Genomic DNA, 115343 nt, shown 5'->3' with positions numbered 1-115343 from the left:
AATACCAAGGCAATAACAGCTAATTTTACATAAACTAAGATATTACTTGCGTTTCTAGACTCTTTCATTCCTCTGTAAACTAGCCAAGTAATTAAAATAATAATACCCAAAGCAGGAAGGTCGGCAACAAAATGAAAACCACCTATTGTTGGTGCATTTGTCCATGCGTTATGTGCCATTTGCAAATGACTTGGCAAATTTTCAAAAGTTTTACCACTTTCCATCAATGCAAGTGCATCCTTAAAACCATTCTGGGCCGATAAATAATCCATCTGAATCCATTGCGGTAAATAGACACCCATATTATTGAGTAAGCCCGTAAAATAATCGCTCCAAGAAATGGCCAATGTAATATTACCAACAGCATACTCCATAATTAAAGACCAACCAATAATCCAAGCAATTACTTCGCCAAAAGCAACATAACTATAGGTGTAAGCACTACCCGAAACAGGAACCATTGAGGCAAATTCTGCATATGCTAAAGCCGCAAAGCCACAAGCTAAAGCAGTAAACATAAAAAGAAAAATTACTGCAGGTCCGCCATCAAAACTAGCTTTGCCAATGGTACTAAAAATACCTGCACCTACAATAGCTGCAATACCAAAGAAAATCAAATCTTTTTGAGTTAAAAATTTTCCTAAACTTTCTTGTTTTCCTTCGTTTGCTTCTAATTCAGCTAAAATATGGTGTACTTGTTTCTTTCGAAATAAATTCATGTATGTTAAGGTATTATAAAGTTTAAAGATACATTTTTTTAATTCTATAAATCTAACTAAATTTACAGAAAGAGATTATCTATCTAAAAGAATCGTTACAATAAATAAAATTTATTATTAGATAAAAATAAACAATAAATAATCTATTTAAAAGTAAAAAAAGCAAGGTATCTTTGTACTACAAAAATTAAGAAAAATTCATTATTAATTACATAAAAAATAAAAATTATGGCTTTAGTAGGTAAAAAATTCCCAAACATTACAGTAGATGCAATTTCTGAAATGGGAGACGATTTAAGAATCAACGTTTTAGAAGAAGCAACAAAAAATAATAAGAAGGTATTATTATTTTGGTATCCAAAAGATTTTACATTTGTTTGTCCTACAGAATTACATGCTTTTCAAGCTGCTTTACCAGAATTTGAAAAAAGAAATACAATTGTAATTGGTGCATCTTGCGATACAAACGAAGTTCATTTTGCTTGGTTAAATACTGCAAAAGACAACGGAGGAATTGAAGGTGTTACGTATCCACTTATTGCAGATACTACTCGTAATTTATCTAGTGTTTTAGGAATTTTAGATGTAACTTCTGAAGTGTATAACGATGAGTTAGATTCAGTACAAATTGAAGGTTCTAACGTTACTTACCGTGCTACTTATTTAATTGATGAAACAGGAAAAATTTTCCATGAATCTGTTAACGATATGCCTTTAGGACGTAATGTAAACGAGTTTATCCGTTTAATTGATGCTTACGTTCACGTACAAACACACGGTGAAGTTTGTCCTGCAAACTGGGAAGAAGGTAAAGAAGCAATGAATGCAGACCGTAACTCTACAGCTGAATATTTAGCTAAACATTTAAACTAAGAACAAGTATTTTATAGAAATGAATCCAAATTCTTACGAATACTTGTAGGAATTTGGATTTTTTTTAACCTTAAAATTTTATAATTATGTTATTAGAATTAGAACAAGATAATTTACTAGAAGTAGTTAGTGGTAATAAAAAAGTAGCAGTGCAATATTCTGCTTCATGGTGTGGAAATTGCCGTATTATGAAACCAAAATTCAAAAAATTAGCTACTGAAAAAGACGATATTACGTTTGTTATTGTTGATGCTGAGAAATTTCCTGAATCTAGAAAATTAGCAAATGTTTCTAACTTGCCAACTTTTGCCGTTTTTGTTGATGGTAAATTAGTAAACGAAACGCAAACAAATAAAGCAGAGGTTTTAACCGATTTAGTAAACGAAATAGCTTAATACTATGAAATTACCTATAATAAAACACTTAACACAATTTATTGAAGAAAACGACCAGGATTATGTGAACGAAACCATTGAGGTTTTAGAAGCATTATGCGAAGTACCTTCTTTAAAAGATGAAGAGTTAGATGTAATTGCTGAATTAATTTCAAACATGTATGGTGCTGTAGAAGTTGATAAAATGATCAAATCTGGTACACCTAAAAAAGAAGCGTTAAATGCTTTTATGCAACGTGTAATGGGATCTATTGATAAATAACGAAAAAGTAGAACATAATGTTCTGCTTTTTTTATCACAAAAAATAAGTCTTTTCTATTTCTTTATCATTTTCTTGTTCATTATTCTACCATCTTTAGTTTCAATATTTACATAGTAAACCCCAATTGCGAAATTTGATGGTATCTCATAGATTGTATTTGTTTCCGCAACTATTTTAACAATTCTACCTGTGCTATCAAATATTTTAATATTTTTTATTATTCCTTCAAAATCCTCTATGTATAAACGATCATCAAACGGATTGGGATAAACTTTTATAAATTGTTCTAAGGGATTTTCTACAGATAAAGGAGTATCTAACAGCAACCGCGCTAAGGTAAAATTATGATTAGAATTCAGAACAGAATTACCTCCCATAATTAGCTTATCATTTCCTTGTAACTTTATATGTTCAAGCCAATCATCGCCTGGTGATACATCAATATCTACCAAACCTTTACCATTATTAAAAGTAGTGTCTAAATCACCATCGATATCAAAACGGATAATACGATATTTACGAGTTCCTAACGCTACACCTGTACCGCTGCCAATAATAATTTTTCCGTCCGTTTGCACAGTCATTACCCTTGGTCTGAAAGAGTATGAGAGAATTTTCATACCATTTGTACCGAAAGTATTATCTAATGAACCATCTGAATTTATTTTGAGTAAAAAAGATGTTAACTCAAAGCCCCCTACTATAATTTGTCCGTTTGGTAATTGGCCTGCCGAATGTAAATACTCCGTAATGTTTGTTATTGGGTTGTAATTAAAAAAATCAATGACTACTTTTCCGTTGGTTCCAAATGCTGTATCAAAATTTCCTTGTGTATCAACTTTACAGTACGCACTTTTAGAATAGTTAACAGTATCACTATATTCATATCCTGCACAAAAAATAGTGCCATCGGTTAAAAGAATTGCTTCTTGCATTAAAAATTTAAAGTTGGTAGAAGTTAAAGAACGGATTCCATTGGTTCCAAACTGACTATCTTCAACACCGTTGCTGTCTAATTTAACTAATATAGCAAGAGACTCACCATTTAAATAGCTATTCCCTGCTAAAACAATTGAGTTGTCTGAAAGGATTGTTATGAATGCAAAAATATTTGAAGATGTTGAGGTATATATTCCATTGTTTGCGAAAGTTGCATCTAACGAACCATCACTGTTATAACGAACAACAAAACCTCCTGTACCACCTCCTGTAAAATTTACAGAGCCTGCTACAATGATTTTTCCATCAGATTGAATAACTATATATTCCGGATGTTCAGAATGACCAATTGCCGTAGTTACTTTTCCATTTGTGCCGAAAGTGTTGTCAAGTATTCCGTTTTTATCTGTTTTTGTTAATGTTAATTGACGTTGGTTACTTCCTGCTCCTCCTTGAAGGTAATAACCTGCACTTACAATATTGTCGTTATTGTCAAAAGCAAAACAATGAAGTTCAGCGGTGTTTGAGTGTGGGTGAACTGATATCCCTGCATTTCCAAACGTTGGATCTAATGCTGCGTTTTGACTGTTGGCTGAAAATACAACATTTAATAAAATTAATAGTAATTTTTCTTTCATTTTATGTTATAATTTAAGGTTATTGGTATGTAAATATAATTTATTATAAACTATACCATGTAGATTTTTTATTTTTCTACTTTTTTGAATAATATTTGAGTAGGCTTAAATCGTGTCTTTTTATTTCTACAATGACAAATAATTCAGTAATTTTGCTTGAAAATTGCCTTGAATGAAATCTGAAAAAACATCCTTTATTGCGGGTAGATTAAAAAGTTTAACCTATGCTTTTAAAGGGTTTTACACTTTAGTTACTACAGAGCACAGTATTATATCGCAACTTATTATAGGTGGCGTTATGTGTATTTTAGGATTTTATTTTAAAATTAGTACAATAGAATGGTTGTTTCAAATTTTAGCAATAGGTTTGGTTTTAACTGCAGAAAGTTTAAATACCGCCATTGAAGCTATTTGTGATTATATTCAACCCAATTTTGATAAAAAAATAGGTGTAATTAAAGATATTGCTGCAGGTGCAGTAACTTTTGCAGCTATAACAGCAACTATTATTGGAGCCATTATTTACTTACCAAAAATATTTTAAAAATGACCGCGAAAAAGAAAGCCAACACTCAAACTAAGCAAGTAAATAATTCAAAAAATACGCCTCCCAAAAATAAACAAACTGCAACCAATGGTGCCAGAATTAGTTTTATCTTAGGTACACTTTTTCTTATGTTTGCCATAATATTGTTGTGCAGTTTTATTTCTTATTTTACTTCAGGTGCTTATGACCAAAGTATTGTAAAAGAGCTTAATGACCGTTCATTAGAACCAGAAAATTGGGTTGGTAAATTAGGTGCTTGGTTATCGCATAAATTTATATTTGAAGGCTTTGGGGTTGCATCGTTTATTTTTGTTAAAATAGCTGTACAAATTGCTTTATGGTTTGGCTTAAAATTCAGTGCAAGTAAATTAAGAAGAATGATTTTTTGGGATCTTTTCGCCATCATAGTAATAGCTATTGCACTAGGTCATTTTGGAAGTACTTTGCCTTATTTAGGTGGAGTGGTTGGTTTTGAAATTAACGATTATATTCAAGATTATTTTGGTGAAATTGGCGCTTTATTAACCGTTGTTTTCTTAATTATCTTTTACTTAATTTTTAGAATAAAAATGACGCCAAGTTCATTTACAAATGTGTTAACAAATACACATGCAAAAATTAAGGATAATTTAGAAAAGGCAGAAGAAATCATTCAAACAGCACCATCTTCGGTTACCGATGTTGCTACATCAAACACTAAAGCAGAACCTAAACAACCTGTTGTTGCACCTCCTGTTTTTGTTAGTGAAGATGTTTTTGAACCTAAAGAAGATGCTAATAATCAGTTTGATTTTGATTTAAAGAGAAATTTAGATTCCATTAAAAAACCAGAACCAACATCTTTTGAAATAACAGAAAATGTACCTTCTGATCATCATGAAGAGTTTATCATAGAAACAATTGAAGAAGAAACGTTAGAAGATAATGTGGCTGCTAAAATTGTAGAAGATTTTGGTATGTATGATCCTACTTTGGAACTGTCAAAATATCAGTTTCCTACAAGTGATTTGTTGTTTGAGCATGCTTCTGGAGGCATCACCATTAACCAAGCAGAGTTAGAAGAAAACAAAAATCGTATTGTTGAAACGCTTAATAATTACAAAATAGGTATTGCTCAAATTAAAGCAACTGTTGGGCCAACGGTTACTTTGTATGAAATTGTGCCAGATGCGGGTATTCGTATTTCTAAAATCAAAAGTTTAGAAGACGATATCGCTTTATCATTGGCAGCCTTAGGTATTCGTATTATTGCGCCGATTCCTGGTAAAGGAACAATTGGTATTGAAGTTCCAAATACAACAGCTTCTACGGTATCAATGAAATCGCTTATTTTATCGCCTAAGTTTCAAAATGCCGAAATGGAATTGCCTATTGCTTTAGGAAAAACCATTTCTAATGAAACATTTGTGTTTGATTTAGCCAAAATGCCTCATTTACTTATGGCGGGTGCAACAGGGCAAGGAAAATCGGTTGGTTTAAATGCTGTATTGGCATCATTGCTTTACAAAAAACATCCGGCTGAGGTAAAATTTGTTTTGGTTGATCCTAAAAAGGTAGAATTAACGCTTTTTAATAAAATAGAGCGTCATTTCTTAGCAAAATTACCTGATACCGAAGATGCAATTATTACTGATAACACAAAGGTAATCAATACTTTAAATTCGTTGTGTATTGAAATGGATAACCGTTATTCTTTGTTAAAAGATGCTATGGTTCGAAATATTAAAGAGTACAACGAAAAATTTAAATTGCGTAAGCTAAATCCTGAAAACGGACATCGATTTTTACCTTATATTGTTTTAGTGGTTGATGAGTTTGCCGATTTAATCATGACAGCGGGTAAAGAAGTAGAAACGCCTATTGCGCGTTTGGCTCAGTTGGCTCGTGCCATTGGTATTCATTTAATTATCGCAACTCAACGTCCGTCGGTAAACGTTATTACAGGTATTATCAAAGCCAATTTCCCTGCGCGTATTGCTTTTAGAGTATCATCAAAAATCGATTCAAGAACTATTTTAGATGGTCCTGGTGCTGATCAATTAATTGGTAGAGGAGATTTATTATTTACACAAGGAAACGAATTGGTACGTGTACAATGTGGTTTTGTTGATACACCTGAAGTTGAAAAAATAACCGAATTTATTGGTGCTCAAAAAGCTTATTCAGAAGCTTATTTATTGCCAGAATATGTAGGTGAGGAAAGTGGCACAAGTCTTGATATTGATATATCTGAACGCGATGCGATGTTTAGAGAAGCTGCTGAAATTATAGTAACAGCGCAACAAGGATCGGCTTCTTTATTACAACGTAAATTAAAATTAGGATACAACCGCGCGGGCAGATTAATAGATCAGTTAGAAGCCGCAGGTATTGTTGGTCCGTTTGAAGGTAGTAAAGCAAGATCTGTAAATATTCCTGATTTGATTTCGCTTGATGAATTTTTAGAAAACGAAAAAAATAGAATGTAATGAAAAAAATAATAGCTTTAGTAACTCTTTTATTTGTAGCTGTAAACGTACAAGCACAAACAGCTGATAAATCAAAAAAATTATTAGACGAGGTTTCTGCTAAAATCAAAACCTACAAAAATATAAGTATTGATTTTACCTATCAAAATGGTTCCAAAGAAAGCAAAGGAAAAGCAACTTTACAAGGAGAAAAGTATGTTGTTGATTTTATGGGCGTAACCCAATTGTTTGATGGTTCTAAAATGTATATCATTAACCCTGCCGATGAAGAGGTAACTGTAGCAAGCGCTTCTAGTGCCAATTCACAAGCTGTAAGCATTGCTAATTTGCTTACTTTTTATAAATCGGGTTATAAATATGTTTGGGGTAAAAGTCAAACTATTGGTGGCAAAAACATCCAAATAATTAAATTGGTACCAAACAAAAATCAAGGTGTAAAAGAAATTTTATTGGGTATTGATACAAAAAGCAAACAAATTTACAATAGAACCGATGTTTTTTCAAACGGAAGTAAATCGGTTATAACTGTAAAATCTTTCACAACAAATCAAACATTGTCAAAAAATCATTTTACCTTTACAAAATCTAAATATCCAAATTATTACATCAACAATTTAGATTAAGAGGTACACGTGAAAATACTCGATCGCTATATATTAACAAGTTTTGTAAAAACATTTTTATCCGTATTTACAATTCTTTTTTTCATATTTGTATTGCAAGGAATTTGGGTCTTTATTGGTGAATTAGCCGGTAAAGACCTTGATTTTATTACAATTCTTAAATTTTTGTTTTTTTATTCTCCAAAGATGATTCCAATGGTATTACCGCTTTCGGTTTTATTGGCATCCATCATGACTTTTGGAGATTTTTCTGAAAATTACGAATTTGCTGCAATGAAATCGGCAGGTATTTCATTACAAAGAGCCATGCGTTCTTTAATTATTTTCATCTTTTTACTTACAGGTCTTTCGTTTTGGTTTACAAATAATGTGGCACCAAAATCAGAATATAAGTTTGTGAATATGCGTAAAAACATTATTCACACAAAACCTGCAATGGCAATTACAGCTGGGCAGTTTAATGATTTGGGCGCAATAAATATACGTGTTGATGAAAAATATGGCGAAAAAGATGAAAAACTTCGCAATATTACCATGCACATGATTAATCAGCAAAACAGCGAAAACAAAACGGTGATTAAGGCTGAAACAGGAAAAATTGAAACAAATGAAAACAGTAGTATTTTAAAATTGCATTTGTACAATGGAAATTATTATGAAGATACCGCTAAAAACTACCGTCAACGTAATAGAAAACCTTTTGTAAAAGCCAATTTTAAGCATTATATTTTAAGTATTGATTTGTCTGAATTTGATAAATCGGATGAGGAATTGCAAGAAATTTCTAATACCGCAAATATGATGGATATTTCGCAGCTTAATTATACAATTGATTCATTAAGCACAAACTACAATAGCGAAGTAACATCTCAAAACGAAGCTTCAAAGCAAAATAACAACTTGTTGTTAAACAATGATCTAAAAGATAAAAATATTGTTTATAAAACAGTTACACTAGATTCTTTATTATCTATTAAAAAACGTAGTACTAAAATTAGTATTTATTCAAACGCATCTGCAGTTGCAGAAAGTATAAAGTTTAATACGCAAAACAATAAAAATACATTATCTGAAAAAAGCAAGCACATTAACCGTCATTGGATAGCGCTTTACGAAAAATTAGTAATTGCTTTTTCATGTATTTTAATGTTTTTTATTGGAGCGCCATTAGGAGCAATTATTAGAAAAGGAGGTTTGGGTTTACCTATGGTTTTTGCCGTGTTAATTTTTATTATTTATCATTTCATCAATACTTTTGGAAAGAAATTAGCGCAAGAAGATGGTATTACACCCTTTTTAGGATCGTGGTTATCAACCTTAATTTTAGCTCCATTTGCTATTACTTTTACGTACAAAGCTACACGTGACAGAGGTATTAATAGCATTGATAACATGTTGTATCCTATTACAAATTATTTAAAAACAAAATTTAAAAAGAAAAACAATACAGAAAATGTCTGATATAAAATTAAATACAATAGAAGAAGCAATAGAAGATATTCGTCAAGGAAAAGTGGTGGTTGTAGTTGATGATGAAGATCGTGAAAATGAAGGAGATTTTATTGCAGCAGCAGAAAAAGTAACTCCAGAAATGATCAATTTTATGGCAACACATGGGCGTGGTTTAATTTGTGCACCGTTAACTCAAAAACGATGCAAAGAATTAAATTTACATCCAATGGTAACCAACAATACGGTGTTGCATGAAACTGCTTTTACCGTTTCGGTTGATTTAATTGGTCACGGTTGTACTACGGGCATCTCTGCTCAAGATCGATCTAAAACAATTGAGTTTTTAGTAAAAGAAGATACAAAACCAGAAGATTTAGGTCGTCCAGGTCATATTTTTCCTTTAATTGCAAAAGAAGGAGGCGTTTTAAGAAGAACAGGTCATACAGAAGCTGCTGTTGATTTGGCTCGTTTAGCAGGATTTAAACCAGCTGGTATTCTTGTTGAAATTTTAAATGAAGATGGTTCAATGGCTCGTTTACCAGAATTGGTAGAAGTAGCAAAAAAATTCGATCTAAAATTAATTTCAATAGAAGATTTAGTAGCTTATCGAATGAAACATGATAGTTTGATTCAGAAAAAAGAAGATTTTGAAATTCAAACTAGATTTGGTTCTTATCGTTTACGTGCTTTTTTACAAGTTACCAACAAGCAAATTCATTTAGCCTTAACAAAAGGAACTTGGAATGCTGGCGACGCTGTTTTAACAAGAATCAATTCGTCTCACGTTAATAACGATATTTTGCAAATTATTACAAACAATTCTGCTGATGAAAAGTTAGATTTGATGTTTGAAGCAATTAATAAAGAAGGCAAAGGAGCTATTATTTTTATTAATCAAGAAAATTCGACTTCAGATTTACTTGATCGTTTAGAAGTTTTAAAGAATTTACAAGCCGAAAACTTAAATGAAACTGTTTCTGCACCAAAAGTACAATTAGACACCAAAGATTTTGGTATTGGCGCACAAATTTTGCACGAATTAAATATTTCTAAAATTAAATTAATGACCAATTCTCAACAAAGTAAACGAGTTGGAATGGTAGGTTACGGATTGGAAATTACAGATTACGTTCATTTTTAATTAGATAGATGATTTTTAGATAGAGCTGTTGTTTTTATTAAAAGCTTTTTTCCTATTATATTTGCAGATTGTAAACAAAACATATGAAATTCGATTTACTTCACACTGATATACATTCAAAAGCACGTGCTGGTGTTATTACAACAGATCATGGTACTATTGAAACCCCAATTTTTATGCCTGTTGGTACGGTAGCTTCTGTAAAAGGAGTGCATCAACGCGAATTGAAAGACGATATTAATCCTGATATTATTTTAGGAAATACATACCATTTATACCTTCGTCCTAAAACCGAAATTTTAGAAAAAGCAGGTGGTTTGCATAAATTTATGAACTGGGATCGTAATATTTTAACCGATTCTGGTGGTTTTCAAGTGTATTCATTATCTGGTAGAAGAAAAATTAAAGAAGAAGGTGTGAAATTCAAATCACACATTGATGGATCGTACCACTTTTTCTCACCAGAAAATGTAATGGAAATTCAACGAACCATTGGTGCTGATATTATCATGGCATTTGATGAGTGTACGCCTTATCCTTGTGATTATCGTTATGCAAAACGTTCTATGCATATGACACATCGTTGGTTAGATCGTTGTATTGATCATCTTGAAAAAGTTCCGACAAAATACGGTTACGATCAAGCCTTTTTTCCTATTGTACAAGGATCTACCTTTAAGGATTTACGTGCACAATCGGCGGAATACATTGCAAATGCAGGGGCTGTTGGTAATGCAATTGGCGGATTATCGGTTGGTGAACCAGCTGAGGAAATGTACGAAATGTGTGAAATTGTAACCAACATCCTTCCAAAAGACAAACCTCGATATTTAATGGGAGTTGGTACGCCTATTAATATACTTGAAAATATTGCGTTGGGTATTGATATGTTTGATTGCGTGATGCCTACTAGAAATGCACGTAACGGTATGTTGTTTACATCAGAAGGTTTTATCAACATCAAGAATAAAAAGTGGGAAGATGATTTTTCTCCAATTGATCCAATGGGAATTACTTGGGTTGATACGGACTATTCTAAAGCTTACTTACGTCATTTATTTGTTGCAAATGAATATTTAGGAAAACAAATTGCAACCATTCATAACTTAGGGTTTTACATGTGGTTGGTACGCGAGGCTAGAAAACAAATTTTAGCAGGTACGTTCTACACTTGGAAAGAAAAAATGGTAAAACAAATGGCTACACGTTTATAATTACTGCTGTATGAAAATCATCGATTGGTACATATTAAAACGCTACTTAGGAACATTCTTTGTAATGATCTTACTATTTGTGCCTATTGGTATTGTGATTGATATTGCTGAAAAAATCAATAAAATTTTAGAAAACGATATTCCTTTAAGCGATGTTTTAAAGTACTACGGCAATTTCACCATATACTTTGCCAATATGTTGTTTCCTATATTTTTGTTTATATCAATTATATGGTTTACATCAAAATTAGCAAGTAATACCGAAATTGTTGCCATTTTAAGTTCAGGTATTTCGTACATGCGTTTTTTGCGTCCGTATATCGTTGGAGCAACATTCATATCTATTTTTGCTTTAATAATGGGAGTTTTCATTGTACCAAAAGCAAGTTTAGGTTATAACGATTTTAGGTACAAATATTTAAAACGAAAAGAAGTTCGCGAAACTCAAAACGTTTTCAAACAAATCAATAAAAACGAATTTATCTACGTAAGCAATTTTAGTTACGATACTAAAACAGGCTATAAATTTACGTTAGAAAAGTTTGATAAATTAAAGTTGGTTTCTAAAGTAAGTGCAGAACGAATTGTTTTTAACGATAGTACTAAAGATTATACTCTGTACGATTATCAAAAAAGAACAGTAGGTTTAAACGATGATAAAATAGAGAAAGAATACGAAAAAAAATTAAAACTACCCTTTGATGTTGATGATTTAACGCCCGCAATCTATGCAGCAGAAACCATGACCTTGAAAGAATTAAACACTTTTATTGAGAAAGAAAAAATGCGAGGTTCTGCAAACATCAGTGCTTATTTGGTAGTTAAATATAAAAAGTACAGTGTACCTGTTTCTGCCTTTATTTTAACCATAATTGCTGTTGCGGTTTCTTCTATGAAAAGGCGTGGCGGTATGGGTGTAAATTTAGCTTTAGGAATTGCACTTGCTTTTACCTACATTTTCTTTGATAAAATCTTTGGTACTTTAGCCGAAGCCTCAAGTATTAATCCTTTATTTGCTGTATGGTTTCCAAATGTTGTTTTTGGTATACTTGCAGTGTATCTTTTAAATAATGCCAAGCGTTAATTTTAAAACTCAATTACATCTTCATTTAATTGTTTTTATTTGGGGGTTTACTGCTATTTTAGGTCAGTTGATATCATTAAATGCATTACCACTTGTTTTTACACGTATTGCAATTTCAATTGTGGTTATTCTAGGCTATTTATTTCTTACAAAAAAAAGCTTAGTATTAAAACCTAAAGATATTTTTCGATTCTTTATTTTTGGTTTTGTGATTGCTATTCATTGGCTCACCTTTTTCTATGCCATAAAAATATCCAATATTTCTATTACACTAGCTTGTATTTCAACAGGTGCCTTTTTTACTTCTATTTTAGAACCTATCTTTTTTAAAAGAAAAATGATTTGGTACGAAGTGTTTTTAGGATGTTTGGTTGTAGTAGGTTTACTGCTTATTTTTCAGTTTGAAACCCAATACAAAATGGGGATTTTAGTAGCATTACTTTCAGCTTTTTTATCAGCATCTTTTTCAATTATCAATGGAAAATTAGCTAATTCATATGATAGCGTAGTAATAAGTTTTTATGAATTGGTAGGAGGTTTGTTTATACTGGCTTGTTTTTTATTTTATCAAGGTGGTTTTACAGCAGCTAACTTTCACTTTCAAGGATATGATTATTTGTGGATAGGTATTTTAGGAACCATTTGTACGGCTTATCCATTTATAGCAACTATTGATATCATGAAATACTTATCGCCTTATACCGTAATGCTTACCATTAATTTAGAGCCTATTTATGGTATCATTTTGGCCGTTATCTTATTTAAAGATCAAGAAAAAATGACAACCGCCTTTTATTTTGGCGCCTTGATCATTTTGTTAACGGTGGCTTTAAATGCCTATTTTAAAAATCGAAAAAAAGCAAACATCTAATAATAAAAGCACTATATTTGTAGCTTCAAAACAAGCAAAAACAACGAGGTTTATGGAGTATTTAGATTTCGAATTACCTATAAAAGAATTAAATGAGCAGTTAGATAAATGTCAAATAATTGGTGAAGAATCAAATGTTGATGTTACGGCTACTTGTAAAAATATCGAGAAAAAGTTAGAAGAAACTAAAAAAGAAATATACGGTAATTTAAATGCATGGCAACGTGTTCAATTATCACGTCATCCAAATCGTCCGTATACATTAGATTACATTAAAGCAATTTGTGGTGATACCTTTTTAGAGCTTTTTGGTGACAGAGGTGTTAAAGATGATAAAGCCATGATTGGTGGTTTAGGTAAAATTGGTGATCAATCTTTCATGTTCATCGGGCAACAAAAAGGAACTAATACCAAAACACGTCAATACCGTAATTTTGGTATGGCAAACCCAGAAGGATATAGAAAAGCGTTACGTTTAATGCGTATGGCAGAAAAATTCAATATTCCTATTGTAACTTTTGTTGATACACCAGGTGCATACCCAGGTTTAGAAGCCGAAGAACGTGGACAGGGAGAAGCTATTGCGCGCAATATTTTTGAAATGTTCCGTATTAAAGTGCCCATTATTGTTATTATTGTTGGTGAAGGTGCATCGGGTGGTGCATTAGGAATTGGAGTTGGCGACAAAGTTTTTATGTTAGAAAACACTTGGTATTCCGTTATTTCTCCAGAATCATGTTCATCTATTTTGTTCCGCAGTTGGGAATATAAAGAAATTGCAGCTGATGCTTTAAAATTAACATCAGTTGATATGAAAAAAAATAAATTGATTGATGATGTAATTCCTGAACCATTAGGAGGTGCTCATTATGACCGTGAAGCAACTTTTAACACAGTTAAAGAAACCATTGTTAAAACATATGCTGATTTAGCTAAAAAGAATATAGATAAATTAATTCATGAACGTATTGAAAAATATGCAAACATGGGTGAGTTTTCTGAATAACAAGCTTTTAAATACTAATAAAAAACCGAACAATTGTTCGGTTTTTTTAGCTTATATCTTCATAATTTAGTAACTTATCAACAACTATAATTTAACCCTTAAAAGGAATAGTTAATAAATTTCATTAGCCAAATCTGATTAAAAAAAGTACATTCGCATAATGGAACAAAAAAAGGTATTTAAACCCAATTATAAAGACAAACAAAATATTATTTCCCTTGAAAAAGGGAAATTACCTCCGCAAGCAGTTGATTTAGAAGAAGCTGTTTTAGGAGCTATGATGATTGATAAAAAAGGGGTTGATGAAGCAATTGACATCTTAAAGCCTGATGCTTTTTATAAAGATGCCCATAGATATATTTACGAAGCAATTGAAATGCTTTTTAAAGCAAGTCAACCTATTGATATTTTAACCGTTTCTACTCAATTACGTAAAAATGGTAAGTTAGATATTGCTGGCGGTGATTTTTATTTAATCAACTTAACGCAAAAAATTGCTTCTTCTGCTCACATTGAATTTCACTCTAGAATTATTCTTCAAAAGTTTATTCAACGCAGTTTGATTAAAATTTCAGCCGAAATTATTGAAGATGCCTACGATGAATCGTCTGATATTTTTGAATTACTAGATCAAGCAGAATCTAAATTATACGATGTTACCCAAGGAAATATCAAAAAAAGTACCGAAACTGCCCAATCATTAGTAGCTCAGGCAAAAAAGCGTATTGAGGATATTGGTAAGCGCGAAGGTTTATCAGGTTTACCAACTGGTTTTCATAAACTAGATGGTTTAACTTCTGGTTGGCAACCATCCGATCTTATTATTATTGCGGCACGTCCTGGTATGGGTAAAACGGCCTTTGTATTATCTATGGCACGTAATATTGCTATTGATGCCAATAAAGGAGTTGCTTTTTTCTCGTTAGAGATGTCGAGTGTACAGTTAATTACCCGTTTAATATCATCGGAAACAGGTTTATCTTCCGAAAAATTAAGAACTGGTAAATTAGAACAACACGAGTGGGAGCAATTAAACGTAAAAGTAAAAGATTTAGAAAAGGCACCTTTGTTTATTGATGATACACCATCTTTATCCATTTTCGATTTACGTGCAAAGGCACGCCGATTAAAATCGCAATACGATATTCAATTAATCATTATCGATTACTTACAGTTGATGACAGCTGGTGGTAATGGTAAAGGAGGAGGAAATCGCGAGCAAGAAATTTCGACTATTTCTCGTAACCTTAAAGGTTTGGCAAAAGAGTTGGATATTCCTGTAATTGCACTTTCTCAGCTTTCACGTGCTGTTGAAACGCGTGGAACTTCTAAACGCCCTTTATTATCCGATCTTCGTGAATCGGGAGCAATTGAGCAAGATGCCGATATTGTATCGTTTATTTACCGACCTGAATATTATAAAATTGATGTTTGGGATGATGAAGAGCAAAGTCCTACAGAAGGTCAGGCAGAATTTATCGTTGCAAAGCACCGTAACGGTGGTTTGGATAACATTCGCTTAAAATTCTTAGGTAAGTTTGGTAAATTTGACAATTTAGATGATTTTGCTACACCTTTTGATGAATTTCCTTCTGCAATGAATGATAAAATCACAAATGATTTACCTTCAGGAGAACAAATTTTTGGAAGCAGTTTCAGCAGTAATTTTAGCAACGATAATGATGTACCGTTTTAAATAAAAAATCCCGAAGTTTAAACTTCGGGATTTTTTTAATCGCGTTTGTACATTTTGTTATACAAATCAAGATATTTCTCTTTAATTTGTTTTCGTTTCAGCTTTAAAGTTGGTGTTAATTCACCACCTTCAATACTCCAAATATCAGGAGTTAATTCAAAAAGTTTAATTTGTTCCCAATGACCAAATTGAGGATTTACACTTTCAATTTCTTTTTTAATAGCCGAAATAATTTCTTTGTTTTCAACTAAATCTTTGTTAGATGATCCAAAATTGATGCCTTTTTCTTTAGCCCAGTTTTTTACATAAGCAAAATCAGGTTGAATAAAAGCGGCTGGCATTTTTTCTCCTTCGCCCACAACCATTATTTGCTCAATAAAACGAGAACTTTTCATAGCGTTTTCAATTACCTGTGGCGCAACATATTTACCACCCGATGTTTTAAACATTTCTTTTTTTCTATCGGTAATTCGTAAAAAGCCATCTTTGTCTAATTCGCCAATATCTTCGGTATGAAAATAACCATCTTTAATTACAGCAGCCGTTTTTTCTTCATCTTTATAATAACCAATCATCACACATGGACTTTTGGTTAAAATTTCGCCATCGGCAGCAATTTTAACTTCAACATTGCTTAAAGGTTTGCCAATAGTCCCAATTTTGTAATTGTTACTAAGAATAGAGTTTACAGAGATAACCGGCGAAGTTTCTGTTAAACCATATCCTTCCATAACCAACATACCTGAGGCAGAAAATATTTTTGCTAGTCTAGGCTGTAATGGGGCAGATCCAGAAACAATTAAATCTAAATGACCACCTAAACCATCTTTCAATTTATTTAAAACTAATTTTTTTGCTGTTTTTAATTGAAATTGATAAAAAGCACCTTGTTCACCAACAATTGTATATTTTTCGGCGACTGAAATTGCCCAAAAGAAGATTTTCTTCTGAAAAAAAGATAGTTTACTACCTTTTTCTATGATTCTATCGTATACTTTTTCTAATAACCTTGGTACAACACACATTACATTTGGCTGAACCTCGTTTACGTTTTCGCCAATTTTATCAATTGATTCGGCAAAATAAATCGATATTCCTCCGTATTGATATAAATACAACAACATACGTTCATACACGTGGCAGCAAGGCAAAAAACTCAATGCTTTGTCTTTTCCGTATTTTAAAGGCACTCTGTCTTGGCAACCTAAAAAGTTTTGAATGATGTTGTTATGAGAAAGCATCACACCTTTGGGCTTTCCTGTTGTGCCCGAAGTGTAAATAATAGAAGCCATATCAGATGATTGAACCTTATTGCGTAAAGCATCAACTTCAGCATCATTTGATAATTTTTTTCCTGCTTCAATTATTTCGCTAAGCGATGTTACATTTTCAATCTTTTCAAAAGAGAAAACTTCTTTTAAAAACTCAAGTTTACTTACTACTTTTTGCGTTTTATCATACAGTTCTTTGTCCGATAAAAAGCACATTTTTGCTTCGCAATGATTGTAAATATACACCAGTTCATCATCAGAAACAGTAGGATAGATAGGAACTGTATGCGCGCCAATTTGTAAAACTGCTTGATCCATTAAGTTCCATTCTGTTCTGTTAGCAGTTGTAATAAGAGCAATTTTATCACCAGGAACGATGCCTATACTTATTAAATATTTAGAAATTTGATTAGCGGTTTCAATAAAATCTTTTGCAGATATACTTTGCCATTTTCCATTGTATTTGGTAGAAAATAAACTATTTAGATTGTATTTTTCGTGTGCATAGTAAGCAACATCAAAAAGGCGTTCAACTTTAATCATACTTAAAAAATTATCAATTAAAAGCAGATTAGACTGTCTGTTAATTGTAATAGTAAAGATATAAAACCAAGCGAACAAAATATTTTTTTTATGGTTTAATTACTAAAAATAATTGCAAATTTGTATTGATTTAAAAGTTAATGATGGTGAAAAAACATAATTTTAGTGCAGGGCCTAGTATTTTACCTCAAGAAGTAATTGAAGAAGCATCAAAAGCAGTTCTTAATTTTAATGATTCAGGACTTTCATTAATTGAAATTTCTCATAGAAGTGATGCTTTTGTAACTGTAATTAATGAAGCACGAAGTTTAGCATTAGAACTTTTGAATTTGCAAAATAAAGGATATACTGCTTTGTTTTTACAAGGAGGGGCAAGTATGGAATTTGTACGTGTGGCTTGTAATTTAATGGGCGTTAACGGAAAAGCAGGCTATGTTAATACTGGTGTTTGGGCTCATAATGCGCAAAATGAAGCCTCTTTTTTTGGCGAAATTGTTGAAGTAGCCTCGTCAAAGAATGAGAATTATACTTCTATTCCTAAAAATATCGAAGTGCCTAAAGATCTTGATTATTTGCATGTTACAAGTAATAATACTATTTACGGAACACAATTTAAAGAGTTTCCTAAAGTAACCATTCCTTTGGTTTGTGATATGAGTTCTGATATCTTTTCAAGAGTTATCGATTATTCTCAATTCGCTATTATTTATGCAGGTGCGCAAAAAAACATTGGAGCTGCTGGCGTAAATCTTGTAATTGTTAAAAATGATGTTTTAGGAAAAGTAAATAGGGCAATTCCTAATATTATGAATTATCAAAAGCATATTGATAAAGAAAGTATGTACAATACGCCATCGGTTTTTGCCGTTTATACTTGCTATTTAACTTTAAAGTGGCTTAAAAATTTAGGTGGAGTTAAGGCTATTGAGCAAAAAAATAATGCCAAGGCAAATTTGTTATATTCTGAAATTGATAGAAATAGTTTGTTTACGAGAACCGCCAAAATAGAAGATAGATCTTTAATGAATGTTACTTTTACTTTAAATAGTGCAGATTTACAAGAACAATTTGATGCTTTTTGGAAAAGTGCTGATATAAATGGTTTAAACGGACATAGATTAGTAGGCGGTTACAGAGCGTCTATTTACAATGCAATGCCTTATGAAAGTGTACTGCATTTGGTACAAACACTTCAAAAGTTTGAAGAGGTTTATGGATAAAAGTTTTTTAATACGGGTAAGAACAAATTAATCATCTAACTTTCTCAAATATTAAGCATCTCTAATTTTAGAGATGCTTTTCTTTTATATCTTTGTTAAATGGAGTTTTTTATTGATGTTATTATCCCATTAACACTTACTAGCACTTTTACTTACAGTGTAACAAAAGCCGAATACGAGTTTGTGAAAATTGGTACACGTGTGGTGGTACCTTTTGGTAAACGGTTAACGTATACAGGCGTTATTGTTAAAAAACATCAAGAAAAACCTTTACTGTATGATGCTAAAGAAATTGTAACTATTGTTGATGATGAACCTCTTATAACATCAAAACAAATCGATTTTTGGCAATGGATAGCTTCTTATTATATGTGTACGCTGGGAGAAGTTTTTAAAGCGGCACTTCCTTCGGCTTTTTTATTAGAAAGCGAAACCATTATTACATTAAATACTAAAACAATTGTTGCTGATGATTTGTTAAACGATGAAGAGTTTATTTTGTATGAAGTTTTACAAAAACAGCCCATTTTAAAGTTGGATGAGGTTCAGAAAATTTTAAACAAAAAAAAGGTTTTTCATATTGTTGATGCATTATTGCAGAAGAATATATTGTATTTAAATGAGCATTTATCAGAAAGTTACAAACCCAAGTTAATAAAATACGTTAAACTAAATGAACGCTTTGCTCAAGAGGCTGATTTAATATATTTATTAGACAAAGAATTAAAAACAGATAAACAAAGAGCGCTTGTTTTAAAGTATTTTCAGTTATCTAAGCCAAATGAACCTTTATTGTTAAAAGAGTTAGTAAAAGAAGCTCAGGTTTCAAAAGCTGTTTTTAGTGGATTAGAAAAAAAAGAGATTTTTAATACCTACGATTTAGCACAAGATCGTGTACAATTTAATGAAGCTTTTATTGATGAAGTCGTTTTGTCTGATGAACAAGAAACAGCTTTTCAATCAATTTTAGAACAGTTTAAAAAATTCGATGTTACTCTTTTAAATGGAGTAACGGGTTCTGGTAAAACAGAAATTTATCTTCAACTAATAAAAAAAGCAATTCAGAATAACGAACAAGTTTTATTCTTGGTGCCAGAAATAGCATTAACAACGCAGTTGGTACAACGCTTAACAAGTTATTTTGGAAATCATGTGGCTGTTTACAATTCTAAATATTCAGAAAATGAAAGGGTAGAAGTGTACCATCATGTTTTAAATAATCATGAAAATGCAAAAATTGTTATCGGTTCTCGCTCATCAATCTTTTTACCTTTTCAAAATTTAGGATTAATTATTATAGATGAAGAACACGAAGCAACATATAAACAAGCCAATCCAGCGCCTCGTTATCATGCGCGCGATGCTGCAGTAGTTTTAGCGCAACAATTCAAATCAAAAGTTTTACTAGGTTCAGCTACGCCAAGTTTAGAAAGTTATTACAATAGTTATCAAAATAAATACGGCTTTGTGCAATTAACCAAGCGTTACGGCAATGCTCAACTTCCTGATATTGTTTTGGTTGATATTAAAGAGGCAAAAAAGCGTAAAGAAATGAATGGTTTTTTTAGCATTAAAATGATAGATGCTATTAATGACGCTCTTTATAATGGAGAACAAGTTTTATTATTTCAAAACAGACGAGGGTTTGCGCCAGTTTTAGAATGTTTAACCTGTGGGCACATTCCCCATTGTACATCATGCGATGTAAGTTTAACATACTATAAAAATAAAAACCTATTAAAATGTCATTATTGTGGCTATACTATAGCTTTGCCAAGTGCTTGCCATGTATGCCATAGTCATGAATTATCTACAAAAGGTTTAGGAACAGAACAAATTGAAGATACATTAAAGGTTTTGTATCCCAATAAGCACATTGCCCGAATGGATCAAGACACAACGCGAGGAAAATTTGCTTTTGAAAAACTTATCGATGCTTTTAAAAACAATGAAATTGATATTATGGTAGGCACACAAATGCTTGCTAAAGGACTCGATTTTGAGAATGTTTCTTTAGTTGGAATAATGAATGCAGATACTATGCTTGGTTTTCCCGATTTTAGATCATACGAGCGTGCGTTTCAATTAATGGTTCAGGTATCAGGTAGGGCAGGAAGAAAAGAAAAGCAAGGAAAAGTGCTTATTCAAACGCATAATCCGTACCACAATACCATACAGCAAGTTACCAGAAATGATTATCAAGCAATGTTTAAAGAACAAATGTACGAACGTTTAAATTTTAAATATCCGCCCTTTTATCGACTAATTCGCTTGCAATTAAAACACGTGAATTACGAAAAAGTTAAAAATGCTTCAGAATGGCTTGCGCAACATATTCGTATTCATGTGAAAGGAGTAATTGTTTTAGGACCTCAAGAACCTGCAATCAATAGAATTCGAAATCAGTACATTCAAATAATTCTTATAAAACTACCAGTAAATAAAGCAAGTACACCGCTTAAACAAGCTATTCAAAAAAGTATTAATAGTTTAGACAGTATTGGTGTTTATAAAGCAGTAAAAACAACCATTAATGTTGATTTTTATTAGAATGTTAGTGCGAAGTGGTATTTGAAGCCTGATGTTTAATTTCTTTTCAATTATTCATAATAAAAAACTTCAAAACCATTTGTTTAAAACAATAAACTGTTATATATTTGCACCCAATTTTATAACAAAATAAATTTATTGATTATGAATCATTATGAAACTGTTTTCATTTTGAATCCCGTTTTATCTGAAACTCAGGTAAAGGAAACAGTAGAGAAATTTCAAGAATTTCTTGCTTCTAAAGGGGCTAAAATGGTATCAAAAGAAGATTGGGGCTTAAAAAAATTAGCTTACGAAATTCAAAACAAAAAAAGTGGTTTTTACCATTTGTTCGAGTACACTGTAGCTGGTGACGCTATTATTGGTTTAGAAACTGAATTCCGTCGCGATGAGCGCGTTATGCGTTTCTTAACTGTAGCTTTAGACAAACATGCTATTTCTTGGGCTGAGAGAAGAAGAGAGAAATTAAAAACTAAAAAAGCGTAATTATCATGTCAAACATTGAGCAATCTGCAAAAGGTAAAAAAGACGGAGATATTAGATATTTAACGCCTTTAAACATTGAAACTAATAAAACTAAAAAGTACTGTCGTTTCAAAAAATCTGGAATCAAATACATCGATTATAAAGATGCTGATTTCTTATTAAAATTCGTTAACGAGCAAGGTAAAATTTTACCTCGTCGTTTAACTGGTACTTCTTTAAAATACCAAAGAAAAGTATCTGTTGCTGTAAAACGTGCACGTCACTTAGCTTTAATGCCATACGTAGCAGATTTATTAAAATAATTCAATTAAACTATAGTTGGTGGTTTCTGTTTTGCAGAACCTAACTTCTAATTAAAAAAGGACAACAACATGGAAATTATCTTAAAACAAGACGTTAACAAATTAGGATTTAAAGACGATGTAGTAACTGTTAAACCAGGATACGGTCGTAATTTTTTAATTCCTCAAGGAATGGCTGTATTAGCTACTCCTTCTGCAAAAAAAGTTTTAGCTGAGAACTTAAAACAAAGAGCTCACAAAGAAGCTAAATTAATTGCAGATGCTAACGCAATTGCTGAAGCTTTAAAAGCTTTAGAAATTAAAATTGCTGTTAAAGCAGGTGGTGAAAAATTATTCGGATCGGTTACAAATTCTGATATCGCTGCAGCTTTAGAGTCTAACGGACAAGCAATTGATCGTAAATTCATCACTTCAGGTACTATTAAACGTACTGGTAAATATACAGCTAATGTACGTTTACACCGTGATGTAATTGTAGAATTACCTTATGAAGTAGTTGCTGCTGAGTAATTAGTGGTAAATATCATATAAAAAACCTTCTCAATTTGAGGAGGTTTTTTTATTTTTAAAGAAACTTTTTTTATGGATATTCTTAGTTTAAACAAGCAATTACAAAACAATACAACTACCATTTCAGTTGCTACGTATACATCTCCTTTGGGTGAAATGTTTTTGGGTGCAGTTGATAAAGGAATTTGTTTGGTTGAGTTTCATGACAGAATTCGATTAGAAGAAACATTGCTTGCTTTAGCTAAAAATTTAAATGCACAATTTGTTGAAGATGAACATAAACATCATTTTAATTTAAAGAACGAATTAGATCTTTATTTTCAACAGAAGCTTCAGCAATTTACCATACCGTTGGTATTAACAGGAACTGAGTTTCAACAAAGAGTGTTTCAATCGTTAATAGATATTCCTTTCGGAAACACATCAACCTACAAAAAACAGGCAACTCTTTTGGGCGATGTAAAAGCTATTAGAGCAGTAGCTACAGCAAATGGTTTAAATAAAATAGCCATTGTGGTTCCTTGCCATCGCATTATTGGGTCTGATGGATCAATGGTTGGTTATGCAGGTGGTATTCATAGAAAAAAAGCTTTGTTGCAATTAGAGGGTGCTTTACCGCAAAATCAATTGGCTTTATTTTAAATTATGAGTGAGCTTGATGTAAAAAAATTCAATCGTATATTAAGTATTTATGTACAATTGCAATCTCGAAACTTCATAACGGCGCAACAATTTGCCGATCGTTATGAGGTAAGTGTACGTACTATTTATCGTGATATAAAAGCTTTAGAAAATGCGGGAATTCCTATTTATAATGAACAAGGTAAAGGCTATGCTTTAGTTGAAGGATATCGAATTCCACCCACCATTTTTACCAAAGAAGAAGCTTTAAGTTTTGTAGTTGCTGAAAAATTAGTTGATAAATATGCTGATAAAAAGCTGAGCTTTAACTTTTCATCTGCGTTACATAAAATGAAAGCTATTTTACGTACCAGCGAAAAAGAGAATGTGGCTTTAATAGAAGATAAATTGTTGATTTTTGATACAACATCAGAAAATTCAAACGAAGTTTTATCGATTTTGTTAGAAAGTATCGTGGCTAAACTACAAATTGAAGTAGAATATCAAAAGCCATCATCTTATATTGGCGAATTAAGAACGTTAGAGCCTATTGGTATTTTTTACGAAAACGATTATTGGTATTTTATGGCTTATTGTCATTTACGTAACGATTACCGTCAGTTTAGAATAGACAGAGTTCAAAATATAAATAAAATGGCGATTGGTTTTACTTTGCTTCATCAACCTTTGGAATATTTTTTAGAAAAGAAGAAAGAAAAAGTAGAAGAAAAAATTACTGTTAAAATTTTAGCTCCAAGAAAATCAGCACATTATTTCAATTGGGATAGAATGAGTTATGGTTTTGTACGTGAAGAAGTCATAGGCGATTTTGTTGAACTTACTTTTGAAACAAGCACAAAATTAGATTATTTTGCCCGATGGTTTTTAATGTACAGTGTTGAAGCACAAATTACAACGCCTTTAGAATTAAAGCTTATGGTTAAAGATTTACTACAAAAAGCAATTGATAAAGTATAAAAAAAGAGAGCATTTGCTCTCTTTTTTTAACGTTCCCAGAAAAAAGGTGGTTCAATATTTAAACTTCTTAAATAAACGTAACCTTGGGCGCGGTGATGTATTTCGTTGTCAATAAAATACAAAATGTTTTCAATGATAGGGAATTTGTATTCTCCAAATAAATTGAAATCTTCTTTAAAGCGTGCTTCCGAAATTTGCATAAACAGTTCGTTTATTTGCGGCGTAGCCTCATCCCAAGCTTGTAATAAAGTTGCTTTAGTTGTGTAAGGTAATGTGTGATTATAACCTTCGGTAGAATCATTTACAATGCCTTGTAAACCAGGAACAGCAATAGAAAGTAATTCTTTTACCATATCTGCAAACGAACGCATTCCGCCAATACTGTAATTAAAAAGTTCGTTTTCTGGAAATTTTTCAATAACCTTACGCGTTAAATTTCTGTGACCTTGCCAAGCTTTTAAAAGTTCTTCGTTTGTTAAAATGTTTGCTTTCATACTCAATAATTTTAAATGATTTATTTTTCTACATTCAAAATTAGTATGGAGAATTGACAACTGTTTGTCACACTATAATTTATTTTTCAACTTTATAATTATATTTCGAAGCAACTTCTAAAATAGACGATGTTATGGCAGCAGCTAAATCATCACCTTCGTCTTTGTTGCTGTTTTCTTCAATGTAAACGGCACGTTTTTTTGCAACAATTTCAATTTCTTTTTGAATATCAGTACGTTGTTTATCCGTTTCTGTCAACTTTGCTTTTAATTGCTCTTTCGATAAGTTTTTAAACTCGCTTGGTAATTCGTCTTGTTTTACTTTATCAGCAAAAGTAGCATCCTTTTTATAAGCATCAACCATATCCCAACTTTCGTTTTTATATGCTGCTTTCGATTTTGTAACGGCGCGTTCTGCATAAATAGCTTTGTTCATACTACCCGCGTTAGAATCTTGCACCAATTGGTTGGCTTTTTTTGATGTACCTAAACTACCGTAACCGTAATAAGTATCATTTAATTTTTTGTTTAATCGGTCAATATCAGCGTCATAAGGTGTTTCAATGTATCTAATGGTTCTATTTTGATCAATATTAAAATATTTTCCTTCGCCTTTTTTAGCACCCGCTTGCCATAGTTCACTAATACCTGTTTGGCGATCACCACAATAAATAGTATTGATGAAAATTTGTTTAGAAACAGCAGATGAAATAGCTTCGATGTAATTGGTTGATCCTTGATTAAAACCTTCATTTCCTGCAATATAAATCAATTTCATGGAACTTTTTTTAGCATCCCACTCTAATTGCGTTAACGATTTTTTAATGACCGCACCACAATATTCTTGACCTCCATTTGTGCGTAAAGCAAACAATTTTTCTGAAAGTAAGTCTAAATCGGTTGTAAATTTTGATACTTGTCTAATATAATCGTCTTTTTCGCTTAAACCGTCATTTCCATATTCATATAACGATATCTCTAAAACTGGTGTTTTTCCTTCGTGTTTTAAGGTTGATAAAGTATTCACAATATTCCATAATCGAGCTTTTGCCTGATCAATTAAACCATCCATACTACTTGAGGTATCTAACAACAAAGCAACCTGAATTTTAGTGTTTTCGTTGTTTTCTGTAGTTGTTACAATGTTTTTTGGTTCGTTATTAGCTTCCTTGTTATTAGCGTAAATTATGCTTACTAAAGTTATACTAGCCAATAAAATAATACGCGCCGATGCTTTTACTAAATTCGTTTTCATAATATTTGTATTTAAGATTCAGTACGAATGTATTCTGAAAAATTAGCTTTTTTAATCAAACTTGGTCAACTGCCTTTTTCACTTGGTAAAATAAATTGTGGTTTAAAATATATTGGTTTTCTTTGTGTTATAAATTATCGTTAATGCGTACTATTTTTAGTTTTTGGTTTATAATGGTTTGTTGTACTATTAGTTATAGTCAACAAGATCCTAAAAGTAAATCGGGTAGTACTTCAAAAATAAGCAGTCTTAAAAAGGCAGAAAAAGCTATTAAAGAAGATAACCCAACAGAAGTTGCCTTACAGTATGTAAATTTGGGTAACCAACACGCTGTATCTAAACAATATGCGGTATCAAATACGTATTATCAACGTGCATTAACTATTTATAAAGAGTTAAAAGACGATGGAAAACAAGCCGATGTTTTACGACGTATAGCGATGAATAATGAGGCTTTAAATAAGTTTTCAACGGCGTCATCTTACTATTCTCAGGCTCAAGAAAAATCGACTAATGTTAGTGATAAACAATTGAATTCAAATGATTTAAATCGAGTTCAAAACAATACCAATTTAAGCAGACAAACCGAGTTGTTAGATGATAATATCAGAATTTTAGAGCAAAACAACAACACAAAAGAAGTAGCCAAAAGCTATGAACAACGTGCAAAAGTAGCGCTTGCTAAAAAGGATACCTTGGCAGCTATTTCCGATTTAAAAAATGCAGTTAAAAAAACCGAAAATGAAACTTTAAAGGTAGATGCAACTGCAAAATTGGCTACACTTTATGCAGCTTCTGATAGTTTACAAAAAGCAATTCATATTATTGAAGAAAGTAGTAAAAAGGCATATGAATCAAAAGATTGGGATGGATATTTTAGTCTGCAACAAAAATTAGTCGATTTTTACTTTAAAGAGAACGAAGAACAAAAAGCTATAGAAACTTTAGAGAAATCTTTAAATAAAGCGTATGAATTAGCTAATACAAAGTGGGTGGCAACCTTAAACAATTCATTGTATAATTACTATGTAAAAGTTGGAGATAATGCAAAAGCCAACCAATATGCCCATGAATTTATGCAACGTGTTTGGAATTTGGTAAATAATGACAGTTTATTAATGCAAAATAAGTTGTTTGATGAAATTTCGCAACGCGTAACTTTGTTAGAAAAGGAAAAAGAAACGCAAACACTTTTGTATCAAAACTCAAAAAAATTCAATATTATTTTAGTGGTTTTGTTAATAGGATTATCAGCTGCCGTTTTCGCTATTTTTCTCACATTAAAGCGTTTAAAAAAGAAAAACTTACAAGTGCAATTACAATCGTTACGCAGAGAAATGAACCCACATTTTGTGTTTAATTCGTTGAACAGTGTTAATCAGTTTATTGCATTAAACGATGAAATTGCAGCTAATAATTACCTTACAAAATATGCTACGCTTATGCGAAATGTAATGAATGCTTCAAACAAAGATTTTGTTACTTTGCAAGATGAAAAAGAAACGTTAAAACATTACATATCATTAGAACACTTGCGCTTTGAACATCAGTTTGATTACCAATTAAATATTGATTCAAATTTAGATAACACTCAAACAATTGTTCCTAATATGTTGTTGCAGCCTTTTATAGAAAATGCTATTTGGCACGGCTTGCGCTATAAAAAAGAGAAAGGTTTGTTGGTTGTTTCCATTGCGCTTAATGAAAATAGAATAGAAGCTGTAATTAAGGACAATGGCATAGGAGTAGAGGCAAGCAAGGCTATTAAAACCAAGCATCAACAAACGTATGAATCACGTGGTATTAAAAATACAATGGAGCGTATAGAAACCTTGAATAAATTGTATGGTTGTGCAATAGTTTATACTACAGAATCCTTAACTAAGGATGCAAATTCGGGTACAAAAGTGATTATTTCTTGGAAAAATATTGATTATGATGTGGCAGCAAAAAATTAAAACCATTATTATTGAAGATGAAATGGCTGCGCAAAAGGCATTGCAAACGTATCTTCAAAAATATTGCCCGCAAGTTGAAGTTGTGGGTACCGCCTTTAATGGTACCGATGGTATTGATTTAATAAAAAACACCCAACCGCAATTGGTTTTTTTAGATGTTGAAATGCCTTTTGCTAACGCTTTTGATGTGTTAGATGTCTGTAAAGAGCTTCATTTTCAGACCATTTTTGTAACTGCTTTTACACAATACGCTATTCAGGCATTAAATATTAGCGCTGCGTATTATTTATTAAAGCCCTTAAATATTGAAGAATTAATTGTTGCTGTAAATAAAGTTACAGAAAACATACAAAAAGAAACGTATTTTAATCACAACCAAATGGTTATGCATAATTTACATCATTCAACTGAACAACAACAACTTGTTCTACCTACTTTAGAAGGTTTTGATGTAGTGGTGGTAAAAGATGTAATGCGCCTAAAAGGCAACGGCAATTTTACCAATGTATATACAACCAACGGTAAAGAATTTATGGTTTGTAGGTTTTTAAAACATTTTGAAGAATTGTTGCCAGCGCAATTTATACGCGTTCATAAGTCGCATATTGTAAACAAACAATTTATAAAGTCATACCATAAAGGTTCTGGAGGTTTTGTTACGCTGATCAATGAAACAGAAATCGAAGTTTCGGCAAGTTATAAAGATTCGCTGTTAAAACATTTTAAATAATTCTTGTTAATGCATAGATAGCCTTATCTTTGCAAAAAATTTCTTCAATGAAATATCTTTTATTTATCATTATATATTCCATTTTGTGGTGCATTTCTGTATTGCCCTTTTCGGTGTTGTATTTTTTATCAAACATCGTTTATTTCTTGGTTTATAAAGTGATAAAATACCGAGTAAAAACGGTTCGATACAATTTGGCATTAACTTTTCCGCATTTAAGCGATATCGAACGAAAAAATATTGAAAAAGATTTTTACCAACATTTGTGCGATTTGTTTTTGGAAATGATTAAAACCATAACTATTTCGAAAGAAGAATTAGATAAGCGTTTTGTTTTTAAAAATGTTGAGTTAATAAAAGCTTACGAGCAGAAAGAAAAAAGCATTATTTTAATGTTGCCTCATTACGGAAATTGGGAATGGGTAATAAGTTTAGGAAAACATTTAGATTTTAAAGGTTTTGGTGTTTACAAAGCTTTAAAAAACAAGTATTTCGATAAATTGTTCCGTGATATACGTTCTCGTTTTAATGCCGAATTGGTAAATACACATCAAACAGCAGGTGTAATTCGTGAAAATCAATCCAAAAAACTATACGGAGTCTATTTATTTTTAAGCGACCAAACGCCTTTGCTTAGAGAAAATTTACATTGGGAGCCTTTTATGGGGGTTGAAGTACCTATACACATGGGTGCCGAAGTTTTAGCTCGAAAATTAAATATGAATATACTGTATTTAAAGGTTGATAAAGTAAAACGTGGGCATTATGAAGCTACGTTTTCTGAAATTACAGATGATATTAAAAATGAGCCTAAATACAAACCAACCCGCGTATTTTTAGATAAAGTAGAAGCACAAATTAAAGAAGCCCCAGCTTATTATTTCTGGACACACAAACGTTGGAAACATAAAGACGAGAAAGATCATTTTAAAACAAAATAAAAAATCGGTTGTAAAACCGATTTTTTATTTTTTAGCAAATTTCATTATCAATTCATTGTTTGCAAAAAGTTGTAATTCATTATCCACTACTTTATAAGAGGTAACAACATTCAAAGCTTTCAGAAAATCAGCCTCCATGTTTTCGTGTACGCACATCATTCTGGTTGCTGCAACGTTTTGGAATTTCATGGTTTCCGAAGTAAGAACTACAGCTCCCTTAATTCCATTGCAACTTGCATTTCCTGAAAACTGAAAATCATCACCATCAAACAATAAATAAGGTGTTTTTAAGTATTTGTTTTCTAAAATATCAACGCCTTTAAATTGATTAAGCTCCCATTTACCTAATAATTTTTTAGAAATAATAAATTCTCCGCAACCACTTAAATTGTCATTTAAGTTTTTTCCATTTATTTTTACTACAACTTTATAATCAAAACTATTCTCAGACATTCCATCAGAACAATTACCGGGACTTAAAACAATCGAAATTTCATTGTTTTTATTCACTCCTTTTATAGTTTGTGTAGCGTTACTTTTGTCAATTGCATTAGAAATAGTAAATACTTCATTAACTCCTTCTGTATTTTTGTAAACAATAAAGTCGTCATTTAACAGAATATCCCAAAAAGGTTCTGCACCCAAAGCTCTAAAATAAGGATCAAAATTTTTATCATCGTATTTCTTTTGTACACTTTCTGTATTTTCTGTTACAGTTTGCTTTGTTTTACAAGATGTAACCCCCAACAATAAAAGGGTAAAACTTGCCCATAAAAATGCTTTCATAACTATAATTTTTATATAAAATTACAAAAAAGCTCTTGTTTTTTCTGTAAATTACGATTGAAATTAATACCATACAGAATGAAAAAGTATTTTGAAGAAGTTTCAAACATTATAAAATCAGGGAATTTTGAAGATTTAAAAAACATAAAAATTGAAAAACCAACTTATTTTAATTGGGTAACCGAAGTTTTTGAAGGTATTCATCTTAAAAAAAATCCTAATAAAACAGCGCTTTTATGGACAGACGGAAACACTACGCAAGAATTTTCTTTTTTAGATTTAAGCAAGAAAACCAATCAATTAGTCAATTTTTTACGAAATAAAAATGTAGCACAACATGATATCATTTTAACACAGTTAATGCTACAACCTATCAATTGGTTTGGCACTTTGGCTACTATTAAAGGTGGTTTTCAAATGATTCCTACAGCCACAATAATGGGACCTCAAGATTTGGCTTTTCGTTTTAATAAAACCTTGCCTAAAGTAATTATTTCGGATGCAGATAACGCTCATAAAACCGAAGAAGCTGAGAAAATTTGTGATACCATTATTCCTGTAAAAATTATTTGCGAAGGTACACGTGAAGGATGGTTTTCGTTAGAAGATATTTTTAAAGAAAGTGATGTTGCCCTTGCTGCCGAAACTAAAAGTAACGATACCTTGTTTATGTTTTTTACATCGGGTACCACAGGAATGCCTAAAATTGTGTGCCATACCCACTTTTCACATCCCGTAGGTCATTTAACTACAACTACTTGGATTGGTTTACAAGAAAATGATATTCACTATAATATATCGCAACCAGGTTGGGCAAAGTTTGCTTGGAGTAGCTTTTTTAGTCCGTGGAATGTTGGCGCAACTATTTTTGCGTACCATACAACCAATCGTTTTGTTGCATCAACCACATTAAAATTACTTGAAAAGCATAAAATTACCACTTTATGTGCGCCACCTACAGTTTTGAGATTGTTAATTCAGGAAGATTTAAAACAATATCAATTTTCGTTAAAACAATGTGTAGCGGCTGGTGAACCGTTGAATCCTGAAATTATTGAAGAATGGAAAAAAGGAACCGGAATTACCATTCGCGATGGATTTGGGCAAACCGAAAGTACTTGTTTGGTAGCGAATTTGCCTCATCAAACCATAAAATTTGGATCAATGGGTTTACCTACTTTTTTATATGATGTTGTAATTGCTAACGATGAAGGCGACATTTTAAAGGCTGATGAAGAAGGCAATATCTGTATAAAAATGGAAAAAGATGATGCCAACGGAATTTTTAAAGGCTATTTGTTCGATAAAGTAAAAGAAGCGCAAGTTTTTAGAAACGGATTGTATTTTACTGGAGATAAGGCTTATAAAGATGCCGATGGTTATATTTGGTTTATTGGTAGAGATGATGATGTGATAAAAGCATCGGATTATAGAATTGGACCTTTTGAAGTAGAAAGCGTTTTATTAGAACACGATGCTGTTTTAGAATCGGCAGTTGTAGGATCGCCGCATCCCATAAAAGGATTTGAAGTGAAAGCTTTTGTTATTTTAGCCGAAAATATAACACCTTCAGAACAATTGGCAATTGATTTATTTAAGTACAGTAGAGAACATTTGGCGCCTTACAAAATACCAAGAATCATAGAATTTGTTACAGAATTGCCTAAAACCATAAGTGGTAAAATTCGTAGGGTAGAACTAAGAGCAAAAGAAGCCGAGAATAAGGCAAAAAAAGTGAAAGGTTTGCACGAATTCTTTTACAGTAAATAAAAAAGACCTTGAAAAAGGTCTTTTTTATAAATTATGTTAACATACCGCCATCTACATTAATAACTTGGCCAGTTATGTACGTTGCTAAATCTGAAGCTAAAAATACACACGCATTTGCAATATCTTCTGGAGTACCACCACGTTTTAACGGAATTGCATCAGCCCATCCTTTTACAACATCTTCGCCTAATTTAGCAGTCATTTCAGTTTCAATAAAACCAGGAGCCACCACATTACAACGAATGTTTCTTGAACCTAATTCTAAGGCAACCGATTTTGAAAAACCAATAATTCCTGCTTTAGAAGCGGCATAGTTTGCCTGACCTGCATTTCCTTTTACACCCACAACAGAACTCATATTAATAATAACACCGTTTCTGTTTTTTAGCATTGTTTTTTGTACCGCTTTTGTCATATTAAAAACCGATTTTAAATTTACGTCCATAACGTTATCAAAATCAGCTTCAGACATACGCATTAAAAGATTATCCTTTGTAATACCTGCGTTGTTTATAAGTATATCAACTGTTCCAAATTTTTCAAGAACCTGATCTACTAAGGTTTGCGCTTCATTAAAATCAGCTGCATTTGATTTGTATGATTTTGATTGAACACCCAATGCATTTAGTTCGTTTTCTAAAGCAATAGCTGCTTCTTCTGAAGAACTATAAGTAAAAGCAACATTGGCACCTTGTTTTGCATAAGTTAAGGCAATTCCTCTTCCAATTCCACGGGTTGCACCTGTAATGATAGCTGTTTTTCCTTCTAATAATTTCATGAAATATTTTTTAGTAGATTTAAGGCAAATATAATTATTTAAACTGTTTTTGCTAGTTGTTTATCGTTCTTATTCATAAAAAAGACCAAATAAAAGATACTAATTAGTAATAAAACAATTAAATAGTAGCTTTTTGAAACTAATTGCGTAAAACTTATTTTTTGATTGATTAACGTTAACAAAATTAAAACTTGGGCTCCGTACGGAATTAATCCTTGTGTAATGCAACTAAAAATATCTAAAAAAGAAGCTATTCTGACTTTTTCAAGATGAAATCGTTCTGAAATTTGTTTCGCAATAGGTCCGCAAATTAATAAAGCAATTGTATTATTGGCAACAGCCATATTAATAAAAACAATCATAATTAAAATAGAGGCTATGGCAACAGATTTATTTTGATTTTTTGATATTAATTCAATGATTGCTTCAAAACCTTTGTTCTTTTCAATTAAATATGCCAAACCACCAATTAAAAGAGATAATAATGCAATTTCAAAAGTAGACTGCATTCCTTCAAACATTAATTTTGAAAGCGCTAAGAATTCAATTCCTTGAAATACAGCTATAAAAAGCGCTAATAAACAACTTAAAGTTAGTACAATTAATACGTGTAGATTACATAATGCCAAGATAATAATGGCAACATAAGGTAAAATAACCCAAAAATTATGGGTAACATTGTTGTGTATGTTTGCGCTAAAATCGGGTTGATTTAAATAAATAAGAACGCATGTTATTAATGAGGCTGTTAAAGCTATAAGTCCGTTAGCCTTGAATTTATCTAACATACGAACGCCCATAGTTTGTGTAGCTGCAATGGTAGTATCAGAAATAATGGATAAATTATCACCAAACATTGCACCGCCTAATAAACATCCCGAAAACAAGGCTAAAGCTTCGGTATTTCCGTTTGCTAAACCAGGAAGCAAGGGAGCAAGTGTAACAATGGTACCGACCGAAGTTCCTAAAGCAAAGGATATTAAACACGAAACAATAAAAATAGCTATGAATAGGATAGAAGGAGTTACGTGATTTAAAATTAAAGCGACAAGATAATCAACACTCCCAATTTCTTTTGTGATGTAACTAAAAACGCCCGACAAAAAAAAGATAAAACACATAGTTAGTATTTTATCATTGCTGGCTCCTTTTAAAACATAATCAATATTTTTATTGATGGAATCTTTAAAATAAACAACTGCGAAAATAATAGCTCCAAAAGCAATTATTACGGGTGAAACTGCATAAAAATCGTTGTAATAAACGCCAAAACCTAAGTATATCCCGAAAAATAGAAATAAAGGAAGGAATTTCTTTAAAATTTTCATTTAATTTTTTGATGCAAAGATAGGTGTTTTGGTTTGTTTTTAGATTTTTTTTCGTTTAGTGTTTTTTGAAAAGATGTTTTTTAGAATTAAAATCTAATAAATGACAATTTTAAACTTTGTTTTTCTTTTAATGCTATCATTTCTATAGATTATTAATTCATTAGAATCAGAATTTTTAGTTATTATATCACCGACTTTTATTTGAGAAGGACTATAAAAAGTATGATGTATTGATAATTCTTGCCCTTCTTTATTATAATAGTAACATCTAAACGATTTACTTTCAACAACTTTACTAACTTCAAAATTAATTTTTCTTTTGAATTGCCTTTCTTTAGAATAATTGCTATAGATAGAACTAACCAAAAAGGTAGTACCTAAAAAAAGTAATAAGAATATGATTCGCCTTTTTAAAATCATAACTCCATAGGATCCTTAAACTGAAATTTTTTCATATTTCGCCAAGAAAGACCCATTCCAGCTTGAATTTTATGAGGTTGGTTATTTATGCTTGTACCTGCAAAACCATCAATTTGTAGGTTTGGGTTTATTTTAAAAGTTAATCCTCCTTTTATTGAAGCTTCTTTCTCAAAAGGAATCGTAATATTATCGTACTTACGATCAATAATACCCTGATGTTCGCCAAAAATACTCCATCTGTCGCTTAAGCCTAAAGAAGCTGTTACAATATAGCTAATGTTTCTAAACTCATTTTCGGTAACATTTTCTCCAATAAAGTTATAGGTAATACTAAAGCGCTTACTTAAATGTTGTTGCGCTATAATCATAGCTTTTAAACTTGTTTCTGGTAAATTAGGATAGTAAATGTTGTGTTTAGTGTTAAATTGTGCACCTGCATATAAGGCAACGGCCGGTATTAAGCGTTTCCATTTAAAACGCTGATTGGCTTTCCAACTGTATACGTTTCGTTTTTCAACGTAATATTTATAATGATCGTAAATCATGTATTTTACACCAAAATTTAATTGTTTAAAACCTGATTCTGATGTGGTAATATCGTTTAATTCTTGATTGTAACTTGTAAAATGTAAATCGGCAATGAATTCCATTTGCTCGGTTATTTCACCATAACGCGCCTGAACATTAAAGTTATTATGCGTATTGATTTTATCAGCATTAAACTCATCATTCTGATACATATAACCACCTTCTAATTGAAAAATACCTTTACTAACGCTGTACGCACCCATAGAAGAACTTGGGCGGTTGGTATTAATTTCTTGAGTGTATTGCGCTTGCGAAAAATAAGAAATACAAAAGCTAAAGGCTAAAATGAAATACTTTTTCATATAATTTTTTGTGCTATAATTAAATGATTGTGACCGTATAAATTTTTAAATGATTGTATAGTAAAGTATGTTTTTAGTAAATGTATCAATTTTTGATTTCTTATATTATGTAAATCGTCTAAAATAAAAGTGTTAAAAATAACACTTCCGTTTTTATGCAAACTGTTATTAATGTTTTGTATAAACGATTGTTGAAAGACAAAATCAGGAATGGTAGCATCAAAAAACAAATCAACAATAATTAAATGATATGTGTTTGTACTGTATTTAAGGAATAATTCAGCATCTTGATTTACGATATTAACATTACTGAACGATAAAATATCAAATTCGTTTACGGCAATTTCAATTACAACAGGATCAATTTCTAATGCTGTAATGGTAGCTTTTGATTTAAAATCATTTCTTAATTGTTTTACCGCATCGCCGCCACCTAAGCCTAAAATCAAAATTTCGTTTGATGCTTCTTTAAAAGGCGTTGTTACTTTTTGCATTCCTTTCTTAAGAACTTCTCCTAGATTTCCGTATGAATAATTAGTATTAGTGGTATCTAATATTTTTTTGCCGTTTAGCCAATTTATTTCTAATGTACCGTTGTAAGCCGATTCATATTTTTTTTGATTGATAACTCTTAAATAGCTCAAATATTTTTTTACAAAATTCATTCGTCTGTAAATCTTTTAAAACTGCCATCGGTATAAAAAATAACAATGGCTTCAATTTTTTTGTTTAATGGTGTAGGGGAAGATATAATGTTTTTATCAATTTCGGTATTTTCTAATAAATTATTTTCAATAGGAACAAAAGTGTCTTTTTGAGGTTCATTTTTTACTTCTTCAAAAATTATTTTTTCTTCAAATACATCATTTCTTTTTTCGATAAATGGTTCTTCAATTACAGCTTTTTCATTTGCTAAAAAAGGACCTTTTCCATAAATCAACCATTCTAAATTTAAGGATGGAAAGTGGGTATGGAGCTTTGTTATAAACTCCAAACTAGGATTATTTCTTTCGGAAATTAAATGAGAAATAGTAGCTTTTGGTACTAAAATTTTGTCAGCTAATTCAGTTGTACCTAAATTAAAATGACTCATTATTTGTTGTAATTGAACTGAAAATTTCATAGAAAACGTAATTAAAGCAGTAAATATACTACATTTTACATTTGTAAACAAGTAATGATTTACATTTGTAAATAAAATAAATATATTAAACTTTAAATAGAAGTAAGTTAACATAATGTATTGATTAATAAATAAACACATGTATAATAATTTAATAAAATTAGATATCTATTTACTGTTTACAAATGTGAATTTACATTTGTAAACAGTAGTTTTGCCCATTTATAATGTTGCAATAATAAAGTGATTACTTTTTAAGCAAATTATTTTTTATGGTTGTACATTTGAAAAAAAATAATGCATAATGTTATCAAAATTAAATAACAATAGAGTTTCAAATATTTCAAAACGTTACATAACTAATAATCATTTAAAACCTTTTTTGGATGCGTTAAATCCTAAAGTATTTTCGATTACAGAAGTTGGAAAAAGCGTACAAGAAAAACCTATTTATAAGTTAGATTTTGGCACCGGATTGTTTAAAGTTTTGTTATGGTCACAAATGCATGGCAATGAAGCAACCACAACAAAAGCTGTTTTAGATTTTTTGAATGAAGTAAACAAAGGTGCTTTTCCTGAATTGTTAAACTATTTTTCGTTTACTTTTATTCCTATACTTAACCCAGATGGAGCTGAAGCGTATACTAGAGTAAATGCAAATGCAGTTGATTTAAACCGAGATTCTGAGCAATTAACACAACCAGAGTCAATAATTTTAAGAGCGGTTTTTGAAGATGTAAAGCCTCATTTGGCGTTAAACATGCACGATCAACGTACTATTTTTTCAGCAGGAGCTATTAATGAACCAGCAACTATTTCCTTTTTAGCGCCATCGTTCAACGAAAGTAGAGCTGTTAATGAAACGCGTTTAGTTGCTATGCAGCTTATAGCCTCGTTAAACAAGTATTTACAACTCATTATTCCTAATAAAGTAGGCAGATTTGATGATTCGTTCAATATAAACTGCATTGGCGATATGTTTACTTACTTAAATGTGCCAACTATTTTGTTTGAAGCAGGACATTATCCTAACGATTACGAAAGAGAAATTTCACGCGATGTAGTGTATATAAGTTTGGTGAAATTGTTTGAGAATATAATTAGTAAAAGCTATGAAGAATTTTCAGAAAGCGACTATCAAAAAATTCCCGAAAACGAGAAAAATTTTGTTGATGTAATTATTGAGAATTTTACAACAAGCGATGAAAATTTAAAAAAATATTCAAAATTGCCGCTTCAAATGAAGGAGATTTTAAATAATTCTCAAATTTCTTTTCAAGCCGTTTTAGATTTTAATTCGGCGCCAAATTTTAAATTTGGGCATATGGTATTAAACATCAATGGATTAGAGGTTAACTCTGAATCTGACTACCAAAAAATCATTAATAATTTTCTTTAATTATTAAATTATTAGCCGTAAGATGTTAATGCTTTGCTAAAAACTGAAAAAAAATTAATGATTACAGTATTATTTTCAATAATTCGTTGTATTTTTGCTTACGATTTAAATTAAAAAATTCATAAAAATTGTTATATGAGTAAGTTTCGATTAGATGAGATTGATCATCAGATACTGGATATGCTGATCGATAATACGCGAGTTCCATTTACAGACATTGCTAAGAAATTATTAATATCAGCAGGTACGGTTCATGTTCGTGTTAAAAAAATGGAAGATGCTGGAATCATTCAAGGTTCTTCTTTAACGTTAGATTACGAAAAATTAGGCTACTCTTTTATTGCTTATATTGGTATTTTCTTACATAATACATCTCAAACTAAATTTGTTTTAGAGCGTATTAATGAAATTCCGTTTGTAACTGTTGCGCACGTTACTACAGGTAAATTTAATGTTTTCTGTAAAGTTCGCGCTAGAGATACACGTCATGCAAAAGAAGTTATTTTCATGATTGATGATATTGAAGGAGTTTACAGAACTGAATCAATGATTTCTTTAGAAGAAAGCATTAACGATAAAAAACGTTTAATGCATACTATTTTTAAAGATTTATAATAAAATATATTTATTGTACTTTTGAACTGCTCACGAAAAATGAGCAGTTTTTTTATGGATTCAATTACGCAAATAGTTTTAGGAATTGCTGTTGCACATGTGTGTTTAGATACAAAAGTAGGGTGGAAGAAAACCGTTGCACTTGGTGCAATTGTTGCTACTTTACCAGATTTAGATATTTATGTAGCTAAGTTTTTTCAAGATCCTTTAACAGAAATTGAAATTCATAGAGGATTATCTCATTCTATACTCTTTTTTGTTTTTTTAAGTGCTTTTATAAGCTATTTAATTAAGCGTTTTTTTAAAGAAATTCACTTTTTTAAGCTATATATTACCGTTTTTTTGATATTGTTAACGCATTCTTTACTAGATGTTTTTACAACTTGGGGCACACAGCTATTTTGGCCTTATAATGAGAAGTTTGCTTTAAAATCGGTTTTTGTTGTTGATGTTTTTTATACCATTCCATTGCTTATTTTTGTTGTTTTAGGATTAAAAAAGCATAGTAAAAAAAATACTTATATAGGTCTTATTGTCAGTTCTTTATATTTAATTTGGGGGTTAATTGCGCAAAACAATATTAAGAATAAAGCAATGCTTGATTTTAAAAACCAATACAATGAAAATGTTTTGAAAACAACGGTAAAACCTACTTTTTCAAATAGTGTTTTATGGAATGTTATTATTGAAACATCTGATGGGTTTTATCTTTCTGATCGTTCTTTGTTTGAAGAACAAAAAATGAAATTTCAATATTTCCCTCGAAACGAAGCGTTCATTCAAAACTTAGCTGATGAAAATATCAATCGATTAAAAGCAATTACAGAAAATCAATATACAATTACAAAAAATGAAAAAGGCTTGGTTTTTAATGATTTACGATTTGGTTTGTTAAAAAACGATGCTAATGATATTCAATTTGCTTTTTCGTACCAATTAATTCCGACTAAAAATGGATTTAAAGTTGAAGAAATACCCAAAAGCAAACGAGATGGTGTTCAATTGCTAAAAAATATTTGGACACGAATTTTTAATCAATAATCAAATACTATTTCAAAATAGTTAAATAAAATCATACCTTAAAAATTGCAAACATAACAACTTGTAACTTTGACTTAAATTAAAAAAGAATGAAAATACTTATATCACCAGCTAAATCTTTAGATTTTACTACAAAAACACCCATTTTAGAGCATACAAAACCTGTTTTTGCAACAAAAAGCAAGTTGGTTCATAAAGAATTAAAAAAACTAAAACCAAAAGAGTTGGGCTCTTTAATGCATATTTCTGAAGCTTTGTCTGATTTAAACTGGACAAGAAATCAAAGTCGTAAATACAAATTAACAGATTTAAATGAAAATGTGCGTCAGGCTATTTATGCTTTTAACGGCGATGTTTATTTAGGTTTAGATGCTTACACTTTAACAAGTGAAAAAATAGATTATTTGCAAAATCATTTGGGTATTTTGTCTGGATTATATGGTATTTTAAGACCTTTGGATGCTATTGAGGCTTATAGGTTAGAAATGGGAACCAAATTACCTATTGAAGAATCAAAAGATTTATACGGTTTTTGGCAAGAAATGATTACAAACTATCTAAATAAACAACTTAAAAAGAACGATGTGCTAATTAACTTAGCAAGTACTGAGTATTTTTCGGTTGTAAATAAAAAAGAAATAAAAGCAAAAATAATTACACCTGAGTTTAAAGATTATAAAAACGGTGAACTAAAAATGATTAGTTTTTTTGCTAAAAAAGCACGTGGGTTAATGGTGCGTTACATGGCAGACAATGCAATTGAAAATGCCGAAGATTTAAAAATGTTCAATGTAGAAGGTTATCAGTTTGACGCTTCTTTATCTACAGAAACAAAATGGATTTTTACTAGGTAAAACTTTAAAAAGTCATGTTTAAACTAATTGAGGTTTACGCAGCAAATGATTTACAATTTTAATAGCGGTTCAGTTTTGAATCGCTTTTTTAATAATATAAACTTAAAAAATTTTGATATGTAAATTACTTTCAGGAATTTTGACAATCTATTAAAATAAAAATCATGACAAACACCTATTATATTAGTAATAGTACTTTAAATTTAGAAGAATTTCAACAGATATTAGAAAATAAAACTAAGGTTGCTTTATCAGAAGAAGCCATTGCAAATATTAATAAATGTCGCGAGTATTTAGATAACAAAATGCAAAGCGAAACCAATCCTATTTATGGTATCAATACCGGTTTTGGATCTTTATGTAATGTAAAAATTTCGAACGAAGATTTAACAACTTTACAAGAAAACTTAATGAAATCGCATGCTTGTGGTACTGGTGAAGAAGTGCCGCATGAAATTGTAAAAATCATGCTTTTGTTGAAAATCAAATCGTTAAGTTACGGAAATTCAGGTGTACAGCTTCAAACCGTTGAGCGCTTGGTAGATTTTTACAATAACAATATTTTGCCAGTTGTTTACAATCAAGGTTCTTTAGGAGCTTCTGGCGATTTGTCTCCATTGGCGCATTTGTGTTTGCCTTTAATAGGTGAGGGCGAAGTAATAATGAACGGCAAGCGCATTACTGCAAAAGAAATGCTTTCTGAGATGAATTGGGAAATGATTACCTTAAAATCTAAAGAAGGCTTGGCTTTGTTAAACGGTACACAGTTTATGAGTTCTTACGGAATTTACATTCTGTTAAAAACTAGAAAATTAAGTTATTTGGCTGATGTTATTAGTGCTGTTTCTTTAGAAGGGTTTGATGGACGTATTGAGCCGTTTAATAAATTAATTCACTTGGCACGTCCACATAAAGGACAAATCACTACCGCAGAATTTATGTCGAATATTTTACAAGGTAGTGCTTTAATCAATCAAGCTAAAGAGCATGTACAAGATCCGTATTCATTTAGATGTATTCCGCAGGTGCATGGCGCTTCTAAAGATACAATTGAATATGTAGAAAAAGTTTTTAAAACAGAAATTAATTCGGTTACCGATAATCCAAATATTTTTGTTGATGAAGATATCATTGTTTCGGGTGGTAATTTTCATGGGCAAACACTTGCATTAGCATTTGATTTCTTAGGTATTGCTTTGGCAGAGTTAGGAAGTATTTCAGAACGTAGAACGTATCAATTAATATCAGGATTACGAGGTTTACCTCCATTTTTGGTAAATAATCCAGGTTTAAATTCTGGGTTTATGATACCGCAGTATACCGCGGCAAGTATTGTAAGTCAAAACAAACAATTGGCAACGCCTGCTAGTGTTGATAGTATTGTGTCAAGTAACGGACAAGAAGATCATGTGAGTATGGGGGCAAATGCAGCAACTAAAACATTACGAATTATTGATAATTTAGAACGCATTTTGGCAATTGAATTGTTTAACGCTTCACAAGCATTAGAATTCCGTAGACCATTAAAATCAAGCGACTTTATTGAGCGTTTTGTAACAGCTTATCGCGCAGAAGTTCCTGTGGTTGCAGAAGATCGTATTTTGCATTACGATATCAAAAAAAGCATACAGTTTTTATCAAATTATCAAATAGAAGCTTAATTACATAAAAATGCACTTTCAATTAGTTGAAAGTGCATTTTTCTTTTTGTAAAATACGTATCTTTGCGCGTTATTTAACTTGAAGTTTTGACAACAGAAAACAAACTAAAAATTCTTAACGACCCTATTTATGGTTTTATAACCATACCTTCTACTTTTTTGTACGATTTAATTGAGCATCCTTATTTTCAAAGGTTGCGAAGAATCAAGCAAATGGGGTTATCTTCTTTAGTATATCCAGGAGCAGAGCATACGCGTTTTCATCACGCTTTAGGTTGCATGCACATGATGCAAAAAGCCATACAAGTATTACGCTCAAAAGAGGTTGCTATTTCAAAAGAAGAAGAAGAAGCGGTTTACATTGCTATTTTATTGCACGATATTGGTCACGGACCTTTTTCTCATGCTATGGAACATAGTATTGTAGAGGATATTCAGCACGAAGAAATTTCTTTATTGTTTATGAATGCTTTAAATGAGGAATTTCAAGGCAAGTTGTCATTAGCAATCCAAATTTTTACAGGAGATTACCATCGCAAGTTTTTAATTCAATTGATTTCTTCTCAAATGGATATGGATCGAATGGATTATTTAAAACGCGATAGTTTTTACAGTGGTGTTGCAGAAGGAAACATCAATTCAGAACGATTGATACAAATGATAAATGTACACAATGATTTATTGGTTGTAGAAGAAAAAGGTATTTATTCTGTTGAAAAGTTCTTAGTTGCACGCCGTTTAATGTATTGGCAATGCTATTTACATAAAACAAGTGTTGGTGCAGAATTGTTGTTGTCTAAAATATTAAAAAGAGCAAAGCAATTAACTTTAGAAGGTGTTCATTTACCAGCAAGCGATTCTTTAAAATATTTTCTTAAAAATTCCGTTTCTAAAGAAACATTTAATGCAGATGCATTGCTTCATTTTTCGTTGTTAGATGATGCCGATATTATTACCGCATTAAAGAATTGGCAGTTTCATAATGATGAAGTGTTATCGTATTTAAGTAGTGCTATTGTTAACAGAAAATTGTTTCATGTAAAGTTAGTTTCTAAAGCTGATTTTAACTCAGAATTAAACACTTACAAAACATTATGTAAAGATTCACTTCATGTAGGTGAAAGTAGTTTAGATTACTTTGTTTTTGGTGATAAACTAAAAAATCAGGCTTATGATTTAAAAGCAGAGCCTATTAGAATCTTTACAAAAAGTAAAGAAATTATTGATGTACTAGATGCGTCAGACCAGTACAATTTAAAGGCTTTATCAGAGCCTGTTTATAAATACTTTATATGCTATCCAAAAAGCCTTTATAAAGTTGATAAAATTTAATATTTTTGTAGTTAATGAAAATAACAGCAGAGCAAATAGCAAAAGTTTTAGAAGGAACCGTTGTAGGTAATCCTTCTATCGAAGTATTTAAGCTTGCTAAAATAGAAGATGGTGATACAGGAGCGGTTACTTTTTTAGCCAATCCAAAGTATAATCATTTTATATATACCACAAAGGCATCTATTGTAATTGTTAATAAAACGTTTGAGCCTTTGCACGATGTTGCCGCTACAATGATTCAAGTAGAAGATTCTTACAAAGCGTTTACCACTTTGTTAGAATACGCAAATCAAATTAAGTTGATGAAATCGGGTATAGAGCAACCTTCTGTCATTTCAGAAGGTGTAATTTATGGCGATGATTTATACTTAGGTAGCTTTTCATATATTGGAAAAAACACAAAAATTGGAAAAAACGTTAAGATATATCCTAACTCTTTTATTGGCGATAATGTAGTTATTGGTGATAATTCAGTGCTTTTTGCAGGAGTTCGTGTGTATTCAGAAACCGTTTTAGGAAAAAATTGTGTTATTCATTCAGGTTCTATCATTGGATCTGATGGTTTTGGTTTTGCACCTAATACAGACGGAACATACACTAAAATCCCTCAAATTGGCAATGTAATAATTGAAGACGATGTAGAAATTGGCTCGTGTACAACCATTGACCGTGCTACATTAGGCTCAACTATCATTAAAAAAGGCGTTAAGTTAGACAATCAAATACAAATTGCGCACAACGTAGAAATAGGTGAGAACACAGTAATAGCATCTCAAACGGGTATTGCAGGTTCTGCCAAAGTAGGTAAAAACTGTGTAATTGGTGGGCAAGTAGGTATTGTAGGGCACATTGTTATTGGTGATAATGTACGCATACAAGCGCAAACAGGTGTAGGTAAAAGTATTAAAGATGGTGAGGTTATTCAAGGTTCACCTTCAATGCCTTACAACGATTTTTCTAAATCGTATGTTTATTTCAGAAAATTACCTAATATTGTTCAGGAATTAGAAAATTTAAAAAAATTAAGTAAAGATAATATATAAGTTAAAAAAGTTATGGTTAAACAAAAAACCATCGTACAAGATGTAACTATTAAAGGAGTAGGTTTGCACACAGGGCAACAAGTTGTAATGACTTTTAAACCTGCACCTATTAATAATGGTTTTACTTTTGTTCGAGTTGATTTACCGGGCAATCCTGTTATCGAAGCTGATGCAACTTATGTTGTATCAACAGAACGTGGTACAAATTTAGAACACAAAGGGGTACAATTACATACTACAGAACATGTTTTAGCTGCTTTTGTAGGATGTGATTTAGATAATGTTATTATTGAGTTAAATGCCTCAGAACCACCTATTATGGATGGATCATCTAAATATTTTGTTGAGGCTGTTGAAAATGCTGGTATTGTAGAGCAAGATGCAGAGCGTAACGAGTATATTGTGAAGGAAGTTATTTCATACATTGATGAAAGAACAGGAAGCGAAATAATTGTAATGCCTGCAGATGAATACCAAGTAACTACAATGGTTGATTTTGGTACTAAAGTGTTAGGTACACAAAATGCTACTTTAAAAAACATGGGCGATTTTAAATCTGAAATTTCAGAAGCTAGAACATTTAGTTTTTTGCATGAAATTGAAACTTTATTAGCACATGGTTTAATTAAAGGCGGCGATTTAAACAACGCTATTGTTTATGTTGATAAAGAAATTTCAGACGAAACGTTAAAGAATTTACAAGTAGCCTTTGGAAAAGATAATATTTCGGTAAAACCAAATGGTATTTTAGACAACCTTACATTGCATTATCCAAATGAGGCTGCACGTCATAAATTATTAGATGTTGTTGGCGATTTGGCTTTAATTGGTACCCGTATTCGTGGTAAAGTAATTGCAAATAAACCAGGCCATTTTGTAAATACGCAATTTGCAAAGAAAATGTCGAAAATTATCAAAGCAGAGCGTAGAAATCAAATTCCAACGTTTGATTTGCATAAAGAGCCTTTAATGGATATCACTAAAATTATGGCTATGTTACCGCATAGATTTCCAATGCTTTTAGTTGATAAAATTATGGAGTTAAGTAGTTCGCACGTTGTAGGTATGAAAAATGTTACCATGAACGAAGAGTTTTTTCAAGGACATTTTCCGAGTGCACCTGTAATGCCAGGCGTATTAATTGTTGAAGCTATGGCGCAAACAGGTGGTATTTTAGCATTAAGTACTGTACCAGATCCTGAAAATTATCTGACTTATTTCATGAAGATCGATAATGTTCGATTTAAACAACAAGTATTACCTGGTGACACTTTAATTTTTAAATTAGATCTTATCAGTCCAATTCGTAGAGGAATTTGTCACATGCAAGCAGTAGCGTATGCAAATGGTAAAATTGCTACCGAAGCCGAATTAATGGCGCAAATAGTAAAAGCAAAATAGTAATTAATAGCATATAAAAATGAATCAACCTTTAGCATACGTTCATCCAGGAGCAAAAATAGCTAAGAATGTGGTGATTGAACCTTTTTCAACCATTCATAACAACGTGGAAATTGGCGAAGGAACTTGGATAGGATCTAACGTTACCATTATGGAAGGCGCAAGAATAGGTAAAAATTGTACTATTTTTCCAGGAGCTGTAATTTCTGCAGTTCCGCAAGATTTAAAGTTTGGTGGCGAAGAATCTATTGCAAAAATTGGCGATAATACTACAATTCGTGAGTGTGTTACTATTAATCGTGGTACAGCTGCATCAGGACAAACCGTAGTAGGAAACAACTGTCTAATTATGGCTTATGCACACGTTGCACATGATTGTGTTGTGGGTAATAATGTAGTTATTGCAAACAGCGTTGCACTAGCGGGGCACGTAACGGTTGGTAATTTTGCTGTTATTGGAGGTTTGGCTGCAGTGCATCAATTTATTACTATTGGTGATCATTCCATGATTTCGGGTGGATCTTTAGTTCGTAAAGATGTACCTCCGTTTACAAAAGCAGCTAAAGAACCATTATCATATATTGGTATTAATTCTGTAGGATTGAGAAGAAGAGGTTTTTCATCAGACAAAATTCGTGAAATTCAAGATATTTACAGAACCTTATACCAAAAGAATTACAATAATTCGCAGGCATTAGATATCATTGAGGCTGAGATGGAAGCAACTCCAGAGCGCGATGAAATTATTCATTTTGTTCGCAATTCTTCTAGAGGTATCATGAAAGGATACACAGGAGTTTATTAATAAATAAAAACAATAACTATATAAAAAATTATGGCAAGTACATCAGATATTAGAAACGGTTTATGTATTAAATTTAATAACGATATTTATAAAATTGTTGAGTTTTTACACGTAAAACCTGGAAAAGGACCAGCTTTTGTAAGAACAAAAATGAAAAGTTTAACTTCGGGTAAAACGTTAGATAATACTTTTTCTGCAGGTCACAAAATTGATGTTGTTAGAGTTGAAACGCATACTTTTCAGTATTTATACAATGAAGGTAGCGATTATCATTTCATGAACAATGAAACATTTGAACAAATTACATTAGAAAAAAACATCTTAGATGCACCAGAATTGTTAAAAGAAGGTACCAATGTAATGGTTCAAATCAATACAGAAACCGAAGCTCCTTTATCTGTAGATATGCCTGCTTCTATTGTATTAGAAGTTACATACAGTGAGCCAGGTGTTAAAGGTAACACAGCAACAAATGCTACTAAACCTGCAACAGTTGAAACAGGTGCTCAAATCAACGTGCCTTTGTTTATTAACGAAGGTGATAAAATTAAAATCGATACCGCTACAGGAAGTTACATAGAGCGTATTAAAGAATAATTGTATAAATGAGGTTTCCTAAAACATATACAGTAGAACAAATTGCAGAGATTATTGGATGTACCTTTGTTGGCGCACCCAATTTCCCTGTTTTAGGAATGAACGAAATTCACGTAGTACAACAAGGTGAAATCGTTTTTGTAGATCATCCTAAGTATTATGATAAAGCGTTAAATTCTAATGCAACCATTATTTTAATTAATAAAGATGTTGCATGTCCAGAAGGTAAGGCTTTATTGATATCTGATGATCCTTTTAGAGATTTCAATAAATTGTCCGTATATTTCCGTCCGTTTCAAGCAGCTCATCAAAATATTGCAGAAACAGCTCAAATAGGCGAGGGTACCATTATTCAGCCAAATGCTTTTGTAGGAAATCATGTAAAAATCGGAAAAAATTGTATTATTCATGCAAATGTGGTTATTAACGATCATATTACTATTGGCGATAATGTAATTATTCACGCAGGAACAGTTTTAGGAGCCGATGCTTTTTATTTTAAAAAGCGTGCAGAATATTTTGATCCTTTGGTTTCTTGCGGTTCTGTAGTTATTGAAAACGATGTTACGCTTGGCGCTTTATGTACTATTGATAGAGGTGTTACTGGCGATACAACCATTAAAAAAGGAACCAAAATAGACAATCAAGTGCACATAGGTCATGATACCGTTATTGGCGAAATGTGTTTAATTGCAGCACAATGCGGTATAGCAGGTTGTGTGGTAATTGAAGATCATGTAACTTTATGGGGGCAAGCAGGTACAACAAGTGGCATTACTATTGGTAAAGGAGCTGTTATTTCTGCTAAAGCGGGTGTTTCTAAAAGTTTAAAAGGTGATGCTGTATATTTTGGTGTGCCAGCTGAAGATGCTCGTGAATATTACAAACATGTAGCAAAAATTAAAAATTTAGTAAAATAAATCATAATGGAAAGTGCATTAGAAATAGTAAAAAAATTTTATGAATCGGCAGGAATATTGAACAAAGCCTATTGTCAGGAAATTTTTCATGAGAATGTTCAATTAGAATGGTACAGTTCTAAAGGATATTTATTCCTAGAACATGCCGATTTGTTAGCACTTTCTAAAGATTTAAAACTTTCGTACTTTGATTTACGTGCCCAAGTACACGATATCATGTGCGATGATGATAAAGTAATGATTCGATATACGTATTATGTACGTACCTTTGAAAATTCTGAAGAAGAAATGGTGTTGGCTACCTTTTTTGCTGTTTGGGAAATCAAAGACGGTAAGTTTTTTAAAGGTATTCAAATGAGTCAATTATCAAATTAATGAAAATTTAAAACAAAAAATTTTAATATTATTTTCTAACCCTTATTTTTGTAGAATAATTCAAAAAAAGAAATTATAAATTATGAGTGTATTAGTAAACAAAGATTCTAAGATAATAGTTCAAGGATTTACAGGTAGCGAAGGAACTTTCCACGCTTCACAAATGATTGAATACGGAACAAACGTAGTAGGTGGTGTAACTCCAGGAAAAGGTGGAACTATGCATTTAGATCGTCCTGTATTTAACACAGTTAAAGATGCTGTAGAAAAAGCAGGTGCAGATACATCTATTATTTTTGTACCACCAGCATTTGCTGCTGATGCAATTATGGAAGCTGCAGAAGCAGGTATCAAAGTAATTATTTGTATTACAGAAGGTATTCCTGTTGCTGATATGGTTACAGCTTACAACTATGTAAAAAACAGAGATTCTCGTTTAGTTGGTCCTAACTGTCCAGGTGTAATTACTCCAGGTGAGGCTAAAGTTGGTATTATGCCAGGTTTTGTTTTCAAAAAAGGTAAAGTTGGTATTGTTTCTAAATCGGGTACTTTAACTTACGAAGCTGCAGACCAAGTTGTAAAACAAGGTATGGGTATTACTACTGCTATTGGTATTGGTGGAGATCCAATTATTGGAACTACAACTAAAGAAGCAGTTGAATTATTAATGAACGATCCAGAAACAGAAGCAATCATCATGATTGGTGAAATTGGAGGTCAGTTAGAAGCTGATGCTGCACGTTGGGTTAAAGAAAATGGTAATAAAAAACCAGTTATTGGATTTATTGCAGGTGAAACAGCTCCAAAAGGACGTACAATGGGTCACGCAGGTGCAATTGTTGGTGGTGCAGATGATACTGCAGAAGCTAAAAAGCGCATCATGAGAGAATGTGGAATCCACGTTGTTGATTCTCCAGCTGAAATTGGTAAAAAAGTAAAAGAAGTTTTAGGATAATTTCTTTTCAATATATAAAGAAAGCGATGATTTTAAATCATCGCTTTTTTTGTTCTATTTTGACATAAATAAAAAGTCGGTTTTTTAACCGACTTTTCTGTGAATTTATTTTACTTGTTATCTACCAAAGTTAAAAACAAAGGTATTATTGTTACCGTAGGCTCTTCTTTCCCACATGTCGTATTGACTTCTGTCTAAAATATCACGTAAATCTCTACGTAATCTGCTTTCATAATCTCTAGGTCCGTATCCATTAGAAACTAAGAAGTTTAATGAAACTTGTAATCTAGATCTTTGGTGACGTGATAAGCGTAAGAAATCGTATCTTGATAATTCACGACCTACACGGTAGCTATAATCACGATCGTAATAATCGTTTCTTACTACACGTCTGTTTCTGCTATAATCATCATCGTCTCTTGAATATCTTTCATATCTATCGTTATGATGATGTTTGTTATAGTGTTTTTCCTTTTTGTGTCCATTTCCGTGACCTTTTCCTCTATGATGTCCTGGCTGTGCGCTTGCAATTGTTGTAACTGCTAAAAGTGCTAAGGTGAATATTGCTTTCATAACAAATTTTATTTTTAGATTGATGTAATTGTTTTGTTAGTTAGCAATTTTCAAACAGCGTGCCAAAAGTTGTTAAAAAAGAAAAGTACTTTATTTTTAACAATAAAGTACTTTGTAAATTAGGCTTGTTTTTTTACGTATTTTGTGAGGATGACAATTAGCTGACCGTCTATTTTTCCTTCAATTTGTTCGGTGTTATTATGAACCAATCTAATGTTTCTAACGGCTGTTCCTATTTTTGCGTTTAGGGTAGAACCTTTTACATCTAAATCTTTAATTAACGTAACCGTATCACCACCAATTAAAATGTTTCCATTACAATCTTTGTGTAAATCAATAGAACCATCGCCTTCATGATCTCCTGTTTGTTTTGCCCATTCTAAAGCTTCATCATCCAAATACATCATATCTAATAAATCGGCAGCCCAACTTTCATTTCTAAATCTGTTAAGCATTCTCCAACTTACAATTTGCACAGGTACGTTTTCATTCCACATAGATGTTGAAAGACATTGCCAATGATTTGCATTTAGCTCCTCTTTTTTTTCAATTTGATTGGTACATGTTTCACAAATTAAAATTTCGCGATTAGCTAAATTACTTGCTGTAGGTGGAACATCGTAAATAGATAAATTTTCTTTTGCTTCGCATAATTCGCACTGATTATTACTTCTTGCGATTAATTGGTCTAATGTTTTCATGGATTATATTTAAATTTTTGCAAATATATTAATTATGATCCTGATTATCTAAAAACATAATAAGATCGATTAACCTTGATGAGTAACCAATTTCGTTATCATACCAACCTACAATTTTAACCATTTGTCCAATTACAGCAGTTAATTGTGCATCAAACAAGCAAGAATGTGTGTTGCCAAGAACATCTACAGAAACTATAGGATCTTCTGTATATTCTAGAATTCCTTTTAACTCTTTTTCTGATGCTTGTTTAAAAGCTTCATTAATTTCTTCTATGGTAACATCTCTATCCACGTAACAGGTAATATCGGTTAAAGAACCATCGGGAACAGGTACGCGAATACCTCCACCACCTAGCTTGCCATCGTATTCAGGAAATATTTTTGTTAAGGCTTTTGCTGCGCCTGTAGTTGTAGGGATTATGGATTGTGCTGCGGCTCTTGCTCTACGTAAATCTTTATGAGGTTGATCATGCAAACTTTGATCTGTTGTGTAAGAGTGTACAGTTGTAATAAATGCTTTATCTAAACCACATAATTCTTTGATAACTTTAATCATGGGTGCAGCATTATTTGTAGTACAACTGGCATTAGAAACAATAAGTTCAGTACCATCTAAAATAGATTCGTTCACACCTAAAACAACCGTTTTAATTTCATTATCTTCTGGCGGAACCGATAAAATAACTCGTTTTGCGCCATTCGTAATATGATGTTGCAACAATGCTTTTGTTTTGTGTTTTCCAGTAGCTTCAATTACAAAATCTAAATGAAAAGGTTGCCAATTTAGTTGAGTGATGTCTTTTTCGTGAAGAAAAGCTATTTTTTGGTTGTTAACAATTAAATGCGATTCATCATGCGAAACAGTTGCGTTTAACTTTCCATGTACGCTATCGTATTTTAGTAAATGAGCCATAGTTGCTGTATCAGCTAAATCATTGATGGCAACAACTTCTATTTGAGGGTGGTTTAATAACAAACGGAATAGATTTCGACCAATACGACCAAATCCGTTTATAGCGATTTTTAATTTTTGTTCAGGTTTCAAAATTCCTGTTGTTTTAAGAGTTTAAAAAATCATTTGATTTTTTAGCAGTAATCAATTTAAATAAAAGTAAAACTCCTCCAATAACTTCAACAAATATACCTACTGTTAAACCGCTATTTCCATTTAAAGGGCCAATTTCTAAATGAATAATCTTTAAGACAGCTCCAATTAAAATTATAATAAAGCCTATTAATAAAATAATTAAAGTGTGCTTTGTTTTCATAGTATAAGTATTTTTGAATGATTAAAAGTTCTCGACATAACTCGAACTGAATTTTACTTTCTATAATTTAAATTTTTTACTTATAAAATATGTTTTTGTGCTTTGTAAGATGAGCGTACCAAAGCGCCACTTTCTACATGACGGAAGCCCATTTCTAAACCAATTTCTTCATATTTTTTGAATTGTTCAGGCGTAATAAACTCTTTTACAGGTAAGTGTTTTTTACTTGGTTGTAAGTACTGACCAATGGTTAAAACATCTAAATCAACAGCTCTTAAGTCTTTCATTGTTTGAATAACTTCTTCTTCTGTTTCTCCTAAACCAAGCATAATTCCTGATTTTGTTCTTTTAGCTCCGTTTGCTTTTAAGTAACGTAAAACTTCTAAACTACGATCATATTTTGCTTGAATACGAACTTCACGCGTTAATCTACGTACGGTTTCCATATTATGCGAAATTACTTCTGGAGCAACTTCTAAAATACGATCAATATTTCTTTCGATACCTTGAAAATCGGGAATTAATGTTTCCATTGTAGTGCCCGGACTCATTCTGCGAACCGCTTTAATGGTTTCTGCCCAAATAATTGAGCCACCATCTTTTAAATCATCACGATCTACCGATGTAAGAACCGCGTGTTTGATGTTCATTAATTTAATTGAACGAGCAACTTTTTCAGGTTCATCCCAATCAACTGTTTCGGGTCTGCCTGTTTTTACCCCGCAAAAACCACAAGAACGTGTACATATGTTACCTAAAATCATGAAAGTAGCAGTACCTTCTCCCCAACATTCACCCATGTTAGGACAACTTCCAGATGTACATATTGTATGAAGCTTGTATTTATCTACCAAACCTCTTAATTCGGTATATTTTTTTCCAGTTGGTAATTTTACACGTAACCATTTAGGCTTACCAGTAACGGGTTTTGTTGTATCTAAAACCGATTCCATAAATTAGTTCTCTAAACTGAATAGCAAAGATACGCAATTAATTTATTGCTTGTTTTCTACTTTATATATTTTCTTCTCCATGCAATTAAATAAATACAATAAATTATATTTGCACAAATTTCCTTTTTATGATCACAATTAATGATGTAGCAGTACAGTTTGGGGCAACAACCCTTTTTAGTGGAGTAACATTTGCTATCAATGAAAATGATAAAATAGCATTGATGGGTAAAAACGGTGCTGGTAAATCTACTCTTTTAAAAATAGTTGCAGGTATAAACAAACCTTCTTTAGGTACTGTTGCTGCTCCTAAAGATGCTGTAATTGCCTATTTGCCACAACATTTACTTACTCAAGATAATAGTACTGTGAGAGATGAAGCTGCTAAAGCATTTTCTGAAGTTTTTTCTATGAAGAAAGAAATTGATGAAATAAATGAGCAATTAACGGTTAGAACTGATTATGAAAGTGATGATTACATGAAATTAATTGAACGTGTTTCAGAATTAAGTGAGAAGTTTTATTCTATAGAAGAAGTTAATTATGAAGCCGAAGTTGAAAAGGTTTTAAAAGGAATGGGCTTTTCTCAGGAAGATTTAGACAGACCTACTTCAGAGTTTTCAGGAGGATGGCGTATGCGTATAGAATTGGCGAAAATTCTTTTGTTAAAACCCGATTTAATTTTATTAGATGAGCCTACCAACCACTTAGATATCGAATCTATTCAGTGGTTAGAAGATTTTTTAGTTAATTCAGCTAAGGCTGTAATGGTTATTTCTCACGATCGTGCTTTTGTTGATAATATCACTAATAGAACCATTGAAGTTACCATGGGGCGCATTTATGATTATAAAGCAAAATATTCCGATTATTTAGAATTACGTAAAGACAGAAGAATACATCAGCAAAAAGCGTACGAAGAACAACAAAAATTTATTGCAGAAAACAAAGCTTTTATAGAACGTTTTAGAGGTACTTTTTCTAAAACAGAGCAAGTGCAGTCGCGTGTTCGTATGTTAGAAAAATTAGTTTTGATTGAGGTTGATGAAGTCGATACATCTGCATTGCGCTTAAAATTTCCAGCAGCTGCTCGTTCAGGTCAATATCCAGTTGTGGTAGAAGACTTGTCTAAGTCGTATGCTGATCATGTTGTTTTTAAAGATGCCAATATGGTTATTGAGCGTGGACAAAAAGTGGCTTTGGTAGGGAAAAACGGTGAGGGTAAATCTACCATGATCAAAGCTATTATGAACGAAATTGATTTTAATGGTAAGTTGGAAATTGGTCATAATGCTAAAATTGGATATTTTGCTCAAAATCAAGCTTCTTTATTAGATGAAAATAGTACTATTTTTGAAACAATTGATCGTATTGCAGAAGGCGATATTCGTACACAAATAAAGAATATTCTAGGGGCTTTTATGTTTTCTGGAGAAGATATCGATAAAAAAGTTAAGGTTTTATCAGGAGGAGAGAAAACTCGTTTAGCATTAATAAAATTACTACTAGAACCTTATAATGTCTTAATTCTAGATGAGCCTACCAACCATTTAGATATGAAAACTAAAGATATTATTAAAGATGCCTTGAATGAATTTGAAGGAACAGTAATTTTAGTTTCGCATGATCGTGATTTCTTAGATGGTTTAGCAGAAAAGGTTTTTGAGTTTGGAAATAAAAGAGTAAAAGAACATTTTGAAGATATAAAAGGATTTTTAGCTCATAAAAAAATGGAATCTTTAAAAGAGATTGAAAAATAACAAAAGGCGTTTCTTTTTTAGAAATGCCTTTTTTGATGTTAATAAGACTAGAATCATTTATTGATCGATCTGTCAAACTAGGTTTTACTTGCCATATTAGAAAGGGTTAAAGCTTTTTGAAAGAAGCTTCTTTTATCTCAAATCCTTAATGTTTTTTTTTCGATAATGCACTTAGTCATATCTATTAGTAAGCAAAATCTGTATACATATATTTTCTTCTTCAAGTCTTTTTATTTTCTTTAAATCAATAGATTTTATCCCAGGAATTTTATAAACATTCATAAAATTTAGCTTCACTAATAGATGTAAAAAAGATACTTTACTTTAAGTTTCGCTGCTTTTTCCATTTGCGAATTCTTCCTCTTGCGTTTGTGTAGGGTGAAGAAGTGTTAAATTGTATCATTCTTCCAAGCGTCCATTTTTCATACCAATTGGTTTCATATAATTCTTCATTTGATTTGTTTTCTATAAGTTCTAAAATTTGCTGTACGGTTTTTTCCAATTTCTTCTTTAAAATTGTAAAATCATCGTTTTTGTAATCTTTATAAAATTTCTGAGCAAGTTTTCCAAGTTCATTCCATTTATAATTTGTTTCAGGAAAATCAACAAGTTCATTATTGTCTTTTTTCTTGCTCCATTTTAAAACCAATGCTCCCCAACCAATAAGATAAGCCAAAAGATTGTTAATGCTCATCAAAGTTCCTTTAGAATGTCCTTCTAATTCCTCAATAGTAGTAAGTTCTTCAGGAATGTTCATCAATTCATTTTGTAATTTTTCAAAATTTATAGTTATAGCTTTTTGCAATTCTTCTTTGGTTTGTGGTACAGCCATGATTTTTATTCTTTTTTTAAGTGTCTAAAGCAATTTTCTTAATAAGAATACTGCTATTTTACTTTCTGCCTATAATATTTTTGTTTCAAAATATTTAAGAACAAGTGCAATTAATAAAGCAATAAGTAAGAATAATATATTTTTGGGGTGTTTTGTAGAACTAAACAACAATGATGTAATTTTTATTAGCTTTTCTCTGTCATATAAAAATAGAATCAATACTAAAACCTGATAAAAGATAGCCGATTTTAAAGCTACAATTTCATAAATGTAATCTTGGATAATTATGTTTGAAAGGATGATGGTTAGTAATAGGCAACCAAAAATTCGACTCTTGTTAAATAAAATGAATATACCTCCTAATATTTCAAAAATGCCAATTATAATGGGATAGGTTAAAGAATACGAATAAAAAGTCCACATAACTTTATGTCCTTCAGAAATATTTAAATTGGCTGAGGTAGTGAAGCCTGCAAATTGAAATGGTTTTGCAATTCCGTAGATGATCATTGAGCCGGATACAATAAAGATGATAATCCATTTGATTGTATACTCAAATTTTTCTTTTAATGACATAATGTTGTTCTAAAATGATAGCTTACAAAAGTGATAATGAATTTTTAGGTTGTTTTTTATTGTTCTGCTTTTTTCCAAGTAATTGCTTTTAAATCAAATTTTTTAGTAAGTGGGTTGAATTTGTAATTCAGTGTATTTCCTTTTAAACAGTTTTGATGTTCGTTTTCTTTTAAATAATGAGGGTTGCTGATGGTTAAATTGGTGGTATGCGTAAAATCGTATTCAAATCCAATCAGGTTGTCTTCCAATAAATCTTCGCAATCTTCTTTATTATAAATCAACAAGTGTGAAAGAAACATGTCATCAAACAAATGTGTATAATCCATTTCAATTAATTTTCCGTCTTTATATTCAAATGCATGTATATCATTGCCATCTCCTACCATATCATCTGTTACAACAATATAATTAGTTGGTTTTATTTTATAGATAGCTAAGGTCCAATATCCGTCTACAACTTGTATCCCTATAGAATTAGCTCCAATTAAAGAAAATTTTAAAAAGGATGGAGATGCACTAAAAGTAAAATCATTTTCTTGTATAAATTTTACAAATTGAATTCGTTCGCTCTCGCTCCATTTCCAACTTCCCATTGTATGTTCTGGTAGTTTTGTCAAAATATCAAGAAGATTTTTATGTTCTGAATATTTGATTTTCAACGTATCCTTACTTTCAATAGGGGTATCAACTTGTAAACTATCTTTTTTATTGCTGTTTGTGATTAGTTTTGTTTCTGTTGTTTTCTTTTCGGATCCGTTTTGGCAGGATTGTAAAGAAAAGCATGTTACTAAAATAAGTAGAATAATATTCCTCATAAATTAAAAATCCTTAGTTACTAAATGCAAACAATGATGTAATGAATAAAAAAACAGCTATGACAGGTATCAACAATATTGTTATTATTTTGATTCCTATTTTTTTATCTGATATAGCAATAAGCGTAATTCCAGATAATACAAGAATTGCAAAAAGCCAATAAATTAAAAACACATAAAAACTAATGCTTCCTAAGGCAAGAAGTAGTATTCCTGATAAATAAAATAAATTTCCTTTTTTCATTTAAGCAAAATGTTTAGGAGCTTTGTAAAGTTACTTACATAATTAAAACGAATAGTACAAAGTAAATGTAATATTTAAAAATGTTTAATAGTTTCTAATTTGTTTAAGCATTACTTCTGATTGTTTTGTGCTAATAGTCATTACACTGTCTTTAATTATATATTTACCTTTTAAATAAACTTGATTTTGTTGATCATTAGTAACTTCATTATTGAAATATAAGAAAATACTATCTTTTGTAAAAGCATATGTTCCTTTTATATAAGCATTATTCTCATTTTTCTTAACAACTTGAAAGGTTTTAAGAGCTTCGAAATATAATTTATCATTATTTTTTTCATTTATCCACTTTCCATAAAACTGGTTTTTTTCCATGTATTTATTTTTTAAAGTGAGAACTACTGTAGGAATTCCTATCAGAATTAATGGAATGAGAATATATTTAATTTTACTTATTTTTTTAAACCAATTAGGAGTGCTTTCTTGATTGAAAACAAGCGGTTCTTGTACAAAATATTTAAAAAATGCTTTATAATCAGAAAGAAATACAAATAATGCCATTAATGTTAATGTTACTGCCATTCCTTTAGCATCTTCTATATCATATGCAAAATCCATTAGGAGGATATTAATCATAAACGTTAAATAGATTGTAATTCCTAGTCTTGTTGTTTTTCTGAAAAACAACAATAATCCACTTGTTATTTGAGTTATAGCAATGATGAATCCATACCAATAAGAATATCCATAATAATACCAAGTAAGCTGAAAACCTGTTAAAGAGCCTATTGGTTTGTCATAAATACTAGGTTGCGAAGTAAATTGTGTTTCAAATATTTTAGCAAAAGCATATAAAATAATAATTGTTGCAAGAAAATATCTACAGAAAGTAAAAAGTAATAAGTGAATTTTTTTCCAGTTCATTTGGGTAAAAATGTTGTTTTTAATTATATTTTTATTTTCTGGTAAATTTAAAAAGTTAATAAATTATAAAATTGTATAAATGGAAACCAATTAAATAAACAGCCAAATGTTTTTATTTTCTGTTTCTACATTTTTAAAAAATGTATTGGGCTTTATTTCGGTCAGTTCCTTGAAAATTCTCGTAAAATGTGCTTGATCATAATAATTATCATGAGATAGCTCTGTGAAGTTTTTACTATTTTTATACTGAGCGATTGATTCACGAAATCGATGAATCTTACGATACTCGGAAATCGATTTACCAACTTTTTTTTTGAAAATTCTGTTTAAATATTGTCTGCTTATACGATGATAATCTGCTATTTCTTGAATAGGGATATTATTTTCTATAGAAGCAATTATATCTTCTAACAAATGAAAGTCTCTCTTTTGAAGTTTTGAAAGTAAATAATCTTCAAGAACTATGATCTTTTCTTCCAAGCTTAAATGAAAAACTTCATTCATTTTATCTTCAAAATCAGGAAATAAATTAAAGTCGACATTTATATTTTTAGAAAATAGTTGAGATGTATTTGATGTAAAATGATTGATACCTAAAGGCTTAAAATAAATCGTTACTTCATCTACCAATTCTTTATAATTTATTTGAATTGGTTTTGTATATTTAGGTACAATACTAGTTAAGATATTATGAAAGCCCGAAGTTTGTATATAAATTTTATGGTCATCTATTTTTACATCTATGTTTTTATTACAAGTTAAAACTACAAAATTATTGGGGTAAGTCCAGTACACAGTGTTTTTTACATCTTTATTTTCAGAAATAAAATAGTACCCCTCTATGTATTTGGCTAAAATATTGTTTTTAGGTTTATAAAAATTAATATGAAACATTCTATTTAAAACTATTATGCGAAAGTACTTCTAACAAAAAAATGATGATACCTTTTACTCCGTGTACCTAATTGTGAGCTAAATTAATAAAAAGAAATAGGATAAGAATAAATCATTAAAACCAATAAAAAATAATAAAGAGAAGATTACAGCACTAACAGTTCTCAAGTCCAGCTAACCTCTGAAAGGATAAAATACAACTTACAACCTTAATTAAAAATCCGTAATTTTAGCAAATCAACTTTAACCTAATGCAAGAATACGCAATTGTAGATATTGAAACCACAGGTGGTAATGCGCAAAGTAGCGCAATTACCGAAATAGCCATTATTATTTACAATGGTTCAAAAGTTGTAAAGCGATGGGAAACACTTATCAATCCTCAAAAAGAGATCCCTTTTAATATTACTGTTTTAACAGGTATTACTAACAGTATGGTAAGTAGTGCGCCTGTTTTTGATGAGGTAGCGTATCAAATTTATGATTTATTAAACAACCGTATTTTTGTGGCTCATAATGTAAATTTCGATTATTCTTTTATTCATTTTCAACTGCAACAAGCTGGATTGAATTGGTTTGCTCGTAAATTATGTACGGTGAGGGCAGCCCGAAAAATACTTCCGGGTCAGCCTACTTACAGCTTGGGTAAATTGTGTAAAGCTTTAGGTATACCACATGAAAATCATCATAGAGCAGGAGGAGATGCGGATGCAACGTTAATTTTGTTAAAGAAGTTATTGCAAAATGATACCCATAAAGAAATAGATCAGTTACTAAAAAGAAGGGTGCCACAACAAAATTTACCTCCCAATTTAGCAATGGAAGAATTTGAACAATTGCCTGAGAAACCTGGGGTTTACTACTTTTATAACAAGGAGCATAAAGTGGTTTATATTGGGAAAGCAGTCAATATAAAAAAACGAGTAGCATCACACTTTAGCGGAAATAAAACAACAGAACAAAGACAATTATTCTTAAAAGACATCTATCATATTAGTTTTGAGGTTTGTGGGAACGAATTGCTTGCATTGTTGCTTGAGTGTTCTGAAATTCAAAAACTATGGCCAATTCATAATAAAGCACTAAAAAGATTTGAGCCTAAATTCGGACTTTATTCATATGAAGCGCGTAGTGGTTATCTTTACCTTACGGTGGGTAAATTGGCTAAACATCAAAGTTGCGACCAAGTGTTTCATTCCGTACAAGAAGGTAATGAAATGCTTCGAAATTTAGCAGAACAGTTTGCTATTGATTATCGATTTTGTAAATATGCAACATATCAACAAGAAACAGTATTGGGTACCAATCAAGTTGAGAATGATTTTCCAATAGTAGAGTTGCATAACAAAAGCATTCAAGAGGCACTTCATTTTGTGAGTCAGCAAAAAGCTTCTTTTTTTATTATTGAGAAGGGTAGAACAATTAATGAATACAGCTGTGTTTGGGTAGAAAACGGACAGTTTTTTGGTATGGGGTATTTATCTAAAGAAATACCTGTTACCAATGTCATGCAAATAAAAGAAACCCTAATACGTTATAAAAGCAACCAGTATTTAATGCAACTTATTATGGGATATGCCGCAAAAAATGCGCAAAAAGTTCATCAGGTTTCAGTTATAGAGCAAGAGGATTAATACTTTAGGTTATAGATATAAAATCAAAAAAAGCTATAACAATTTCTACAAAACAACCTTAGGTGTAGCCATTATCAATATTTTCTCAAAGAAGGGAGCTCATTAATTAAAAAAACAATTAAAATGATTAAAATAGCTGTTTTTAGTGATGTTCATGGAAATCTTCCTGCTTTAAAAACCGTTTTAAATGATATCAAAAGCCGAGGCATTCATCAAAAATTTTGTTTGGGCGATTTGATTGATTTTGCTCCTTGGCCGAATGAAGTAATCGATTTGATTCGATCACAAAATATAACTTGTTTACTAGGAAACCATGATGAACGAATCGCTTTTGATATTCCTTTAATACCTTTAGAAAAGCATTCTGCGAAAGAAACGCAAGCGCGATTTCTTGCCATCGATCATTCTCGTAAAACAATTACAGAAACAAATAAAGCTTTTTTGGCTGAACTTCCGTTTCATCTTAAACTTAACTATAAGGTAGGTACTAAACATTGGAAAATTCAATTGGTGCATGCTACCTTACAAAGTAATGATACGTATGTTTTTGAAAATGAAAAAGAAGAAGTCTTCTCTGAAATGATTCGCCAAGCTGATGCTGACCTTTTGGTAATGGGGCATACGCATGTTTCGTTTGTGAAGCAAAGCAACAACAATTGGGCGATAAATTGTGGTTCTGTAGGACGTTCTAAAGAAGAAAACCGATTGGCATCATATCTTATTTTAAATTTGTTTGAAGACAAAATTGTTCCTGAAATTGTGCAATTACCCTATCCTCTTGAAGAAGTTGCCAAGGCAATAGAAAATAGTGATATTCCTAATTTTTATGCTGATTTTTTGAGAAGCAAAAAATAGAACATTTATAGGCGCCAAATAAACATCAATGTAAATCTCTCTTACTTCAAATCCAACCAATCCTGATAAGATAAAACACCTAATGCTGGTTTTGCATCTCCTTCAAGCAAGGAAATAAATTCTAAATTGTTTCCGTCAGGATCTTTGAAATAAATGGCTAAAGCAGGCATCCATGCAAAAACCATGGGTTCAGTCGTTCCATTTTTCAAGAAATTATAAGGTTCCAGTTGATTTTGATTTAGAAAATCAACAGCATCATTTAAGATAAATTCTTTTGTACTGCTGAATGCAAAATGACGTGGAACAATCTCTTCATTCGTTTGCCAAAGCCCCAACATATACTCTTTGTTTTTGCCAATCCAAAGGAAAATAATGGGACGAGTTTCGTCGCGATGTGCAAATTTTAAACCTAAAACTTCGGTGTAAAATTTTAATGATTTTTCTAAATCTCTTACTTGTATATGTGTTTCGTAAAGTCCCGTTATCATTGCTTTTTGTTTTTAAATTCTAAGCAAATTTAAGAACGTCAATCGATTTTCTATTTTAAAAGCAATAGATATAAATAATTACTAATTGATAAAGTTGATAGTTTGCGTAAAATGAATTTGATTTTTTTAAGCTTTGTCTCACCAACTTCAATATCAGTTTTGATTACTAGATTCAGATTTTACAGATATTTAAACACAAGAAATTATCGATTGAAAGTTTTGCGTACATTTGATTTTTGCAAATAATGTCATGGAAAAGTAGACCAGTTTTATCAAGAAATGTCTAATGCGACAGGAGAGGATATCTAAAGTTTTTTACCACCAGATATTTCAAAAGATATTGGGCACTTTCTTGCAACTTTACATCATTAAATACAATAAAAATATGAATACAGAAAATAAGATTGCTTTGGTTACTGGTGGAAGTCGTGGTTTGGGCAAAAATATGGCTTTAAGTTTGGCTAAAAAAGGTATAGACGTGATTTTAACCTACAATAGCAATAAGGAAGAAGCGGATAAAGTGGTGGCTGAAATTCAAAATCTAGGGCAAAAAGCAGTTGCTTTTCAGTTGGATGCTGGAGATGTAAAATCTTTCGATGCTTTTTTTAAGGAAGTAATCAATCATTTAACCGAGAAAACAGGAAAACCGAATTTTGATTATTTGGTGAATAATGCAGGAACGGCTTTGTATGCGCCTTTTGCAGAAACTACGGAAGAGCAATTTGATAATGCGGTGAACATTCATTACAAAGGTGTGTTTTTCTTGACACAGAAAGCGTTACCTTTCTTAAGTGATGGTGGTCGTATTGTGAATATTTCGACAGGTTTGGCTCGTTTTTCTAATCCTGGCTCATCGGCTTATGCGGCTATGAAAGGCGCTGTAGAAGTTTTAACGCGCTATCTTGCAAAGGAACTCGGTTCTCGTGGCATTACAGCAAATACGGTAGCACCAGGAGCAATTGCAACTGATTTTGGAGGCGGAAGATTGCGTGACAACAAAGAAATCAACGATCATGTTGCCCAAGTTACGGCTTTAGGAAGAGTAGGGCTTCCAGATGATATTGGTGGCGTAGTTGCTTTCTTATGCAGTGATGATGCACGTTGGATTACAGGTCAACGCATTGAGGTTTCGGGCGGAATGAATTTGTAAATTTTCTTTCTATAGAATTATAAAACCACGGAGTATTTGAATTCTCTGTGGTTTTCTGTTTTAGATTTAATACAAACTTCATCAAAATATTTCTAATGATCTTTAAAGTCCTTTCTTTCTGCTTATGCTAATCGTTTTTGAAATGTAATTTCATACCTTCATGTGAAGCTTCGAAACCTAATTTTTCATAAAACCGAATGGCATCAGGACGTTTTTTGTCTGAAGTTAATTGTAAAACATGAGCACCTTTTTCTTTGGCGCGATCAATCGCCCAAAGGAAAAATTGTTCACCCAGTCCTTTGCCTCTAAAATCCTTATGAATGCGCACCGCTTCAATCTGCGCACGAATTCCGCCTTGATACGTTAAATACTGCAGAAAGCTCAGTTGCAAGGTGCCAATAACTTGTCCGTTTTCATCCTCAACTACAATCAATTCTTGATTCGAATCTTTATCGATCTTCTGAAAAGCATCTATGTAAACCCGAGGCAAAGGTTCTTGAAATCGTTCTCTTGCTGCACCCAATGCATCATCCGCTAACATTTCAACTATTGTTGGCACATCTTCTAATTTTGCTTTTCTAAATAACATAGGTTACTATTTTTTATTCCCTTTAAAAACAGTATAAATTTAGGATATTGAAAGATGAAAAAAGTGTTTTACTAACAAAACATTATTTAATTAGTGCTAAAAAGCACGTATTATCATTAAGCTAAACAATCTTCTTTTTTCAAATATTGTTGTTTGAAAACATGTTCCAAATGATGTTGATATTCTATTTTATACTTTTCAACTCGTTCTAAAGTTGCATTTTTTTCTAAATCATGAAAATGAAAACCTACGATTCTCGTCATTCCCGTAAATTCATTCATTTTATGAAATCCAAAAAGGATGGAATCGTCAATTGGATGTTGGTCAAAAAACTCACCTTTTAGTGTGAAAGCGGTGTCTGGCGCATTCCAACTTGTAGTAACCATATATTTTTTGCCATGCATTAGACCGCCTTTTCCGTAATTAATTGATGGATTTTTGCTAGAGCGACCGTCGTTAGCATAGATGCCGTTGTTGTGACCTGCTGTAAAAACGTCGTCAATGTACAGCTTCAAACGGTTCGGAACTTGAAACCACCAAACAGGAAAATGATAAATAATAACATCTGCCCATTTGTAATTTTCGACTTCTAAAAAAGCATCAAAATCGTCATTAATATTCGTCATACGGAATTCAATGTTATTTTGTTCTAAAAAATTAGCGGTCCAATTGCTTAATGTATTATTAAATTCTCCTCCTGAATGAGCGAATTTTTGTCCGCCGTTGATTATAAATACTTTCATTACTATATTGTTTTCAAATTTGTTCTGCAAAGTTCGGTGAGATTTATGTATTATAAAAATAATTTAATTTATACATTTGTATCATTATAATGATGATTTATGTTAAACCTTGAATGGCTCCGAACTTTTAAATCCGTTTACGAAACACAATCTTTTACCGTTGCAGCGCGCAATTTGTTTATTTCTCAGCCGGGCGTTAGTTTGCACATCAGCTCGTTGGAAGCATATGTTGGCTATGCGTTGTTTGATCGAGTTGGAAAGAAATTAGTACCAACAGAAAAGGCGCAAATACTCTATAATTTTACAGTAGAACCACTTTTAAAATTGGAAACCGCCGAACAAGCTTTTCATAAAACGACCAAAACAGAGCGTCCAACTTTAAGCATCGGAATGTGTTTTGAGACTTTTCAATTTACATTAGAAAAGTATATTCCAACTTTTGATTTTAATGTTATTATTCGTTTTGGATTGTATGAACAGATGTTTTCAGATTTAGATAAAGGCTTGCTAGATTTGATTATTACACCTCAGAAAACTAATTTAAGAACATTAGAATTTGATCCGTTTTCACAGGAGAAAATTGTTTTAATCAACGGGAAAAATACAGAAACCAAGGTTTTAAAAAAGCTTCTTTCTCAAAACAAAATTGAAGAAGCAGAAGATTGGCTAAAACAGCAAATTTGGTACAGCACAGCTGCGGATATGGAACATTTGCACCGATTTTGGCAAGCGAATTTCAACAGACATCCAGATTTTAAACCAAATTATATTGTTCCTAATATTTGCTCAATTATCAGATGTTTGAGCATTGGTGAAGGTTTCGCGATAGTTCCTGACTTTTTATGCAAAAATCATCTTGATGAAGATAAAATCGAAATCGCTTGGGATGGTATCAACAAAATTGAGAACACACTCTATTTTGGAACAAGAAAAAAGCCTCGCTATCTTGATGAAATTAATCAAATCAAAGACATTTTTCGCAAGGCTGATTTTTAGCGTATTTGTGATAAAAGACATTTCTAATAATCAATATCAAAGACTTTTTCCATTTGTTTTTCGTTGACCGAATTTGGTGTCGATTTTAGCAAAGTATTGCGCAACCAAACCGCCAAGGCATTTTCATAATGCGAAACTTTACCAATGATGGCGCTGGTGTTCACAATATAATGGGCTTTTTTCATGCGTAAGTTTTCGTATTGTATGAAAACTTCTTCCACGGTTTTTCCCTCACCAAAAAGTTTTCCGAGCACGTACGCATCTTCAATTGCCTGACAAGCACCTTGTCCCATATTCGGCGTTGTTGCATGCGCCGCATCACCAATCAAACAAACGCGATCTTTTTGCCATTTCGAAATCGGTTCCAAATCGATAATGTCGCTCACAAAGATATTTTCCTTTGGCGTTTCCGAAATCATTCTGGCAACATCTGCATTAAAATCGGTAAAAAGTTCTAAAAGATTGTTTGGATTTTTTACCAAGTTTTCGTTCACAACCGCGTACCAATAGACTTTTTGGTCGTTGATTCGCACAAAACCAAAACGACGGCCTTTTCCCCAAGCTTCATGCGCTTGATGATTGTATTTCGTTGCCCAATCCAAATCTGCAACGCCACGCCAACATTTTTGTCCAGAATCTCTAAGTGTTCCGATGTTTAAAATTTGATTTCGAACCGCCGATTTTATTCCGTCGGCACCAATGATAACATCAGCATTTGCAATAGTTCCGTCCTCGAAAGTGAGTTTATAGTTCTCATTTTTCTCGATTTTAGCCAAACGTTTGGAAAGGTGAATGTTTTTAAAACCGATTTCCGCAGCCAAAATCAGTTGCAAATCGCCACGATGGATGGCAACATTATGAACGCCATATTTGCTTTCAAATTTATTCAGTTGTACGTTAGATAAGGTCTTCAACTGTGGATCTGTAATTTTAATATTTGAAATTTTATGACCAGCATCTCCAATTTTGTGTCGAATACCCAATTTATCAAAAACCTGCATCGCATTATTTGCCATGATAATCCCTGCGCCGACAGGTTTTATTTCGGACGCACTTTCGTAAATCGTTACATCCAAGTTGTTTTTTTGTAAGGCTAAAGCTGTTGTCAAACCTCCAATTCCTCCTCCTATAATTGCTATTTTCATTGTGATTATGTTTAAATGATGAGGCAAAATTACAAGTCCAAAAAGCCAAAAACGTTCACTTAAGTTAATTTCGGAATCATTAAATTCTTTTCCGAATTCTGCTCAAAGATTGTGGTGTGATTCCCAAATAGGACGAAATATATTTCTGCGGAATTTTGTTCAAAATCTCAGGTGACTTTTTCAAAAGGTTAAGATAACGCTCTTCGGGCGTGTAGAAAAACAATTCGTCCAAACGTTGTTTTGCATCCAAAAACGCCAAATCCGACATATGTTTTGCCAAACCAAGCCAAAAAACATCTTTCTGAATCAGAGTTTCAACATCTTTTTTATCGAAATACATAACTTCGGTGTTTAATAAAGTCTGCATCAATGCGACCGACTTTTCGCCTGTGATGTAACTCGCATAATCGCCGATGACATCATTATTGACCTGCAAAAGATAACTGATGTCTTCGCCTTTTTCGTTGATATAATAGATCCGAACAGCGCCATTTAAAATGAATCCCAAACGGTCGAAAACGCCGTTTTTGGGTTCTATCATTTTGTTTTTATCATAGTTGACAACATAACAAATTTCCAAAAACTCGTCCACACGTTCCAACGAAAGTTGAAGCGTTTCTGCAAGTTTTTCTTTTAGTCCTGTTGTCATTACTATGTTTTTAATTTACATCTTTCTTCGTTTAAAATAGGAAAAGAGACTTATTTATTCTAGTTCCGCTGCTATTTTTCAGTGAGAGATTTACCTCATTTCTTACACTCACAAAAATAATATTTATTATTTTCAAAAATAGAATCATTATAATGATTGATACAAGTTAAGAACAATCTTTCAAGATTAGAAAGTTATAATAATGATACTCAAAAAAACTTTTATTAAATCAGTAAAAAGCACATTACACCTTCGTTTATCTTTGTGAAATTGTCTTTTTTTTCTTATTTTTGGTAAAATCTTAACAAGATGTCTTTTAAAACCATTTTAAAAATTGCATTTGTACCTATTTGGTTGTTCTTTTTACTTTTTGCAATTCAATATATTTTTGGATTAATTAGCGAACCTGATACGGGAAGTGTTATATTAGGCGTTTTCTTACTCAGCTTATTAATTTTGGTTACTTTAATTACTTTTAAAAAAATTTATTTTTCAAATGGACACTAAAACTACACAACAAAAAAAATCGATTCTTAAATTATTAATAGGTGGTAGTATTGCATTTTGTTTATTAATGGTTGTTATGTTTTGTACAGAACGTATAGATGCAGGACATGAAGGCTTATTGGTAAAGATGTACGGCTCAGACAAAGGGGTACAAGATGTAGCTTTGGTAACAGGCCGTGTATGGTATAATCCGCTAACAGAACAGGTTTTTGAAATTCCTACTTACGTTCAAACTGTAAACTACGAAGCTTTTACTGTAAATGCTAAAGACGGTTCTGTTTTTACAGTTGATCCTACCATTTCATTAAAAGTTGTTGATGGAGAATCGCCTAAAATATTCAAAAAGTATAGAAAGAAAATTGATGAGGTGTTGCGTAATACTTTAGTCAATCATATTAAAGATGTGTACAGAATAGAGTTTAATAAGTTTACAACAGACAATATCATTAGCGGACGCGAGGCTTTTGAAAACGGAGTACAAGAAAAAATGAATATTTTCTTAAAAAAGGAAGGTTTTGTTTTAGAGCAATTAACCAGTGGTATTAAATATCCTGAAGTAATAACACAGGCTATTAATGCCAAGAATGCTGCTATACAAGAGGCGCAACGAGTAGAAAACGAACTAAAAGTTGCCGAAGCAAATGCAAGAAAGTTAATTGTACAGGCCGAAGCTGAAGCTAAAGCAAACGAGTTAAGAAAGGTGTCATTGAATCAATTATTGATTCAACAACAGTTTATTGAGAAATGGGATGGTAAAACACCTATTTACGGTAATGCACCTTCTTTCTTTAAAACAGTAAATTAATTATTTTATAAGAAGCAGGAGAATTTGTAATGATTATTTTAAATTGAGTTTTAAGGCAAAGCGCAATTGTTTATTAAATATTGAAGATGAAGGAAGTAGATACAAATTACTTCCTTCATTTAGTTTACACGATCTCAAAACTACTTAAAAATTATACTAAAACTTGTCTTTATCAATTCGATACCAATTATGTAGAACACCATCATCATAAAATGTTTCTACAAGCTGTAATCCTATTTTTTGTAAAATAGTGTTAGAGCCTTTATTAGCGCAATCTGCCATTGCAAAAACAACATCGGCATTTAAGGTAGTAAAAGCATAGGTTAAACTAGCCTGCGCAGCCTCAGTAGCAATTCCTTTACCCCAGTATTTTTTTCGAAGGCGATAGCCTAGATCGTAGTAGTTCTTATGATTATTATTAAGTTCCGTTACCCATTTTAAACCAGCCCATCCAATAAAATCATTGGTGTTTTTGTCTATAATTGCCCATCTGCCAATACCATGGTCTACGTATTGTTGACGAATAAACGCTATGGCGGAAACTATTTGTTCTTTCGTTGTAACAGGATTGTTTCCTAGATACATGTGAACTTCAGGATCCGTATCCATATCAAAAAAGCCTTCTATATCAGTTGGAAGTATTTCTCTGAGAATAAGACGATCTGTGGTAATTAATACTGCCATTTGAGTTGATTTTACATAGTTGAATAGAATCGAATATAACAAAAGTTTTTTGATTGATAACGCTCACATTTTCTACATACATATTACTTAACAAAGCAAAGCACTTCTTCATAAGACAATTCTGTGTACAATTTATTAAAACACTAAAACCAAAAACTCAATAGGAAAGCCGCCACATACAAACCTAAACCGTAAACAAAATGTGCTTGCAAACTTCTTAATCGTGACAAATTAGGATTGGGAGTTTTAGAAGCTGCAATGCCAAAGCCAAAAGAGGGTTGCATTAAAAACCAAGGCGCAATCGTAGTTGCAAGACCAATTACGATACACGGCCAAAAGGTTGGATTTTTAACCCAATCTATTCCACAGATTAAGAGCAACAAAAACGCAAACGAAACTCCGATTAAGTAATGAGAAAGCCATCCAATTGCGCGTTCGCCTTTTATTTTCTCGGATTGAAGTATGTTTTTATGGGTAAAAATTCCATTTTTAAAATGTCCAACCCAACGACCAACAATAGCGAAATCCAAAGATGGAATATTAAAAAATCGTTTAATGAAAATAGCATACAAATCCATAAAAATTGTTGCGCCAACTCCGATAATGACTGAATATATCAGCATTTGAAACAAATTATCCATATCCAAAATGAATTAAGCCAAAGCGTTTAAAATTTCTAAAAGATCTTTTTCGGTCATTGTTCCTGCCTTTCGCCAAACTTCATTGTTGTTCTTCAAAACTACAAATGTTGGAATGGAACGAATCCCGTATTGTTCGGCAATTTCAGAGTCTGTATCGACATCAATTTGCTTAATATCTAACTAAAAATACTTTCGGTCGTGAATTCGATTGATGACAGGCATCATCATTTTACACGGCTGACACCATTCTGCATAAAACTGCATTAACACTAACTTTTCCTCTTTTTGAGAATTATTAATTTCTTGATTCATACTGTAATAATTTATGAGTACAAATCTATTTCAGTTCAACTAATTATTCCCAACACAAATCCTTGGAAAAGTTGTACAAATCAAAGATTTACTTCTTTAAAAATTTAAGAACGAAATCAAGTCTATCTTTAACACTCATTTTTGGCACTTCAATCGGCGAATAACCAAATTCAATATAGGTTTGCTTCATCATTTCATGCGTGTACAAAACCTCTTCCCAACTTTGTTTTCGTTCCGAATCTGTTGTGTAAATTTCTTTCCAAGGTGGTAAAATAAATACATTTTCATAAGGATTCTCCCGAACAATTTTCAAACTGTTTTCATCAATCTTCAAATGTTCCATTTTCATATAACAAATGCTATCTAGATGCCCTCTATCAAAGAAAACTGGACTTTTTATGTCGAGTTTTTTCTGTTCAGAATAATTTTCTAGCGCGGCTTCCAACATAAGATCGGCATATTTCTGTTTATTTTGCCAAGGCAAAGCGTCACCATTGATTTGCACTTGATTTTTTATGATACGTCGTGCATCTTCAGGTATAGTTTTAAATCCGTACTGATGTAGAGCTTCTAACAAGCTCGTTTTTCCTACACTGGGACCACCAGTAAGGACAAAAAATGTATTCATAGATAAGTGTTTACTAAAGGATCAATTGAACTTACTCAATGTTTGTGGTTTTTACGAAACTGCAAAGGAGTTAATCCTGTTTGTTTTTTGAAGAATCGATTAAAATAGGAATCATCTGTAAAATTCAGTTCGGAAGCAATCATCGAAACCGTATCATTGGTCTGCAACAAACGAGATTTCGCCTCTTGTAACAATTGTTTTTGGATAAAATGACTCGCTGACAAACCCGAAACTTCCTTCACCAAATCGTTAAGATGATTGGGATGTACATGCAACAAATCGGCGTAATCGCTTACTTGCCTCTTTTCGATAAAATGCTGATTTACCAACAACTGAAACTGCGATGCCAACTGGTCTTTTCGGGATAAAGAAAAGTTTTCTTGAGCAGCTTTTTTATTATAAATTCTTTCAGCTTCCAGCAAAATTACATTCAGAAACATTCGTGTTAGCAAATCGTCATTGAACGTTGATTTCTGACATTTCTCGCTATTTAATTTCCAAAAAAGATGCGTCATCATGCCGGTTTCACGTTCGGAAAGTTCAATGAAAGGTTCTTTATCCAAATCAAAAAACGGAAATTGATTCAACTTGATTTGATGTTTAATACAAAGCAAAAAATAATCGGCATCAAACATGCAATAAATGCCCTTTACATCGTCGCTCCAACGCTCTACGGCATGAATTTGGTTTTCGCCAACAAAATACATAGTTTGGGGTCCGAACTGATATTTTCGATGTCCAATGCTTTCTTCGATTTGTCCTTCTGTCAACAAAACAATGCTGTAAAACTTACGTCTCGTTTGCTTTCCTACAGTATCTTTTTGCTGCTTTTTAAGGTCTTCAAGTGTGGCGATTTCCAAAAATCCACTTCCATGTTCGTACGAAATCGCATTGCTTTCTACGCAAAAACTTTCAGGTGCATCGTGCAAATAAAAGTCCTCGAAATCCTGTTCGTTACGCAATTCTTTGATGTCGGACTTTTTCATTACTACTATTAATTGTTTTAAACCTAATACTTGTTAATTCATCACAATAGGTTGTTGATGCATGAGTGGTTCTCATAAATATTTGGTCATTTCAAATTGATTGATATCGTTTTTTAAACCTAAATCTTCAAAAAACAATTTCAAGTTTTCGCCAGCTTCATCCACATTATTGACCTGCATTTTCTCACCAGATAATTGGTTTTGAACTTCTTGAAAAAGTTGCTTTCCAATGCCTTTTCGGCGAAATTCTTTCGAAACGGCAATTTGATAAACCCGCTTGTTTGTGGGATTAAACAAAACATACCCCACTAAATGATCATTTACAAAAGCGCCCAAAGCAGTTGGTTTTGCCATCTTCATACTTTCATTACTGCTTTGCCAACTTGGTGAAATATCCCAAAAATTGCGCAATTCATCCCAGTTTATATCATTTAGAATTCGAATTTTAGCAATATTAGTGTTCAATTTTACATCTAAAATGCCACTAAAACACAAGAGCTTTCTATTGATTTTAAAGCCATTTTTCTCATAAGCTCTTATGGCCGAGCTGTTCCCTTCAATCACTTCCAAAATGAGTTGGTTTGTGTGATTTTTTAATAAAAAGTCTTGAATAAAATCATACATTTTATCTACCAAAGCTTTTCCCCGATGTGTTGGAATTACACCCGTTCCTGCATTGTAAACTTTTGTTTTGCGATTTTCATTACGTACACCGTGCATAATGAAAGCTACCATTTCATCTTCGAGAAAAACACCAATAGACCAATCTAATAAAATATTTTCCGATGTAATTTTTGATTGTAATTGCGCTTCAGTTAGTTGAAACGGAACTATGTAATCTGCAAATGCGGCATTAATTGTTTTTAATAAAATGGGAGTGTCGTTCTGATTTAATCTGCGAATAATCATTTTGAGTTGGTATTATTGTTAAATAGATAGTCTTGAGGGGTTTATTATTGTTACAATAAAAATTGTTTTTTATAAGGATTGATGTAATAAACAACTAACATGGCGACCAATAGTAAACTGCTACTACTTTGTGGTTTTTTAATTCAATTTGTATTTCATCATCCCATTCTGCATTAAATTTCAATCTTATAAAAGCTGGATTTTGCTCTTTTGTATAATTTTTATAGGCAATGGGGAACATCTTTTTTAAATTGTTAAGGGTTGTCTTGCTTGATATTTTCCATTTCCCAATATGAATAAAACTTTTGGGATTGTTTTTTAAATCGACTTTCTGAAATTCCGCAGTTTTGCTGTAAACCAAAAAAGTAAAACCTTGCCTTTGGTACGTATAAAATGGAGTCTTATTTGCGGCTTCCTCTGCATAGGTTCCACATTCAGGATAAGTCTCTATCCATTTTTCAGCTTTGCCCATTTTTGAAATAAGTTCATCTTTTGTTGTAAAGAACATGACTTTACCGTTTGCTTTTAGGTCATCGTCTTTTACAATTTGTATGTTCTGAGCTTTTGCGTATACAAAAAAGAAAGTGAGTACAAAGGTGATAAGGTTTTTCATTTTTTGGAAGTATTAAAGGTCCTAAACAAATTGAACGAACATATGATACGTGGCTAAATATTTTTGTTTTGATACCAATTTACAGCAATTTTTTCATACCTTTTCAAGAAATCATCTTTTGCTTCGTTGTATTCGTTACCATCTTTCCATTCGTTTTTAACGAGTTTTTCTTTTAAGATTTGGTATTCATTTTTTACTTGATCATTTGTTCGCAAATAATCTCGAAACGCAATATGACGAATCCATTCTTCCGAATCTTTAACAAACGCGTGAATATGAGCCAAACGTAAATTATGGTTTTGTAATACTGCAGGAATTTCTTCATCTAGTTTTATAATTGATGAAGTGTTCATTTCTTCTGTTGATTGTTTAAACATTACAAAAAACCTTCTTGTAGGCATCTCTTGATTGTACTTTTCATAATAGACAACATTTGGTAATTTTAGGAACTCTGGAATTTTATCCAAATATTCCTCAGTTTCAACTCCTAACTGAATATCAATTATAGGTTTTGCTGAAATTCCATTCACAGAAGTACTTCCAATATGATCAATTTGAATTGGAAAAGTTTTCAAAACATTTTCTATTTCAATTTTAATTTCTTCAAACTGCTGTTTCCATAAAGGATTATAGGTTTCAAAAGGTAAAATCATTCGTTTTAAAATTAGAAATATAAGGTTTAAATTATGCTTGATAGTTTTTTTAATGCCTAACTTATTTTCTATAGGCTGTTAATGTGATTCCTGTTTGACGTTTAAAATAGCGAGCTAAATAAGAGGTATCTTCAAAATTAAGAATCTCTGCTATTTCTTTGATCGATTTTTCAGTGGTGCGCAGTAAGGTTTTAATCTCTAGAACAACTTGTCTGTCAATTAAACCTTTGGGTGAATCGTTCAGAAAATCTTTCGTTATTTGAGACAGATAGTAAGGGGTAATATGCAGTTTTTCTGCATAAAATGCAACGTTTCTTTCTTTGTTACTGTACTTACCAATCAATTCCCAAAAATTCCAAGACAACATTTCTTTTCTACTATATTGTTTTTCCAGGTTTAGATTTTCAAAGGAAACGGTTGCAGCCATTTTTAGAAAAAAATTCTGTAAATGATTTCTATACATGATATGTTGATGCGGAGTACAGCTATTTTTTATATTCTTTAACGCATCTATCCATCCATAAAGTAAAGAAATTTCTAAACCTCGAGGTCTAGCAAATGGGTATTTATTAAGGTACAAAAAAAGCTGATTGGGTAAATCATAGGCAATTTCGGCAGCCAAAGTTTTGTCTACAAGACAATAAAATGCATTAAAATCATTAGATGCACGCTGTATTATGGTTACGTAATCTTCTGCCAAAACTAACACATCATTGGCTTTAAGCAAATAGTTTTTAAAGTTAACACTAACTACAGCGTTTCCTTTTGTACAAATGATAAGCGATGTATAGGTAAGCTGCAAAGGGAGTCCAATGCTACTACGAAAAGTACTTTCTCCAATAGTTAGTAGTTCTTTTTCTTTTACAAAATTAGACACATATCTTTTCATGTACTTTCTGTTTTTGTAGTAAAATTAATATATTTATGTGTTATTAGCTCTTTTTGTTTTAAAAAGTACCTAAATTGCTTAAATAATGACACTAAGTTGTTTTTCATAAGAAGGTAGTTTTGTCCTATACTTTTAATACCAAATAATGTTATGATTTTAGAAACTGAAAGATTGATTTTGCGTCCATTTAAAGAAACAGATGCAGCAGCAGTATATGAATATGCTAAAGACGATAGAGTGGGACCAATAGCTGGTTGGCCGCCTCATATAAGTGTTGAACAAAGCAAAGAAATCATCCAAACAATTTTTAATCAGGAGGGCGTTTTTGCCGTTACATTAAAAAATACCGACAAAGTTATAGGAATGATTAGTTTGATTGTTGGGGCAAAAAGTAATTTTCCTATTACAGAAGCAGAAGCCGAAATATCGTATTGGCTGGGCGTACCATTTTGGGGTAAAGGCATCATGCCAGAAGCTATTAAAGAAATAGTACGCTATGGATTTGAAAATCTAAGACTAGTAAATATATGGAGCGGCTATTACGATGGAAATGCTAAATCTAAAATAGCACAAGAGAAATGCGGTTTTCGTCACCATCATATTGAAGAAGCAAGTGAGAGTGTATATGTAGCGGGGGCTCAAGTTGAGCATATTAGTCGTATGACACGTGATGAGTGGACCATGGCTACTTATGGAAAGGTGTCGTTTTAAAAATCAGCATCTATTCAACAATTCACTCCTAAAGTACTTGAGATTAAGCTCGATATAAGAACACAACGATAGTTAAACTTCTGAAATTTGTTCCGTTAGAATGTCATTTCCTGTTTTATCATAATAAACGCACGTCATTTTTTCAAGATCCATGACCCATTTTTCAATGCCATTTACAGCACAATCACTACAAAATGTGAAATAATCTGTTTTTCCTTGTTGGTGTTCTCGTAGTTTAGTTTTGAAGGTATCAGTAGTTACCTCGTCAGCAATAAACAAAGGTTCATATTGAGGTTCAGAAGTTAACGTATTGTTGTTAGTACCTAAATAGGTAGTGCTGCTATCTTTTACCAATGTTTGAAATGATTGTACGCCCATTTGCTTTAATGCTTGAATGTACTTAGGAAAATCTGCACCCGATTTTACTTTTTCATGCTCTTTTTCTATTTGTTGTATGCTAAACATATGATGTATAAATTGATTGCGATTATTCTTTTATTTTCATTAGCGTTTTTAGAATTACACTAAAGTAAATATTTTCTAAGAATTTAATAACAAAAAGATTTCTGTTTCCTAAAAAAAATACAACACTTTTAATTTGTTGAAGTATTTAAAATCTTTAGTTTTTGTTCAATCATTTTTATTCGTTCAAACCAATATTTTTTAGCATCGTCATTGGTTATAGCTCCCTTTTTAGGTCGGTAATCTGAAGGGATTTTGCCAATATTACTCCAATATTTGTTTTGCTCTCTTTGTACTTCTTTATTATTTGTAGGCTCAATTCTATTGCGCCAAAAAGTAAGTTGTTCTTTATAACCAATTAGTATTTCTTCAAAATAAGCAATTAATTGTTCTTTATCACGTGGAATATAACCAGGACCATAACATCCGCAAGAATAGAAAGCAATGCCTACAGAGTATAAATCTTTAATATGTTTCCATTCTTTGAGATTATCTTTTTTAGGTGCTGCAAAATCCAAGCCCATATTGGCCATTAATGTGCCACATTGGGGGCATTTTGCTTCCGTTTCATCCATTTTACCTCTACTAATATCAGTCATAAGTCTACGCTTAAAAGTTTTGCAACAATGAAAGCATGCATAGTGAGGTTTATAAATAGTCATAGAATACCTACACATTTGTTTTTATAATTTAGTTAGTAGTTCCATCGTTTTCTTTTCTTTATCCGAAATACTTTGTAAGAGCGCAGAAGCTTGTTCAACATAATAAACATCTTTTGTTTCACTAATAGTTAAAAATAGATTTGAAACATTTGTCCACTCTTGAGCAATTTCTTTGAAATTTTCGGATGCTTTTTTTAGTAAGTCTAAAGGAATTATGGTATAACTTTCTTCTAAAAAATCTCTATATAGATTGCGAAACAAAGCACCTCCAGTTCCTCCTTTTTCCATTAGTTCAGCACAGGCTTTAAACTCTGTTTCAATATGAGAACTTGTATGAAACCATTTTGCTATTTCAGTACTTGTTTTTAGTATTCCTTGATAAGAGATGTTTTTAATAGAAGGGTTTAAATAATCTGTTGCATTGTTTTTAATAGCATTAATTATTCCTTTTTCTATGTTAATTTTTTTATCTGTGAATTGTAATGTGTAATATAAATTCTTGGAAGTCATAGGTCCTTTTGCTGCCCTTGCCAATGCTAAGCTAGATAAAGAAGTTGTTACTTGCCCTCCTTGTTGCTGCGTGTCTACTAAATAAGCATTTATGTCATCATACCCATAAATGGCGGCATAATGCCCTCCAAAATGAAAAGGTTTGGTAAAATATTCTAAATAATAACAATCTAATTTTAAACCAACAATTTGTTTGTTATCAATTAGTTGTTTTACATCTTTCCATGCTTTTTGTTGAGATGTTGTTTCTTTAACAATAAGTGATAAATTTAAAGAACGCGCTATGTTCTGTGTTAGCAAATCGGTTTTTATACGACCACCTATAAATGGAAACGGCATGGTTTTCATATTCCAATAAATAAAACCAAGTCCTTGACCTAATCCAAAAAGCATGGGTTCAGAAAGAGAAATGCCTAACTGATTTAATAAAGTTCCTGTAGCTGTTGTTTCACAGTGTTGTCCATTAAAAGGTATTATATTCTCTATAATCATGTTTTTTTTTCAAAAATAAGATAAGAGTATGACAAGAGTGTGTCATTTCCATTTTAAATTATTTTGTTCAAACTTTCAATTTCATAATCAAAATATTCATGCCCTTCATAAGCAATGAAGGTACTTCTATTGATCATCTGTTTTAAAAATCTCATATATTGCCTCTGTGCTATTATACTTGAAATTAATTTTTTGCGGAGTTTGTTCTATGTTAGCATCGTAATTCTTAAACATATTCAAACTAGTGTTTTCGTAATCGATAGTGTAATGCAGGTCCATAAAAACATCCGATGGTCTTATATTATTTATAGTAAATTCTAATACCTTATTATTGTTAAAATGCTTAAAACGTAATACTCCGTCATTGTAAGAAGTCATTTTTGGGTACAATTGATATAATTGATCGTACATTTTTTTTACATTTTCAACACCTTCAATCCGCAACCAATAGTCTTGAACAATTTGTTGTTTGTTTACTACAATAAAAAGCAGGCTACCTTTAACATCTAATAAATGAATTTTGTCAATATCATTGATCTGATATACTTTTCGTTTTTTATCTGAAATGGTTTCTTTGTCATCACCATAAGGAAGATGAGGGAATTTTTTGGTATTCGTAAAATCAGATAATTTTAAAGTATTATTTTTTATTGTAAATGATGTAAGCATATCCGTTTGCCCTTTGGCATTAATAAACAATAAAAAAGTCAATATTAAGTATATAAATCGATACATAAGTAGGTTGTTAAATAGCTTGTAATAAAGAAATTTGTACTACATTAATCGTAACAAAAAGAAACATCTTAATTAAATACTTGGTTTTTATTTCTCTGTTTTGTTTATCAATTCAAAACACAAGCCATCAATATTTTCGTTGGTGTTTGAAACATTCGATAAAATAATAACGGCTGTTTTTTCATCAACATTAACAGCCATTGAAGAGGAATAACCGCCCGTTCCTCCATTGTGCCAAATTAAATCTTTTCCTTTTTCTGACTTTAAAATATGCCAGCCTAAACCTATTTTCATATTTTCGTTAACATTAAAAGTTGATTTTCGTGTTAAGGCTAGTTCTTTGTTTTTAGCGTTAAAATGCTCAGTAGCAAATTTAGACAAATCTTCTGCTGTAGATAATATACCACCACCGCCAAAAAGAACATCAAAATCCCAATTTGAGGTAAGTTCTCCATTTTCATTTAATCCTTTTACAAGTTTATTGTTTAAATTTAGAGAGCTTACAAATGAATTTTTCATTTTGTAGGTATCAAAAACGTTCTTTTGTAGCAAATTGTTAAAACTAGTTTTTTGAGATAAACCAAGTGTATAACCCAATAAACCCGCGCCTAAATTAGAATAGTTGTATTTTTTTGCATCTAGTTTTAGTAGATTTTTTAAATATGCCTCCATTTCTTTTTTACCATAATCTTTATAAGGATTATTTTGGTCAGTTGGGGCTAAATTTTCAGGTAATCGTGGTAATCCTGAAGTATGATTAGACAATTCTTTAAAATTTAGTTTGATATCACTTTTAAAAGGAAAAGAATAATAAGAGTTAATTTCATCCGTCAGTTTTATCTGTCCTTTTTCAACCAATGAAGCTAAAACAGTTGATGTAAAAACTTTTGTAATAGAACCAATTTCAAATACTTTGGATTGATTTTCAATAGGTTTTATAGTATCGTTTTGCTTTATAATTCCGTAATAATTTGTTTTTCCATTTTGAACTACTGCTATTGAAAGTTGCGCTTGATTTGGAAGATCTTTGGTTTTTGAAAAAATGATTTCTGAAATTTCTTTCGGATAATTAGTCAATGCGTTTACAGCATTAGTTGTTTGTTTTTTTGGCTCTTCATAAGGTTTTATATAAAGTCCGTTTATAAGGTTTTGGTCATCAACAGAAATGTTTACAGCTAGAAGCATTTCCTCAAACTTTGTTTTATAAACGGCATAAGTTCCTTGTGTGAAGCTCACAAACTCTTTTGTTTCAATTTTACCAACCTGATTTTTTAGTCCTGCTAAAAATTCTTTTGTTTGTTCCAAAGGCAATGCCTGTTTCATTTCTGGCGAAAAGTTGTTGAAAATTGCATCGAACTTTTCATCGTTATAATTCAAATGAAAATTCTCAATTGCAATTTTGTAGTTTTCTGTCTGAGCAAATAATAAATTGGTCATCAAGGTTAAGATTAAAAGAAAGAATGATTTTTTCATAAATAGTTTGCGTAAACAAGGTTTTTAATAAAGCTAAAGATATAAAAAAGGATCATTTAACAACAATTGAAGCCTTAGTTACCAAATAATTTTTTCCAAAAACTGCTTTTGTTTGAGGTTTCTTGTTGCTGAGGTGTTTGAGTGTTTTGTATTTGACTCATTTGTTCTGCAGCGGCATCAATATACAAGTAAACACCTTCTTTATCGCAATTAAATAAATTAGAATAACTGATAGATTTGGGCATATCAAAAGGATTTGGCTCTACAACCTCAGTTGCTTCTAAAATACCCGAGCCTAATTTTTTGCTTGCTTCTAAAGCTGATAAAAAGACATCAATTCTTTTGTGAGAAAAAAAATGATCTAAATCTTGTTTTATATGGCTATTGTTGTAGTAATCATTTAGTAAAGCAATTGCTTGATCTGCCGGAATATAAACACCAGAACTGTAGTTTTCTGTTATAAGATTAGCTACTGAATTATCCATTGAAAAAGGCAGAATGCTTTGCCAATTTTTAGTGTATTTTTTAAAATGAGGCTTTTCTTCAATTAAAAAGGAAAAGGCAGATCCTCTTGTATAATAGTAGGTTCTAAAAAAGCCCTGAATAACTGCAATGTAATAGCCGTGGGTTTTGTCAAAAACAGCGTTTGGTTCTGTTTGCCTTCCCACAGCAAGTGTATCGGCATATTTTTGTTTGTAAAAGTCTTCCATTTGGTGTTGTAAAGCAAGCTGCTCTACTACATCATGATTTTGAAGAGCATCAAAATACCATTCGCAAATTTCCTCTTCTTTAATAGGGTGGTAACTTATATCAAATCCCATAATACAATTTTTAATTATTTTTAATACAATGATGCAATGCGGTAGTTCTGACGATAGATTTTTATTAGGTTTGTTGATGAAAAGCAACTGCAATACTACAACTGTTACAATTTTCAATGTAAAGCGTTCCTTCTGTATACTCCATTAATTGATCCCATGAGATAGCAGCTAGTAATTTCATTTTTTTCTGACAGTTAGGACAGTTTTCATACTGCCAATCTTGTACCCATTCCGGACTTCCTCCAATAGTTGAAACATCATCATTACCACACGCATAATAAATAGGCTTTGGTGTTAGCGATAATCGTAAATGATTGTTAGTGAGTTTTTGAATAGCCTCTTCTGAAAGATAATTTTCGGTAACAAAAGGATCTATCATTTCAAAAGTACTTGTTCCATTGACTTGATATTGAATGATTGTTTTCTCACACATGCTTGCGCAGTTAGGACAAATAGGTAATTGAATAGTACCAGAGAGTTCTAGAAAACGAAGTCTTTCATCTGTTCCGTCTAGGGTTAAAATATTAACTACAGCACAATTACAAACAGTACAATGCGCTCCTGTTACAGTACTTACTTTTACAGCATTATCCGTTCTTTCATCTTCTAAAAGGGCATAACATTCTTTGTATTGTAAAGCAACTCTTTCTCCATCATTATTAAAAGTCCAACCACCTAAACCGGCATAAAAGGATGGGTCTACATAAAGATTTTTTCGCCAAGGCAATGGATTTTTTTCTAATTCAAAGAAAACATCTTGTACTTTTTTACTTCCAATTATCGAAAGACAATTAAGTATAGCACTAGCTGAAGAGCAATTGGGTTGTTTAATTAAAGCAATAAGTTGGTCTTGAATTTCATCTGAAGCATTTCTATAAAGGGTAGGAGGGTGAAATATGTTTTTCCTAAATGCAGCTTTTGCAATTTCTTTGGTATTAATGTCTTGATAAGCTAATAATCCTATAAAATCTTTATATACTTTATCCCAATCTTCAATGGTTTCAATTTGGTCAATAATATTTGCTATAGTTGCAGCAACTTGTTCCTGAGTCATCAATTCATAATGCAACCTCAGTTTTCTACTATTGCAAGCATAGCACAATCCTTCAAAATATTTTTCTCTAGCACATTCTGGGCAAGGAATTGGTGTTCTCTTTGTCATTTTAGTAGATCTTTTTTCATCAAACTAAATTTAATAAAAAACAATTGAAATTAAGGTGTTTATTGTACTATTTGCTTTTTAGATGTTATAATATACAAAGTATTTTCAGGATCGTAACTTCCGCCATTGAATAGTATAAAATCAAAATCTTTATTGATGAAAAAAGAATATTCCCAATTCAATTTCTGAAAATCTTTCTTATACTTTTGGACGTCTTCACCTTTTATATGCCACCATTTTTTTTCTAAATCATAGTCATCAAAAAAGGTTTGTGACATTTTAAATTTTAAGGTGTCTGTTTTAAACGGAATTTGACAGTAGAAATCGGCATCAAATGTTTTTACATTGTGCGTTCCTACCGCCATTGATCCATTAGAAACGTCTGCTGATCCATATTCTGTGATTTTCATGTAGACAGGTAGCACTTCTGGCGAATTATTGTTGTATTCTTCCTTCCATATTCCCTTATGGTCTTTAATCATTGAAACTTTTTCAAAATTGGTATAAAAATAATACCATTTGTTGTCTAAAAAATAAACAATAGAACCAAAACGCTCAGGACGTTCGTAGTCATTGGTTTTGTAGTAATAAGGTGATTTTTCATTGATTTTATCAAGCAGTTCCTCCTGTTTTTCGTTGCTCCAAGACAAATCCTTGTTCACAGGTATGAAAGATTTTTTTATAGTATCATTGTCCAAAATCCAAGTGTTGTAATACCCAAATCTGGGATTCACAATATAGTCTCCCATTACAAATTCTTGGTCTACTTGGTTGATTTTTACTTTTTTGTAAGTTGATACAATTGTACCAGTTCTGTCTATTTTTTGATAACTAATATTGGCATTATCTCGGTCCGAGTATTCTTCTTTTGGATTTTTGGTTAAAGACAAAACAATCAACTCATTTTTTGAGCTCACAAATTTCTCTGTATAAAACTCACTTTTTATAAAAGGTTTTATGACATAATCGCCCACAGTGTAGGTTTTGTTTTTATTCAAATCAAGGTAATTTTGATACTTTTCCGGAATTTTCTTGTCAAGAAATAAATTTTTGAAGAAAAATTCTCCACTCAAACCTTCAGCCAGCAAGGCAAGAATGATTATAGCGCCTAAAATGTAAAAGATTTTGCGAGGTTTACTTTTATTTAGATTTTGATTCATTTGCTCTCTAAATTCGATTAGTCAAAACTTTTTGTTTCAGTAAGTTGTCCTTGCTCATCATAAAATTTGAATTTTCCAACTTTTTCACCCTTTTTAAAAGTGCCTTTTTCCGCAATCTTTCCATTTTCATGATAAAATCGCCATTTCCCATTTTTTTGTCCTTTGGAGTAATTGGAAACATTTTTAAGATTTCCGTTTTCAAAATACCATTTCCATTGACCGTTTTCTAATCCGTTTTTATAAGTTCCTTTGCAAGCCAATACGCCGTTTGGGAAATACCATAACCATTCGCCGTGCGCTTCGCCATCTTTAAAATTTTCACTTTGTTTTAAACCTCCATTTTCATAATAAAATGGCCATTTTCCATTTTTTTGTCCATTCAAATAATATCCAATAGCTTCTTGATTTCCGTTTTTGTAAAACCATTTATCCATTTGGATAACGCCATTTTCATATGTCGCTTTATTGTATAAAAAACCATCTTTGTAGAAAACCCATTCACCAATTTGTTTATCGTTATCAAAGCTTCCGTACTTTAACAAAGCGCCTTTTGTATCGTAATATTTCCAATCGCCATTGCATTTTCCGTCATTGAAACTGCCTGTTTTCCACAATTGGCCGTTGTCATAATAATACTCCCACAATCCTGTAGGATTTTTATTTTCGTTGAGTTGACCTACTTCATTTTTAGTTCCATTATCGTAAAAAGTATTAAAAGGCGTTTGCGCACTTACAAAAAGCTGCGCGAAAAACACTATTAAAAAACTAAGATTTATTCTCATTTGATGGACTTTTTGATTAATAAAATGACATTTTAAATAGTACTTGCTTGTTTTTCTCCTTAATTACTCCTTTTCTATTTGGTGCCACTTGAAATTTTCAGTATCTCTATCATATTCCATTTTGTAGCTTTTATTGTTTTTAGAGAAAATCAAATAATGGTTCATCCACTCAGAAAAAACTTTGATTACTTTGGTCTTTGATGAAAGAATTTGCGTACCATTATTATCAACCCAATATTCATTTTCATATTTGTTTTTTCTTATCCTAGTTAATGGAAAATCAGGACCTAAATATTCAATTTCGTTATATTCAAGAGGGAATTTCCAACTTCTATTTTCGAAATCAAATACACCAACTTTATCATTTTTACGAACTAAATACATTTGAGTCTTTTGGAAATATTCAATATTATCATAATCAACAGGTAGAATTTCATTTCCTTTTAAATCCAGAATACCACAAGAAACATTAACCAACTTTTTCTTGTTGATGATAACTTTGATGGGAATAGGAGCTTCTCTGATGTAATGCAAATCAATATCTGTAACCCATGTATTTTGATTAATAGCAGCCGATTTAATAGCCTTCATCATAACATATTGATCTTCATTGATAGAAAGTGAATAAGGATAAAAATTCTTTTTTAGCTTTTGTCCGTTTGGAAAAATAAAATAACAGTAGTTGTTTTTTGCAGCAATAAAAAAAGGATGTGGAAATTCGCCAGCCATTGATACAAAAGAATATTCGGCAGGTATAATCATTTTATCAGGGTCAGACAATCCAACTTTATTATCTTTTTCCCATTTTAGGTAGCGTCCTCCAGAAAATGTATACGGCCATTTATCGTATTCAAATGGAATGATAATGTTGTTTTCTTTGTCAATCGCACCAATTTTATCTTTGGTATTTTGAGCAAGAAAATAGTTAAGATAGGTGCCACTATTATAGGTACTGTAATGAACATGTTTGTAAAGAAATGGAATAATTAGTTTTCCATTAGTATCAATAAGACCTTGTCGTTTAAAAGGAGTAAAAAACTCTATTCTAAAGGTTTCTTTTTCAGTATAAACCAATGTTTGCCCTAATCCCCAAAGAACATGATAGGTTTTGCTTTTTTCATCATACTTTCCAGGAACCCACGCACCAGCAAAACCAAAATAGCCCCAAACAAAATAAATGAGGATAGAAATAGCCAAAGCAATGATCCATTTTTTGTATGTTGAACCTTTTTTCATCATACTAAATGTAATAAAAACAATTGAAATTAAGGAGTTTGTTGCGCTATTTTACTTTGTGTATTTAGTTGTTAGAGCGTAAAGGAGGAATATTTATATAAGTGTGTTGACTTTTTGATTTATATTTTTACAAATTAATGTGTTTTAAAAAGAGATAGATATTTGCAGTTTTTTTTATTAAATTTAAAAAAGGGTTGTACAAGTTAAATTTTTACAGTAATATTGCACTCGCTAACGATAAGTAAGCTGGTCCTATAGCTCAGTTGGTTAGAGCACCTGACTCATAATCAGGTGGTCCCTGGTTCGAGCCCAGGTGGGACCACTTTTAAGAAGCTTCACAGAAATGTGGAGCTTTTTTTATTGAGTTAAAGTATTGAAAGACAACGATGTAATACATAATTCATTGTTTTAGAAAGTTTAAAAGCAGTATATAAAACTTCCTAATTATTGTATTTAAGGTGTCCTATTCGGTGTCCCATTCAAAAAAAACCAGGTGTCCCATTGTTATTAGATAGTATATTGATGTGAATAATCTTTCGTAGCACTTGATTTTACTGAGGTGTCCCACTATTACGCATTGTTTAACTTAATACATTAAATTATGCAAAACGACAGTTTTAAAGTGCTTTTCTACTTACGTAAAGCAAAAACAAATTCAAGAGGTGTTGCACCTTTAACATGTAGAATTACATTAAACAAGAAGCGAAAGGAATTCAGTACGGGATATTTTGTACTTGACAAAGATTGGGATGCTTCTAAACAGCTTATTATCTCAAAATCTACCGAGCTAAAAAGCATCAATACCCAACTGAATCAAATAAGTCAACTTTTTTTACAAATTTTCAATACCCTCTTGTTAGAAAAAGAAGGCTTTGATGTTGATGATGTTTACAATCGATACAAAGGCGATACTGACAAGTATGTTACTTATCTATTAGAGTTTTATGTAAACTATCTAAAAAGAATGGAACAGTTAATAGGTATTGACATGAAGAAGCCTACTTGGAAGAAGCATGAGAATGCTTATTTAAACCTCAAAGGTTATATTCAAGCCAATTATAAAGGTAAAGACTTCAAGATACAAGATATTGATTTATCTTTTATTAAAGATTATGAATTTTACCTAAAAACAAATCGTAAATTTTCACAAGCTACAGTAAATAAGGTTCTACAACGATTAAAGAAAATGTTCACATTTGCAATTGAACAAAATGAAATCATACAAAATCCATTTAATGGGTATCGATTTAACTTACTAAAAAAGGAAGTTATTTATCTTACCACAGAAGAATTAAAAGCAGTTGAAAAAGCCAAACCTACTCAACCAAGATTGGTATTGGTAAAAGATTTGTTTGTATTCTGCTGTTATACAGGATTAGCATTTAATGAAATGGCTAACCTTAAACTTTCTAACATAGAGAAAGGTTTTGATGGTAAATTATGGATTTCTTTATTACGAGAAAAGACGAATAAAAGTGTTTCAATTCCAATATTACCAAAAGCTAAAGCAATTTTAGATCAATATTCAACAGATAGTGATTTAGTATTCCCAAAATTAAGCAATCAAAAATTCAATTCGTACTTAAAAGAAATTGCAGATATTGTAGGAATTGAAAAGAATCTAACGCATCATATAGCACGTAAAACCTTTGCAAGTACTGTATTGCTTTACAATGATGTACCTATTGAAATAGTTTCAGAGCTTTTAGGACATTCAAGTATTAAAGTAACTCAAGAAAGTTATGCTAGACTGTCTAATAAGAAAGTGAGTGAAACAATGATTAGGTTGAGTAAAATCTTGAAATGATAATCAAATGTTTAACAATTTTTAATAAGTTTGTAAGGTCTTGTAAAAGACATTTTATCGACTAACAAACAGATCGTGTTTGCTTAAAAGCTCCTTTTTTCAGAAATCCGCCAAATTTCAAATTAATCACAGGAGCAGTTATAGTAGATGCGCATCCATACTTTATGGGTGTGTATTCTCTGTGCTGTAAATTGTGGTTAAGGTTCTTGGCGGAGCCTCTGAATTGGATTTATAAGCAAGAGATGCACACCTTCTTTCGTTTATATAAATTCCGAAGCATCTTAAGGAATCTAATAATCACAATGAAAAAAACATTACTATTTATTTTAGGCTGTCTAATGGCAGTTGCTAGGTACTTTCAACACAAATTTTATACTCACAATAGAGATACGTTAAGTATTTATATTAATGAAGCTGTTCAAACTTTATTAATTGCTACAGCAAAAGTTAAAAGTGGTTCGCCTTATTCTAGTAATTTATTAAGTATTCATGCAATAGGGTATAAATATTAGGATATGATTTGGTTTACACTACTTGTTATAGCTGGTTATATAGTCTATAGATTTGTTTCAGCATTAAACAAAGATCAGAAAGAATTAGAAACTATGAGTTTGCCTGACAAATTCAGCTTTCTAGTTTCGGAATTAAATGAAAAAGCTTTTGATTCAGATGCAAAGATTTTTTTTAGAGAAAAGCGTTCGTTTTACATTTATTTAAAAGAGAGTTATCAATTAATAGACTTCTTTTATTCAACAGGTCATTTGACGATAACTTGGAGATTAAAATTTCCTTTAGATTCAGAAGTTATTTATGAAAAGCAAGTTGATGATGTTAGAGTTTTAGGAGAGCAAGCTCAAAAAGCGTTGGCTAATAGTATTATCAGAGAAGTTGAAACATATTTTAAGTCGAAATCCCCTAATGCAGTAAAATATTACTCTCAAATTAACTCTACAGGTTATTTATTTAGAGAATCCTATGAATCAATTATAGATTTGAAAGATTTAATAATAGGCAATTATCTAGATGATAATAATGTTCATTCAGTAAACGATGAAGATGAATATTTAGATACAAAAGAATATTTATTAGAATCAGCTACAGAAGGTTTAATCAATATTATTAACGCTACATTGAAGAAAGAACAAATGACTGTTAGTGATGTTGAAACACCATTCTATATTTTAGAAATGTTAAAAGGCGGGAATGATTCTTTTAAAAAGCACTTGTCAACGATTGATATGTTTTCTGAAAATCAAATTGAAGAAATCTCTAGTGAATACTATGCGATAGTTTATAATTATTATTTTAAAAAATAAATTTGTTTGCAAAAGGAGTTATCGAAAGATAGCTCCTTTTTTTGTTTAATATACCCTACTAAAATTTGCATAAAAAGTTGACTTCTTTACATAAAGTACAAACGTACTAATACATTAAGTACCCTCCCCTTTTATTTTGCTTTGGTGCATCCCCATACTCAGTAATTCATAAATATTACTTTTAGACGGTCTAAAAGAAGAATGATTTAAAAATATTAATAAAAATTAACATTTTTTTATATATTTACTCCAATAAAAAACATTTTATGAAACACATCTACACTGTAAATAAGGTAGTTACTGCTACTTTGTATACTACAAATAATAATTTAGAAAAATCATATTAATAACGTTGTAATGAAAAAGAAACTACTTTTTCTATTTTTTGGTTTGTCTGTTTTTAGTGGATACAGCCAAAAAGTAGCATGGGAACGTACCATTGGAGGGGAACATTCAGAATATCTATTTGATATGGTTCCTACTTTAGATTACGGGTTTTTATTAGCAGGAAGTTCTCTGTCTGATAAAACAGGATTAAAAAAGCAAAAAGGTCAAGGTAATTTGGATTATTTCTTGTGGAAAATGGATAAAAATGGTGAAGAAGAATGGCAATTGAGTTTTGGTGGTGAAGGTCAAGACATTTTAAAAAGCATTTATCCCACTGCTGATATGGGCTATATTTTAGGAGGTTATTCCAATTCTGGTAAAAACGATTCTAAATTCTCAGAAAATTATGGTAAGAATGATCTTTGGATCGTGAAAATCAATGCTCGAGGTGATCAAGAATGGCAACAAGCCATTGGAGGAGAGGGTGATGATCGTTTGGTTCAAATCAAGCAGGTAAAAGGAGGTGGTTATTTGGCAATTGCAACAACAAATTCTACTAAATCAGACCATAAGAAAGATGATAAGTATGGCGGTTTGGATTACTGGATTATCAAATTAGATAAATCGGGTAAAGTAGAATGGGAAAAAACGTATGGTGGTTTGTATAACGATGAGCCTAAAAGTATTTTGGAAACTCAAAAAGGATTCATTATTGGTGGAATATCCAATTCACCTGCATCAGGAACAAAACAAAAAGACAATTTTGGTGGTTATGATCAATGGATTTTAGCAATTGATGACAAAGGAAATTTACTAAACGAATATGTTTTTGGTGGAGAAAATGATGATGATTTAAATGAAATTTTACTTACTGAAAGCAAAGATGGATACATTATTACAGGCAGTACCTATACAGATAACAACAATAAAGGTAATTTAACTGCAAAATCTGAAAAAGCAAGTGACTTTTTAGTTGTTACTACTGATCTTACATTTCAACCTATTAATCAATATACCTACGACTTAAAAGGAAGTGAAATACTAACATCAACTACTTTTACACCATCTAAAACCTTATTACTTTCTGGTTATAAAATAGATGAAAAAAGTAATAAGAAAAGTTATGTCTCTATACAAGTAAACCAAAAAGGAGAGCAAGTTTGGGAAAAGGAACTTTCAACAAGTGGTGATGATTTGTTACGTAAAGCAGTAGTTACACGTGATGGCGGTTTTGTATTTGCTGGAAATTCTACAGGTAAAAATGCAGAATACAAAAAAACAACTCAAGGTCGTGATGATTATTGGGTAGTCAAGTTAAACAGCAAAGAAAAAGTAGATCAACCAGAAATTAAATTAGAAGCGTTTCCAAATCCTACCGAAGGTTTTACACAAATTGTAATCAATCATGAGTACAAAGAAGGTGTTGTAAACGTATTTGATTTAAATGGCAGGTTGTTACATACCGAAGCTTTGAAATACGATATGGTAGCGATTAATTTAGCAAATTATGCTACAGGAACTTATGTAATCAATATTAAAACCGATGTTTTCAATGGATCGGTAAAAGTTATTAAAAAATAGTTATGAAGAAATTTTTACTTTTTATTTTATCAGGAATATCTTTTTTAGGCTTTGGACAAGAAATAGATCCTTTTAAATTTACTTCAGTAGTAGATCTTTACGAATTTCCAACTATAGGGGCTACGGGTATTTTAGATGTAGAATTACCATTATATACAATTAAAAAGAAGGACTTTGAGTTGCCAATTTCATTAAGTTATGACCAAATGGGGAATTCTAATGTTTTTTACATTGGAAATCAATTTGGTGATGCATGGGTTTTAAATACAGTAGGTACCATTAGTAGGGAGATTAGCGATGAAAGATCTATTTTGGTTACAACTGCAAGAGGAGAAATAAGATGTGGAATATCAAAACTAAGAGATTTTTTAGGTAAAAGAGTGAAAATAGGACCTTACGTAGCAGATGAATTTTATTACAGTAATAATTTAAATGAAAAATATCGCTCACATCCAGATCATTTTACCTTTAATTTTATGGGACTAAGTGGTAAATTTACCATTTATAATGAAAATGGAATTTTAAAAGCACAATTGTTAGAGTCTAGTGATTTTGCTAAAGTTGAGATCATACAGCCAAATAGTTGGGAACTGATAAAAACCATTAATATTTATGATAAAAAAGGTTATAAATATAAATTTTCATCTCCTTCTCACGTTAATCAAAACTATTATCAAGAGTCAGTAAGACATACAGAAGATATGTATTTGCCATATGGATGTAAACTGACTATGAATCTAGGGGGACATACATTAGCTCCGTCTGAAGGCTTAGATGATGGTACAGGGGTATTGATTAAAGCAGGGACTCTTATCTCTAGAGAGATATTTTATGATGGAAAACCTTTTTGGAAAAATCTAGAACTTACAGAAGTTTATGACAAAGATAATAATTTGATTATAAGTTATGAATATGATCAGACAGGAGTTATAATAGCGGACTACGAGAACCGTTGGATAAATGGATTGGGGATGAGTCAAGCATATCAGAAACTATTTCTTAAAAAAATTAATGTTGTAGGTCAAGGCAACATTATTTTCAATAATACATATGGAATAAATGGTAGTAATGTAATAAATTCTTATACAAACAACATAGAAATTAAAGATCTTAAGAATAACTTGATAAAAAAAATAACTTTTGATTTTGAAATAAAAGAGATTTCTAATATTCCATTTATTAAGGATTATAAAGATGGGTCATATGGCTTAAATTTTCAAAAAAGACTATTGACAGGAGTAAAAGAGTATGATGCCACTTTACAAAACCATCTGCATACAACAATTGAATATAAAACCCCTTATCTTAATAATATAAATAACTCAAATGTAGTTATAGATCGTTATGGTTTTCTTACAAAAGTAGGTTATTGTCAAATGCACCTAAGTAGGAAAGATTACAGAGCTGATTCTTTTATTTTGCAGAAAATTAAATACCCTACTGGTGGATCTGTTGTTTATGAATTTGAGCCTAATACATTTTCTCGTAGTGCATCTGCTTTTAATACCAAAGATTCAAATTATGATAACCATATCTATGAAAGTTTACCACTTACACAATTGGGTGATGGTGTAACATTTAAAGCAAATGAAGGAGATAAAATATATATATTGAATAAATATTTGTATTCATCGTTAGTTTTATATAATACTTATTTAGGTGTATCTAATCCATTAAAAAACATAGATAAAAATGTTAGCATAACAGATGAAGATTGCAAACACTTAATTCCCAATATTGATTTACCTGCTTCTGATAATAATACTTATAAACTAAAATTTTTGTCAGGAAATACTTATGCTTCAGATATTAAAGTTTATAGATTTAATTACAATAATATATATTCTAATTTTAGATATGCTGAAGGAAATCGTATTTCTAAGATTGCTTTTTTTAAAGAGAATGTTTTAAAGAATATACTAGGTTCACCAAATGGAGAGGCTCAAGCAGAAAAAGTTGTACGATTTGACTATTCTGACCAAACAGAAAGCAATATGAGCTCAGGACGTGTAAGGCTTTCATATTTAAACGATTATGAATTAAAGCCTTTTTACATAATTTATGATGAAGTAACTTCTAATATTCGAGGAATAGGAAAACAATATACTAAATATGGTTTTACTGATAATACTCCTCCCAACGAATCAATACGAACTGATTTAAAGAAGTTAAAGAAATACACTTTTTCAAATCAATTAATTTCAGAAAGTAATTATGATTATACGTATAGTACACTTCCTTTCTATTCAACTGCTTTTACTCATATTCCAAAACCATTTATTTTAGCATCAACAACCAATAATAAAATCTATGAAAGTGGAAATTATATAGAAACAAGTTCAGAAACAAATTATGATACTGATAAACGACAAATTATTTCTCAAGTAGATATAGACAATTTAGGGAAAACCACAAGGGCTGAATTTGATTATCAAAGCATAAACAACGCTATATTAAATACTCAAACCCGTAATTATATTAATGGTAATTTAAAAGAACAAGTTTTAAAATCATACGACACTTCAGGAAATTTAACAAGTACACAATTTAAAACACCTGAAATGAGTACTTATGAACCAATAGGCATGTTAAATCCGCATTATTACAACGGATTGCTACTTGGTTACACACAATTAGATGGTACTTTTATAACACTTATTTACGGTTATAAGGATACACAGTTAGTAGCTAAACTAATAAATTCAAATCCTACTATATATTATTCATCAACCCATGCTGGCTTAAGGGATAATATTGCAAATTACAGTAATCAAAATAGTACCTTTTACAACGAAGTAAATTTGAAAACCACTTTAAATAGCTTACGTACCATATTTCCAAATGCAATGGTAACCACTTACACCTACAAACCAATGGTGGGTATATCAAGCACTACCGATGAAAATGGAAAGGAAACTACCTATCAATATGATACCTTTAACCGATTGGCTACTGTAAAAGATTATCTAGGAAATATTTTAAAACAGTACGAATATAACTTTACAAATTAACAACTTATGAAAAAAATAATTATTCTTAGCTTTTTGTTTGTTGTAATAGGAAGTTATGCACAAACAACTACAAAAAATTATGTAAAGGAAACTACAAGGCGTATAGCCTCTGTTGGACAAGGAATTCCTCTTGGTACAACAAATACTCATGTTGTAACCACAACGTATTACGATGGTTTGGGAAGACCAATACAAGTAGTGGATCAAAATAGTTCACCTAATGATGACAAGAATATTGTTACGCACATAGAATATGAGAAGAACATCGGTCAGAGCAAAGAGTATCTGCCTTTTACGTCTTCGGGAACCAAACAGGGACCTCCTATATTTATAGGAGGAGCACCTTCTACGGTACATAATTCTGATTTTGTTGATAATGGCAAAACACAAACAACAGCTTATTATGATGCAATTTATGGAACAACTCCTAATCCGTATAGTGAAACCAGAAAAGAAGCATCACCCAGACAACGTGTTTTAGAAGCAGGTTTTCCAAGTGATGTTTGGAATATCAACCAAAATGCAGGCGCAACACCAGAAGGTTTACGCAACACCATTCGTAATTCATATACATTAAATACTTCAAATGAAGTGAAAAGATTCAATGTAACTACTTCATATAGCGATGGAATCTATAAAAACAGTATTTCAGAGAATGGCTTTTACCCTATAAATACTTTAACAAAAACAGTTATTAAAAATGAAAACTGGAAAGATGGTGATGGAACTAATAATACAGTAGAAGAATTTAAAGATACTAAAGGAAATGTTGTATTAAAACGTACCTACAATAATAGTGATCCACATGACACCTACTATGTGTATAATGGCTTAGACTTGTTAGCATTTGTGATACCACCAATGGCAAATGGAAGTGTTTTAGGTGATCATTTAGACAAATGGTGTTACCAATATCATTATGATGCTAAAAAACGATTGGTAGAAAAGAAATTACCACAGAAAGATTGGGAATATATCGTCTATGATAAATCAGATCGTGTAGTGCTAACTGGTCCTATTTACAATCCTTTTGGTGATGGTTCTAAAGGGTGGTTACTTACAAAATATGATAATTTTGGAAGAAGCATTTATACAGGTTTTTATGAATATAATAGTTTTAATAGTGCTACACGAAATTCATTAGCACAAAATAATTTTGTTGTAGAAACTAAAACAGGATCAAATACTATTGATGGCATCACTGTAAATTATTCAAATACAAGTTTTCCAACAAATTTTAAGTTATTATCTGTTAATTATTATGATAATTACACCTATCCTAATGCCCCAACATCGTTTCCTACCATTGAAACACAAACTGTCAATACAGCATTAAAAGGGCAATTAACAGGTTCATGGACACGTGTTTTAACTATACCAACAAGTACTGTTGGAACTATTTCTTATAATTTATATGATGATAAATACCGTGTTATTAGAAGCTATAGCAGTAACCATTTAGGTGGATATACGCAGGTAGATAGTAAATTAGCCTTTACTGGTGTACCTACTAAAACCACAACTACACAAAAGCAAAATAGTAGTTCAAGTATTTTAACTATAACTGATAATTTTACCTATGATAGACGTGACCGCTTATTAACACAAACACAGCAAATAGGTGCAGGTACAGTAGAGAAAATTGTAACAAATACCTATGACGCTTTAGGAGTTTTAAAAACAAAAGATGTGGGAGGTATAGCTGGAAATCTTCAAAAGGTTAACTATAATTATAATATTCGTGGATGGTTGACTTCTATCAATGAAGTCGATCCTTTTATATTTGATTTTTCAGACAATAGTGTTTTTAAATACCATATTAATTATTCTACTACTTACTATGGTGATACATCAAAACCTCAATTTAATGGGAATATTTCAAGTGTTAGTTGGAAAACTTCTAACGATAATATTATAAGAGGTTATGGTTATAACTACGATAATTTAAATCGTTTAAATTATGCATCTCATTTAAAAGCTACGAATGTTGGTGGTATGTGGGGGAATTTTACAAGTTATAATCGCGACGGTCAATATGCTGAAGATGTTGCATACGATAGAAATGGAAATATTACAACTTTAAAGCGTTTTGGGCAAGAAGAATTAGGACAACCTATTCAAACCGATGAACTAACGTATAGTTATAATGGTAACCAATTACAATCGGTTATAGATGCTACTAATAATCCAGAAGGTTTTAAAGATGGAAATACGACAGGAAATGATTATTTTTATGATAGTTTTGGAAACATTACTCAAGATTTAAATAAAGGAATTTCATCGGTAACTTATAATCACTTAAATTTACCATACAAAGTAAGTTTTAGCAATGGTGGACAAATAAGTTATATCTATGATGCAGCTGGAACTCGTTTAAGTAAAAAAGTAGAGCCAAGTGGTGGTCTGGCAGTTACCACTGACTACTTAAGTGGATTCCAATATGAAAACGGAGAGTTCAAGACTTTTCCACATGCAGAAGGCTATGTGGAGCATAAGTATATAGATGTAGGTAACGGTTTTAGTATGATGAAATATGTTTACCACTACATTTACAAAGATCATTTAGGAAATAACCGCTTAGTTTATGCCGATTTAGATGGTGATGGAACAATAAATCCTGCAACAGAAATTGTAGAAGAGAATAATTATTATCCATTTGGGTTAAAGCACAAAGGATACAATGAATTACCAGGAAAAGGATATAAATATAAGTACGCAGGTAAAGAATTAAATGATGAATTAGGATTAGATTTATATGATTTTGGCGCACGTAATTACGATCCAGCTTTAGGACGTTGGTTGAATGTGGATCCGCTGGCGGAGCAGTATTGGAATATAACTCCATATGGATACGCTTTAAATAATCCTATTTATTTTATTGATCCCGATGGAATGCAAGTATTAGACCCAGATGAGATTGTAAAAAAACAAAAGGAAAAACTAAGTAGTGATATAGCGTCTGTTCGAGGAATGATGAAGGATCGTCAGATTGATGCGGAAATTGGAAATAAATTTATAACTTTTTTGCAGGGTGTTCAAAATGAAATAAAAGCATTAGAAGATTCTGAACAAGTTTATAATGTATTTTATGATAAAACCAATAAAGGAAATTCTGGGTATGTAAATTATAATTTTGGTACAAATGCAGTAGATATTGGTATGGGAACAACTGCTTCATATTCAGTTATAGGTCATGAGCTAATGCATGGATTTCAGTTTGAAACAGGTGAAATTTCGTTAAGAAGAGATGATCAGTCAACTCTATACGATATAGGAGATGAAACTGCAGGATATAATCGACAATATATATTAGAAGGAGGTATAAAACAATTTAATCCAGCTGCACCACCATATTACATGGACTCTGATATTATTGATTTTGGAAAAAAGCAAAATCCACAAATTTATCAAGGAATGCATCAATCATCCTTAAACTTATCTTCAAAAGATGGAAAAGATATGAGAAAAGCAACAATTGAAGCTGGTAAAAATGGAACTACAGTTCCTGAAGTATATATTGGGTGGGAAAAAGATTACAATAAGGGTGTTAAAAAAAGGAGATAATGAAATTAAGTATATATTTAATATTAGTTTATATTATATTTGGGTCAATGACCATTGATAACGGTTTATATGTTTACAGAGCAAGTCATTTTTATGAGAGTATTGAATTAAACAACAATGAGTTTACATATAAATCAAACTTTCACTTTTCAAGTTATGAAACTAAAGGGACTTACAAGATATCTAATGATAGTTTAATTCTTAATAGTTTTCAAAATAATGATATTTTTGATGTAGATGAAAAAAGGAACAGTAAAAAGAACAAATTGTTTTTTAAAGTTAGCAGGTATGATAAAACTTTTTTCTCTTATGACTTACATTTGATATTAGATGATAATAAAGAAATTGTCCTAAAAGATAAGTGGGATACTACAAAAATTAAGAAGTGTGATATCAAAGCGTTTTATATAACAAATAAGAATAGTTTTATATCTCCAACTTATAAAATTAAAGATGAGAGTAGTAATGTTTTTACTATTAAGTTTTCAGGTAGGAGAGTATTTATAAACGAAGTGTGGTTGATAAAAGGTAATAGTTTAATCCCTCGATCGCAAAATGGTATTATCCAAAGTTACTCATTAGAAAAGCAACTTGTAACTAACAACTAAAAACAAATCCCCCTACTTGGATAATACCATAGTTAGGGGGATCTTTTTTAAAACACCTTACTGTTGTTATACATTTAATAGTTTCGACTTTTATAAGGACGCAGTAAGTAAGTGTGTTTTACAAAGATAAAGTACACCAAAGTAACTTTTACAAACAACACCAACAACAAACTTTTTAAAACCAACATAAAACGTACAACCCTAACATACTATAAATGTGGGTGTTTGTACGTTTTTTTTATGAGACTCTCTTAAAAATTTGCAATAAAACTTGACTTTTTATGTAATGGTGAGAGCATGTTTATAGTAAAGGTAGCCCCCATCAATTATTAATTGGTGCTATACCCCGCCCTTCGGTCGTCACGTTTTCTTGTAGACAGTTTAATACCAGCCTTTTTAGTACAGAAATACTTCAACTACTTTACATTAAATTAAAAGTTCAATTCATCTTAACCCAATTGAAACAATCTCAACATGCGGAAGCAACTCTACCATGTTAACATTGGTTTAGCTAGGTAATTAGCAGGTTTAAGGATAATTATTTCAGGTGCTTCATTGCGGTAGCTGTTGTATATATAGTAGCTGTTACAGATGGAGCAACTGCTATAGTACAAAATTGCTGTTAGTGTTTCAAATTGTTGTAGCTACAGTAGGTTATAATAAGTAACTATATAAAAAATTCAATCAACGTTATACTATTTTCAGTATTGGTGGGTAATTTAGATTTCTGTACAGTGTAAAACCTACTAAAATCCTTTCTAAATTAACAATTACCACTATTAAATAAACTTCAAGTACAATAATAACCTTTTAAGAATTGTAGGTATAACAACCTGTAAAACCCTAAAAAATTCTTTCCGATTCTTAGCTTACGCCAAGAATCGGATTTATATATTCTTTAATTAACATTAAACAATCTAAAATCAAGAAATTATGCAGTTACAAAAAGCACAAAGACATCAAGTAAAATTAAGAATTGGACTATCGGGTCCGAGTGGATATGGTAAAACGTATTCAGCTTTACTATTAGCCTATGGTATCATAGAAGATTGGAGTAAAATAGCCATCATTGACACCGAAAACAACAGTGCGAGTTTATACTCTCACTTAGGAGATTTTAACGTATTAGCACTACAAGAACCATTTGCACCTGAACGTTACATCGAAGCTATTAAAGTCTGTGAAAACGCAGATATGGAGGTTATTATTGTTGATAGTATCAGCCACGAGTGGCAAGGTAAGGGCGGTTGTTTGGAAATCCATGAAATGTTGGGTGGTAGATTTAATGATTGGGCAAAAGTTACCCCAAGACACAATGCTTTCTTAGATGCTATTATACAATCTAAATGCCATGTGATTACTACTTCACGAAGAAAGGTTGATTATAGCATCGATCAAGATTCTAATGGTAAAACCAAAGTATCTAAAGTTGGTATGAAAGAAATTACTCGTGAGGGTTATGAGTATGAATTAACCGTAAACTTTGAATTTCTGAACGACAGAAACCTTGTAAATGCTTCAAAAGACCGTACAGGCTTATTTGCAGGAAAACCAGAGTTTGTTATTAATTCAAGTACAGGTAAAAAGCTATCCGATTGGTGCAAACAGGGTAAATCATTAGATCAAATCAAACTAGAGATTTATCAAGCTACCAACGAAGAAGACCTAAAACAACTGTACAACAAGTACATCGACCAACGTAAAGACATTTACGAGGACATTCTAAAGCGTAAATCAGAATTAGAATTTACACCAAATCAAATCATTTCAGACAACATTATTAACATCTAAAACAAAATTATTATGGAATTACTAACATTACCACAGAACCCGACTATTGAAATTATTGAAGATTCAAAAATCGAAAACTCGTCAAAAACAAGATTTATAGAGGCTAACACGTTACAGGTTAGCCTTTCGCATTTAAAAGAGGATTGTATCATTCCTGTATTTGCAAAAGATAATGAAACTACAATTAGTCATTACGAATTCATTACAACCGTAGAAGAAGCTTTGCAAGAAATATTGGGGCATAATGCACAGTTAAAGCTTGATATACGTGTTTCTCACATCATTAAAGGTAGAATACCGACTGCAATTGGTAAACCTGCAAAGGAGCTGTTAGAGCACGAGAAAACCATCTATTATGAGCGCATGGCGTTTGTTATTGAAATTCCCGAGATTTATGAAATTATCAATGGTAATCGTATTAACCTGTGTGTAGGTGGTGTTCGTGCCTATAATCAAGAAAATCTTTTCAGTAAGAAATCCATTGAGAAGTTTAAAGTCTTTGTAGGTTACCAAAATACAGTATGTACTAACTTATGTATTGCTACTGATGGTTTAAAAGCCGATTTACGTGTAGGTTCAACTATGGAATTGAAACAAAAAGTATATGAACTATTTCATTCTTATGATAGACAATCTCATGTAAATACCATGCGAAATATGTTGAATTACAGTATTAACGAACAAGAATTTGCTCATTTAGTAGGTAAAATGAAAATGTACAATTACCAATCAAAAGAAGCTAGAAAACAACTATTTCCTATTTCAATTACAGATACACAGATTAATTCTATTATTAAAGATTATCACACAGATATAGATTTTATGAAAGCTGATGATGGTACAATTAACTTCTGGAATTTATACAACTTGTTTACCGAAGCGAACAAAAGCACTTACATAGATGTAAACTTTGAACGGAACGCCAATGCATACGAGTTTGTACAATACCTAACCAATTTCAAACAAAATAATGCGAAGTGTTGGTATCTCTCATAAATAAATAGCTTTTACTTGAAAACGGTCCAATGAGTAATTATGATAAATTATTAAAACAAATAGAACTTACAAGGTCGGATGAGTTATATGTGATTGATTATAAAGGGTGTTTAAATAAGTTTAAATGCCCTTTTATTGTACAAGCAACCGAAACTGTTGGAAGTGTTGAAGAAGGCTGTAAATACGAGGTTTTAAGCGTTAAAATCTCTATTAGATTAGAAACTGTTTACCAAATAAACAACAGTTACTATCTGTACAAATCCTTTGAAATATTATAAGTAAACAACCTGTTATGCTGTATTTTGATGCAAAACTTTTGAGACGGTTACAGGTCAAACAAATAACCACTGAAAACGTTTAACAATTACAAGACTGAAGTTCTATAGGCTTCAGTCTTATTTTTGTGCGAATCTAGTCAACTTTTTTTACAAAAATTGAAAAGGGGGTATATTTAACTTTAAAAAGTGTTACATTTGCATATAATTTAAAAAATTAATAAATTAAATAAAATAATTAACAAAAAATTAGGAATTGTCATTTATTTTTATTATCTTTGCGAAAGATTTATCACTTCGATAATACTAAAGTATTGGCAGTTACGTTTGAAGTTTGAAGGGATGATGGTTTTATTAAAGGAAGAAGGGAAACTTTACCGCTACCATAAAATAGTTATATTTGCTTATAACTAATTTTTATGAAACCCTTTTTTATTGATTACTTTACAAACGAACAATCATTTATTGAACTGCAAATAGACTTTCTAAAAGAAGATTTTCGTTATCAAATGAATCCTGAATACTTTCCTAAATTTGAAAAAATTCTTATAAAAGAAGAATTTTCAATAGAAGATCAAGTACCATTACCTCATAAAGAAGACCCCAACGGTTTTTCATATGATTTACAAAAAAGATTTTTCTACAAAGATTTTCTACCCTCAATTATAAAAAAATTAAGTTCAAATTTTTTAGAAGATTTTTATAATTACATAAGAGAAGATTTATTAGAAAGTCAAAAGGAAAGGCATAAATTTTTAAATGAACAAAAGAAATTTATAGCCAATATATTTGACAATATTAATCAATTCGATTTCATTGAATTTAGTTTGTTTACTGAATTGAAATCGCAGCTATTACAAATTGAAATTGCAGTTAGCTCACCAACGCTATATAATGATAAATATTTAAAAAATGATAAGCTTGCACTTCACAGTTGGAACGAAACAGATTTAGTAACATTTTTCCATTTTTTAAGGACTCACAAAGTAATAGATTTTATATCTGATGGAGAATTAGGTCGTTTTCTAGAACGTAACTTTTGTGTTGAAAATGATGATGGAGAAGTTTTGTCGTTAGATAGTTTAAATAAAAGATTAAATGACCTAAAAAATACAAATAAGCTAAATGACAGATCTGAAAAGAGATTAAGTGATTTATTTAAAAAAATTTCAAAATATTAACCATTGAATTTCCTCTATAAAACAGAGGAAATTTTTTTTGCCGTCACCAGAGCAATCTACAATGTTCACCTTTGTCATGTGATTAAATAAGGCCTTATCACAATCACAAAAATTTATTAATGATATAATTTTTGAAATCATGACAAACAGTCAACAAAAATTGCTTTTTGAAGCAATATTTAAAATAGAAGGTGATAAAGTAGAAGTACAACAAATGGGATTAATTCATTTATTGGAAGAAATGGGTTATGGTATTTGTAGAGATGAGCAAAGTCCTTACAACAATCATCTAATTTATAAACGTAATAATGTTATTGAAGTGTTTAATGAGAAGAATCTTGCATACAAGTTAGTTTCGTTAATGAAAGCCCATGAATTAGATAGAAAGCTGATTGAGAAGTTTTTGAGAGGTAGTATGGGCTATTTATCATCAAACAAGTTACAATTCCTTAAAACAATTGAACTTGATATATTAAGAGATACTCGTGATACGACCTACATTCCATTTATGAACAAGTTGATAAAAATTACACGTAATGGATATGAGATAATTAAATATAAAGATATTGAAGGTTCAATTTTATCAGACACCAGAATTAAAAAAACATTTGTAAAACCTCAAACAAGTGATGGTTGTAACTTCAAAGAATTCTGTAAAATGGTTACAGGGAATAATGAAGATAGATTTAATTCTTTAAAATCAATTTTAGGTTATCTTTTACATACTAATAAAGAAGCACAAGAAAATAAAATTGTACTACTTTATGATGCTGAAACAGGTACAAAAACAACTGCAAATGGTGGTACGGGTAAAACTTTATTGATTAATGGAGCAATTAAACAATTACGTAATGTAACCATTATTGATGGCAAAAGATACAATAACGATAGACCTAATGTTTTTTTATATCAAAATGTAAATCTAGCTACTAACACCGTGCTTTTTGATGACGTCAACGATAAGTTCAAACTAGAGGATATTTTTTCAGTCTCAACGGGAGATTTTGAAGTTGAGAAAAAAGGTAAACAGTCTTTTATTTTAGATTATAAATACGCACCAAAATTTGTGGTTTCATCTAATAGAGAGGTTAAAATGATAAAAGGCGATTCATCTGAACGTAGAAAGATTGAATTAGTTTTAGACAACGTATTTAGTGCAAGTTATTCTCCCAAAGATCATTTTAATGAAATTTTCTTTTCTGATGATTGGAATGATGAAGCTTTCAATAAATTCTTTCTTTTTATGATAGAATGTAATGCTTACTATCATCAACATGGTTTAATAGAGTGTATAAATCAAGATATTCTCAATTCTAGATTAAGAGGATTAATAGGTAGTAAAATGTATGATGCAATAGAAGCAATTGTGGAAAATAGCAACGGAATTTGGAATATAAAGAAAGAAGCTGTCGAAGTTTATAATGATCAGTTAGATTTACCTATATCTTCGATTGCATTTACAAAAGACCTTAAAAAATATTGTCAATATAAAGGTTACAAATATGAAGAAAAAAATGCAGGTAGTGTTCTTAGATTTAAAATTACTGACCCTAACAAACCAATATCTAATGATATCACCAATGATGAAGAAGATCTAATTGAACAAAGTTTAGAGGAAGGAGGTTCTAATGAATAAAGTTTATAGAATTTGGAACATCTTTACTAAGGAATCTTATATTGGTTCAACTACACAAGAGATTGAATCAAGATTAAAAGACCACCTTCAAAAAAGTGTAAAAAATGTTGACAATAAATTTCATAAAGCCATTGAGGACTTCTGTCCTCAGGCTTTTAAAGTTGAATTATTAGATGAGGTTGAAACCACAGATGAATTAGCACAAAAGGAAATCCATTATATTGAAGCCTATAATACAATCAAAAATGGTTACAATTCAGATAGAGGTGGTGGATTTAGAAAAACAATTTATCAGTTTGAATTAAACAATCCTGAGCCAATAGCAACCTATACCACGTTAGAAGAAGCAGGTGATTCGGTAAATGCTTCACAGAAAACAATAAGCAATGCTTGTTTAGGTAGTTTAAAGTCAGCAAAAGGATTTTTGTGGTCTTACACTCCAGAATACCCAAAGGTTGAAGATAAACGTTCTAAAATAGTATATCAATATAATTTAGATGGTGTATTATTAGCTACTTTTAATTCAGCAAGAGAAGCGTCTAAAAAGTTAGGTATTGGTTTATCATCAATTACACGCTGTTGCAGAGGTGAACGTAAACAAACATCAGGTTATAAGTTTAGTTATTAAATAGAGCTCCTTCGGGAGCTTTTTTTTATTTGAGAATACTTATATTCTATCACAATTTCTTATATTGGATTTATAAAGATGTTATTTGTATTTTTATATCAAATATTTTGCATTAAAACTATGCTAGAAAATAAAAATTACTTAAGAAAATTAATGTTAACAGTAACCGAACTTTTAGTCGGGCAAAAAGAAACTGAAATTGTAAATATTTTAAATGATTCCGAAATATCTTGTGAAGAAGTACATTATGATAATTGGAATGGAGGCACGACTTATTATTCCATTAACATTATTACTAATGTTGAACAATTTATTAAGATTCTACCAATACAAGATGTCATTGAAGATAAAATTAAGCAGAATTTAGAATTAATTTTAAGAACTCTAGAAAATGAAAAAATAAGTAGTATTTGTATTATTCCCCAATCAACCCAACAAATCCAATGGGATAAAATAATCAATCTCTATAGTAAGGATGAATTTGTTTCTGAAATAAATTATCTTAAAGATATTATGATAGCTGTGGCAACGGGATCGAAAATGATTCAAGACGTTAACAATGAATATCAAAAAAAGTATTTAAAATTTAATGAAGCAATGAGAAGTCTTGGTCTTGAGAATCCAAATCCATATTCTGAATTATGGCAGTGGTATGGAAAATGGAGTTCAGGAGAACTTCCTCAATACAAAGATAGAAGAACGTTTATAGGAAAGATGTTTGAAAAATTACTTAAGTTGACAATGGAAAGTCAACAATCAGAACTACTAAACATTTCAGTTAATCTAAATGGTTGGGACAGAATTGAGCGTTCTGTAAGGGAAATCAAATTTAGAATATCACAGGCTCAGGTAGAAGAACAATTTCAAGCTGTTGGTCTTTTATGTAGAGATACTATTATTTCATTAGCACAGGAAGTTTATAATCCTGAAAAACATAAAATCCTTGATAACATTGATGTAAGTAGAACAGATGCTAAGAGAATGCTTGATGCATATTTTTCAAGTGAAATTCCAGGGAAAACAAATGAAAATTTAAGAAGATATGCTCGTTCTTCAAACGATTTGGCAAATGACTTAACACATAGAAGGACAGCAACTGTCAAGGAAGCTTCAATTTGTGTTTCTGCCACAATTTCTTTAGTAAATCTTATAGGAATTCTGGAAAATAGACAAATGTAAAGTATACACTATCAAGTTAAAAATGACTGGATAAAGAATTAGTAATTAAGTAATAATTTAAAAACTCTTAAATATAGAATGATATGAAACCTTTAATTCTAGAATACACAGAAACTTCTAAAGACGAAAATTTTGATTTCTCAAAAATTGAATATGATTCAAGATTAAATCTAACAGTCGAAAAAGAAACAGGTTTTCCTGCAATAGAATACTTGAATATGTCAACTGAAACTCATACTAGAACATATAATGAAACTTCTGATAGTGATAGCGATATGAATATAATGATGGGAACATTAACAAAAACATCATATCAACTTGAAGGAACGGATGATGATAGAAGCTTTAATACTATCAAATCTATTATGGGAACAACAACTATGACATTAGTAACGCAAGAAGCATCAGACAGCGATAGATAATGATTTTAATTATAACTCATAAAGAAGATTATACAAGTGATTTTATTATAAACAAATTAAATCAGAAGAATATTGAATATAAGAGATTGAATTGTGAAGATATTATTCACAACATCTTTTCCGTTGATGAGAATTTAAATTTTAAAATTGATGGAGAAACAAATTTCAGTTCAGTATGGTTTAGAAGAACAAAGTTACCTGAACTTGAAAATCAAAACTTAAATCAAAAAATCTATTTGCTAAACGAATATGAGGCTTTACTAAAAAATCTATTTTGTACAATTCAAGCTAAATGGCTAAGTGACCCGTTTAGCATATATCACGCAGAAAATAAATTGATTCAATTAAAAATCGCTAAAGAAATAGGTTTTAAAATTCCTGATACATTAGTTACTAATTCCAAAGATGATTTAAAAGCTTTCTATATCAAAAATGCAAAGAATGTAATTATAAAGCCTCTTTCCCAATCTAAAATTAATAATAACAATGAAACTGAATTTATTTTTACTAATGTTTTGAAAGAAGAACATATTCAGAAAATTGAAGAATATGATCTAACACCATGTATTTTTCAAGAAAAAATTGATAAAAATATTGAGTTACGAGTAACAGTTGTGGGGGATAAAGTCTTCTCAGCTGGAGTTAACTCGCAAATTTCGGAATACACAAAAATAGATTGGAGAAAAGAGAAATTAGTATTCTTTAAGGAAAATATACCAGAAGAAGTTAAAGAAAAATGTATTTTGTTGGTTAGAAAGTTAAATTTAAAATTTGGAGCAATTGATCTAATAAAAGACAATAACGGCAATTATATCTTTTTAGAAATTAATCCAAACGGACAATGGGCTTGGATTGAAAATGAAACTGGGTTAAAAATATCAGATGCAATAATCAATGAATTAATATGATTACTAAATTTAAAAATTTTATGAGAAGCTTGGGTGTAATTACTATAAATGAACATATAGAGCCTTTCACCTATAATATAGCAGATTATGATTTAAAGAATGATTTAGATTCTGAAAAGATAGTAGAACATAAAAACTTTTTAAAATCTGTTTTGGAAGATGAAAACAATAGATTGGGGTTTATAGAAAATAAAACCTCTCAAATCATTTCTCAAACAAGTATTGTCTTTTCTCTAGTAGGCTTATTTGTTCCTATAATAATGGAAAGGTTTGAGGATTCAACAATTTATCTTAAAATTTCGATAATAATTCTATTGCTAATAACATTTACATTTTACCTATTATCAATAACTAATGCTCTCAAAAATTTTAATGTAAAAAAATTTCAATATCCGTATACAAATCCAGCAAATGTTTTAGATTTTAAAAAAAGATCTATTGTAGAATTTAATTCTGAACTTGTAAGAGATTATTTATATAGTATTAATAAAAGTATTAAAATAAACAATGAGAAAGCAACCAATTTACTTCATGCATATAAAGCATTTAAATATGGTAATTTTTCTACTGGAGTAATTGTAATGTTTGTATGCTCAATGTTGTTATTTACAAAAAAAGAAGAATCGTTTTTTAATATAAAAGAACCTATAGAAATTAAAAATTTAGATTCTTTGCTTAAAAATAGTAAGCCCATTATAATTATTCAAAAAAGTGATACAATAGAAAAAGTAAATAATAATATTGCTAGTACAAAAAATTCTAGAAAGTAGTTAATATGAATTGGTATATTAAATTAACACTTTCATATTTGTTATTAGGAGATTAACAATAAAGTTTCTAATATTGTAAATATGTTAAATAATTCCTTATGGCATATATAACAAAAGCTGTATATAACAAGCTTACTAATAGTAGGGGAACACAAAAAGTAGAAGTGCCACCAGATTTATACAATGAAATTATTTATCATTTTGGAGTTGATCGGGTTTTATCCTCGCATGAGTTTAATATGCTAGGAGAACATATTAAAATATTACAAGGACTTACTGCAACAAGTATTGAAACAAAATATTTACACCCAAAAAAAGATATGCTTTTATATGTATTTGAACACCCCGGAGCATACAAATATCATTTATTTGAAAATTGTAAATACCTAAATAATGATTTTAATAATTACAAAATACCAGACGAAGTTAGCGATAGGGGGATAGAATTAGTAAATGAATATAGGAATTGGTTTATAAAAAACGAATTTGATAAAGTTGAAGGGAGTGAAAGAGTTGCCAAAATAACCTTTAAATACAATACATCTTTCGCACCTCTACATAAATTGCCTCGATTAAGTGGAGATTATAAGCTTATAATTAACATAAAAAATAGTACCTATGAAATTTCTAAACAGTTTTATAGCTTAATGAATGTTCAAGATAAAATTAGAAAATTTGTAAAAGATTATAGAACAAATTTTAATAATAGAACAATTTTTAATTTAATGGAATTCAGTTATTATGAAAATGATCCAAAATATATTATTGAGCAAAAGGTTAGTGAACTTACAAGTGATGTTTTTATAAAAAACTATGGTTACGAAAAACTAATGAATGACTTTAGAAAAGCAAATCAAATCAAATATTTAATCATGAAGGAACTTAAATTATTTATAAACTTCCGTTGTGGTTTTGTATCTAATAATTTCTCAAAAGATGTTTTAGAAAGTTGTGGTTTGGTTTGTTGTAAAGCTTGTTTAGACAGGTTTGAAAATCCGATTTAAGGAATTTATCGTAATAAATAAACTTTCTAAAAGACAAAATATAGATTATGAATCAAATTGAATTTAAAGAAAATAAACTACTATCAAGAGCAAAGAAAAGTCCTTTATTAGGAAGAATGCTATTATATCTGATAACTATTTTATCAATTGTATCACCATTAAGTGGTTGTTCTTCATTGAGTAAAATTAATGGTGAAACAACTAATGTTGAAGTTAAATTGGGCAATATAGATGATTTTGTAAAATACGAAAAAAGTGTAAATTCCGAAGACATAACTAGAAATTATTTTGTAGATGTAAGTGAAGGAATATATCCATTTATAAAAAATCATAAATTTGAAATTCCAAAAGAATATAAATCGAATCCTCAACAAAATATTGTTTTAACAAAATGCTATTATTATAACAGTCAAGGTGAGGTTAAACTGATATATTATCAATGGAATGAAAAGAATAATTATGAGAAATCTAATGAAGTATTTGAAAAGATATTTTATGAAGTAAGAAGCAATATTACAAAGCAAATTGGTTCTCCTTCTGAAATTAATCTTGAAAGCAAAACGATTAATGATGATAGTACTTTTAGAGATGATATAAAATGGAATTCTTCACACAATGTTTATATGTTTAGATTTGGAGATAATGAAAATCGTCATAATGAAATAAATCTTGTTATCTATAAAGATTAAATATTTCGGATGGTAAATGTTGAATATATACGAGTAACAAATCTTGCAAAAAAAGTTGACAACCTTACTTTAAAATGATCTATATTTGTATGAAAGGCGTAATATTAGGATGCCTTCATATAATGATATTTCGTGAAACTAATAATATCAGTGGTAACCCTCCCTGGTTCGAGCCCAGGTGGGACCACAAGTTGAAAAGCCCCGATATACAATGTGTATTGGGGCTTTGTCGTTTAATAAAGTTATTTTTTTATACATTTGTTTAAGGCAAACGAGGTTTTTAAGGTAGTTTTGCAACTTTTTTGCAACCTTGAAAATGTAAAATATGACAATTGAAATAAAATTAGCGAAAGAAAATAAAGACCTTGTTTCAAGAAATCGCATAATTGCCAATTAATGATGTAACGACTGTGATCATCTAAAATCGTGTTAAAAAATAATACCAATCCTAGCAAATGATCTTGAAATAAGTAGAATCTGTGTGCTAGATTTGATGATCAAATTATGTTTTATCTTTAAATTCCTTGTTCATCTGTAATTTTAAAAGCCTATTCTCTTGATAATAATTCAAGATATTCTAAAGCTAATTCAACAACAAGATGTTTTTGAGTATTTGCAATACTGCTTCATTAGCGATTTGTTAACCGTTGTTTTGATTTTAAGCCATCAAATTCTTTTTCAAGATAACTTTCCATTTATAAAATGTATTGCAAGAAGTTCCGTTTTCTTTTAAGGTGTGCTTTACATTAATTCACTGTCTATAACTAGCTATATTATCTCGAGTTTTTCAGAAGTAGTTAATTTCATATATTGCTTGAATTGCTCTGATAACCTAACATATCTAAATTTTTTTTATAATATCGAAGCGTAAACTAAAGTCAGCAACCATCTCTTTTAATCAAGCATTTTCTTTCTCTAATTCTAATATTTCACCATAGGTAACTTAACAAGTTAAATAACCAGATATGCGTTTTTTAACTGTTTCAAGGAATTATTTACTCCACTTGTAAAATTGAGATTGATTAATATTGTGTTTTCTACATAACTTTGCTATAGAAATCTCAGCTCGTAGAGCTTCCATCACTATTAGATCTATTGTTCAGTATTAAAAATACGTTGTGTTTTATTAAGAATGTCTATTACAAAAGCTTTCTTTGGTATTTCTATAATTAAAATACCAACCTTTAAATGAAGTGACAGAAACAACAACAAAATTAAATATTCGTTATATTTTAAAGGAAATACATTAATTTATTGTATAATTTATTGGTTTTTTCATAATTCTTTGGAAAAGTAAGTTTCTTGAAAATTAAAATAATCAAAATAACTTTGGCTTAAATCAAAATAAGTTGTTAATTTTGTTCGCAATTACGCATTTATAGTTTTTAAAAATTATTGTAACAGGCGATTGATTGGTACTCTTTGTTTGAAGCAAAAATTAGACTAAGACTATAAGTGTTCTTTATACATTTTTTTAGTTCTAATTTTTTGTACTTATGAAAAAAATTACATTAGTAGCTGCCTTATTAGGTTCAGCTTATTTTGCCAATGCACAAGTAGGTATTGGCACAACAACACCTGTAACGTCATCTTATTTAGATGTAACTGCTAAAGACAAAGGGGTTTTAATTCCTCGTGTTTCTTTAACTTCTACTTTAATTTTTGATCCTATTAAAGGAACTGAAACCGAAAGTTTACTAGTTTACAATACAGCAACTGCTGGTAGTGGTGCAACTGCTGTAACTCCAGGGTTTTACTATTGGGTTGTAGAAAAAGGTACTGTTGCTGCACATTGGGAACGTATTGCAAATGCTACTGATTTAGCTAATGTTGTAAGTACAATTGATAGCAATGTTGATAAAATTAAAGATTTACTAGACACTGCTTTTCCTTCTAATAATTTAGGTGAAGAAAATGTTAATGGAGGTGTACAAGGCGATGGTGCAAATTCTGGTGGCGGAATGGTATATACACCTGCAATTACAGATGGTTTAGGTAATATTACAACTCCTTCAAAGATTGAGTATGTTTATTATGATGCTTCTGCAAACAACGGGCAAGGCGGTTATGTAAAACAAGATATCACAAATGATATTTTAGACTTAATCTCTGCTCAAGAATCAAAAACAATATTGGTAAAATCAACTGATGGTACCCAACAATACTATGTTTCAGAAGCATACTTAGTTGCAAATAACGGTGTATTACCAACTCAAGCAGTTGTTGATGCATGGGGAACAGCTCCTGCTACAGGTGTGTTTTTAATTGATGTTGTAGGTGGCGTTATCAACAATATCGAACAAATTTTTACTTCTACCCCAACAAATCCAATTACTATTGTTGAAGGTAGTGTTACGCACACCTTTAATACAGTTCAAGAATACATAGAATATATTTCTACGAATTCTAATTTAGCTCAAGGAACTGTTACTGCTGTTGTGGATGCTACTTCTGGTGATGTAACTTTTAGTATTGCAAACGGAGACGGAACTTCTACAGTTGTTCCTGCTGCTGCTTTTGATACTATTGTAAAAGCAAACGAAACAAATACTGTTTTTACTGCTGTACATGATGCTAAAGGAAATATCATCAGCTACAAATATTTCAGTGAAAGTGATATTCAAGCTCTAATTGCAGCAGGATCTATTACAAGTCCAGCAGATATTACACCAACAAATGCAGGAGGTTTAACAGGCGGTACAGCAATGAATATTCCTGCAGCAGTAGCTAACAACTTTGAAACCATTTTAAATCAATCTACAACATATAATGGAAATACAGTTACGGTTCAAGAAATTATTGAACAATTGGCGGGTAATACAGAAGGTGTAATGACATTTGTTCCGGGTACAGGCACAACAACAGCAGAGCAATTAGCTTCATCGTCTTTCACTTATGTTGATGCTTCTGGAAATACACAAACCATTACTTTTGATGCTTTAGTAAAGGCAAACGAAACAGTTACTACTTTAGAAAGAGAACAAACAGGAACTGCAGCAGCAGGCGATGTTAAAGTAACATACGATTATTTAAACGAAGCAAATGCAACATCTACTATTGATGTTCAAGCTGATTTAAAATCAATCATCGAAGGAAATTCTGAGATTAAAAATGCCATTAGCAACATCTTAAATGCAGGTGGTAACGTTTATTTTGGTAACCATGATAACAACACTACAACTGCAGATGTGTTGTACACAGAAACAATTGCGGCAGATGGTACAGTTACCAAAACACCAATTGATATTGCAAGTACTTTAATCAACAATACTACTTTAACAGGTGGTGCTGGCGATACAATTATTCAACAAAACATCAATAACCTAAAAAATAACTTAGGAGACACAATTAATGCAGGTGGCTCTACATCAGTATTTACAGGTGATACTTATGTTGATGGTGCTACAACATATTATATTTACAAAGGCGAATTTACCACTACAGTAACGGGAACAACGGCTAATACTTCAGGGGTAACGTTAGACAAAGATGCAGCGCAAATTTTATCTACAACTTTAAGATACGGAACGGGTATGACAGCATCTATAACCAATTTAACTTTAAGCGGTCAAGCGTTAGGTTTTAAAATTGGGGTAGGCAATATGTACAATGTTTTAAGTGAAAGCGATATTACTGCAAAGGTTATTATTGAGTTTGCTTCAACTGTTAAACCAGCCGGACTTTAATATATAAAAGTGTAAACCATCTTTTGGTTTACACTTCATTTTTAATAGATAAGCATCATGAAAAAAATATATATATCAGTAGCTTTATTAGCAGCTGCTTATGCGCAAGCGCAAGTAGGTTTTGGTACTTCAACTCCACATAAATCTGCCCAAATAGATATTGATTCTAACAATAAAGGTTTATTAATGCCACGTGTAGAATTAGTTTCTTTAACAAACGGTGTTACTCCAATCAACACTCCTGCTGATGGTTTGTTGGTATACAATACTAAAGTTGATACTACAGAGAAATTAGAAAAAGGTTTTTACGTGTGGGAAGGTACCACTTGGAAACGTTTTGCTACTCAAAATGAAGTAGAAGCGGTAAGTTATTGGAAAGCACAAGCTACAAATACTACAGGAGGAAGCGCAGGAAGAAACGCTTCAGGAGCCTCAACAGGCGGTGTACAACCTTTTAATACCAATACACCTGTTGATGTTGATATTTACCAAAAAGGTAGAGTTGGGATAGGTTATGAATCATCTTATAATATTGATTTTGAGGTTAACAAAACACAGAAGCAATTAGAAGTAGGTGGTGATTTTAGAACCTCTCATCATTATATTAATACAACTGATGCTACCCAAAACAGCTACTTTGGATTTGAAACAAATAGTATTGCTTTACCATCATCGTATGCAGTTCGTGGCAATATTTTATATAATGCAGAAACCAAAAATCTTGAAGATTACAGCTACTTTGATCGTGTTTATGACGGAAGTATGCTCCTTCAAAGTAAAGACGAGTTGATGTATTTGGCAAGAACGGGAGTTGAAACAAATGCAGCAGGTGCTAAAGCACATGAAATACAAAATTCAGCTACGGGTTCTAGTGAATTTATAAGTCATTATGGAACTACAGTTTCAAAACAAGTAGTTTCAGAATTTAATTTATCCGAATTCGTTGTTTTTGATAGAAAAAAATCTGATGTAAAATTTGGCTTAGATTTTAATAGAGGTAATTTTTTCATTGGTGATAATGACGGAACTGGCGGCTATTATTTCCCAAATAGAACAGGAACAAATAAACAGATTTTACAGTTAAATGCAGCTCAAAAATCTTTAGAGTGGAAAAACCCATTGGATATCCTTACTCCAGGTTCTGCCAACCAAGTTTTAGTAACAAACCCAACAGGAAATGGTGTTACTTGGGTTGATCAATCAACTATTGTACCTACAACAACTGTTTCAAATGCTTTATCGGGTAGTAGTTTAACAACAACTGTAAACGGAGTTGATGCAACGCCATTAGATTTAGGTCCAATGATTCAAGCAGCGCAAAACACTTCTTCAGTGGTTGAGGGCGTTACAACTTCTGTCTCATCTACTAAAACAGGCAATAATACAGCATATACTGTTGAGGTAAAGGATGAAGCTATTACTACAGAAAAATTAGCTGATAACGCGGTAACCTCTGATAAAATTGTTGATGGCACAATTGCAACTGCTGATTTAGCTAATGGAGCCGTAACTGCAGAAAAATTAAAAGCAGATGCTTCAGATGCAGGTAAAGTAGGTGTTGTACAATCAAACGGAACAGTTGTTTATCAAAACATTTCAGCTACAAATGTTACAGGAGTTGATTTAACAGCTGCAGATGGGGCTACAGCAACTATTGAAGTTGCTAGCGGAGGTACAGCTGCTGTTTTAATACCAACAAGTTTACGTGTAAAAGCCGAATCTATTACATCTGCTCAAATTAAAGATGGATCTATCACAGGAGCAGACATTGCTGATAAAACCATTACAGGTGATAAGTTAGATGCGGGTACTGGTAATGAAGGTAAAGTGCCTGTTGCAAATGCCGATGGAACGGTTACGTATCAAAACATTTCATCAGCAAATGTTGATGGAAAAAATTTAACAGCCGGCGATGGCTCTATTACTGTATCAAACGGTACAGGTGCAACATTAGTTGATGCAAATGTAAAAGTTACTACTGGCGGAATTTCGACTGATAAATTAGCAAACAATGCTATTACAACAGATAAGATTGCTGCAGGTGCTGTAGAGTCTTCTGATATAAAAGCGGGTGCTGTTACAAACGATAAATTAACAGCAGGTACAGGTACTGATGGCCGTGTAGGTATAGCAAATGCAGCTGGAAATGTAACCTATACCGATATAAATACGGTAGTACAAGGAGCTCAAAAATTAGAAACGGTTTCTGTGGGTAATGGAATTACACTTACACCTACTACAAACGGAAACACAACAGATTTCAATGTGAAATTAAAACCTGGATCAACAGGACAAGTGTTGACTACACAAACAGGTACTTCAGGTGTTGAAACACAATGGAAAAATTTAGAAGATTTAGGTATTTCATCTACTCCAAAATTCTTCTACATGCCATCGGTTGTGTTGCCAACTATTCTAACAGACAGCCGTATCACAGCAAGTGGAAATTATACAGTTG

At 31.2% G+C, this 115343-nt stretch carries 111 protein-coding genes, 1 tRNA gene and 1 pseudogene (2 of these 113 cut by a window edge); 66 read left to right on the top strand and 47 right to left on the bottom strand.

Translation table 11 applies throughout. The annotated features are described in order from the left end of the window. Positions 1-719 carry the beginning of an amino acid permease gene (locus H1R17_RS13290; protein ID WP_163430829.1) on the bottom strand. Its footprint begins 1207 nt before the window's first position, so only the first 719 of its 1926 coding nucleotides appear in the window; the start codon lies at positions 717-719; its stop codon lies beyond the left edge, outside the window. A gap of 228 nt (positions 720-947) precedes the next feature. On the opposite strand from H1R17_RS13290, the gene H1R17_RS13285 reads away from it, so the two are divergent. The 3 genes from H1R17_RS13285 (at position 948) to H1R17_RS13275 (ending at position 2249) form a co-directional block, all read left to right on the top strand. Beyond that, positions 948-1592, top strand: a complete 645-nt coding sequence (locus H1R17_RS13285; RefSeq protein WP_163430830.1) for a peroxiredoxin — start codon at positions 948-950, stop codon at positions 1590-1592. 86 nt (positions 1593-1678) lie between these two features. Further along, entirely contained in the window at positions 1679-1987 is a 309-nt protein-coding gene (locus tag H1R17_RS13280) for a co-chaperone YbbN (RefSeq protein WP_163430831.1), read from the top strand. A 4-nt stretch (positions 1988-1991) separates the two neighbouring features. Continuing rightward, a complete protein-coding gene (locus H1R17_RS13275) occupies positions 1992-2249 on the top strand; it encodes a hypothetical protein (RefSeq protein ID WP_163430832.1) in 258 nt (85 codons plus the stop codon). A gap of 54 nt (positions 2250-2303) precedes the next feature. Here the strand turns inward: H1R17_RS13275 and H1R17_RS13270 are convergent, their stop codons facing one another. Next, complete coding sequence (locus H1R17_RS13270) at positions 2304-3827, bottom strand: T9SS type A sorting domain-containing protein (RefSeq protein WP_163430833.1); 1524 nt, start codon at positions 3825-3827, stop codon at positions 2304-2306. A gap of 172 nt (positions 3828-3999) precedes the next feature. Here H1R17_RS13270 and H1R17_RS13265 point away from each other — a divergent pair, with 172 nt between their 5' ends. From H1R17_RS13265 to dnaB, 10 genes are all read left to right on the top strand, one after another. Continuing rightward, positions 4000-4371: a diacylglycerol kinase family protein gene (locus H1R17_RS13265; RefSeq protein WP_163430834.1), complete on the top strand. Its 372-nt coding sequence runs from the start codon at positions 4000-4002 to the stop codon at positions 4369-4371. Positions 4372-4373: 2 nt separating this feature from the next. Continuing rightward, on the top strand, positions 4374-6842 hold the full coding sequence (locus H1R17_RS13260) for a DNA translocase FtsK (RefSeq protein WP_163430835.1): 2469 nt from the start codon (positions 4374-4376) through the stop codon (positions 6840-6842). Continuing rightward, positions 6842-7465: an outer membrane lipoprotein carrier protein LolA gene (locus H1R17_RS13255; protein WP_163430836.1), complete on the top strand. Its 624-nt coding sequence runs from the start codon at positions 6842-6844 to the stop codon at positions 7463-7465. The genes H1R17_RS13260 and H1R17_RS13255 overlap by 1 nt, the downstream gene beginning before the upstream one ends. Positions 7466-7474: 9 nt before the next feature. After that, a complete protein-coding gene (locus H1R17_RS13250) occupies positions 7475-8926 on the top strand; it encodes an LptF/LptG family permease (RefSeq protein ID WP_163430837.1) in 1452 nt (483 codons plus the stop codon). Next, complete coding sequence (gene ribB / locus H1R17_RS13245; RefSeq protein WP_163430838.1) at positions 8919-10058, top strand: 3,4-dihydroxy-2-butanone-4-phosphate synthase; 1140 nt, start codon at positions 8919-8921, stop codon at positions 10056-10058. Before H1R17_RS13250 ends, ribB begins: the two co-directional genes overlap by 8 nt. An 83-nt stretch (positions 10059-10141) precedes the next feature. Then, a complete protein-coding gene (tgt, locus tag H1R17_RS13240) occupies positions 10142-11272 on the top strand; it encodes a tRNA guanosine(34) transglycosylase Tgt (RefSeq protein WP_163430839.1) in 1131 nt (376 codons plus the stop codon). A 10-nt stretch (positions 11273-11282) separates the two neighbouring features. Continuing rightward, complete coding sequence (locus H1R17_RS13235) at positions 11283-12356, top strand: LptF/LptG family permease (RefSeq protein ID WP_163430840.1); 1074 nt, start codon at positions 11283-11285, stop codon at positions 12354-12356. Further along, complete coding sequence (locus tag H1R17_RS13230; RefSeq protein ID WP_163430841.1) at positions 12343-13227, top strand: DMT family transporter; 885 nt, start codon at positions 12343-12345, stop codon at positions 13225-13227. Before H1R17_RS13235 ends, H1R17_RS13230 begins: the two co-directional genes overlap by 14 nt. A gap of 52 nt (positions 13228-13279) precedes the next feature. Further along, complete coding sequence (locus H1R17_RS13225) at positions 13280-14233, top strand: acetyl-CoA carboxylase carboxyltransferase subunit alpha (protein ID WP_163430842.1); 954 nt, start codon at positions 13280-13282, stop codon at positions 14231-14233. Between the two features lie 160 nt (positions 14234-14393). Continuing rightward, positions 14394-15929, top strand: coding sequence for a replicative DNA helicase (gene dnaB, locus H1R17_RS13220; RefSeq protein WP_163430843.1), 1536 nt, complete (start codon positions 14394-14396; stop codon positions 15927-15929). 35 nt (positions 15930-15964) lie between these two features. On the opposite strand, the gene H1R17_RS13215 is transcribed toward dnaB, so the two are convergent. After that, positions 15965-17743: a long-chain fatty acid--CoA ligase gene (locus H1R17_RS13215; RefSeq protein ID WP_163430844.1), complete on the bottom strand. Its 1779-nt coding sequence runs from the start codon at positions 17741-17743 to the stop codon at positions 15965-15967. Positions 17744-17889: 146 nt separating this feature from the next. Between H1R17_RS13215 and serC the strand changes: the two genes are divergently transcribed. The 7 genes from serC (at position 17890) to H1R17_RS13180 (ending at position 24410) form a co-directional block, all read left to right on the top strand. Further along, the gene (serC, locus tag H1R17_RS13210) at positions 17890-18963 is read left to right on the top strand and encodes a 3-phosphoserine/phosphohydroxythreonine transaminase (protein WP_163430958.1); all 1074 of its coding nucleotides are present in this window, start codon (positions 17890-17892) and stop codon (positions 18961-18963) included. A gap of 99 nt (positions 18964-19062) precedes the next feature. After that, the gene (gene priA / locus H1R17_RS13205; RefSeq protein ID WP_163430845.1) at positions 19063-21513 is read left to right on the top strand and encodes a primosomal protein N'; all 2451 of its coding nucleotides are present in this window, start codon (positions 19063-19065) and stop codon (positions 21511-21513) included. Between the two features lie 144 nt (positions 21514-21657). Beyond that, on the top strand, positions 21658-21999 hold the full coding sequence (gene rpsF / locus H1R17_RS13200) for a 30S ribosomal protein S6 (RefSeq protein ID WP_163430846.1): 342 nt from the start codon (positions 21658-21660) through the stop codon (positions 21997-21999). A gap of 5 nt (positions 22000-22004) precedes the next feature. Further along, positions 22005-22301: a 30S ribosomal protein S18 gene (rpsR, locus tag H1R17_RS13195; RefSeq protein WP_091096943.1), complete on the top strand. Its 297-nt coding sequence runs from the start codon at positions 22005-22007 to the stop codon at positions 22299-22301. A 69-nt stretch (positions 22302-22370) separates the two neighbouring features. Continuing rightward, positions 22371-22811, top strand: a complete 441-nt coding sequence (rplI, locus tag H1R17_RS13190) for a 50S ribosomal protein L9 (protein WP_163430847.1) — start codon at positions 22371-22373, stop codon at positions 22809-22811. Between the two features lie 72 nt (positions 22812-22883). Continuing rightward, positions 22884-23453, top strand: a complete 570-nt coding sequence (locus H1R17_RS13185) for a methylated-DNA--[protein]-cysteine S-methyltransferase (RefSeq protein ID WP_163430848.1) — start codon at positions 22884-22886, stop codon at positions 23451-23453. Between the two features lie 3 nt (positions 23454-23456). Next, a complete protein-coding gene (locus H1R17_RS13180; protein ID WP_163430849.1) occupies positions 23457-24410 on the top strand; it encodes a YafY family protein in 954 nt (317 codons plus the stop codon). 26 nt (positions 24411-24436) lie between these two features. Here H1R17_RS13180 and H1R17_RS13175 read toward each other — a convergent pair whose 3' ends face one another. Together H1R17_RS13175 and H1R17_RS13170 are read right to left on the bottom strand one after the other, a co-directional pair. Further along, complete coding sequence (locus H1R17_RS13175) at positions 24437-24904, bottom strand: DinB family protein (RefSeq protein ID WP_163430850.1); 468 nt, start codon at positions 24902-24904, stop codon at positions 24437-24439. Between the two features lie 79 nt (positions 24905-24983). Continuing rightward, positions 24984-26159, bottom strand: a complete 1176-nt coding sequence (locus H1R17_RS13170) for a VWA domain-containing protein (protein ID WP_163430851.1) — start codon at positions 26157-26159, stop codon at positions 24984-24986. Positions 26160-26302: 143 nt separating this feature from the next. Here H1R17_RS13170 and H1R17_RS13165 point away from each other — a divergent pair, with 143 nt between their 5' ends. The 3 genes from H1R17_RS13165 to H1R17_RS13155 are packed head-to-tail and all read left to right on the top strand — an operon-like array spanning position 26303 to position 29788. Beyond that, positions 26303-28117: a histidine kinase gene (locus tag H1R17_RS13165; protein ID WP_163430852.1), complete on the top strand. Its 1815-nt coding sequence runs from the start codon at positions 26303-26305 to the stop codon at positions 28115-28117. After that, positions 28095-28847, top strand: a complete 753-nt coding sequence (locus tag H1R17_RS13160; protein ID WP_163430853.1) for a LytTR family DNA-binding domain-containing protein — start codon at positions 28095-28097, stop codon at positions 28845-28847. The genes H1R17_RS13165 and H1R17_RS13160 overlap by 23 nt, the downstream gene beginning before the upstream one ends. 47 nt (positions 28848-28894) lie before the next feature. Further along, positions 28895-29788 carry a lysophospholipid acyltransferase family protein gene (locus tag H1R17_RS13155; protein ID WP_163430854.1) on the top strand — a complete coding sequence of 298 codons (894 nt, stop codon included), beginning with the start codon at positions 28895-28897 and terminating at the stop codon, positions 29786-29788. Between the two features lie 24 nt (positions 29789-29812). Here H1R17_RS13155 and H1R17_RS13150 read toward each other — a convergent pair whose 3' ends face one another. After that, positions 29813-30574, bottom strand: coding sequence for an META domain-containing protein (locus H1R17_RS13150; protein WP_163430855.1), 762 nt, complete (start codon positions 30572-30574; stop codon positions 29813-29815). A gap of 78 nt (positions 30575-30652) precedes the next feature. Between H1R17_RS13150 and H1R17_RS13145 the strand changes: the two genes are divergently transcribed. Beyond that, positions 30653-32344 carry an acyl-CoA synthetase gene (locus H1R17_RS13145; protein ID WP_163430856.1) on the top strand — a complete coding sequence of 564 codons (1692 nt, stop codon included), beginning with the start codon at positions 30653-30655 and terminating at the stop codon, positions 32342-32344. Positions 32345-32375: 31 nt separating this feature from the next. Here H1R17_RS13145 and fabG read toward each other — a convergent pair whose 3' ends face one another. The 5 genes from fabG to H1R17_RS13120 all read right to left on the bottom strand — a co-directional run bounded on the left by fabG (position 32376) and on the right by H1R17_RS13120 (position 36883). Next, the gene (gene fabG / locus H1R17_RS13140; protein WP_163430857.1) at positions 32376-33122 is read right to left on the bottom strand and encodes a 3-oxoacyl-[acyl-carrier-protein] reductase; all 747 of its coding nucleotides are present in this window, start codon (positions 33120-33122) and stop codon (positions 32376-32378) included. Between the two features lie 38 nt (positions 33123-33160). Next, a complete protein-coding gene (locus H1R17_RS13135; protein WP_163430858.1) occupies positions 33161-34450 on the bottom strand; it encodes a Na+/H+ antiporter NhaC family protein in 1290 nt (429 codons plus the stop codon). A gap of 416 nt (positions 34451-34866) precedes the next feature. Beyond that, positions 34867-35760: a transporter gene (locus H1R17_RS13130; protein ID WP_163430859.1), complete on the bottom strand. Its 894-nt coding sequence runs from the start codon at positions 35758-35760 to the stop codon at positions 34867-34869. Further along, positions 35757-36425, bottom strand: coding sequence for a spermidine synthase (locus tag H1R17_RS13125; protein ID WP_163430860.1), 669 nt, complete (start codon positions 36423-36425; stop codon positions 35757-35759). Before H1R17_RS13125 ends, H1R17_RS13130 begins: the two co-directional genes overlap by 4 nt. Further along, positions 36422-36883 carry a helix-turn-helix transcriptional regulator gene (locus tag H1R17_RS13120; RefSeq protein WP_163430861.1) on the bottom strand — a complete coding sequence of 154 codons (462 nt, stop codon included), beginning with the start codon at positions 36881-36883 and terminating at the stop codon, positions 36422-36424. The genes H1R17_RS13125 and H1R17_RS13120 overlap by 4 nt, the downstream gene beginning before the upstream one ends. Positions 36884-37187: 304 nt before the next feature. On the opposite strand from H1R17_RS13120, the gene H1R17_RS13115 reads away from it, so the two are divergent. The 13 genes from H1R17_RS13115 (at position 37188) to sucD (ending at position 49881) form a co-directional block, all read left to right on the top strand. Beyond that, on the top strand, positions 37188-38282 hold the full coding sequence (locus H1R17_RS13115; protein WP_163430862.1) for a M14 family zinc carboxypeptidase: 1095 nt from the start codon (positions 37188-37190) through the stop codon (positions 38280-38282). A gap of 135 nt (positions 38283-38417) precedes the next feature. Continuing rightward, on the top strand, positions 38418-38897 hold the full coding sequence (locus tag H1R17_RS13110; RefSeq protein WP_163430863.1) for an Lrp/AsnC family transcriptional regulator: 480 nt from the start codon (positions 38418-38420) through the stop codon (positions 38895-38897). A gap of 54 nt (positions 38898-38951) precedes the next feature. Beyond that, positions 38952-39938 carry a metal-dependent hydrolase gene (locus H1R17_RS13105; protein WP_163430864.1) on the top strand — a complete coding sequence of 329 codons (987 nt, stop codon included), beginning with the start codon at positions 38952-38954 and terminating at the stop codon, positions 39936-39938. An 89-nt stretch (positions 39939-40027) separates the two neighbouring features. Continuing rightward, positions 40028-40792 (top strand): peroxide stress protein YaaA, encoded by a 765-nt coding sequence (yaaA, locus tag H1R17_RS13100; protein ID WP_163430865.1) that lies wholly within the window; start codon positions 40028-40030, stop codon positions 40790-40792. Positions 40793-40956: 164 nt separating this feature from the next. Next, positions 40957-42453 carry a histidine ammonia-lyase gene (gene hutH / locus H1R17_RS13095; protein WP_163430866.1) on the top strand — a complete coding sequence of 499 codons (1497 nt, stop codon included), beginning with the start codon at positions 40957-40959 and terminating at the stop codon, positions 42451-42453. Positions 42454-42540: 87 nt separating this feature from the next. Beyond that, positions 42541-43785 (top strand): HD domain-containing protein, encoded by a 1245-nt coding sequence (locus tag H1R17_RS13090; RefSeq protein WP_163430867.1) that lies wholly within the window; start codon positions 42541-42543, stop codon positions 43783-43785. Between the two features lie 14 nt (positions 43786-43799). Further along, complete coding sequence (gene lpxD / locus H1R17_RS13085) at positions 43800-44828, top strand: UDP-3-O-(3-hydroxymyristoyl)glucosamine N-acyltransferase (RefSeq protein WP_163430868.1); 1029 nt, start codon at positions 43800-43802, stop codon at positions 44826-44828. A 12-nt stretch (positions 44829-44840) separates the two neighbouring features. Next, positions 44841-46229: a bifunctional UDP-3-O-[3-hydroxymyristoyl] N-acetylglucosamine deacetylase/3-hydroxyacyl-ACP dehydratase gene (locus tag H1R17_RS13080; RefSeq protein WP_163430869.1), complete on the top strand. Its 1389-nt coding sequence runs from the start codon at positions 44841-44843 to the stop codon at positions 46227-46229. Between the two features lie 19 nt (positions 46230-46248). Then, a complete protein-coding gene (gene lpxA / locus H1R17_RS13075) occupies positions 46249-47034 on the top strand; it encodes an acyl-ACP--UDP-N-acetylglucosamine O-acyltransferase (protein ID WP_163430870.1) in 786 nt (261 codons plus the stop codon). A 30-nt stretch (positions 47035-47064) separates the two neighbouring features. Continuing rightward, entirely contained in the window at positions 47065-47631 is a 567-nt protein-coding gene (gene efp / locus H1R17_RS13070) for an elongation factor P (protein ID WP_163430871.1), read from the top strand. A gap of 8 nt (positions 47632-47639) precedes the next feature. Continuing rightward, the gene (locus H1R17_RS13065) at positions 47640-48551 is read left to right on the top strand and encodes a UDP-3-O-(3-hydroxymyristoyl)glucosamine N-acyltransferase (protein ID WP_163430872.1); all 912 of its coding nucleotides are present in this window, start codon (positions 47640-47642) and stop codon (positions 48549-48551) included. A 6-nt stretch (positions 48552-48557) separates the two neighbouring features. Next, a complete protein-coding gene (locus H1R17_RS13060) occupies positions 48558-48926 on the top strand; it encodes a nuclear transport factor 2 family protein (protein ID WP_163430873.1) in 369 nt (122 codons plus the stop codon). An 82-nt stretch (positions 48927-49008) separates the two neighbouring features. Next, the gene (gene sucD / locus H1R17_RS13055) at positions 49009-49881 is read left to right on the top strand and encodes a succinate--CoA ligase subunit alpha (protein ID WP_163430874.1); all 873 of its coding nucleotides are present in this window, start codon (positions 49009-49011) and stop codon (positions 49879-49881) included. Between the two features lie 117 nt (positions 49882-49998). Here the strand turns inward: sucD and H1R17_RS13050 are convergent, their stop codons facing one another. From H1R17_RS13050 to lipA, 5 genes are all read right to left on the bottom strand, one after another. Continuing rightward, complete coding sequence (locus H1R17_RS13050) at positions 49999-50454, bottom strand: hypothetical protein (protein ID WP_163430875.1); 456 nt, start codon at positions 50452-50454, stop codon at positions 49999-50001. 119 nt (positions 50455-50573) lie between these two features. After that, the gene (locus tag H1R17_RS13045; RefSeq protein ID WP_163430876.1) at positions 50574-51155 is read right to left on the bottom strand and encodes an alkylphosphonate utilization protein; all 582 of its coding nucleotides are present in this window, start codon (positions 51153-51155) and stop codon (positions 50574-50576) included. A gap of 28 nt (positions 51156-51183) precedes the next feature. After that, complete coding sequence (gene gap, locus H1R17_RS13040; RefSeq protein WP_163430877.1) at positions 51184-52203, bottom strand: type I glyceraldehyde-3-phosphate dehydrogenase; 1020 nt, start codon at positions 52201-52203, stop codon at positions 51184-51186. 13 nt (positions 52204-52216) lie between these two features. Further along, entirely contained in the window at positions 52217-52426 is a 210-nt protein-coding gene (locus H1R17_RS13035) for a gliding motility protein GldL (protein ID WP_163430878.1), read from the bottom strand. Between the two features lie 80 nt (positions 52427-52506). Beyond that, positions 52507-53379, bottom strand: a complete 873-nt coding sequence (lipA, locus tag H1R17_RS13030; protein ID WP_163430879.1) for a lipoyl synthase — start codon at positions 53377-53379, stop codon at positions 52507-52509. Between the two features lie 128 nt (positions 53380-53507). Here lipA and H1R17_RS13025 point away from each other — a divergent pair, with 128 nt between their 5' ends. Beyond that, positions 53508-55139, top strand: a complete 1632-nt coding sequence (locus H1R17_RS13025) for an ABC-F family ATP-binding cassette domain-containing protein (RefSeq protein WP_163430880.1) — start codon at positions 53508-53510, stop codon at positions 55137-55139. 319 nt (positions 55140-55458) lie between these two features. Here the strand turns inward: H1R17_RS13025 and H1R17_RS13020 are convergent, their stop codons facing one another. The 6 genes from H1R17_RS13020 to H1R17_RS12995 form a co-directional block, all read right to left on the bottom strand. Next, positions 55459-55971: a ClbS/DfsB family four-helix bundle protein gene (locus H1R17_RS13020; protein WP_163430881.1), complete on the bottom strand. Its 513-nt coding sequence runs from the start codon at positions 55969-55971 to the stop codon at positions 55459-55461. A 69-nt stretch (positions 55972-56040) separates the two neighbouring features. Next, the gene (locus H1R17_RS13015; protein WP_163430882.1) at positions 56041-56547 is read right to left on the bottom strand and encodes a hypothetical protein; all 507 of its coding nucleotides are present in this window, start codon (positions 56545-56547) and stop codon (positions 56041-56043) included. Between the two features lie 56 nt (positions 56548-56603). Continuing rightward, positions 56604-57362, bottom strand: coding sequence for a hypothetical protein (locus H1R17_RS13010; protein ID WP_163430883.1), 759 nt, complete (start codon positions 57360-57362; stop codon positions 56604-56606). A 13-nt stretch (positions 57363-57375) separates the two neighbouring features. After that, entirely contained in the window at positions 57376-57606 is a 231-nt protein-coding gene (locus H1R17_RS13005) for a hypothetical protein (RefSeq protein ID WP_163430884.1), read from the bottom strand. A gap of 84 nt (positions 57607-57690) precedes the next feature. Continuing rightward, positions 57691-58530, bottom strand: a complete 840-nt coding sequence (locus H1R17_RS13000) for a hypothetical protein (protein WP_163430885.1) — start codon at positions 58528-58530, stop codon at positions 57691-57693. A gap of 90 nt (positions 58531-58620) precedes the next feature. Continuing rightward, complete coding sequence (locus H1R17_RS12995) at positions 58621-59424, bottom strand: AraC family transcriptional regulator (RefSeq protein ID WP_163430886.1); 804 nt, start codon at positions 59422-59424, stop codon at positions 58621-58623. Between the two features lie 251 nt (positions 59425-59675). Between H1R17_RS12995 and H1R17_RS12990 the strand changes: the two genes are divergently transcribed. Both H1R17_RS12990 and H1R17_RS12985 read left to right on the top strand, forming a co-directional pair. Beyond that, on the top strand, positions 59676-61058 hold the full coding sequence (locus H1R17_RS12990; protein ID WP_163430887.1) for an exonuclease domain-containing protein: 1383 nt from the start codon (positions 59676-59678) through the stop codon (positions 61056-61058). Between the two features lie 123 nt (positions 61059-61181). Next, on the top strand, positions 61182-61913 hold the full coding sequence (locus H1R17_RS12985) for a metallophosphoesterase (protein ID WP_163430888.1): 732 nt from the start codon (positions 61182-61184) through the stop codon (positions 61911-61913). Positions 61914-61954: 41 nt separating this feature from the next. Here the strand turns inward: H1R17_RS12985 and H1R17_RS12980 are convergent, their stop codons facing one another. Beyond that, on the bottom strand, positions 61955-62401 hold the full coding sequence (locus H1R17_RS12980; RefSeq protein WP_163430889.1) for a VOC family protein: 447 nt from the start codon (positions 62399-62401) through the stop codon (positions 61955-61957). Positions 62402-62786: 385 nt separating this feature from the next. Here H1R17_RS12980 and H1R17_RS12975 point away from each other — a divergent pair, with 385 nt between their 5' ends. Then, a complete protein-coding gene (locus H1R17_RS12975; RefSeq protein WP_163430890.1) occupies positions 62787-63551 on the top strand; it encodes an SDR family NAD(P)-dependent oxidoreductase in 765 nt (254 codons plus the stop codon). Positions 63552-63678: 127 nt separating this feature from the next. On the opposite strand, the gene H1R17_RS12970 is transcribed toward H1R17_RS12975, so the two are convergent. After that, on the bottom strand, positions 63679-64140 hold the full coding sequence (locus tag H1R17_RS12970) for a GNAT family N-acetyltransferase (RefSeq protein ID WP_163430891.1): 462 nt from the start codon (positions 64138-64140) through the stop codon (positions 63679-63681). Between the two features lie 116 nt (positions 64141-64256). Beyond that, positions 64257-64883, bottom strand: coding sequence for an NAD(P)H-dependent oxidoreductase (locus H1R17_RS12965; RefSeq protein ID WP_163430892.1), 627 nt, complete (start codon positions 64881-64883; stop codon positions 64257-64259). Positions 64884-64982: 99 nt separating this feature from the next. Here H1R17_RS12965 and H1R17_RS12960 point away from each other — a divergent pair, with 99 nt between their 5' ends. Next, entirely contained in the window at positions 64983-65879 is an 897-nt protein-coding gene (locus tag H1R17_RS12960) for a LysR family transcriptional regulator (RefSeq protein WP_163430893.1), read from the top strand. A gap of 23 nt (positions 65880-65902) precedes the next feature. On the opposite strand, the gene H1R17_RS12955 is transcribed toward H1R17_RS12960, so the two are convergent. Together H1R17_RS12955 and H1R17_RS12950 are read right to left on the bottom strand one after the other, a co-directional pair. Continuing rightward, positions 65903-67024 (bottom strand): FAD-dependent monooxygenase, encoded by a 1122-nt coding sequence (locus tag H1R17_RS12955; RefSeq protein ID WP_163430894.1) that lies wholly within the window; start codon positions 67022-67024, stop codon positions 65903-65905. 79 nt (positions 67025-67103) lie between these two features. Beyond that, positions 67104-67673, bottom strand: a complete 570-nt coding sequence (locus tag H1R17_RS12950) for a Crp/Fnr family transcriptional regulator (protein WP_163430895.1) — start codon at positions 67671-67673, stop codon at positions 67104-67106. Between the two features lie 309 nt (positions 67674-67982). Here H1R17_RS12950 and H1R17_RS12945 point away from each other — a divergent pair, with 309 nt between their 5' ends. After that, positions 67983-68180 (top strand): hypothetical protein, encoded by a 198-nt coding sequence (locus tag H1R17_RS12945; protein WP_163430896.1) that lies wholly within the window; start codon positions 67983-67985, stop codon positions 68178-68180. Further along, positions 68170-68985, top strand: coding sequence for an SPFH domain-containing protein (locus H1R17_RS12940; RefSeq protein ID WP_163430897.1), 816 nt, complete (start codon positions 68170-68172; stop codon positions 68983-68985). The genes H1R17_RS12945 and H1R17_RS12940 overlap by 11 nt, the downstream gene beginning before the upstream one ends. Positions 68986-69141: 156 nt before the next feature. On the opposite strand, the gene H1R17_RS12935 is transcribed toward H1R17_RS12940, so the two are convergent. The 9 genes and pseudogenes from H1R17_RS12935 to H1R17_RS12895 form a co-directional block, all read right to left on the bottom strand. Then, on the bottom strand, positions 69142-69669 hold the full coding sequence (locus H1R17_RS12935) for a GNAT family N-acetyltransferase (RefSeq protein ID WP_163430959.1): 528 nt from the start codon (positions 69667-69669) through the stop codon (positions 69142-69144). A gap of 143 nt (positions 69670-69812) precedes the next feature. Then, positions 69813-70310 carry a DUF2938 domain-containing protein gene (locus H1R17_RS12930; RefSeq protein ID WP_163430898.1) on the bottom strand — a complete coding sequence of 166 codons (498 nt, stop codon included), beginning with the start codon at positions 70308-70310 and terminating at the stop codon, positions 69813-69815. A gap of 12 nt (positions 70311-70322) precedes the next feature. After that, positions 70323-70622, bottom strand: a pseudogene (locus H1R17_RS12925) (thioredoxin family protein). Positions 70623-70710: 88 nt separating this feature from the next. Then, positions 70711-71250, bottom strand: a complete 540-nt coding sequence (locus H1R17_RS12920; protein ID WP_163430899.1) for an AAA family ATPase — start codon at positions 71248-71250, stop codon at positions 70711-70713. Positions 71251-71285: 35 nt separating this feature from the next. Beyond that, positions 71286-72236: an AraC family transcriptional regulator gene (locus H1R17_RS12915; protein WP_163430900.1), complete on the bottom strand. Its 951-nt coding sequence runs from the start codon at positions 72234-72236 to the stop codon at positions 71286-71288. A 72-nt stretch (positions 72237-72308) separates the two neighbouring features. After that, complete coding sequence (locus tag H1R17_RS12910) at positions 72309-73145, bottom strand: GNAT family N-acetyltransferase (RefSeq protein WP_163430901.1); 837 nt, start codon at positions 73143-73145, stop codon at positions 72309-72311. Positions 73146-73239: 94 nt separating this feature from the next. After that, positions 73240-73758: a hypothetical protein gene (locus H1R17_RS12905; RefSeq protein ID WP_163430902.1), complete on the bottom strand. Its 519-nt coding sequence runs from the start codon at positions 73756-73758 to the stop codon at positions 73240-73242. Between the two features lie 53 nt (positions 73759-73811). Next, entirely contained in the window at positions 73812-74411 is a 600-nt protein-coding gene (locus H1R17_RS12900) for a GrpB family protein (protein WP_163430903.1), read from the bottom strand. 61 nt (positions 74412-74472) lie between these two features. Further along, positions 74473-75300 (bottom strand): AraC family transcriptional regulator, encoded by an 828-nt coding sequence (locus H1R17_RS12895; RefSeq protein WP_163430904.1) that lies wholly within the window; start codon positions 75298-75300, stop codon positions 74473-74475. Between the two features lie 177 nt (positions 75301-75477). Here H1R17_RS12895 and H1R17_RS12890 point away from each other — a divergent pair, with 177 nt between their 5' ends. Further along, positions 75478-76011 carry a GNAT family N-acetyltransferase gene (locus H1R17_RS12890; protein WP_255489037.1) on the top strand — a complete coding sequence of 178 codons (534 nt, stop codon included), beginning with the start codon at positions 75478-75480 and terminating at the stop codon, positions 76009-76011. Positions 76012-76083: 72 nt separating this feature from the next. Here H1R17_RS12890 and H1R17_RS12885 read toward each other — a convergent pair whose 3' ends face one another. From H1R17_RS12885 to H1R17_RS12840, 10 genes are all read right to left on the bottom strand, one after another. Beyond that, positions 76084-76476: a DUF1398 domain-containing protein gene (locus H1R17_RS12885; RefSeq protein WP_163430906.1), complete on the bottom strand. Its 393-nt coding sequence runs from the start codon at positions 76474-76476 to the stop codon at positions 76084-76086. Positions 76477-76604: 128 nt separating this feature from the next. Then, a complete protein-coding gene (locus H1R17_RS12880) occupies positions 76605-77072 on the bottom strand; it encodes a hypothetical protein (RefSeq protein ID WP_240453313.1) in 468 nt (155 codons plus the stop codon). A gap of 84 nt (positions 77073-77156) precedes the next feature. Beyond that, positions 77157-78137 (bottom strand): BtrH N-terminal domain-containing protein, encoded by a 981-nt coding sequence (locus tag H1R17_RS12875; RefSeq protein WP_163430908.1) that lies wholly within the window; start codon positions 78135-78137, stop codon positions 77157-77159. A 126-nt stretch (positions 78138-78263) separates the two neighbouring features. Beyond that, positions 78264-78872: a hypothetical protein gene (locus H1R17_RS12870; protein WP_163430909.1), complete on the bottom strand. Its 609-nt coding sequence runs from the start codon at positions 78870-78872 to the stop codon at positions 78264-78266. An 87-nt stretch (positions 78873-78959) separates the two neighbouring features. Then, complete coding sequence (locus H1R17_RS12865; protein WP_163430910.1) at positions 78960-80345, bottom strand: serine hydrolase; 1386 nt, start codon at positions 80343-80345, stop codon at positions 78960-78962. 74 nt (positions 80346-80419) lie between these two features. Further along, positions 80420-81166, bottom strand: a complete 747-nt coding sequence (locus H1R17_RS12860; protein ID WP_163430911.1) for a hypothetical protein — start codon at positions 81164-81166, stop codon at positions 80420-80422. Between the two features lie 64 nt (positions 81167-81230). Next, entirely contained in the window at positions 81231-82328 is a 1098-nt protein-coding gene (locus H1R17_RS12855) for a hypothetical protein (protein ID WP_163430912.1), read from the bottom strand. 59 nt (positions 82329-82387) lie between these two features. Continuing rightward, positions 82388-83488, bottom strand: coding sequence for a hypothetical protein (locus H1R17_RS12850; RefSeq protein ID WP_163430913.1), 1101 nt, complete (start codon positions 83486-83488; stop codon positions 82388-82390). Positions 83489-83505: 17 nt separating this feature from the next. Next, entirely contained in the window at positions 83506-84270 is a 765-nt protein-coding gene (locus H1R17_RS12845; protein WP_163430914.1) for a toxin-antitoxin system YwqK family antitoxin, read from the bottom strand. Positions 84271-84333: 63 nt separating this feature from the next. Then, the gene (locus H1R17_RS12840) at positions 84334-85506 is read right to left on the bottom strand and encodes a WG repeat-containing protein (protein WP_163430915.1); all 1173 of its coding nucleotides are present in this window, start codon (positions 85504-85506) and stop codon (positions 84334-84336) included. Between the two features lie 248 nt (positions 85507-85754). Here H1R17_RS12840 and H1R17_RS12835 point away from each other — a divergent pair. The 19 genes from H1R17_RS12835 (at position 85755) to H1R17_RS12745 (ending at position 109199) form a co-directional block, all read left to right on the top strand. Continuing rightward, positions 85755-85828, top strand: a tRNA-Ile gene (locus tag H1R17_RS12835). A gap of 279 nt (positions 85829-86107) precedes the next feature. Then, positions 86108-87313, top strand: a complete 1206-nt coding sequence (locus H1R17_RS12830) for a site-specific integrase (RefSeq protein ID WP_163430916.1) — start codon at positions 86108-86110, stop codon at positions 87311-87313. A gap of 515 nt (positions 87314-87828) precedes the next feature. Continuing rightward, positions 87829-88629 (top strand): hypothetical protein, encoded by an 801-nt coding sequence (locus H1R17_RS12825; protein ID WP_163430917.1) that lies wholly within the window; start codon positions 87829-87831, stop codon positions 88627-88629. A gap of 357 nt (positions 88630-88986) precedes the next feature. Continuing rightward, positions 88987-90537 (top strand): T9SS type A sorting domain-containing protein, encoded by a 1551-nt coding sequence (locus tag H1R17_RS12820; protein WP_163430918.1) that lies wholly within the window; start codon positions 88987-88989, stop codon positions 90535-90537. Positions 90538-90539: 2 nt separating this feature from the next. Then, on the top strand, positions 90540-93548 hold the full coding sequence (locus H1R17_RS12815) for an RHS repeat protein (RefSeq protein ID WP_163430919.1): 3009 nt from the start codon (positions 90540-90542) through the stop codon (positions 93546-93548). A gap of 6 nt (positions 93549-93554) precedes the next feature. Continuing rightward, positions 93555-97112, top strand: a complete 3558-nt coding sequence (locus H1R17_RS12810; protein WP_163430920.1) for an RHS repeat domain-containing protein — start codon at positions 93555-93557, stop codon at positions 97110-97112. Further along, on the top strand, positions 97112-97720 hold the full coding sequence (locus H1R17_RS12805) for a hypothetical protein (RefSeq protein WP_163430921.1): 609 nt from the start codon (positions 97112-97114) through the stop codon (positions 97718-97720). The genes H1R17_RS12810 and H1R17_RS12805 overlap by 1 nt, the downstream gene beginning before the upstream one ends. A 933-nt stretch (positions 97721-98653) precedes the next feature. After that, positions 98654-99511, top strand: coding sequence for an AAA family ATPase (locus H1R17_RS12800; RefSeq protein WP_163430922.1), 858 nt, complete (start codon positions 98654-98656; stop codon positions 99509-99511). 12 nt (positions 99512-99523) lie between these two features. Then, entirely contained in the window at positions 99524-100507 is a 984-nt protein-coding gene (locus H1R17_RS12795; protein WP_163430923.1) for a DUF3871 family protein, read from the top strand. 29 nt (positions 100508-100536) lie between these two features. Then, positions 100537-100785 (top strand): hypothetical protein, encoded by a 249-nt coding sequence (locus tag H1R17_RS12790; protein ID WP_163430924.1) that lies wholly within the window; start codon positions 100537-100539, stop codon positions 100783-100785. Between the two features lie 416 nt (positions 100786-101201). After that, the gene (locus H1R17_RS12785; protein WP_163430925.1) at positions 101202-101963 is read left to right on the top strand and encodes a hypothetical protein; all 762 of its coding nucleotides are present in this window, start codon (positions 101202-101204) and stop codon (positions 101961-101963) included. Between the two features lie 139 nt (positions 101964-102102). Continuing rightward, on the top strand, positions 102103-103599 hold the full coding sequence (locus H1R17_RS12780) for a primase-helicase family protein (protein WP_163430926.1): 1497 nt from the start codon (positions 102103-102105) through the stop codon (positions 103597-103599). After that, positions 103592-104227, top strand: coding sequence for an NUMOD1 domain-containing DNA-binding protein (locus H1R17_RS12775; protein WP_163430927.1), 636 nt, complete (start codon positions 103592-103594; stop codon positions 104225-104227). Before H1R17_RS12780 ends, H1R17_RS12775 begins: the two co-directional genes overlap by 8 nt. 120 nt (positions 104228-104347) lie before the next feature. Continuing rightward, on the top strand, positions 104348-105406 hold the full coding sequence (locus H1R17_RS12770; protein ID WP_163430928.1) for a hypothetical protein: 1059 nt from the start codon (positions 104348-104350) through the stop codon (positions 105404-105406). A gap of 83 nt (positions 105407-105489) precedes the next feature. Then, positions 105490-105828, top strand: a complete 339-nt coding sequence (locus H1R17_RS12765) for a hypothetical protein (protein ID WP_163430929.1) — start codon at positions 105490-105492, stop codon at positions 105826-105828. Continuing rightward, a complete protein-coding gene (locus H1R17_RS12760) occupies positions 105828-106736 on the top strand; it encodes a hypothetical protein (protein ID WP_163430930.1) in 909 nt (302 codons plus the stop codon). The genes H1R17_RS12765 and H1R17_RS12760 overlap by 1 nt, the downstream gene beginning before the upstream one ends. Further along, a complete protein-coding gene (locus H1R17_RS12755; protein WP_163430931.1) occupies positions 106733-107506 on the top strand; it encodes a hypothetical protein in 774 nt (257 codons plus the stop codon). The genes H1R17_RS12760 and H1R17_RS12755 overlap by 4 nt, the downstream gene beginning before the upstream one ends. Positions 107507-107604: 98 nt before the next feature. Next, positions 107605-108510 carry a hypothetical protein gene (locus H1R17_RS12750; RefSeq protein WP_163430932.1) on the top strand — a complete coding sequence of 302 codons (906 nt, stop codon included), beginning with the start codon at positions 107605-107607 and terminating at the stop codon, positions 108508-108510. Between the two features lie 47 nt (positions 108511-108557). After that, positions 108558-109199, top strand: a complete 642-nt coding sequence (locus H1R17_RS12745; protein WP_163430933.1) for a hypothetical protein — start codon at positions 108558-108560, stop codon at positions 109197-109199. Between the two features lie 991 nt (positions 109200-110190). Here H1R17_RS12745 and H1R17_RS14285 read toward each other — a convergent pair. After that, on the bottom strand, positions 110191-110280 hold the full coding sequence (locus tag H1R17_RS14285) for a transposase (protein ID WP_163430934.1): 90 nt from the start codon (positions 110278-110280) through the stop codon (positions 110191-110193). Positions 110281-110695: 415 nt separating this feature from the next. Here H1R17_RS14285 and H1R17_RS12735 point away from each other — a divergent pair, with 415 nt between their 5' ends. Beyond that, complete coding sequence (locus H1R17_RS12735) at positions 110696-112885, top strand: hypothetical protein (RefSeq protein WP_163430935.1); 2190 nt, start codon at positions 110696-110698, stop codon at positions 112883-112885. A gap of 57 nt (positions 112886-112942) precedes the next feature. Further along, positions 112943-115343, top strand: the 5' portion of a protein-coding gene (locus H1R17_RS12730) for a hypothetical protein (protein ID WP_163430936.1). It continues 260 nt past the right edge of the window; only the first 2401 of its 2661 coding nucleotides appear in the window; its start codon is at positions 112943-112945; the stop codon falls past the right edge of the window.

Source organism: Flavobacterium sp. xlx-214 (genome assembly GCF_013874595.1).
In the GTDB taxonomy this organism is placed as follows: domain Bacteria; phylum Bacteroidota; class Bacteroidia; order Flavobacteriales; family Flavobacteriaceae; genus Flavobacterium.
This window is presented reverse-complemented; position numbering and strand designations above follow the sequence as displayed.

Bases quoted from the DNA above. Each gene is read 5' to 3' on its own strand.
- H1R17_RS14285 (WP_163430934.1), bottom strand. From the start codon at position 110,280: ATGGAAGCTCTACGAGCTGAGATTTCTATAGCAAAGTTATGTAGAAAA.
- H1R17_RS12870 (WP_163430909.1), bottom strand. From the start codon at position 78,872: ATGTATCGATTTATATACTTAATATTGACTTTTTTATTGTTTATTAAT.
- H1R17_RS13025 (WP_163430880.1), top strand. From the start codon at position 53,508: ATGATCACAATTAATGATGTAGCAGTACAGTTTGGGGCAACAACCCTT.
- H1R17_RS13165 (WP_163430852.1), top strand. From the start codon at position 26,303: ATGCGTACTATTTTTAGTTTTTGGTTTATAATGGTTTGTTGTACTATT.
- H1R17_RS12875 (WP_163430908.1), bottom strand. From the start codon at position 78,137: ATGATTATAGAGAATATAATACCTTTTAATGGACAACACTGTGAAACA.
- H1R17_RS13010 (WP_163430883.1), bottom strand. From the start codon at position 57,362: ATGAGGAATATTATTCTACTTATTTTAGTAACATGCTTTTCTTTACAA.
- H1R17_RS12955 (WP_163430894.1), bottom strand. From the start codon at position 67,024: ATGAAAATAGCAATTATAGGAGGAGGAATTGGAGGTTTGACAACAGCT.
- H1R17_RS12865 (WP_163430910.1), bottom strand. From the start codon at position 80,345: ATGAAAAAATCATTCTTTCTTTTAATCTTAACCTTGATGACCAATTTA.
- rpsR (WP_091096943.1), top strand. From the start codon at position 22,005: ATGTCAAACATTGAGCAATCTGCAAAAGGTAAAAAAGACGGAGATATT.
- H1R17_RS12830 (WP_163430916.1), top strand. From the start codon at position 86,108: ATGCAAAACGACAGTTTTAAAGTGCTTTTCTACTTACGTAAAGCAAAA.
- H1R17_RS12880 (WP_240453313.1), bottom strand. From the start codon at position 77,072: ATGACTGATATTAGTAGAGGTAAAATGGATGAAACGGAAGCAAAATGC.
- H1R17_RS13270 (WP_163430833.1), bottom strand. From the start codon at position 3,827: ATGAAAGAAAAATTACTATTAATTTTATTAAATGTTGTATTTTCAGCC.
- H1R17_RS13015 (WP_163430882.1), bottom strand. From the start codon at position 56,547: ATGTCATTAAAAGAAAAATTTGAGTATACAATCAAATGGATTATCATC.
- H1R17_RS12755 (WP_163430931.1), top strand. From the start codon at position 106,733: ATGATTACTAAATTTAAAAATTTTATGAGAAGCTTGGGTGTAATTACT.
- H1R17_RS12860 (WP_163430911.1), bottom strand. From the start codon at position 81,166: ATGGGATTTGATATAAGTTACCACCCTATTAAAGAAGAGGAAATTTGC.
- H1R17_RS12885 (WP_163430906.1), bottom strand. From the start codon at position 76,476: ATGTTTAGCATACAACAAATAGAAAAAGAGCATGAAAAAGTAAAATCG.
- lpxD (WP_163430868.1), top strand. From the start codon at position 43,800: ATGAAAATAACAGCAGAGCAAATAGCAAAAGTTTTAGAAGGAACCGTT.
- H1R17_RS12990 (WP_163430887.1), top strand. From the start codon at position 59,676: ATGCAAGAATACGCAATTGTAGATATTGAAACCACAGGTGGTAATGCG.
- H1R17_RS13135 (WP_163430858.1), bottom strand. From the start codon at position 34,450: ATGAAAATTTTAAAGAAATTCCTTCCTTTATTTCTATTTTTCGGGATA.
- H1R17_RS13065 (WP_163430872.1), top strand. From the start codon at position 47,640: ATGAGGTTTCCTAAAACATATACAGTAGAACAAATTGCAGAGATTATT.
- H1R17_RS13115 (WP_163430862.1), top strand. From the start codon at position 37,188: ATGTTATCAAAATTAAATAACAATAGAGTTTCAAATATTTCAAAACGT.
- ribB (WP_163430838.1), top strand. From the start codon at position 8,919: ATGTCTGATATAAAATTAAATACAATAGAAGAAGCAATAGAAGATATT.
- H1R17_RS13020 (WP_163430881.1), bottom strand. From the start codon at position 55,971: ATGGCTGTACCACAAACCAAAGAAGAATTGCAAAAAGCTATAACTATA.
- H1R17_RS12760 (WP_163430930.1), top strand. From the start codon at position 105,828: ATGATTTTAATTATAACTCATAAAGAAGATTATACAAGTGATTTTATT.
- H1R17_RS12805 (WP_163430921.1), top strand. From the start codon at position 97,112: ATGAAATTAAGTATATATTTAATATTAGTTTATATTATATTTGGGTCA.
- H1R17_RS13050 (WP_163430875.1), bottom strand. From the start codon at position 50,454: ATGAAAGCAATATTCACCTTAGCACTTTTAGCAGTTACAACAATTGCA.
- H1R17_RS13260 (WP_163430835.1), top strand. From the start codon at position 4,374: ATGACCGCGAAAAAGAAAGCCAACACTCAAACTAAGCAAGTAAATAAT.
- sucD (WP_163430874.1), top strand. From the start codon at position 49,009: ATGAGTGTATTAGTAAACAAAGATTCTAAGATAATAGTTCAAGGATTT.
- lpxA (WP_163430870.1), top strand. From the start codon at position 46,249: ATGAATCAACCTTTAGCATACGTTCATCCAGGAGCAAAAATAGCTAAG.
- efp (WP_163430871.1), top strand. From the start codon at position 47,065: ATGGCAAGTACATCAGATATTAGAAACGGTTTATGTATTAAATTTAAT.
- H1R17_RS13235 (WP_163430840.1), top strand. From the start codon at position 11,283: ATGAAAATCATCGATTGGTACATATTAAAACGCTACTTAGGAACATTC.
- H1R17_RS13280 (WP_163430831.1), top strand. From the start codon at position 1,679: ATGTTATTAGAATTAGAACAAGATAATTTACTAGAAGTAGTTAGTGGT.
- H1R17_RS13060 (WP_163430873.1), top strand. From the start codon at position 48,558: ATGGAAAGTGCATTAGAAATAGTAAAAAAATTTTATGAATCGGCAGGA.
- H1R17_RS13145 (WP_163430856.1), top strand. From the start codon at position 30,653: ATGAAAAAGTATTTTGAAGAAGTTTCAAACATTATAAAATCAGGGAAT.
- H1R17_RS12750 (WP_163430932.1), top strand. From the start codon at position 107,605: ATGGCATATATAACAAAAGCTGTATATAACAAGCTTACTAATAGTAGG.
- H1R17_RS13045 (WP_163430876.1), bottom strand. From the start codon at position 51,155: ATGAAAACATTAGACCAATTAATCGCAAGAAGTAATAATCAGTGCGAA.
- H1R17_RS12815 (WP_163430919.1), top strand. From the start codon at position 90,540: ATGAAGAAATTTTTACTTTTTATTTTATCAGGAATATCTTTTTTAGGC.
- H1R17_RS13175 (WP_163430850.1), bottom strand. From the start codon at position 24,904: ATGAAAGCAAACATTTTAACAAACGAAGAACTTTTAAAAGCTTGGCAA.
- hutH (WP_163430866.1), top strand. From the start codon at position 40,957: ATGACAAACACCTATTATATTAGTAATAGTACTTTAAATTTAGAAGAA.
- H1R17_RS12850 (WP_163430913.1), bottom strand. From the start codon at position 83,488: ATGAATCAAAATCTAAATAAAAGTAAACCTCGCAAAATCTTTTACATT.
- H1R17_RS12900 (WP_163430903.1), bottom strand. From the start codon at position 74,411: ATGATTTTACCTTTTGAAACCTATAATCCTTTATGGAAACAGCAGTTT.
- H1R17_RS12785 (WP_163430925.1), top strand. From the start codon at position 101,202: ATGAAACCCTTTTTTATTGATTACTTTACAAACGAACAATCATTTATT.
- H1R17_RS13180 (WP_163430849.1), top strand. From the start codon at position 23,457: ATGAGTGAGCTTGATGTAAAAAAATTCAATCGTATATTAAGTATTTAT.
- H1R17_RS12840 (WP_163430915.1), bottom strand. From the start codon at position 85,506: ATGAAAAAAGGTTCAACATACAAAAAATGGATCATTGCTTTGGCTATT.
- H1R17_RS13215 (WP_163430844.1), bottom strand. From the start codon at position 17,743: ATGATTAAAGTTGAACGCCTTTTTGATGTTGCTTACTATGCACACGAA.
- H1R17_RS12970 (WP_163430891.1), bottom strand. From the start codon at position 64,140: ATGTTATTTAGAAAAGCAAAATTAGAAGATGTGCCAACAATAGTTGAA.
- H1R17_RS13225 (WP_163430842.1), top strand. From the start codon at position 13,280: ATGGAGTATTTAGATTTCGAATTACCTATAAAAGAATTAAATGAGCAG.
- H1R17_RS12845 (WP_163430914.1), bottom strand. From the start codon at position 84,270: ATGAGAATAAATCTTAGTTTTTTAATAGTGTTTTTCGCGCAGCTTTTT.
- fabG (WP_163430857.1), bottom strand. From the start codon at position 33,122: ATGAAATTATTAGAAGGAAAAACAGCTATCATTACAGGTGCAACCCGT.
- H1R17_RS12735 (WP_163430935.1), top strand. From the start codon at position 110,696: ATGAAAAAAATTACATTAGTAGCTGCCTTATTAGGTTCAGCTTATTTT.
- H1R17_RS12810 (WP_163430920.1), top strand. From the start codon at position 93,555: ATGAAAAAAATAATTATTCTTAGCTTTTTGTTTGTTGTAATAGGAAGT.
- H1R17_RS13125 (WP_163430860.1), bottom strand. From the start codon at position 36,425: ATGAATTTTGTAAAAAAATATTTGAGCTATTTAAGAGTTATCAATCAA.
- H1R17_RS13275 (WP_163430832.1), top strand. From the start codon at position 1,992: ATGAAATTACCTATAATAAAACACTTAACACAATTTATTGAAGAAAAC.
- tgt (WP_163430839.1), top strand. From the start codon at position 10,142: ATGAAATTCGATTTACTTCACACTGATATACATTCAAAAGCACGTGCT.
- H1R17_RS13110 (WP_163430863.1), top strand. From the start codon at position 38,418: ATGAGTAAGTTTCGATTAGATGAGATTGATCATCAGATACTGGATATG.
- H1R17_RS13080 (WP_163430869.1), top strand. From the start codon at position 44,841: ATGGTTAAACAAAAAACCATCGTACAAGATGTAACTATTAAAGGAGTA.
- H1R17_RS12960 (WP_163430893.1), top strand. From the start codon at position 64,983: ATGTTAAACCTTGAATGGCTCCGAACTTTTAAATCCGTTTACGAAACA.
- H1R17_RS12935 (WP_163430959.1), bottom strand. From the start codon at position 69,669: ATGGCAGTATTAATTACCACAGATCGTCTTATTCTCAGAGAAATACTT.
- H1R17_RS13035 (WP_163430878.1), bottom strand. From the start codon at position 52,426: ATGAAAACAAAGCACACTTTAATTATTTTATTAATAGGCTTTATTATA.
- rpsF (WP_163430846.1), top strand. From the start codon at position 21,658: ATGAATCATTATGAAACTGTTTTCATTTTGAATCCCGTTTTATCTGAA.
- H1R17_RS12980 (WP_163430889.1), bottom strand. From the start codon at position 62,401: ATGATAACGGGACTTTACGAAACACATATACAAGTAAGAGATTTAGAA.
- dnaB (WP_163430843.1), top strand. From the start codon at position 14,394: ATGGAACAAAAAAAGGTATTTAAACCCAATTATAAAGACAAACAAAAT.
- priA (WP_163430845.1), top strand. From the start codon at position 19,063: ATGGAGTTTTTTATTGATGTTATTATCCCATTAACACTTACTAGCACT.
- H1R17_RS13005 (WP_163430884.1), bottom strand. From the start codon at position 57,606: ATGAAAAAAGGAAATTTATTTTATTTATCAGGAATACTACTTCTTGCC.
- H1R17_RS13265 (WP_163430834.1), top strand. From the start codon at position 4,000: ATGAAATCTGAAAAAACATCCTTTATTGCGGGTAGATTAAAAAGTTTA.
- H1R17_RS12765 (WP_163430929.1), top strand. From the start codon at position 105,490: ATGAAACCTTTAATTCTAGAATACACAGAAACTTCTAAAGACGAAAAT.
- H1R17_RS12945 (WP_163430896.1), top strand. From the start codon at position 67,983: ATGTCTTTTAAAACCATTTTAAAAATTGCATTTGTACCTATTTGGTTG.
- H1R17_RS13130 (WP_163430859.1), bottom strand. From the start codon at position 35,760: ATGAAAAAGTATTTCATTTTAGCCTTTAGCTTTTGTATTTCTTATTTT.
- H1R17_RS13105 (WP_163430864.1), top strand. From the start codon at position 38,952: ATGGATTCAATTACGCAAATAGTTTTAGGAATTGCTGTTGCACATGTG.
- rplI (WP_163430847.1), top strand. From the start codon at position 22,371: ATGGAAATTATCTTAAAACAAGACGTTAACAAATTAGGATTTAAAGAC.
- H1R17_RS13120 (WP_163430861.1), bottom strand. From the start codon at position 36,883: ATGAAATTTTCAGTTCAATTACAACAAATAATGAGTCATTTTAATTTA.
- H1R17_RS12905 (WP_163430902.1), bottom strand. From the start codon at position 73,758: ATGAAAAACCTTATCACCTTTGTACTCACTTTCTTTTTTGTATACGCA.
- H1R17_RS12770 (WP_163430928.1), top strand. From the start codon at position 104,348: ATGCTAGAAAATAAAAATTACTTAAGAAAATTAATGTTAACAGTAACC.
- H1R17_RS12800 (WP_163430922.1), top strand. From the start codon at position 98,654: ATGCAGTTACAAAAAGCACAAAGACATCAAGTAAAATTAAGAATTGGA.
- H1R17_RS13170 (WP_163430851.1), bottom strand. From the start codon at position 26,159: ATGAAAACGAATTTAGTAAAAGCATCGGCGCGTATTATTTTATTGGCT.
- H1R17_RS12965 (WP_163430892.1), bottom strand. From the start codon at position 64,883: ATGAAAGTATTTATAATCAACGGCGGACAAAAATTCGCTCATTCAGGA.
- H1R17_RS12920 (WP_163430899.1), bottom strand. From the start codon at position 71,250: ATGAATACATTTTTTGTCCTTACTGGTGGTCCCAGTGTAGGAAAAACG.
- H1R17_RS12775 (WP_163430927.1), top strand. From the start codon at position 103,592: ATGAATAAAGTTTATAGAATTTGGAACATCTTTACTAAGGAATCTTAT.
- H1R17_RS12975 (WP_163430890.1), top strand. From the start codon at position 62,787: ATGAATACAGAAAATAAGATTGCTTTGGTTACTGGTGGAAGTCGTGGT.
- H1R17_RS12795 (WP_163430923.1), top strand. From the start codon at position 99,524: ATGGAATTACTAACATTACCACAGAACCCGACTATTGAAATTATTGAA.
- H1R17_RS13185 (WP_163430848.1), top strand. From the start codon at position 22,884: ATGGATATTCTTAGTTTAAACAAGCAATTACAAAACAATACAACTACC.
- H1R17_RS13000 (WP_163430885.1), bottom strand. From the start codon at position 58,530: ATGAACTGGAAAAAAATTCACTTATTACTTTTTACTTTCTGTAGATAT.
- H1R17_RS12915 (WP_163430900.1), bottom strand. From the start codon at position 72,236: ATGAAAAAGTCCGACATCAAAGAATTGCGTAACGAACAGGATTTCGAG.
- H1R17_RS13285 (WP_163430830.1), top strand. From the start codon at position 948: ATGGCTTTAGTAGGTAAAAAATTCCCAAACATTACAGTAGATGCAATT.
- lipA (WP_163430879.1), bottom strand. From the start codon at position 53,379: ATGGAATCGGTTTTAGATACAACAAAACCCGTTACTGGTAAGCCTAAA.
- H1R17_RS13160 (WP_163430853.1), top strand. From the start codon at position 28,095: ATGATGTGGCAGCAAAAAATTAAAACCATTATTATTGAAGATGAAATG.
- H1R17_RS12820 (WP_163430918.1), top strand. From the start codon at position 88,987: ATGAAAAAGAAACTACTTTTTCTATTTTTTGGTTTGTCTGTTTTTAGT.
- H1R17_RS12995 (WP_163430886.1), bottom strand. From the start codon at position 59,424: ATGTTTCATATTAATTTTTATAAACCTAAAAACAATATTTTAGCCAAA.
- H1R17_RS12780 (WP_163430926.1), top strand. From the start codon at position 102,103: ATGACAAACAGTCAACAAAAATTGCTTTTTGAAGCAATATTTAAAATA.
- H1R17_RS13230 (WP_163430841.1), top strand. From the start codon at position 12,343: ATGCCAAGCGTTAATTTTAAAACTCAATTACATCTTCATTTAATTGTT.
- H1R17_RS13255 (WP_163430836.1), top strand. From the start codon at position 6,842: ATGAAAAAAATAATAGCTTTAGTAACTCTTTTATTTGTAGCTGTAAAC.
- yaaA (WP_163430865.1), top strand. From the start codon at position 40,028: ATGAAAATACTTATATCACCAGCTAAATCTTTAGATTTTACTACAAAA.
- H1R17_RS12745 (WP_163430933.1), top strand. From the start codon at position 108,558: ATGAATCAAATTGAATTTAAAGAAAATAAACTACTATCAAGAGCAAAG.
- H1R17_RS12855 (WP_163430912.1), bottom strand. From the start codon at position 82,328: ATGACAAAGAGAACACCAATTCCTTGCCCAGAATGTGCTAGAGAAAAA.
- H1R17_RS12985 (WP_163430888.1), top strand. From the start codon at position 61,182: ATGATTAAAATAGCTGTTTTTAGTGATGTTCATGGAAATCTTCCTGCT.
- H1R17_RS13150 (WP_163430855.1), bottom strand. From the start codon at position 30,574: ATGAAAGCATTTTTATGGGCAAGTTTTACCCTTTTATTGTTGGGGGTT.
- H1R17_RS12790 (WP_163430924.1), top strand. From the start codon at position 100,537: ATGAGTAATTATGATAAATTATTAAAACAAATAGAACTTACAAGGTCG.
- H1R17_RS12895 (WP_163430904.1), bottom strand. From the start codon at position 75,300: ATGAAAAGATATGTGTCTAATTTTGTAAAAGAAAAAGAACTACTAACT.
- H1R17_RS12825 (WP_163430917.1), top strand. From the start codon at position 87,829: ATGATTTGGTTTACACTACTTGTTATAGCTGGTTATATAGTCTATAGA.
- H1R17_RS12950 (WP_163430895.1), bottom strand. From the start codon at position 67,673: ATGACAACAGGACTAAAAGAAAAACTTGCAGAAACGCTTCAACTTTCG.
- H1R17_RS13155 (WP_163430854.1), top strand. From the start codon at position 28,895: ATGAAATATCTTTTATTTATCATTATATATTCCATTTTGTGGTGCATT.
- H1R17_RS12940 (WP_163430897.1), top strand. From the start codon at position 68,170: ATGGACACTAAAACTACACAACAAAAAAAATCGATTCTTAAATTATTA.
- H1R17_RS12930 (WP_163430898.1), bottom strand. From the start codon at position 70,310: ATGGATAATTTGTTTCAAATGCTGATATATTCAGTCATTATCGGAGTT.
- H1R17_RS12910 (WP_163430901.1), bottom strand. From the start codon at position 73,145: ATGATTATTCGCAGATTAAATCAGAACGACACTCCCATTTTATTAAAA.